Genomic DNA, 113444 nt, shown 5'->3' with positions numbered 1-113444 from the left:
GCCTTGGCGTCCACCCGGCCGACCAGCGCGCCGCGCCGCAGTATCGGCAGCGTGAAGTAGCCATACTTGCGCTTCTCCGCCGGAGTGTAGCATTCGAGCCGGTAATCGAAACCGAACAGCTCCAGCGCGCGGCGGCGGTCCCACACCACCGGATCGAACGGCGACAGGATGGTGGTCAGCGTCGGCGCCAGCGTGCCGGCGGCGGCGGCCTCCAGCAGCGGCGCGTGGTCGGGATGGACGTAGATCGGATCGTCCCAGTCGTCGACCCACGCGCGCAGCAGCGCGCCCTGCTCCACCAGCTCCGCCGGATCGAGGCGCGGCGGCTTGGTGCGGAAGTAGTCGCTGATCCAGGCGACGCGCGCGCAGCCCATCGCCTTGACCGCCTTCAGCACCAGCGTGCGGCGGGTGTCGTCCATGTGCGGCATGCGGCGGTCGTCCCAGCCGGGCAGCACGCGCTCGGCCAGGTCGTAGATGCGCTGGAAGTTCTCGCGTGCGGCGATCATCAGCGCGCCGGAGGTGAACAGCACTTCGAGCGAACGCTTTTCCGGCTTCCAGCTCCACCAGCCGCCGCTCTGGCCATCGGTGCGTTCGAAGTCCGAGGAGCGCGTCGGCCCGTTGACGCGGATGTGGTTGAGCACCGCGTCGACTTCGGCGCGGCGTTCGCGCATCCATGTCTCGGAATACTTCCAGCCCATCGCCGCCGGATCGAGCATGCGGTGGCGATACAGGCCGTAGTCCTCGATCGGCACGAAGCAGGCCTCGTGCGCCCAGTACTCGAACAGCTGGCCGGCCGCCAGCGCCTGTTCCAGCCACGGTTGCGGATAGTCGCCAAGGCGGCTCCACAACACCAGGTAGGGACTGCGCGCCACCACATGAATGGTGTCGATCTGCAGCACGCCCATCTGGCGGATCGCGTCCACCACGTCGGCCTGGCGCGCCTTGCGGCGGCGCGGTTGCAGCAATCCCTGCGCCGCCAGGTGCAGCGCCCGCGCCGCGGCCAGGCTGATTATCAATTCGGTCATGACCGCTATTCTAATAAAGAAATCAACATTGCCTGTGATCGGAAAGCGGTTTTTTTTGACTCGCGAGCCACAAACGTGACATTTCCGTGCAGAATATCCACATTGTCGCGCAGCTTCGATTTCGCCGTGACCCCAGACTTTCAATGACCCATACCGCCACGCGCCCGATCGTGATTTTTTTCCGCCGCCTGTATCGCGCGGTTCTGCTGCCCGTGTTTGCGCTGGTGCTGCTGGCCGCCATGTGGGCGGCGGTGGCCTATCAGCTCGACCAGGAGCGCCAGACCGCCCGCTACGAAGCAGTGCTGCACAACCAGTCGCAGGCGCGCACGCTGGCCGAACACACCAACCACCTGCTGCGCCAGGTCGACCATGCCACCCAGCTGTTCAAGCTCAAATTCGAGGAGACCGGTGGCACGCTGCGGCTGGCCGAATTCACCCGCAGGAACGGCCTGCTCGATTCGCTGCTGCCGTCCAAGCTGGACCTGCCGCTGGCATTGGTCGGCCCCGACGGCCGCCTGATCGACAGCCGCAATGGCTACTTCCCGCCGGACATGCACGACCAGGCGCTGTTCCAGCACCACGCCGGCACGCTGGTCGACACGCCGCTGGTGTCGACGCCGGTGGTCGAGCCGCGCACAAAGAAATGGCAGATCATGATCACGCGGCGGCTGAACAACGCCAAGGGCGACTTCGCCGGCATCATCATGGTGATGATCGACCCGGCCACCTTCGTCGAGGACTACGACCGGCTGAACGTCGAACCCGGCGGCGCGGTGCTGCTGGTGAGCCGCGAGAACGGCATGTCCACCGCGCGCGTCGACGACCAGTTGATCATCAGCGATTCGATCGACTTCACCGCCGCGCAGGACGGCGCGCAGCAGGACGAGCTGCTACTGGCGCGTCCGTTCGACGCCGTCGAGCGCATCTACGGCTACGCCGAGATGCCGCGCTATCTGCTGCTGGCGGTGGTCGGCAATCCGGTGCAGTCGGCGATGGAAGGCTTTGCGCACCGGCGCGACATGTACTACGGCGCCGCCGCCACCGCCTCGGTGCTGATGCTGTTGTTTGTCGGCCTGCTGATGCAGCAGGCGCACCGCTTGCGGCGCAGCGCGCGCATGATCACCGAGGCCCAGACCATGCTGCGCGCGGCGGCCGACGCCAGCATGGACGCGGTCTACCTGTTCAAGGCCTGCCGCATGCGCGGACCATCCAAAGAAATCGTCGACTTCACCATCGCCGACCTGAATGAGCGGGGCGCGACGCTGCTGGGCTCCACCGCCGCCGAACTGAAAGGCAAGCGCCTGCTGGAAGTGCTGCCCGCGCTGCACACCAAGGGCTACATCGACAAGTACAAGACGGTGCTGATCACCGGCCGGCCGATGGAGGAGGAATTCGAAGCCGACCACCTGCCGGGCGGCGCCCATCTGTGGCTGCACCACCAGATCGTCGCCATCGACGAAGGCGTGGCGGTGACCACGCGCGACATCACGCCGCGCAAGGAGAGCGAACTGGCGATGCGCAAAAACCAGGCGGAGCTGGCCGCCGTCAACGACGCCTCGCCACTGGGCCTGATCCGCGCGGACGCCGAGGGCCACTGCACCTACGTCAACCGCACCTTCGAATTCATCACCGGCCTGACGCGCGAGGAATCGCTCGGCGATTCATGGATGCGCGCCATCCATCCTAACGACCGCCCGGTGCTCAAGGCGGCCCTGAAGCACATGGCCCAGACCCGCGTCCCCTACCAGGACACGGTGCGCTGCGTGCACCCGGACGGCATGATGATCTGGATCTCGTTCAAGATCGCCGCGATGGTGGTGGACGGCCAGGTCTACGGCTACGTCGGCACGGTGGACGACATCACCCATGTGCGCAAGTCCGTGATGGCGCTGCGCGAGAGCGAGGCGCGCCTGCGCACCATCGCCGACACGCTGCCAGCCATGGTGGCCTACATCGATTCGGAAGAAATCTACCGCTTCCACAACCTGGCCTACGAACGGGAATTCAACCGCAATGGCGTGTCGGTGCTGGGCAAGGGCGTGGAAACCACCATCAGCGAGGAGCGCTACCGCTTCCTGTCACCCTACATCAAGCGCGCGCTGGCCGGCGAAACGCTGACCTTCGAGGAGGACGATCCCGACTCCGCCATCGGCCGCACCTTCGAGGTGGTCTACATCCCGCAGATGGACGAAGACGGCGTGAGCGTGATCGGCTTCCACGTCATGCGGCAGGACGTCACCGCGCAAAAGCGCGAGAAACAGCGCCTGCTCAAGCTCTCGCAGGTGGACGCGTTGACGGGCCTGACCAACCGCTCCGGCTTCGTGCAGCGGCTCCAGGACAGCATGCAGGCGAGCCGCGAACACCATGGCCTGATGGCGGTGATGTACATGGATATCGACCGTTTCAAGCCGGTCAACGACACCTATGGCCACAGCGTCGGCGACGCGCTGCTGAAGGCGTTTTCGGCGCGGCTGACGCACGCCATGCGCGCCAGCGACACCATCGCCCGGCTGGGCGGCGACGAGTTCACCATCATCATGGAGCGCATCGCCCGCGTCGACGACGCCGCGGCGCTGGCGGCCAAGATCGTGGCCGCGATGCAGGCGCCGTTCGATCTCGATGGCACGGTGGTGTCGATTTCGGCCAGTATCGGCCTCGCCTTCTACCGCGACGAGGACATCACGCCGGCCGAGCTGCTGCACCGCGCCGACGTACTGCTGTACGAGGCCAAACAGGCCGGCCGCAATACCTATCGCGCCGGCCCGGCGCTGCCGGCGACGGCCGGCAGCGCGGCCTAGCCGGCGGCGTATCCACTTTTATCAACTCGTCCGACGCCATCTTGCGCTATATTGTGCGCTTCCCGGCTGTTTTGATTACACATCTTCATGCGTCTGCTGCACACCTCCGACTGGCATCTCGGCCAATCCCTGCATAATTTCGAGCGCACCTACGAGCACCAGTGCTTCCTGGACTGGCTGCTGGACACCATAGCCGCCGAACATGCCGACGCGCTGCTGATCGCCGGCGACATCTTCGACAACGCCAATCCCTCGTCGGCATCGCAGAAGCAGCTGTACCGTTTCCTGCGGCAGGCAAAGGAACGTGCGCCGCACCTGAATCTCATCATCATCGCCGGCAACCACGATTCGCCGGGACGGCTGGAGGCCCCGGGACCGCTGCTGGAGGCGCACGGCACGCGGGTGGTCGGCACCGTGCAGCGCAAGGCCGACGGCGAGATCGACCTGGAACCGCTGGTGCTGCCGCTCACTGGCCGCGGCGGCGCGGTGGAGGCCTGGTGCCTGGCCGTGCCTTTCCTGCGGCCGGGCGACGTGCCACGCCTGCCGGCGCGGGATGCCGACGATCTGGCTTCCGAACCGGCTCCCGATGCTGCTGCCGCTCCCGATCCTGCTCCTGATCCTTATCTGGCGGGCATCGCGCTGCTCTACCAGCAGGCGCTGGAACTGGCGCAGTCCAGGCGCCAGGACGGCCAGGCGATCCTGGCGATGGGCCACTGCCACATGGTCGACGGCCAGATGTCCACCGATTCGGAGCGCCGCATCGTCATCGGCGGCACCGAGATGCTACCGGCCGGGATATTCGGGCCGGACATCGCCTATGCCGCGCTGGGCCACCTGCACCTGGCGCAAAACGTCGGCAAGCAGCAGCACATCCGCTACTGCGGCAGCCCGATCCCGCTGTCGTTCGCGGAAGTGGGATACAGCCACCAGATCCTGCGCATCGACATCGACGGCGCCGTCGTGCGCGAGATCACGCCGCTGATGGTGCCGCGCGCGGTCGCGCTGCTGCGGGTGCCGGCCAAACCGGCGCCGCTGGCGCAGGTGCTGGAGGAACTGGCGGCGCTGGACCTGCCGCAGGCGGAGCCTGAACGACAGCCTTTCCTTGAGGTTCGCGTCCTGCTGGACGCGCCGGAACCGGGCCTGCGCGCGCGGGTCGAGGCGGCGCTGGACGGCAAGCCTGTACGGCTGGCCAAGATCGAGACATCGAGCGCGGCGCGCAACACCTCCATCGACGACGAGGTGATGACGCTGGACCAACTGGAGCAGCTCAAACCGGACGACATCTTCCGCCAGCTGTACCGGCAAAGGTTCGACAACGACGCGCCGCCCGACCAACTGAGCGCCTTCACGGAACTCATGCTGACTTCGAGGCAGCCATGAGAATCCTGAAAATCAGCGGCAAGAACCTGGCCTCGCTGGCCGGCGAATTCGGCGTGGACTTCGAACAGGAGCCGCTGGCATCGACCGGCCTGTTCGCGATCAGCGGCCCGACCGGCGCCGGCAAAAGCACCCTGCTCGACGCGCTCTGCCTGGCGCTGTACGACGCTACGCCGCGCCTGTTGAAAGTCGCGGGACGCAGCTACCTGGCCGACGTCGGTGCGGAAACCGTGTCCACACAGGACCCGCGCACGCTGCTGCGGCGCGGCACCGCCGAAGGTCATGCAGAGGTGGATTTCGTCGGCAGCGACGGCGCCTCCTACCGCGCGCGCTGGAGCGTGCGCCGCTCGCGCACCAAGGCCGAAGGCGCGCTGCAGCCAACTCAGATGTCGCTGCACCTGCTGCCGGCGCTGCAGCCGATAGGCGGCACCAAGACCGAAGTCAAAGTGGAAATCGAGAAGCGCATCGGCCTGTCGTTCGAGCAGTTCACACGCGCCGTGCTGCTGGCGCAGAACGAATTCTCCGCATTCCTCAAATCCGAAGACAACGAACGCGGCGAGCTGCTGGAGACGCTGACCGGCAGCACCGTCTATTCCGAGATCTCGATGCGCGCCTTCGAACGCGCCAAGCAGGAACAGGCGGCCTTGCAAAGCCTGATCGCCCGCCTGGCCGACCAGAAGCCGCTGAGCGCTGAACAGCGCGGCGAGCTGGAAGCACAGCGCGCAAGCGCCGCCGAAGCCCTGCAGGCGCTGGAGCAGCGGAAGCTGGAGCTGGAACAGGAACTGCGCTGGCACAAGCAGGCCGCGAAGCTGGCCGACGACGAACAGTTGGCGCAGCAAGCCTGCCAGGCCGCCGTCGCCGAGGTGGAAGCGTCGGCGCCACGCCGCACCGCGCTGGCGCGCATCGCCGCGGTGCAGCCGGCGCGCCCGCTCGCCGACGACATCGCCCGCATCGGCGCGGACATCGCCGCCACCCAGGCCACCATTGCCAGCAGCACCCAGGACGCGGTACTCGCCGCACAGGCGCTCGAACGCGCCACGGCGGCGCAAGCGCAGGCCGCGGCGCAAGTGCAGGAATCGGAAGCCGCGCAACGCAACGCCGCGCCGCAGCTGGACCAGGCCAAGGCGCTGGACGCCCGCATCGAAGCCATGCTGCCGACCTACCGGCAAACCGCCGCCGCGTGCGAAAAGGCCGACCAGGCGGACGTCGTCGCCAGGGCCGCGCTGCAGGAGCGGCAGGATGAACGCAAGCGCCTGGCCGCGCAACACGAGGCGGCCGTCACCTGGCTGGCGCAGCACAAGCAATGGCAAACGATGGCGCAATCGTGGGAGCGCTGGGATGTGCTGTTCGTGCAGGCCGGCCAGGCCGCGTCGCAAGCAGAAAAGCTGGGCAGCGCGCTGGCCCGCGTGCAGCGCAACGCCAAGGCGCATCGCGACGAGGAGGCCGACGCCAGCGGCAAGCTGGCCGCCGCCGGAGCCGCCATGCAGACGCTGGACGCGCAACGGCAGGAAGCGGCGCGCACGCTGGCGGCCTTCCCCGCCGACCGGCTGCAGGCCACACGCCACGACCTCGAACAGCGCCGTGATCGATTGGCCGCTGCGGAGAAACTGTGGATCGAACTCGATGCGCGGCAAACCCGCCACGCACATATTGAAGCGCAGTCTGCGCAACTGCGGCAGGCGGTGGCCGCCGCGGAGCTTCAACTGAAGGCCGCGCAGCAGGAAGGCTTCGGCATACTGGCGGTCTTCTCGCAGGCCGAGCGTTCGCTGAAGCTGGCGGAAGCCGCCTGCGCCAAGAACGTGGAATCGCTGCGCGCCGCGCTGGAGGACGACACACCCTGCCCTGTCTGTGGATCGCACGAGCATCCATACCGGCAGGATGACGGCGGCCTGCACGCGATGCTGGCCGAGTTCCAGGCGGAAGTGGTCCGCTGCCGCCAGCAGATGGAGGCCAACGTCAATCAGCAAGCGGCGCAAAGGGCCACCGAGCAGGCCAGCCTTGAACAATTGAACGCGCTGGCCAGCGAGGGCCGCGCCGTGGCGCAGGCGCTGGAGCGCGTATCCGCCGCGTGGCAAAGCCACATGCAGGCCGCCGATCAAGGCGATGCGGCATCGGAGTTTTCGGCATCGCTGCCGCCCGAACCGGAACGCACCGGCTGGTTCGTCACTCAGCTGGAGCAGGTGCGCGACGCGCTGCAAGCCGTCGAACGGCGGGAACGGGATCTGCACGCCGCCCGCACCGCGCGCGACCAGGCGCAATCCGCCTACGACCTGGCGGCCGCCGAACACGCGCGCCTGCAAGGCATCGCCGCGCATGCCCGGACCGCGCTGGCCCAATCAAACACCGAATACAAGGCGCTGGACGATCAGCGCATCGAAATCGCGCTGACGCTCAGCGGCCTGCTCTCCGACCTTGACCCGGCCTTCAGCGGCGGCGACATTCCGAGCGAAGACTGGAAGGACGACTGGAAAGCCGGCCCTGCCCGATTCCACGAAGCCCGCCAGGCCGAGAGCAAGCAATGGCTGGCGCAGCGCGCGGCGCATGACGAACGCGCCGCCGCCATCGCAACCATCGAGCTGGAAGTGAAGGCGCTCGCCGAAGCGCAGGCCAGGGCCGGCCTGGACGCCGTCAACGCCCGCGTCGCCTACAGCAGCGTGGACACCGCGCTCAAGGACATGCAGCAGCAGCGCATGGCCCTGTGGGGCGGCAAGGAAGTGCGCGATGTCGAAGCGGCGCTCAACGCCGCCATCGATGCCGCCAGGGAGCGGCTGGCGGGACTGCAAAACGCGGCGCAGCAGGCGGCGCAAGCCCGCGCGCGCGCCGACGAGGCGTTGGCACAGGCTACGCAACGGTTGGCGGCGCTGCACGGCGCATCGGCCGCTGCGGCGGCGAAGCTGTCCGACTGGGTCGCCGCATTCCAGCAGCGCCAGCCCGACGCCGGCCTGCGCGACCTGGAGCACCTGCACCAACTGCTGGCCTATTCCGCAGACGAAGTGGACGCCGAACGCGCCGCGCTGCAAGCCATCGACCGCGCCGCCGACAACGCCGCCGCCGTGCTCAATGAACGCCAGCGCCAGCGCGCCGAGCACCAGCTGTCCGCGCCGCCGGAACGCGCACCGTCGGAACGTGCGTCACCGGAACGCGCGTCGTCGGAAGATGCGTCGTCGGAAGGTGCGTCGCCGGCACATGCATCGCAGGAGCACGTTCCGCCGGCCGAAGAACATGGCGGCCATGATGCGCCCACCGCCGCACCGTCGCCAATCGCCCAACTGGCCGCAGCGCTGAACGCGCTCGCCACAGAGCGCGGCACCGCCCAGGACCACGCGACAGCGCTGCAACTGGCGCTGGCGCAGGACGACGCCAAGCGCCGGCAATCGCAAGCCATGCTGGCGCAGATCGAACAACAGGAAACCATCGAGCAGCGCTGGGCGCGCATGAACGACCTGATAGGCTCCGCCGACGGCAAGAAGTTCCGCAACTACGCCCAGCAGTTCACACTGGACGTCCTGCTGGGCTACGCCAACGCCCACCTGAACCACCTGGCGCGCCGCTACCAACTGGAGCGCATCAACAATCCGGCCAGCCCGTCGCTGGCGCTGCTGGTGCGCGACCTGGACATGGGCGGCGAGATGCGCTCCGTGCATTCGCTGTCCGGCGGCGAATCGTTCCTGGTGTCGCTGGCGCTGGCGCTGGGACTGGCCTCGCTGTCGTCCAATCGCGTGCGGGTCGAATCGCTGTTCATCGACGAAGGCTTCGGCAGCCTCGATGCCGAAACGCTGCGCGTGGCGATGGACGCCCTGGACGGCCTGCAGGCGATGGGACGCAAAGTCGGCGTGATCTCGCACGTGCAGGAAATGACGGAGCGGATCGCCGTAAAAATACTGGTGCAGCCTTCGGCCGGTGGTAAAAGCGCGGTCACAGTGCAGTAGAATGCTGTTTTATTGCTAATGCATGCCAGCCCATGAAACTGCTGCTTCGCTTGTGCTTCTGCCTCTCATTCGCGCTGCCCGCGGCGCATGCCGCGCCGTGCGCCGCGCCATCCACGCTGGCCGATGGCTGGGAAGTGGCCGCGCCCGAGGCGGAAGGCTTCAACGCCAACGCCTTGTGCGTCACACTGACCGCCCTGGCCGAGGGCGGGGACAATATCCACGGCATCGTCGTCGAACGCCACGGCAAGCTGGTGGCGGAGATGTACCGCGCCGGCAAGGACCGCTCGATCCGGCGCGGCCTGGGCATCTGGCCGCCGTTCGCGCCGACGGTGGAATTCGGCCCGGACACGCTGCACGACGTGCGCTCGATCGGCAAGAGCGTCATCAGCCTGCTGGTCGGCATCGAGAAACAGCGCGGCAAGATAGGCGCACTCACCACGCCGATGCTGGACTACTACCCCGAACTCCAGGACCTGCGCTCGCCTCAGCTCAACGCCATCAATCTCGAACACCTGCTGACCATGAGCGGCGGCTGGAAGTGGGACGAAGGCATGCAGCCCAATAACGAGCTGCGGCTTTACTGGAAATCCGACCAGCTGCGCTATGTGATGGAGCGGCCCATCGTGGCGCCGCCGGGCACCGTCTGGAACTACAACGGCGGCGGCACCACCATCCTCGCCGACATCGTCACCCGCGTCAGCGGCCGGCCATGGATCGAGGTGGCGCGCAAGGACCTGTTCGAACCGCTGGGCATCGTGCAGTGGGAATGGGTGACCGACCTGCGCGACCGGCCGGCGCCCTTCTCCGGCCTACGTATGCGCCCGCGCGACATGGCCAAGCTGGGACGGCTGATGCTCAACCACGGCCGCTGGAACGGGCGGCAGATCGTGGCCGCGGAATGGGTGGATGAATCGCTCAAGCCGCGCCTGAGCGTGGGCTTCAAGAGTCCCGGCAACCAGCCGGACGAGCTGCATTACGGTTACCAGTGGTGGGACGGCACGGCGGCCTGGCACGGCCACCGCACGCCGTGGAGCGCGGCCTTCGGCAACGGCGGCCAGCGCATCTTCATCGTGCCGGAGCTGGACCTGACGGTGGTGATCACCGCCGGCGACTACGGTTCCGAGGCGATGGCCGCCAAGGTCAACCAGCTGCTGCACACACTGATCGCCACCGTCAGCGACTAAAAAATCCTAGCGTTGGCCGCGCTCCTTTCGTTCCATCTTCAGCATCTCCCAACCGAGTTCGCGGCGGATCTGCTGTGCATCCGGCGGCGGACGCCGCTCGGCGATCTGCGTCTGCAGCCATTGGCGCACGGACTCTTTGCTCGGTTGCTTATTTTGGTTCATGGCCTTGCCTCTTTGCGGAAGAATGATCCCCAGTAGGCCTTCAACGCCGGCCGGCCCGCACAGTTGACGCGCCGGCCGCCGCGAATTTGCAACCATTTGCTACAATTTTGCTATCATTAAGACAAGCACGATGCAGCGCAGGTCACCATGAGCATAGGCGCCATATCACCGAGTTCCGCCAACCAGCCACCGGCGCGCGCGACGCCGCCGGTACAAGGGACGTCGCCTGCCGCTCCTGAGCGCACCTCGTCCGCCAGCAGCTCCACCACCAACCTGACACCGGAAGCGCTGGCCCTCGTATCCCAGCTCAAAGCCCGCGACACGGAAGTGCGCCAGCACGAACAAGCGCACCTGGCCACCGCCGGCGGCCTGGCCACATCCGGCGCCTCCTATACCTATCAGCGCGGACCGAACGGCATCGATTACGCCGTCGGCGGCGAGGTGCATATCGATACATCGCCGGGCCGCACGCCGCAGGAGACCATCGAACGCGCCCGCACCATCGAGGCGGCTGCGCTGGCGCCGGCCGATCCCTCCGGAGCCGACCGCTCGGTGGCGGCCCAGGCGCAGCAGATGGAGCTGCAAGCCCGCGCCGAACTGGCGACGCAGCAGGTGGAACAGGCGGCGGCCCGGCAGAACGGATCGGGGCCTGCGTCCGGCGATGCCGCCAAGGTCCGCCGCGCCTACGAGGCGCCGCCGGTGGCGCAGCCAAAGCTGGACATCTTCGCCTGAGCGGCTGAGCGGCCAAGCATCCGAGTGATAAAATCCCGCCTTTGCAAGTCACTCAAAGAGCAACCATGTTAAAAGCACCACGCACCCTGACCTTCAAATGCGCCAAGTGCGCCAAAGCCGTGCAAGTCCGCCTGCAAAAGGTCTCGGCTTGCTCGCACATCCAGCCTTACCTGGGCATTTGCGCCTGCGGCGAGGTCAAACACCACGCCATCGGCCAGAAAGACGCCGTCGCTTCCTACCTGGCGGCACCGGAAGGCTGGACCCACCATCATTAATCTTTGCGCAGGCCTCAAGAAATCGGCGGGCGCACCGTTATAGAAGTATTATCAAACCGATTTCGCTGGAACCTGCCATGTCTATCCTACCTGCTCTCGGCACCCGCGCTTTGCCGTCGTCGCTCTACGGCGCCAATCCACACAACGACGGCAAGACACCGGCGGCCAACGCCGCCAAGCCGGTGAAAGCGCTGGATTCCTCGCCGACTTCGCTGTCCACCGACAGCCTGGAAAAGCATGTGGCGTCGGTCGGCAACGCCACCGTCGATTTCGCGCAGGACTTCCTGAGCAGCTTTGCCAAGTCGCTGTTCGGCGACTCGGGCAAGGATGCGACCATCAGTTTCGACTCGGCCAGCCTGGATACCAGCTCCACCTTCGCCATCGGCGCGCAGCACACCTCGGGCCCGAACGGCAGCAGCGACGCCGCCGCCTTCGACCTGACCGACAGCTCGCACTTCATCGGCAAAGGCACGATCACCACCGCCGACGGCCGCAAGTTCGACTTCGAAGTGGAAGTGCAGTACAACGCGGAACTGAGCGGCGCCGCCAGTAAGGACACGACCACCAACAGCGACACCACCGCCAAGCGTCCGGCGGCCAGCAACGGCGCCAGCGCCGACAACCTGCCGACGGTGCAGGTACCGAACATCGACTTCCCCGGCACCCTGGCCGACCTGTTCAAACTGATCGGCCGCGACCTGCAATCGGCGCTGTCGACCGGCGACAGCGCGCCCGCCAAGACCAGCGATGGCATCGACCGCAACACGCTGCGCAGCCTGTCGCTGCGCCTGCTCAACCTGGTCGACAGCAAGGACACCAACACCTACACTGCGCCGACCGCCGCCGACAAGGTCAAATCGGCGGCCGATGCCTACGGTGCGCAAGCCCCGCAGGAACCCATCAAGGCCGGCCCCGCAGGCGTGAGCGCTACGCCCGCGCCGGCGGACGATCCGATCTCGCTCGCTCCCGTCAAAGACGCCAACAGCTAAGCGCCAAGTATAATAAGCGCCTCAACACCGAAACGCCGGCAGGGATGAGCATCATCCCCGGCGTTTTTTGTGCTTGTCCATTCCGCTTATTACACCTACCGATTGCCCCGAACATGTCCGCACACACCACCGCCTCCCCTACGCCGCAACAGATCCACTGGGAGGAGAACGGCGTGCAGTGCGCCGCGCGCTGGCGCTCCGAAGCCGGCATGCCGCCGCCGAAGCGCGTCGTCATCGCCGACGACCGCACCAATGCGGACGTGGCCTACCGCCTGGCCTGCGAAGGCACGGCCCTGCTGTGGCGCGGCGACTTCCAGAACGCACGCCAGCTGCTGCAGGCCCTCGCGCGCCGCGCGGACCACAAGGGCAAGCCGTCCAAGAAGGCCAAGCCGGCCAAGACTCCGGCCACGCCGACCGAAGCGTTCCACCTGCATCGCCAGGCGCAATCGCAGCGGGCGCGCACGCTGGCCATGCTGCTGATTCCCTTCGACGCCGGCTACGCCATCCCGCTGCGCCGTGCACCGGATGTGCAGCTGGCCTGCAACGAGGCCTACGGCCGCTTCGAGGAACCGTTCGTGGCGTCGCTGCGCGAGCTGCTGGGCGTGATCGGCGCGCATGAATGGCGCCGCACCGGGGTCGAGATCCCGGCGCTGGACGCGCGCATCCACCCGCACTATGGCGTGTTCTCGCCGGTGCGCGGCGAGTATGTGGAGCTGGTGGCGAATACGCCGCTGCCGGCCGGTGTCAAGCTGGCCTACGACATCGGCGCCGGCACCGGTGTGCTGTCGGCGGTGCTGGCCAAGCGTGGCGTGGCGCGCGTCATCGCCACCGACCAGGACCAGCGCGCGCTGAGCTGCGCGCGCGAAAACCTGGCGCGGCTGGACCTGGACGGCCAGGTCGAGCTGCTGGAAGCGGACCTGTTCCCGGAAGGCCGGGCGCCACTGGTGGTGTGTAATCCGCCATGGGTGCCGGCGCGTCCGAGTTCGCCGATCGAGTACGCGGTCTACGATCCGGACAGCCGCATGCTGCGCGGCTTCCTGGCCGGCCTGTCGGCGCACCTGACGCCGGGCGGCGAAGGCTGGCTGATTCTGTCCGACCTGGCCGAGCACCTTGGCCTGCGTCCGCGCGACCAGCTGATGGAATGGATCGCCGCCGCCGGCCTGAAAGTCATCGACCGCCACGACGTGCGCCCGACCCACCCGCGCGCCGCCGACGCCACCGATCCGCTGCACGCCGCGCGCGCCGCCGAGGTCACGTCGCTGTGGCGCCTGGCCGCCGCGTAACGCGCAGCTATCGAAAAAGGCAAGATTTGTAGTTCTGCTATGCTCACTTGAATCACATTTCGTGGAGGACCTCCCATGTTCAAGCGATTATTCGGGTTCATGTCGCCGCCGCCGGCCGCCCCCCTTCCGCTGCCTTCCGACCTGTTAAGCGATGAAGAATATGCGCGCTACAAGGCCGGCGCCAGCGCGCTCACACGCCTGATCACGCGCCATCTCGGCGAGCAGGAAAGCGAACGACAGGTGCGGCAAGTGGAAGCGAAGTACGACTCCACAGGGCCGACCAACATCGACGAGATCAGCTGGCTGTTTTACGACGCCATGCTGGACGACGACGGCCAGCAGCGCGGGCAGTGGTTCATGCTGCAGGTCGACTGGAAAGCCAGCGAGGAAGTCGCCTGGCAGGTGCAGGAAATGCTGGCGGCGCGTGGCATTGAACCCGTATGGCAGTGGGATCACGAAGGCAAGACCGTCATGCAGGGGCTGCGCGACCTGTCGAACTGGCTGGCGTCACGGCCGTTATCGCTACTGATAGTGGACTATGACACGGATTCCTACTACGCCCTCATCATGGAAACCGCCCTGGTCGAACAGACAATCGCCCTGGGGCGGGAGGCGGGCGTGAAGATCCTGAGCTTCGAGGACTTCGCGGCCACGCAGAACGAGGAATGATGCGATAAATATAAGCGCCACTTAAAAAATCCACCGAAATATAAGTGACTCTTATTTTGCCCCTTGCGGAACGCAAAAGGTCTATGTATAATTCGGGCCTCAGACGCGGGGTGGAGCAGTCTGGCAGCTCGTCGGGCTCATAACCCGAAGGTCACAGGTTCAAATCCTGTCCCCGCAACCAGATTCGATAAGCCGTTGATTCTTCTCAGGAATCAACGGCTTTTTCTATTTTTGGCTTGCCTTCGCCATTCTCGCGTATCTACAATGTAAATACACTACCGGGGACGAATATGCTGGTCGAGATACAAGAATGGGGTGATAGCGCTGCCGTACGCATACCCGCTGCGGCGTTGAAAGAAGCTGGCCTCCAAATCGGGCAAAAGCTGGACCTGCAAACCGCTGCCGGACAATTGCTACTGGCGCCGGTAGCCGAAAGCCTGGAAGACCTAGTCGCTCGCATCACGCCTGAAAATCGCCACGCCCCTCTGCTGGACGATCTCTCCATCGGCAGCGAAGAGTGGTAACGACCGCCTACGTGCCAGATCGTGGAGACGTCGTGTGGCTCGACTTCACCCCACAAGCTGGGCATGAGCAGGCTGGCCGCCGGCCCGCCTTGATACTTTCCGTGGCCGGGTACAACGCCGCATCCGGCTTGACTATCTGCTGCCCAGTCACCAACCAGGTCAAGGGCTATCCGTTTGAAGTGCCGGTGGTGGCCGCGCTCAATCACCAATTAACGGGCGTTGTTTTGGCCGATCACGTCCGCTCGGTCGATTGGAGAGCACGCAAAGCCCGCAAGTTCGCCGAGGTGACTCCGCAATGTGTCCACGACGTCAGCACCCGCATTAAACTGCTCCTCCCTTGATATACCCAACCCGCCATAAAACTGTCACAATCGCGTTTTCAGTCTGCCAAGGAGGCGCGTGTGAAGGATCAGGTCCAGTTATCAGCACAAAATGAGCAGGATGCTCCCGCCAATCCATCGCGCCGCCGCATCTTCCAGGCCGCCGCCGCCACCGGCATGGCCGCCTCCCTGCCCGCGCTGGGCGAGGCCGCCACCGCCACGCCGGCCGCCGTCAAAGGCTCGCTGGACGCCAAGCTGAAAGCCCACGTCAAGACCGTGGTCGTGATCTACCTGGAGAACCGCAGCTTCAACAACCTGTTCGCCAATTTCCCCGGCACCGCCGCGCCGCTGTCGGCCGCCACCGCCGCCGCCTGCCAGCAGCGCGACCGCGACGGCTCCGTGCTGCCGGCGCTGCCGAAAGTCTGGGGCGGCATGGTGCCGAACACCCAGGACATCGGCGGCAAAAAATACGCGCTCAAGGAAGACGACATCAAGGGCCTGCCGAACGGTCCGTTCAAACTGGTCGACACCGAAGGCAAGCCGCTGCCCGAAGCCGTGATCACGCGCGACCTGTGGCACCTGTTCTACCAGAACCAGATGCAGATCAACGGCGGCAAGAACGACGGCTTCGCGGCCTGGGGCAACACCGGCGGCATGGTCATGGGCTACTACGGCGAGACCAGCAAGAACCTCGGCCTGTGGAAGATCGCCGAGCAGTACACGCTGTGCGATAACTTCTTCATGGCGGCCTTCGGCGGCTCCTACCTGAACCATCAGTTCCTGATCAGCGGCCGCACGCCCGAATACTTCAACGCCAAGGACACCGCCGCCAAGAAGAAGATCGCGGTGCTGGACGACGGCCCGACCGGCATGCGCCTGTCCGTGACCAAGGACAGCCCGGCGTCGGCGATGGATGGCATGCCTATCTACGTCAACAACGGCGCGATCACGCCGGACGGCTACGCGGTCAACACCATGGCCCCGCCCTATCAGCCAAGCTACATCCGCCCCGCCTTCGACGGCGATCCCCTGCTGGCCGATCCGAACGACGCCGGCACGCTGCCGCCGCAAAGCTATGAGACCATCGGCGATCTGCTCTCGGCCAAGAAGGTCAGCTGGGCGTGGTACGGCGGCGCGTGGCAGGCCGCGCTCGACGCGCGCGGCGGCGGCGAGAAGCCGAACTTCCAGTACCACCACCAGCCGTTCAACTACTTCAAGCAGTTCGCGCCCGGCACCGCCGCGCGCGCCGAGCACCTGCGCGACGGCGGCCTTGGCGACAGCCCGATCTCGAACAAATTCCTGGCCGACGTCGTCGCCGGCAAGCTACCCGCCGTGACCTTCTACAAGCCGCAGGGGAACCTGAACCTGCACGCCGGTTACTCGGACGTGGAATCCGGCGACGCCCACATCGCCAACGTGATCGAGCACCTGAAGAAGTCCCCGCAGTGGAAGGACATGGTCGTCGTGGTCACCTTCGACGAGAACGGCGGCTGGTGGGATAACGTGGCGCCGCCCAAGGGCGACCGCTGGGGTCCGGGTTCGCGCGTGCCGGCCATCGTCATCTCGCCGTATGCGAAAAAGGGCCAGGTCGACCACACCTTCTACGACACCACCTCGATCCTGCGCTTCATCACCCGCCTGCATGGCCTGCCGCAGCTGGAGGGCATCAAGGTGCGCAACGAAGCCTTCGCGGCCCGCAACGCGCTGCCGCCGGGCGACCTGACGGCCACGCTGAGCTTCCGCTAAGCCTCCGATGAGTTAGTGCGGGCGGTAGCACCTCTGTGTTACAATCCGCGACTTACTTACTGAGCCCGACTGCTGCAGCCGGGCTTTTGTTTTGAGCGGCGCATTTTCACCGGCGCCGTGGGCACGAGATTTAAGAATGAGAGATAAAAAAGACAACGCCACGTTCGACCTGCCCGGCTTCAGCCCGGCCGCGCCGCTCGAACCGGAAGCGAAGCGCCCGCCGGCGCCGCGCGGCAAGCGTTCCGCACTCAAGCAGGTGCAGCTCGAACTGCTCGAGCCGACCGACACCACCGGCCTGCCGGTCTGGGTGCGCGACGAAAACCTGGACCTCACCGGCCTGCCGGTGTGGGCGCCAAACTAATACAACCCCGATATCACAGCGTCAGCGAGCCTGTTAGACTGTGACCACGTCCTTTTTGAACAGGTCTGACACCATGACATCCACCGCTTTTTCCAGCCTGCCGCTGGCCCAAACCCTGCTCGACAATCTCGATTCGCTCGGCTACAAGGAGATGACGACGATCCAGGCGCAAAGCCTGCCGTCGGTGCTGGAGGGGCGCGACCTGATCGCCCAGGCCAAGACCGGCAGCGGCAAGACCGCGGCCTTCGGCATCGGCATCCTGGCCAAGCTCAATCCCGCGTGGTTCGCCGTGCAGGCACTGGTGCTGTGCCCTACCCGCGAACTGGCCGACCAGGTGGCCAATGAACTGCGCCGCCTGGCCCGCGCCACCGGCAACGTCAAGGTGCTGGTGCTGACCGGCGGCTCGCCGATGCGTCCTCAAATCGCCTCGCTGGAGCATGGCGCCCACATCGTGGTCGGCACGCCGGGCCGCGTGCGCGATCACCTGGGCCGCGGCACGCTGGACCTGTCCAAGGTCGAGACGCTGGTGCTGGACGAAGCGGACCGCATGACCGACATGGGCTTCTACGACGAAATCGCCGGCATTGTCAGCGCCTGTCCGAAGCGCCGCCAGACCTTGCTGTTCTCGGCCACCTACCCGGACGACATCCGCCGCGCCACCGATTCCTTCCTGGCCGATCCGGTCGAAGTGACGGTCGAGGCGCAGCACGACAATAGCCAGATCGAGCAGCTGTTCTTCGAGATCGGCTTCGACGAGCGCAACGCCGCCGTGGCGCGCCTGCTGGGCCACTACAAGCCGGTATCGGCCATCGCCTTCTGCAATACCAAGGTGCAGTGCCGCGAGCTGGTGGAAGAGCTGCAATCGAAAGGCTTCTCGGCACTGGCGCTGTACGGCGAACTGGAACAGCGCGAGCGCGACGAGATCCTGGTGCTGTTCGCCAACCGCAGCTGCTCCGTGCTGGTGGCGACCGACGTCGCCGCGCGCGGCCTGGACATCCCGAACCTCGAAGCGGTGATCAACGTCGACGTGTCGAAGGACACCGAGGTGCACATCCACCGCGTGGGCCGCACCGGCCGTGGCGGCGAACAAGGCCTGGCCCTGTCGCTGTGCGCGCCGAACGAGAAGAAGTGGGTCAAGCTGATCGAGGAATACCAGAACGCGCCGGTCGAATGGTTCGACTTGAAATCGCTGGATGAAAACGACTACGGCGTCGATCCGGCGCCGATGATGACGCTGGTGATCTCGGGCGGCAAGAAGGACAAGCTGCGCCCGGGCGACCTGCTGGGCGCCCTGACCGGCGATGCCGGCCTCTCGAAGGAACAAGTCGGCAAGATCAACGTGTTCGAGTTCCAGACCTACGTGGCGATCGACCGCCGCGTGGCCTATGAAGCCTTCGAGCGTCTCAGCAAGAACAACCCGCTGGGCGGCGACTTCGGCGCCATCAAGGGCCGCAACTTCAAGATGCGCTTCATCGACGCCTGATCCGGCCTAGCGGTGCTGCTGCGGGATATGCGGCAGCAGCACCGTCAGGATGCCCAGCAGCGGCAGGAACGAACACAGTTTGTACACATAGGCGATGCCGGCAACGTCGGCGATATGCCCCATGGCTGCGGCGCCGATGCCGCTCACGCCGAACATCAATCCAAAGAAGATCCCCGCGATCATGCCGACCTTCCCCGGCATGAGCTCCTGCGCGAACACCACGATGGCGGAAAACGCCGACGAGATCACGAAGCCGATCACCACCGACAGCACGGCGGTCCAGAACAGGTCGACGTAGGGCAGCATCAGCGTGAACGGCGCGGCGCCGAGGATGGAGATCCAGATCACGCGCTTGCGGCCGATGCGGTCGCCGATAGGCCCGCCCATGAAGGTGCCCGCCGCCACCGCCGCCAAGAACAGAAACAAGTACAGCTGCGCCGACGATACCGACAGGCCGAATTTGTCGATCAGGTAGAAGGTGTAGTAGCTGCTCAAGCTGGACATGTAGATGTACTTGGAGAAGACCAGCAGCGCCAGCACCACCAGCGCGCCATAAACGCGGCCCTTAGGTAAAGGCGATAGGGCACGCGAGGCGGCCTTGCGCGGCAGCCCGGCCAGGTGGGCGCTGTGCCAGCGGCCGACGTGCGCCAACACCATGATCGCGGCCGCCACCGGCAGCGCGAACCAGGCGATATTGCCTTGTCCACGGCCGATGATGACGGCGGCCGCCAGCAAAGGCCCGAGCGCGGAGCCGACATTGCCGCCCACCTGGAACAACGATTGCGCAAACCCGAACCGCCCACCCGAGGCGATGCGCGCCACGCGCGAAGCCTCCGGGTGGAAGGTCGAGGAACCGACGCCGATCAGCGCGGACGCTACCAGTAAGGCCGGGAACGTGCCGGCGACGGACATCATCAGCACGCCGATCAGCGTGGCGACCATCCCAAGCGGCAGCAGGAAGGGCATGGGACGGCGGTCGGTGTACAGGCCTATCCAAGGCTGCAGCAGCGAGGCGGTGCACTGGAAGGTCAGCGTGATCAGGCCAACCTGCGTGAACGTCAGGCCAAATTGCGCCTTCAGCATCGGGTAGATCGACGGCAGCATGGCTTGCGTCAGATCGTTCAGCAGGTGGACCAGGGCGACCGCGCCGAGGATGGACATGACGGTGTCCCCGTGGGGACGGCTAGAGGAAGTGAGAGTGGATGTATTCATGCCGCCCAGTGTAATATGGCTGCAAACCCGATCTATTCCAACTTTCGTCGACTAAGTGACAAAACAAGTGCCATTGAAAGCCCTCCACCGCAGCAGTGACCACCGCGACTATCAGCGCGTTCCGCGCGTCGTCACTGCAATGGCGCGCGACGCGGTGCATGGCGAATCGGCGCGGCCGCACAGCCACGAACGCGCGCAGCTGCTGTATGCCACCGAGGGCCTGATGAAGGTGAAGACCGACTTCGGCGTGTGGATACTGCCGCCGCGCCGTGCGCTGTTCATTCCACCCGGCGTGGTGCATCAGTGGACGTCGTTGGGCAAGGTGACGATGCGGACGATTTACGTCGAAGCCGAAACGGCGCAGGCATTCGGCGACATTTGCCGCGTGATCGAAGTGAGTCCGCTGCTGCGCGAGCTGATACTGTCGCTGCTGGATGAACCCATCGAATATCCGCTGCCCGGCCGTGGCGAGCACCTGGCGATGCTGATCCTGTCCGAGCTGGCGGCGGCGGAGACGGTGCCGATCGCGATCCCCTGGCCGCGCGACCGCCGCCTGTTGGCCGTGTGCGAAGCCATCATGGACGATCCGGGCAGCCCGCGCACCATCGAGGACTGGGCCGCCGAAGCCGGCGCCAGCGCGCGCACCCTGATACGCCTGTTCCCGAAAGAGACCGGCCTGCATTACCGCCAGTGGGTGCAGCAGGTGCACCTGGCCGAGGCCTTCGGCCGGCTGGAGCGCGGCGACAGCGTGAGCGAGATCGCGGCGGCGCTGGGCTACGCCAGCCCGAGCGCGTTCAGCGCGATGTTCCGCCGCATCCTCGGCAAAACGCCGCAGCACTACCTGGGCAGCTGGCGCGCGCCGCTGCAGCGCGCCTAGACCGTCGCCAGCGTAAAGCGGAACACGGCGCCGCGCTGCGGCACGCGAACCAATTCGATGCCGCTGCCGTGCAGCTGCAGGATGCGGCTGACGATCAACAGGCCGAGGCCCCCTTCCCTGCGCTCGCCCCGTAGGGCGAACGGGCGGCGGAACAGCACTTCCTCCATGTCCGCCGGGATGCCCGGCCCGGTGTCGCTGACGGTAATGCGGATGTGGCCCTGCGCGTCCGGCTCCACCTCGATCTCCACCGTGCCGCCGGGCGGCGTGTGGCGAATGGCGTTGTCGAACAAATTGGTCAGCACGCGCTCGATCATGCCCAGGTCCGCGCGCACCATGGGCGCGGGATGCGGCAGCATGGCGTTCAGATGCAGCTGTTTTTCTTCCGCCCGCAATTCGAATTTCTGGAACACGTCCTGTATCAGATCGCTCAGCGAGAAGGATTCGATTTCCGGCGCCACCGCGCCATGCTCCAGGCGCGCCAGCTCGAACAAGGCTTGCGCCAGGCGGCCCACCTTGCGGCTCTGCGCCAGCGCGATGCCGAGGTAGTGCTGGCGGCCAGGCGCGTCCAGCGTTTCATCCTTCAGCGACAAGGTCTCCAGATAGCCGTGCAGGGAACCGAGCGGCGTGCGCAGGTCGTGCGAGATGTTCGCCACCACTTCGCGGCGTTCGTGGTCCAGCTGGCGCACCGTCTGCCATTGCTCGTTGATGCGCGCGGCCATCTCGCCGTAGGCATGCTCCAGGATCGCGATCTCGTCGCGCCCCCCGCCGGCGTTGGGCGGAGGCAGCGCCAGTTGTTCGGCCTTGGTGTCCAGCTGGCGCATCGTGTCGGCCAGACGGTGCAAGGGCCGCGTGATCAGGCGGAAGGCGACCAGGCCGGCCACCAGGCCAAGCAAGGCCACGATGGCCATCGACCACAATGTCGTGCGCAGCACCGAGCTGGCGGTGGCGCGGGCGGCGAGACGGTCATGCTCTTCGCTTTGCAGGATGACGTAGATGTAGCCAACCTTGCGCTCGCCCATGCGCAGCACGGCCGCGCTGAACACCTTGCGGCCAGTCTCGCTGCGCGGATCGTCGCCTTGTATCGGCAAGGGCTGGTTGTCCAGCAGGCGGCGGATGGGTTCAAGGTTGACGTGGTCGCGCTTCAGGTGACCGGCCGGTGCGGCGTGGCCGACGATGCGGCCTTCCATGTCGAGCAGGTAGACCTCGACGTTGGGGTTGACCACCATCAGCTGCCCGAACAGGCGGCGCACGGCTTCGGGGCCAAGGCCCTCGCTGGGCGGCGCGCCATTCTCCGGAGCGGGATCGCTGTCCGCGTGCATCAGTTGCGCGTCCAGCGCGATGCTGCGCGCCAGGCCGCGCGACAGGCCCTGCACCACTTCCTTCTCATGCATGATGTTGGCGCGGATCTGCAACCATGCGGACGCGCCGCAGCAGGCCAGCAGCAGCACCGAGAACACCAGCGACAGGCGCTGGGAAAGGGTCAGGTTCATGCCGCAGGTCCGCCGTGCGCGAAGCGGTAGCCCTTGCCCCATACGGTCAGGATGCGGGCCGGGTCGGCGGGATCGGCTTCGATCTTGGCGCGCAGGCGGTTGATGTGGGTGTTGACGGTGTGCTCGTAGCCATCGTGCTGGTAGCCCCACACCTGGTTGAGCAAGTCCAGGCGCGAGAACACTTTTTCGGGATGCTTGACGAAGAAGTACAGCAGGTCGAATTCGCGCGGGGTCAGGTCCAGCGGGCGGCCTTCGACCTGCGCCTGCCGGGTCAGCGGATCGAGGCGCACGCCGTTCAGTTCCAGCGCACCGGCTTCGTTGCGCTGGTTGCGGGCCATGGCGTCGGCCCGGCGCAGCAGCGCCTTCACGCGAGCCACAAGCTCCAGCACCGAGAACGGCTTGACGAGATAATCGTCCGCGCCCAGCTCCAAGCCGAGGATGCGGTGCACTTCGCTGGAACGCGCGCTGGTGATGATGATGGGCGTGTAGGTCGCCATCGCGCGCGCCTGGCGGCAGATTTCCAGCCCGTCCACGCCGGGCAGCATCAGGTCGAGGATCAGCGCATCCCAGCCGCCGGTGCGCAACTGGGCCAGGCCCTGGTTGCCGTCGGCGCAGTGGGTGACCTGGTAGCCTTCGTCCTGCAGGTGCAGGCGCAGCAGGTCGGCGATGGGCATATCATCCTCTACGATCAGGACGCGTTTTGGTAAATCCATAGTCAGTCGGGCCGGGTAAAAGTCTTGGTGCCGCCATTGTGCGGGATTCCTGCGCTGGAAAGTATCACATTTAATTGAAGTTTACGTGAGGATTTCGCCATCCGCGCCGGGCCACAATGGCCACATCGACATTCCACTTCATGGAGTTTGTATGACTTCCAGACGCAAATTTCTCCTCACTGGCGGCGCGGCCCTAATGGCGGGCGCCGCAGCTTTAAAATGGCGCGCAGCCACCGCCGGCCCGGCTCCCGTTTGGGAAGTGACGCACACCGACGCCGAATGGCGCGCCCTGCTCTCGCCCGCGCAGTACGAGATCCTGCGGCGCGGCGGCACGGAGCGCCCGTTCAGCAGCCCGCTCTACAAGGAGCACCGCGCCGGCAAATTCGTCTGCGCCGGCTGCCAGAATCCGCTGTTCTCGTCCGCCGCCAAATTCGACAGCGGCACCGGCTGGCCCAGTTTCTGGAAGCCGCTGGAACGCGGCGTGTTCACGAGCCGTACGACGTCGCTGGGATTCCGAGGCGTCGAGGTGCAGTGTCGCCGCTGCGGCGGCCACCTGGGCGACGTGTTCGACGACGGCCCGGAACCGACCGGCCTACGGTACTGCATCGACGGCCTGGCGCTGACGTTCACGCCCGGCGCGGCTTAAGGGAGGACCATAGTCATGCTGCTGATCCTTCTCTCTTACCTCGGCGGGGCGCTGACGATACTCAGCCCCTGCATCCTGCCGGTGCTGCCGTTCGTGTTTGCCCGCACCGGGCAGCCGTTCGTGCGCAGCGGATTGCCGCTGCTGGCCGGGATGGCGCTAACCTTCGCGCTGGTGGCGACGCTGGCCGCCGTCGGCGGCGGCTGGGTGGTGCAGGCCAATCAATATGGCCGCTGGCTGGCCATGGCACTGATGGCGTTCTTCGCGCTGACCTTGATGCTGCCGCACCTGGCGGACCGCTTGACCAAGCCGCTGGCGGCGCTTGGCGACAGGCTGTCCAACAAGGCGCAGGCGGCCGATGGCGCGGCTGGCGGCGCGTGGTCGGGTGCGCGGTCGTCGTTCCTGCTGGGGATCGCGACCGGCTTGCTGTGGGCGCCCTGCGCGGGGCCGGTGCTTGGCCTGGTGCTGACCGGCGCGGCGCTGAACGGCGCCAGCGCCCAGACGACGCTGCTGCTGTTGGCCTACGCGGCGGGTGCTGCGACTTCGCTGGGACTGGCGCTGCTTATCGGAGGACGAGTCTTCAGCGCGATGAAGCGCTCATTGGGCGCTGGTGAATGGATGCGGCGCGGCCTGGGCGTGGCCATGCTGGGCGGCGTGGCGGCGATCGCCAGCGGGCTGGATACCGGCCTGCTGACGCGGGTGTCGACGGTCGCCACCTCGGGCCTGGAGCAAAAGCTGATCGATACGCTGTCGCCGCGCGAACCACAAGGCGGCGCGATGATGGCCGGTGGCGCGATGCGCGGCGGTGACGCTACCGGAGGCGCCATGCGCAGCGACGACGCGACCGGTGGCGACACGGCCGGTGGTGCGATGCGCGGCAGTGACGCGGCAACCGGCTCGGGCGCCATGATGTCGCGCACCGCGATGAGCGGCAACGGCCCCGCCATGATGGCCATGCACGCCGCAGCACCAGCCGAGGACACGCTCCCGGTGGAAGGCAAGCTGCCGCCGCTGACCGGCGCCGTCGACTGGCTGAACTCCACGCCGCTGACCGCCGCGCAGCTGAAGGGCAAAGTGGTGCTGGTCGACTTCTGGACCTACTCTTGCATCAACTGCCTGCGCTCCATGCCTTACGTGAAAGCCTGGGCTGAAAAATACCGCGACCAGGGCCTGGTGGTGATCGGCGTCCACGCCCCCGAATTCGCCTTCGAACGCGATATCGGCAACGTGCGCAAGGCCGTCAAGGACCTCGGCATCACCTACCCTGTCGCCGTCGACAACGACTACGCCATCTGGCGCGCCTTCGGCAACCAGTACTGGCCCGCGCACTACCTCATCGACGCCAAGGGCCAGATCCGCCACCACCATTTCGGCGAAGGCGAATACGCCCAGTCCGAGCAGGCGATCCAGCAGTTGCTGGAGGAAGCTGGCCGCAAGAACGTGGCCAACACCGTGGTCAGCGCGGAAGGTGCGCAAGGCGTGCAACAGGCATCCGACATGGGCCAGGTGGCTTCGCCGGAAACCTACCTCGGCTACGAACGCGCACAGAATTTCGCCTCGCCGGAAGCGCAGGCCGTCGACAAGAGCCGCAGCTACACCGCGCCTTCGCAGCCGGCGCTGAACCAATGGGGCCTGGCCGGGAACTGGCTGTCGCAACCGGACCAGGTCACGCTAAGCCAGGGCACGGGCCGCATCGTCTACCGCTTCCACGCCCGTGACCTGCACCTGGTGCTCGGCCCGGACAAGAACGGCAAGCCGGTACGCTTCCGCGTGACGATAGACGGCGCCGCGCCGGGCCGTGACCACGGCGCCGACGTCGCCGCCGACGGCAGCGGCACCATCAACGGCCAGCGCTTGTATCAGCTGGTGCGGCAGTCCGGCAGCATCGGCGACCACACCTTCAGCATCGAATTCCTCGATCCCGGCGTACAAGCCTACGCCTTCACCTTTGGTTGAAACGGAGAGCACAACATGAATAGCATCTTGAAAAACTACGGCGGTCCCCTGGCGCTGGCCGGCGCCGCCATCTTCGGCGTAGCATTGTGGCAGCAGCCGGCGGTATCGGCGGAGGTGGCGGTGGTGATCGCGCCGCCGGCCGTCGATGAACCGGCACCCACCGGCCACACCGCAACCGCCATCTTTGCCGGCGGCTGCTTCTGGGGCGTGCAGGGCGTGTTCCAGCACGTGAAAGGCGTCAGCAACGCCGTCTCGGGCTACGCCGGCGGCGACGGCCGCAGCGCCAATTACGATGCCGTGAGCGGCGGCGACACCGGCCACGCGGAAAGCGTGAAGATCACCTACGATCCGGCCCAGATCAGCTACGGCAAGCTGCTGCAGATTTTCTTCTCGGTGGCGCACAATCCCACGGAGCTCAATCGCCAGGGACCGGACAGCGGCACGCAATACCGTTCCGCGATCTTCCCGCAATCGCCGGTGCAGCGCAGCGTGGCGGAAAAGTACATCGCGCAGCTCAACGCCTCGCATGTGTTCAAGAAGCCGTTGGCGACCAGGATCGAAATGGACAAGGCCTTCTACCCCGCCGAGGCCTATCACCAGAACTTCCTGACGCTTAACCCCAACCATCCGTACATCGCCTTCAACGACCTGCCCAAGGTCGAAAACCTGAAACGTATCGCGCCGGAGGTATATCGCGCCGATCCGGTGCTCGTGCGTAAAGGCCTGTAGTACAATTACAGGACAATACAACACGGCCGAGCGCCATGGACAACAGAGACGACCCATCCCCCGATTCACCGCTGCGGCGCCGGCTGCTGGGCGGTTTGCTGACAGCCGCCGCACCGGCGCTGCCGTTGATACTGCCATCCAGCGCCCGCGCGGCCGACGCGCCCATTCAAGTGGGCGGCCTGCCCGTCACCTGCAACCTCACGCTGCCGGTGGCCTGCATGGCGAAGGCCGCGTCCATGGGCAAGCCGGGCGCGCTGCCGCGCGGCTTCGAATACAGCAAGTACAACGGCTGGCCCGAGGTGAAGGAGTCCCTGATGACGGGCCGCATCCAGGCCGCCTACATGCTGGCGCCGTTGGTGATGGACCTGGCGGACAAGCGCATCCCGGTGAAGATCGTCTCGCTGGGCCACCGTTCGGGCGCCGTCATCATGGTGCGCACCGACTCCACGCACAAGAAATTCGCCGACCTGCGCGGCAAGCGCATTGCCATCCCGAGCCGCTTCGCGGTGGACTTCCTGTTCCTGCGCAAAATGCTGGCGCGGGAGAAGATGACACCCAAGGATATCGAGATCATCGAGATGGCGCCGCCGGACATGCCGGCCGCGCTGTACGCCAAGGCGGTGGATGCCTACTGCACCGGCGAGCCTTTCGGCGCCGCCGCGCAGCGCGCCGGCTACGCCCGTCCGCTGGCGATGACGCGCGACGAATGGCGCAACTACATCTGCTGCGTGCTGACGGTGCGCGAAGAACTGATCAAGGAAAACCGCCCGCTGGTGCAGGAGCTGGTCAACTACGTGCAGTCCGCCGGCAGCTGGCTCGATGCCACGCCGGCCAGCCGCGAGAAGGCCATCACCATCGCCGCCGGCCGCAAGTACTTCAACCAGGACCCGAACGTGCTGCGCTTCGTGATGCAGAATCCGGCCGACCGCGTGACCTACGGCGACCTGCGCATGATACGTTCCGAGTTCGACGAATTGATGCAGCTGTCGATCGAAGCCGGCACCATCAAGCGCCCCGTCGCCTACGAATCCTACGTGGACGAGAGCTTCGTCAAGGCCATCAAGCCGGTCGCCATCAGCCTATGAGCAAGTTGAAGACCGCACTGCTGGCGATGGCGATCAGCTTCGGCGCGCACGCCGCCGATAACCTCGGCCTGAAAGCCGGCGTATTCGATCCGCCGCGCATGGCGCCCGACTTCACGGTGCGCGGCTCGGACGGCAAGGAGCTGAAACTAAGCCAGTACCGGGGCAAGCTGGTGCTGCTGGAATTCGGCTACACCTCCTGCGTGGACGTATGCCCGGTGTCGTTGGGGATGCTGGCGGAAGCGCGCCGGCAGATGGGCGCGCAGGCCAGCCAGCTGCAGGTGATCTACGTGACCGTCGATCCCGAACGCGACACGCCCGAGCGCATGCGCAACTACCTGCGCGCCTTCGACCCGACCTTCATCGGCGCCACCGGCACGCCGCAGCAGATGGCGCGCGTGCGCCAGGACTACGGCATCACCGCCACAAAAAAAATGATCGACGGTAGCAAGACCGATTACACCATCGGCCATTCCTCGTACCTGTACTTCGTCGACCGCAAGGGCAGCCTGCGCGCGCTGCTGCCGTTCGGGCGCACCGCCGCCGACGTGGTGCACGACGCCACGCTGCTGTTAAAGAATTGAAGACGCGGCGTCTCCACAAATTTATCGCACCGTGCCTGGCCATGGCAGGAGTGGCGCTGTGCGCGTGGGCCGCGCTGGCGCCCATCGCCCTGCCCTCGCGCGACGAGCTGTTTGAAATCCCCAACGGCACCTGGGCGCGCCGCATGGCCGGCGACAAGGTCGAGATCCTGCCCTCCGAAATCCACCTGACGCAGGGGGCGAACGACGTGCTCCTGCTGCGCAACAAGGACAACGTGCCGCAGATTTTCGGGCCGGTGCTGATCATGCCGGGCCAGAGTTTCCGGCTGCCGTTCGAAACCGTCTCCGTCAACGACTTCGCCTGCACCGCGCACGCCAGCGGGCAAATGCGGGTGGTGGTCGACGCCATGCCGGCCGCCGGCTGGCAGCGATTGAAATGGCGCGCGGTGCGCGCCTGGGCGCGTGCCCCGCATCTGTTCTCAACCTGATTGGACGCCATGGAAAAACTCAAGAAAATCCTGCCGCCGCTGGCGGTGCTGACCGCGCTGATCGCCCTGTGGTGGATCGTCGTGGTGCAGACCGAAAGCGTGATCTTCCCGACGCCGCTGCAGGTGGTGACAGGCACGCTGGAACTGGCCGAAGACGGCACGCTGTGGGAGCATATCGGCGCCTCGTTGTTCCGGGTCGGCACCGGCTTCGGGCTGGCGGCGCTGGTGGCGATTCCGCTGGGGCTGTGGATGGGGCGTGTGGACGGGGCCTACATCACGCTCAATCCCATCTTCCAGATCCTGCGGCCGATATCGCCGATCGCGTGGATACCGCTGGCCATCCTGTGGTTCGGCGTCGGCAACGTATCGCCGATCTTCCTGATCTTCATCGCCGCCGTGTTCCCGATGATCGTGCAGACCGCGTCCGGCGTGCACACTATCGAGCGGCGCTACCTGCGGGCGGCCGAGAACTTCGGCGTGTCGAAGACCACCTTGTTCCGGCAGGTGATCATCCCGGCGGTGCTGCCGGAGATTATCGTCGGCATGCGCATCGCGCTGGGCGTGGCGTGGCTGGTGGTGGTGGCGGCCGAGATGATCGCGCTGCGTTCCGGCCTGGGCTACCTGATCATGGACTCGCGCAACGCCGGCAACCGCTATGACCTGGTCATCGCCGGCATGATCATCATCGGCGTCATCGGCCTGATACTGGACGCGGTGATGCGCAAACTCGAAGGCCTCAAATCGGTAAGGTGGCGCTATGGACGCTAAGATCGTCGTCAAGGAAATCAAGAAGAACTTCAAGGAGCTGCCGGTGGTGGGCGGCGTATCGCTCGATGTGAAGGACGGGGAGTTCGTCGCCATCGTCGGGCCATCGGGCTGCGGCAAATCGACGCTGATGAAGATCATCGCCGGCTTCGAGCAGCCCAGCGAGGGCGAGGTGCGAATCGACGGCACGGTGCGGCGCGGCCCCAATCCCAAGGGCATCGCGATCTCGCAGCATGGCTCGGTGTTCCCGTGGCTGACGGTGCAGCAGAACCTGATGTTCGGCCTGACCGGCAACGGCCACGGCGACAAATCGGCGCTGGCCGATCACTACGCGGAGATGGTGGGGCTGAAGGGCTTCGAGAACAGCTATCCTCACGAGCTGTCGGGCGGGATGCTGAAGCGGGTGGAGCTGGCGCGGGCGTTCGTCGTCAAGCCGGAGATCCTGTACATGGACGAGCCCTTCTCCGCGCTGGACGCGTTGATGAACCTGAAGATGCGCACCGAACTGCTGCGCATCCTGGCCGAAGAGCGCCACACGGTCATCCTGATCACGCACGATGTGGAAGAAGCGCTGTTCATGGCCGACCGCATCCTGGTGCTGTCGCCGAGGCCGACACGGATCCAGGCAACGTTCGAAGTACCGCATCCCCATCCGCGCAAGCTGTCCCATCCCGAGTTCCAGGAAATGAAAGAACAAATCTTGCGCGAACTAGGCGTCACCTGACCAAACAAAATTGGGGTCAAGTCTGACATTCGGACACGAGCTCTGCCGTAGGCGCGCGCCTACGGCAGAGCTCGTGTCCGAATGCCAGACTTGACCCCACCGCTGTTTTGGTTGAGCTCGTGTCCGAATGTCAGACTTGACCCCAGGCTTTTCCAATGTTGACGCTGGCTGGGAATTGGGGGGCGCGGCGGTGCAGTGTGGCTTGCTCGTACGAGTAGGCCATGCGGATCAGCATCGCTTCGCTGTAGGCGGCGCCGACGAACGAGAGGCCGACCGGCAGCCCATGCACGTACCCGGCCGGCACGGTGATGTGCGGGTAGCCCGCCACCGCCGCCGGCGACGAGAAGCTGCCGCCGAAATGGTCGCCATTGATGAAGTCGGTCAGCCACGCCGGGCCGCCGGTTGGCGCCACTAGCGCGTCGAGACGGTGCTCGCGCATGACCTGGTCGATGCCTTCGGCGCGCGAATAACGTTGGTTGTTGGCCAGGGCGTCGCGGTAGGCCGGCGTGTCGAGGTCGCCCTTGGCCTGCGCCCGTTCCAGGTATTCCTGGCCGAAGTACGGCAGCTCTTGCTGGTGGTGCTTCTGGTTGAAGGCGATGACGTCGGCCATATTGGCCACCGGCGCGTGCGGCGCGTATTCCTTCAGGTAGGCCGCCAGGTCGGCCTTGAATTCGTACAGCAGCACTTCGGTCTCGCTGTCGCCGTACTTGCTGATGTTGGGCACTTCGGTGTCGACCAGGATCGCGCCCTGCGCCTTCAAGTCCAGCAGCGCTTTCTCGATCACCGCGTCCAGCTCGTCGTTACTGCCGAAGAAGTTGCGCGCCACGCCGATGCGCTTGCCTTGCAGGCCGCCCTTCTCCAGCGCGGCGCGGTAGTCGCCCGCTTTGCCCGCGCCCTCCCGCGTGACCGGATCGCTGGCGTCAACGCCGGTCATCGCGGCCAGCATCAGCGCGGCGTCGGCGACGCTGCGCGCCATCGGGCCGGCGGTGTCCTGCGAGTGCGCGATCGGGATGATGCCGCTGCGGCTGACCAGCCCCAGCGTCGGCTTGATGCCGACCACGCCGCAGATCGAGGCCGGCGAGACGATCGAGCCGTCGGTCTCGGTGCCGACCGCCAGCGTGGCCAGCCCGGCCGCGATCGCCGCGCCCGAGCCGGAACTGGAGCCGCTGCAGTTGCGGTCCAGCGAGTACGGATTCAAGGTCAAGCCGCCGCGCCCGCTCCAGCCGCTGACCGAATGCGTCGAGCGCATATTGGCCCATTCGCTCAGGTTGGTCTTGCCGATGATGACGGCGCCGGCCGCGCGCAGCTGGGCGGCCACGTGCGCGTCGCGCGCGGCGCGCACGCCGTTCAGCGCCAGCGAGCCGGCGGTGGTGCTCATGCGGTCGCCGGTGGCGATGTTGTCTTTGAGGAGGACGGGGATGCCGTGCAGCGGACCCCGCACGCGCTTGAGGTTGCGCTCGCGGTCCATCTCCAGCGCGATCTTCAGCGCTTCGGGATTGATTTCAATGATGGCGTTGAGGCGGGGGCCGGACTTGTCGATGGTCTTGATGCGGGCCAGGTATTGCGAGGTCAGCGAGTGCGAGGTCAGCTTGCCGGCCTCCATCATCTGCTGCTGCTCCCACACGCCCGCGTCGAGGATGCCGCCGGGACCGAGCTTGGATGCGGCGGCGGCCGGCGCCGCCAGTATCCGGTTGCTGCCAGCCATGGCGCCCGCCGCGACGCCGATTCCAACGAATTCCCTGCGATCCATGCCATCCCCGCGAGTAGTTTGAACTGATCACCAATGCGCACTATTTATTGCGTTGCATAAATATATCAGCGTGTTGCCACCTACACCACAAAAATTATTACAAATCAGAAAATAATTACCAATTTCCAATAAAAAAGCACGCCGGCATGTATTTCACATGCTGGGCGTGCTTTTTTAGCACTTAAAACCGATTAGTTACGAACGATACGCTTGTATTCGTTGGTACGGGTGTCGATTTCGATGACGTCGTCCTGGCTCACGAACAGTGGCACTTGCACGGTGTGGCGCTTGGATTCGATGGCGTTTTCGATCTTGGCTTCTTTCAGGACGTTGCCCGAAGTGTTGCCTTTGACGGCTGGTTCCGAGTACACCACTTGACGTGCGATGGTGGTTGGCAGTTCAACCGAGATCGCTTTGCCATCGTAGAACACGGCTTCGCATTCCATGCCGTCTTTCAGGTAGTTCAGCGCGTCGCCCAGGTTTTCTTCTTCGATTTCGTACTGTTCGTAGTCGGCGTCCATGAAGACGTACAGTGGGTCAGCGAAGTACGAGTAGGTCACTGGCTTCTTGTCCAGAACGACCACGTCGAACTTGTCGTCGCCGCGGAAGACGTTTTCCATCGGGGTGTTGGTCAGAAGATTCTTCATCTTCCACTTGTAGGTGAAGCCCGTGCGGCTCGAACCGTTGACGTCGGAGCGCAGAACGATCATAGGCTTGCTGTCAACCATGATGATGTTGCCAACACGAATTTCTTTTGCAGGTTTCATAGAGAGTGTACGTAAAAAGTAGGTTGCGTAAAAATCATCTGTCGCCAGGCGAAACGCCCAAAGCTCACGGTTGATCAGGTAGAGATTAACCCGGCATTATACTTTGTTTTTCCCGCACCGCCTATCTCAGCGTGGCAGCGAAGGCTATCAAATTGGCGGCCAGATCGCCGTTGCTGAGCATTTGCGTTTGCCACACATCCGCGCGCGCGACCATGGCCGGCATCTCGCACGCAAAGGCTTGCCACAGCGACGTCCAGTCGCTGCCCTCGCCCGCCGTCGGCGCGCCGTTCCAGCGCAGCGAGAACTCGTCAAGCGCATCGAGCCCGGCGGCGTAGCGCTGCAGGAAGGCACGCAGTTTTTTGTGATGCAGGTTCTCGTCCTGCGGGTAGATGTGCCAGACGAAAGGCTTGCCCGCCCACTGCGCACGCACGAAGGAATCCTCGCCGCGCACGAAGTTCAGGTCGCAGGCCCACAGCAACTTGTCGTAGTCCGGCTGCGGCACGAAGGGCAGCACGCGCAGCGTCAGCGCGCCTTGCGTGGCGCTGGCGCCGGCCGTGGCGTCGGCGCCAAGGAAGGCTTGCACCGCCTCGGCCGCCACACCTTCCGGCACCAGGCAGGTGATCGCTTGATCGCCAGCGCGCCACACATCCAGCAGCGCCGACACCGGCGCGTGTGGGTAGCAGAACAGCGAGACCTTGGTGGCCGCCATCTCGTCCGGCGTGACGCCGAAGCGCGCCAGGAACTGCGCCATCTCCGCCGGCGAGGACTGGAAGCTGCGACGCTCCGCATCAAGCTCCGCCTCGCGCAGCAGGCCACCGGTCTTGTCCGTGAAGCCGGGGAAGAAGAAGTGCTTGGTCAGCGGCAGGCGCGGATGCGGCGACGTCAGGCGATGACAGCCTTCGACCCACTCCTCCGCCGTCAAGCCCTCCAGGTTGAACCACACCGGACGCGGCTCGCACTGTGCCATCGCCTCAATGTAGCCGGGCGGGATGTCGACGGCGAAAAATTCGATGACGATGTCGGCCACGTCGGCCGGCGTGTAGGCGCCGTCCTGGCTGGCCCAATGGCTCACGGTGACGCCGTCCAGCTGCTGGCTGGCGGCGCCGGTATCGACCTCAGGACAGATGCGGCGGAAGCTGGCCAGGTCGTCGACCCACAGCGTGACGGCCAGGCCGTGCTCGCGCCGCAGCTGGCGTGCCAGGCGCCAGCAGATGCCGATGTCGCCGTAGTTGTCGACTACATGGCAGAACAGGTCGAGGCGGCGGAATGTCGTCATGGCGGATCGAGAAAAAAGAGAGGCTGGATGATACCTGATTAACGCCCGGCGGCCACCAAGAATACCAAAACTTTCATCCCGCGCCCCCGGTCCAACCCCTTCCAGCGCCGGCTCTCAGGCCGCGCTGGCCGACAGCAACCACAACAAGGAGATACCATGAACGAGTACCAACAATACTATGCACAACAACTAGCACCGCAACAGTTCGGCGGCTTGGCGCCCCAAGGCTTCTTTGGCAGTCTGATCGGCGCGCCGCTGGGTGGCCTGATCGGCCGCGGCATCGGCGGCCTGTTCGGCAACTCGCACCTGGGCAGCCAGATCGGCCAGGCGGCCGGCGGCATCGGCGGCTCCTTCCTGCCGCTGGGTGTGGACCCTGTGACCGCAGCCTACGCACAACAAGCACAACAACAGCAACTGCAACAGCTGCAACAAGCACAGCTCGCACCGCAGGGCTGGTTCGGCAATATCATCAAGAGCGTGGCCCAGCCGCTGGGCGGCGCCATCGGCGGCGCGTTCGGTAACGCCGGCCTGGGCAACACCATCGGCGGCATCGCCGGCCAGCTGGGCGGCATGCTGCCGTTCGCGGCCGATCCGGTGACGCAGGCCTATGCGCAGCAGGCGCAGCAACAGCAACTGCAACAGCTACAACAACTGCAACAGCTGCAACAGCTGCAGGCGCAAGGCCTGGCGCCGCAAGGCTGGTTCGGCAACATCGTCAAGAGCGTGGCCCAGCCACTGGGCGGCATGATCGGTGGCGCCTTCGGCCACTCGGGCATCGGCAACACCATCGGCGGCATCGCCGGCCAGCTGGGCGGCATGCTGCCGTTCGCGGCTGACCCGGTGACGCAGGCCTATGCGCAGCAAGCGGCGCAGCAACAACAACTACAACAACTGCAACAGCTGCAAGGCCTGGCGCCACAAGGCTGGTTCGGCAACATCATCAAGAGCGTGGCCCAGCCGCTGGGTGGCGCCATCGGCGGCGCGTTCGGTAATTCCGGCCTGGGCAACACCATCGGCGGCATCGCAGGCCAACTGGGCGGCATGCTGCCGTTCGGCGCCGATCCGCTGACGCAGGCTTATGCGCAGCAGCAGGCGCAACTGGCCCAGCTGACGCAACAGGCGCAGCTGGCCAACGCCGCCAACTCGCTGTACGGCGGCCAGACCTTGCATTGATCCACCGCTGCGGCGCCGACCGCGCCGCAGCCCTGCCCTCCGTCGGCGGCGGCCACGGAGGGCGCTGCTCTTTTAAGGAGATCCCCATGACAGAAGCGCAAGCCGCGTCGGCCAACAAGGCCCGGTATCTGATCCATGCCGCCGACAGCGCGCCGCTGGCCGACTTCCTGGCGCTGGCCGACGTCGATCCCGAGATCGACGTGGTCGACGTCATCGGTCCGCGCGACCAGCCGCACACGGCGGTCGTTGAAATCAGTCCCGACAAAGCACGCCTGCTGGAGCTGCATTTCCGCAGCGCCGGCAAGCCCTCCCAACAACTAACGATAGAACCGGACCAGCCGCTGTCGCTGTTCGACAGCACGCCGTCCGATCCGATGATGTGAAAGGAAAGTCCATGCCCAGACCAACCAACGACGGCGCCTCGTCGTCGCCGGACCCGACCCTCTCCGGCGGCGACAGCGGTCCCGCCTCCACTGAAAACGCGGGCCGCTCCACGCGCGGCGCGTCCGGCTCCTCCAGCTCCACCGGCGGCGAAACGCGCTCGGCGGCCGACACCGCCGATCCCGGCCGTCGCCCGTCCGACAGCCGTGGCCGCAACGTGGCCGCGCGCAAGAAGCAGTACGTGATCGCGCCGCGCCAGCCCGACGGCCTGCAAGCCATGAGCTTCCAGCCGCTGCAGTTCTCCGCGCTGGAGCAGGCGCTCCGCAGCAGCAACGATATCGAGGTGGTCGACACGGTCGGCCCCAAATCCGTGCTCGGCGCGCTGGCCGACGGCATGGGCGGCTCGCAGGGCGTGCTGGTGGCGCGCATGACGGAGCAGAAAGCCGCCGTGCTGCACCAGCAAGGCCAGGGCCGGCTGCTGGTCGAGCATGACCAGCACCTGAACCTGATGGACCCGGCGCTGCGCCAGCCGGCCATGGTGACCGGCGTGATGCCGGCCGGCGGTGGCCCGGTGCTCAACGCCGTCATCAGCGTGACGGGCAAGGACGGCGCGCCGCAGGCCGAGGCCGAGGTGTCGCTGTTCGGCAGCCTGCTGCCGGCCAGCGGCGTGACCGACGCCAACGGTCAGGTCACGCTGTCGCTGTACGGCGAAACGCCGGAATCAGTGCGCGGCCTGTACGTCAAGCCCAAGGCCGACTACTGGAGCTTCTACCAGCGCGATCCCGACATCAGCACCGACGAGCCCAACGTGGTGGTGCTGCGCGCGCTGTCGGACTGGCCGTCGCTGGCCGGCTTCCCGCGCCAGCGCGCCTACGGCTGGGGCCAGAAGGCGATGCGGCTCGATCAGCTGCCCGGCAATTATCGCGGCCAGGGCATCAAGATCGCCATCATCGATTCGGGCGCGGCCACCACGCACGCCAATCTCACCGGCATCAAGGCCGGCTTCGACGTGCTCAACAAGAAGACCAATCCCGAGGGCTGGGACCAGGACACGCTGGGCCACGGCTCGCACTGCGCCGGCGTGATCGCGGCGGCCGACATCGCCTCGGGCATACGCGGCTTCGCGCCGGACGCCGAGGTCCACGCCTGCAAGCTGTTCCCCGGCGGCCAGATCAGCCAGCTGATCGACGCGCTGGAGTATTGCATCGACAAGCAGATCGACGTGGTCAACCTGAGCCTGGGCGGAGCCGAGGTGTCGGAGGCGCTGGAGCAGCAGATCGTGCGCGCCAAGCGGGCCGGCATCGCCTGCATCGTCGCGGCCGGCAATTCAAGCGGCGCGGTGCAGTATCCGGCCTCGTCGCCCAACGTGCTGGCGGTGGCCGCCGTGGGCAAGCTCGACGAGTTCCCGGCCGACAGCTACCACGCGCAGACGCTGGACCAGAACGTCGACGCCTACGGTTATTTCACGGCCAAGTTCAGCTGCTTCGGGCCGCAGGTGGCGGTGTGCGCGCCGGGCGTGGCGATCACATCCTGCGTGCCGCCGAATAATTTCGCGGCCTGGGACGGCACCTCGATGGCGACTCCGCACGTGACCGGGCTGGCCGCGCTGACGCTGGCGCATCATCCGGACTTCCAGACGCCGCAGTACAAGGCGCGCGGGGCCGAGCGGGTCGAGCGGCTGTTCCAGCTGATCCGCGCCAGCGCGCACCGCGTCAGCCTGGGCGACCAGGGCCGCATTGGTTTCGGCTTGCCGGATGTGCTGGTGGCGGTGGGCTTGCAGAACGCCGCGAACCAGCAGCCCGCGCAGGCCGTGGCGCCGCAGCAGGCCGGCGCGATGGCGATGCCCTCGCCGCAGCTGGGCGCCAACCTGGGCGGCGCGATCGGCGGCAACATCGGCGGCTTGATGGGCGGCGGCGCGGTCTACGACCCGCTGGGATTGGATGTGGCGCGCGCGGCGCAGATCGCGGCGTACGGCACGCAATGGCCGCAGCTGCACGTGGGCCGCTTCCCGCTGCCGCACCCGTACAACCCCATCATGTGGTAGGTCCGGAAATGCAAAAAGCCGCGCGAGGCGGCTTTTTGCATGTGTACTGCTTGACTGGCGTCCCCAGGGGGATTCGAACCCCCGTACTCACCGTGAAAGGGTGATGTCCTAGGCCTCTAGACGATGGGGACAGAAATCTGTCCGAGCGCGTATCAACTGCGCTGACCTTATTGGAAAAATCCTGGCGTCCCCAGGGGGATTCGAACCCCCGTACTCACCGTGAAAGGGTGATGTCCTAGGCCTCTAGACGATGGGGACTTTTCCAAGGCGCGAATCATAGCAGTCAAATTCGCGCTTGGCAATAGCAAACCCTTGTTTTTACAGGAAAAACCCGAAACATGGTCGGGCTTGCAACAAGCTGTTAAAGGCCGCAAAAACAAAAAAGCCGCTCAAGGCGGCTTTGCTGTGCTGGCGTCCCCAGGGGGATTCGAACCCCCGTACTCACCGTGAAAGGGTGATGTCCTAGGCCTCTAGACGATGGGGACATGTCGATGCTTCCTGCGCTAATGGTGGAGGTAAGCGGGATCGAACCGCTGACCTCTTGCATGCCATGCAAGCGCTCTCCCAGCTGAGCTATACCCCCCGGGCGCAGAAAGTCTTCTGTCGTACTGCATTTGCTACTCATCAGCCTGGCAAAGCTGGCGTCCCCAGGGGGATTCGAACCCCCGTACTCACCGTGAAAGGGTGATGTCCTAGGCCTCTAGACGATGGGGACCTTGGAACTACGGCATTACTATCGTTATCACTTCCGCGCAGTGGTGGAGGTAAGCGGGATCGAACCGCTGACCTCTTGCATGCCATGCAAGCGCTCTCCCAGCTGAGCTATACCCCCCGGGCGCAGAAATAATAAAAGCCGCTTGCGCGACTTTTGTTCTCACTACTTGTATCTATCCAGCGTAAGCCAAACATCAAACAATCAGTACAAACAACGTCAACTACAACATCTACAACTTGGCGTCCCCAGGGGGATTCGAACCCCCGTACTCACCGTGAAAGGGTGATGTCCTAGGCCTCTAGACGATGGGGACTGCGAACAACCAATTCTGCAACGTGGTGGAGGTAAGCGGGATCGAACCGCTGACCTCTTGCATGCCATGCAAGCGCTCTCCCAGCTGAGCTATACCCCCGTTTGCTGCAGAAACAAGAGTATAGCAAAGAAGCTGCGCTATGCAAATACCCTTTTGCAACTTTGCTCAGGATTCAATTCAGAATCACAGAAATTTCGCCAGGCGCGCAACAATGGCCTCGCGGCCGAAGATCTGCAACACCGCATCGATGGCCGGCGTTTGCAGTTGGCCGGTGACGATCAGGCGCAGCGGCATGGCCATCTGCGGCATCTTCAGGCCGTTAGCGGCCAACACTTCCTTGATCATCGCGGCCAGCGCTTCCTTGGTCCACTCCACCGTGGCGCAACGCTCGGCGAACTGCGCCAGCGCCGGCTTGACGGCGTCGGTCAGGTGCTGCGTCATCAGCGCCGCGTCCGGCTGCGGCGCGCGGTAGAACAGCATGGCGGCATCGGCCAGTTCGTTGACGGTGTTGACGCGCTCCTTCATCAGCGCCAGCACGGCCGGCAGCGCGGGCGCGCCGTCGAACACTGCGCCGGCCGCCAGCATGCGCGGCTGCGCCAGCGCGGCCAGGCGTTCGTTGTCGGCCTGCTTGATGTAGTGGTTGTTGAGCCAGTTCAGTTTTTCAATGTTGAACTGCGCGGCCGAGTTGGACAGGTGGGTGCCGTCGAACCAGCTGCACACCTGCTCCATCGAGAACACCTCGTCGTCGCCGTGGCTCCAGCCCAGGCGCGCCAGGTAGTTCAGGATCGCTTCCGGCAGATAGCCTTGCGCCGGATAGTCCATGACGTTGACCGCGTCCTTACGCTTGGACATTTTCTGGCCGTCGGCGCCCAGGATCATCGGCAGGTGGCCGTACAGCGGCAGCGGCGCGCCGATCGCGCGCAGGATGTTGATCTGGCGTGGCGTGTTGTTGACGTGGTCGTCGCCGCGCAGCACGTGGCTGATCTGCATGTCCCAGTCGTCGACCGCCACGCAGAAGTTATAGGTCGGCGTGCCGTCCGGGCGCGCGATGACCAGGTCGTCCAGTTCCTTGTTGCCGATGGTGATGGTGCCCTTGACGAAATCGTCCCAGGTCACTTCGCCGTCCAGCGGATTCTTGAAACGCACGACAGGCTTGCGGCCTTCAGGAATGGCGGGCAACGTCTTGCCCGGCTCCGGACGCCAGGTGCCGTCGTAGCGCGGCTTCTCGCCTGCTTCGCGCATGCGCTCGCGCATCGCCTCGACTTCTTCCGGCGACGAGTAGCAATGGTAGGCGGTGCCCGCCTCCAGCATCTGCGCCACGACTTCGCGGTAGCGGTCCATGCGCTGCATCTGGTAGAACGGGCCTTCGTCGTGGCTCAGGCCCAGCCACTCCATGCCTTCGATGATGGCCTGCACCGCCGCCGGGGTCGAGCGCTCCAGGTCGGTGTCTTCGATACGCAGCACGAAGGTGCCGCCGAAGTGACGGGCGTAGGCCCAGGAGTACAGCGCCGTGCGGGCGCCGCCCAGGTGGAGGTAGCCGGTTGGGCTCGGAGCGAAACGGGTGCGGACTGGCTTGGCTGGTGCAGTAGTCATCGAAGTAGGAAAGCTTATGTGTAAAAGCCGCTATTTTACCCGCTCCGCGTCCACCGCGGCCACTGGCCCGCCGCCAGCAGGATTTGCCGGCGGCTCGGCCGGTCAGGCGCCGGCAGGAACTTGTTCCGCGAAGCCGGCGCGGTAGGCCTGCTCGGCATCGGAACGCGTATTGATCTCGAAGAGCAAGCCGCCCGGCGCCTCGCAGAAGAAGCGCGAGCCGCGCGCATGGTAGAAGACCTCGGTCTTCATGACGACGCCATCGTCCTTGAACCGGCTGTACAGCGCGCGGACGTCATCGATGCTCGGCAACTCGAAGCCCAGATGGAAGTTGTGCGGCCAGTTGACGTCGCGATCGCTGGCGTCTTCGATGACGATGTCGAAGCCCGCACGTTTCAGCACGGCGGTATCGCCGAAGCGCTCGGCGGTGCAACCCAGTTGGCGAACAAAAAAGTCCACGGTCGCGGTGACGTCTTTCGATGGGAAGCTGAGGTGATTGAATTTCATGGTGTTTCTCCTGTTGTGAAGACAACAGAATACGGCCCGAAAACAGCGTCATCAACTCGCTTTCCGGCGCCGGCGCGCGACACAAAAAACGCTTTGCAAACAAATGCTTGCGGCTGTTTTCAGGCGCGCACGGCGCACTTGCTCACATTTGACGCGGCGGCACGGCCAGATAACCGAACACGGCGGCGCCAATACGATAGGCCAAGTCATCGACATCGCGCTCGCCACGCTCGCCTGCGGCATCGGTCATGCCGCGTATCATCGCCGCCAGATCGTCGGCGGCCAGGTGCCTGCGCGGCTCGTCGTCGCACAGGTGGGCGGGCGCGCCGGGCTTGGCCAGCATGGCCGACAACACCTCGCGGAAGTTGGACCCATCACCCAACGCGGCACGGAATTCGGGCCGCGCCTCTTCCTGGTCCAGCAGGCGGGCAAGGTTGGGACGAGTGAGTTGCTGGCGCGCGGCCAGGTCGACCAGGCTAACGAGCGCCTCGCGACAAGTCGGCAGCGCTTGCGCGGCGACCAGCGCCTCATGGAACTTGCGCTTCTCGCGCAGCACCAGAGCCAGGGTCAAGGCATCCTTGCTGGGGAAATATTGATACAGCGAGCCGACACTGGCGCCGGCGCGGCGTGCGACCGCGTTGGTGTTGAAACCCTCGAGGCCATCAGCCTCCAGCACCAAGGCGGCGGCCTCCAGCAGCGCGTCAACGGTGTGGACGGCGCGGCGCTGGCGTGGCGCTTTGCGGATCTGTAGAGCGGACAAGGCAGGTTCTCAAGCAAAGATGCGTGCGGCCGTGGACCGCACGCAAGCACACCACGTCTTACTTGACGGTGATCTTGATGTCCTTGGCCATGCCAGGACCGTAGGACTGGTGCAGGCCGTTAGCAAACTGCATCGACAAGGTGTAGGTACCCGGCGGCAGCTTGACCTCGGTCTCGGTCTGGCCCTTGCCGAAGTGGATGTGATGTTCGTCGGCCGGCACCACCTCGCCCGCCTTGACCGGCGCGGCATTGATCAGCAGGTGATGGTGGCCGGTATTGGCCGTCATGTCGCCGGCCGGCTTGACATCCATGCCGCTGACGGCGAACTTGACCTTGAACGGGCTGGTGACGGTGGCGCCATCGGCCGGCTCGACAAACGACACCGATTGCTGGGCGTACGCACTGGCACCCAGGGTCAGGAAGGCTGCTGCGGCAATCAATTTTTTCATCATAGGGTATCTCCGGGTTAGTCGTTCTTGATGACGATGCTGGGGAACTTGCTGGTCATATCCTTGGCCTTCTCCGAGACCTGTACTGCAATCTTGCGCGCGATATCCTTGTAGATGGCGGCCACCTTGCCGTCCGGCTCGGCCACCACGGTCGGCTTGCCGGAGTCGGCCTGCTCGCGGATGGACAGCGTCAGCGGCAGCGCGCCGAGGAACTCGACATTGAAATCCTTGCACATCTTGGCCCCGCCGCCGGCGCCGAAGATTTCCTCCGCGTGGCCGCAGTTGGAGCAGATGTGGGTGCTCATGTTCTCGACGATGCCCAGGATCGGAATGCCGACCTTCTCGAACATCTTCAAGCCCTTGCGCGCGTCCAGCAGCGCGATGTCCTGCGGCGTGGTGACGATGACGGCGCCGGTGACCGGCACTTTCTGCGACAAGGTCAATTGAATATCGCCGGTACCGGGCGGCATGTCGACCACCAGGTAATCCAGGTCGCGCCAGTTGGTCTGCTCCAGCAGCTGCTGCAGCGCCTGCGTGACCATCGGGCCGCGCCACACCATCGGCTCGTCCGGATCGATCAGGAAGCCGATCGACGACACTTGCACGCCGTAATTCTCCAGCGGTTCCATGGTCTTGCCGTCCTTGGTCTCCGGCCGACCGGACACGCCCAGCATCATCGGCTGCGACGGGCCGTAGATATCGGCGTCCAGCAGGCCGACCGAGGCGCCCTCGGCGGCCAGCGCCAGCGCCAGGTTGACGGCGGTGGTCGACTTGCCGACGCCGCCCTTGCCGGAAGCCACGGCAATGATGTTCTTCACGTTGGGCATGAGCTTCAGGCCACGCTGCACGGTATGCGAAATGATCTTGCTCGACACGCCCACGCTGACATTGCCAACGCCCGGCAACGCGCGCAGGCCGGCGATGACGGCGGCGCGGATGGCGTCGAACTGGCTCTTGGCCGGGTAGCCCAGCTCGATATCGAGGGAGACATCGCCGCCCTCGACCTTCAAATTCTTCACGGCCTTGCCGGTCACATAGTCTTTCGTTGTATTTGGGTCAACGATCTTGGACAGCGCGGCTTTGACGTCTTCTACTGTGATGCTCATGTAACTCTCTCCGTAAAATGTGCCCTCATTCTAGCGCATCGCGCCGGAAAACCCCTCGAACGTGCGCAGTTGCGGCTTCCACTGTTAAAATGTTCTTTTTCCACCCACAAAGTGCATCAACCATGACCCGCAAGCTGTTCGTCACCACTGCCCTGCCCTACGCAAACGCCGCTTTCCATATTGGCCACATGATGGAGTACATCCAGGCCGACATCTGGGTCCGGTTCCAGCGAATGCAGCGCGACGGCGACTCGCAACGCGTGGTGCACTTCGTCGGCGCCGACGACACCCACGGCACGCCGATCATGATCGCGGCCGAAAAGGAAGGCATCACGCCGCAGGAATTCGTCGCCAAGATAGCCGCCGGCCGCGCCCAGTACCTGGACGGCTTCCACATCGCCTTCGACAACTGGTACTCCACCGACTCGCCGGAAAACGTCGAACTGTCGCAGGGCATCTACCGCAAGCTGCGCGATAACGGCCTGATCCAGACCAAGATCGTGCCGCGCTTCTACGACCCGGTCAAAGGCATGTTCCTGGCCGACCGCAATATCAAGGGCGAGTGCCCGACCTGCCACGCCAAGGACCAGTACGGCGACAACTGCGAAGTGTGCGGCGCCGCCTACCAGCCAACCGAGCTGATCAATCCGTTCTCGGTGTTCACCAACGCCACGCCGGTGCTGAAGGATTCGGAGCAGTACTTCTTCAAGCTGTCCGACCCGCGCTGCTACCAGTTCCTCAAGGACTGGCTGAACACGCCTGGCCGTTTGCAGCCGGAGATGGTCAACAAGGTCAGCGAATGGCTGGGCGAAGCCGGCGAAAAGCTGGCCGACTGGGACATCTCGCGCGACGCGCCCTACTTCGGCATCCCGATTCCTGACGCGCCGGGCAAGTTCTTCTACGTGTGGCTGGACGCGCCGGTCGGCTACCTGGCCAGCCTGAAGAACTACTGCGAGAAGAAAGGCATCGACTACGAGGCGCTGCTGAAGGATCCGGGCACCGAGCAGATCCACTTCATCGGCAAGGACATCGTCTCCTTCCACCTGCTGTTCTGGCCGGCGATGCTGAACTTCGCCGATCATCCGGTGATCGACAAGCTCAAGGTCAACGTGCACGGCCACCTGACCGTCAACAACGAGAAAATGTCCAAGTCGCGCGGCACCGGCATCTCGCCGCTGCGCTACCTGAACCTGGGCATGAACCCGGAATGGCTGCGCTACTACATCGCCTTCAAGCTGAACTCCAAGGTGGAAGACCTGGACTTCACCGGCGACGACTTCGTGGCCCGCGTCAACAGCGACTTGATCGGCAAGTACGTCAACATCGCCTCGCGCTGCGCCGGCTTCATCGCCAAGAAATTCGACGGCAAGCTGGCCTCGTCGCTGTCCGAAGGCGCGCAGGGCTGGATCAAGCGCGCGCTGATCACCGCTGACGGCGTCGAGCGCCAGGCCAGCATCGCCGCCAATTTCGAGGCGCGCGAGTTCGGCAAGGCGCTGCGCGAGATCATGGAAATCGCCGACATCACCAACCAGTACGTCGACGAGAACAAGCCGTGGATCCTGGCCAAGGACGACGCCAAGCTGGCCGAGCTGCACGACGTCTGCACCACCGCGCTGATCCTGTTCCGCCAGCTGACCATTTTGCTGTCGCCGGTGCTGCCGGGCGTGGCCGCCAACGTGGCCAAGTTCCTCAACGACGACCAGCTGGTGTGGGCCGATACCGACGTCGCCAGCGGCGTGGTGTCCAGCGCCATGCTGGGCCGCACCATCGGCGCCTACGCGCACCTGATGACCCGCGTTGACGCCAAGATGATCGAAGACCTGTTCGACGCGCCGGCGCAGCAAGCCGCAGCGGCCGCCGCGCCGGCAGCCGCCGCCAAGCCAGCCAAGCAAGCCGCCGCTCCAGCCGCGCCGGCGCTGCCGATGCCGGAAGGCGTGGAAGACCTGGCGCCGCAGATCAGCATCGACGACTTCGTCAAGATCGACCTGCGCGTGGCCAAGATCGTCAACTGCGAACACGTGGACGGCTCCGACAAGCTGCTGCGCCTGACGCTGGACGTGGGCGAAGGCCGCCTGCGCAACGTCTTCTCCGGCATCAAGTCCATGTACCAGCCGGAAGAGCTGGTCGGCAAGCTGACCGTGATGGTAGCCAACCTGGCGCCGCGCAAGATGAAGTTCGGCGTGTCCGAAGGCATGGTGCTGGCCGGTTCGGCCAAGGACGAGAAAGCCAATCCAGGCATCTACATCCTCAACCCGTGGCCAGGCGCCGAGCCAGGCATGCGCATCCGCTAAGGACGTGGGCATGAACATCGTGGTTCGGGAAGCAAGGAATGACGATGCCCAGCTGATTGCCGAGCTCACGCGCGCCGCGTGGGCCGGCAAGGTCAGCGTCACCTCCAGTGGCCACCGCGAGACCGCCGTCCTCGTCGCCGACCACCTGCGCGACGGCGGCGGTTTTATCTTGCTGGTCGATGAAAAGCCGGTGGGTTCGGTACGCTGGCTGCCGCTGGACGCCGAGCCGGACGTATGGGAAGTGTGCCGCATGAGCGTGCTGCCCGAGTACCGGGGCAGCAACCTGTCGCAGCATCTGCTGGAAGCCGTGATTCACCACGGCCTGACCAGCGGCATCGGAGAAGTGCGGCTGGCCGTGCGCAGCGACCAGCCCAAGCTGATCGACTTCTACAGCGCCTTCGAATTCGAGCTGGCCGAAGAACTCGAATACACGCACGCCAACCCGTTGGAGCCGCCGCCGCTGGTGATGCGGCGTTACTTGTAAATCCCGCAGCCGAGGATCACGTCGTCCACACGCTCGACGTAGGTGCGCTTGCCGTCGATCTGGCCGGTGGCGGGATTGGGCCATTTGTAGTCGACCCAGCCCTTGCCTTCCTTGCCCATCCCCACCGCCAGAATGTCCTTGATCAGGAATTTGCCGTCGGCGTCCTTCATCTCCTTGACGTTTTTGCCCACCAGCTTGACGTTGGCGCCGTTGGCCAGCTCCACGCCGTCGCCGTTGGCGCCGAAGGCGAAGATGTACAGGTCCTTCTGGATGAACTGTCCCTTGGGATTATTGAACTCGGCCAGCGCCTTTTCCTTGCCGTTCTTTTTCATGAATTCGGCGGCCTTCTTGACCATCGCCACCGCTTCATCGGCCGTACCCTTCTCCGCCGCGCCGGCGCCCGCGTTGATCAACAGCGCCATGCAACCCACCATCAGGTACTTCAACAGGTTCTTCATTTTCCCAGCTCCTTGGATTAACAACACGAACGTCGATTATTCGATGCCAGCCAGGCCAGCACCGGGCCCACGCCCACCACATCCGCCGCGCGGGCGATGACCGCCTCGGTGACGCACCACGGATACGGCAGCGAGGCCACCCACTTCATCACCGGCTCTAGCGCGGCAGGCGGCAGTATCTGCATGACCTCCACGCTGATGGCCAGCCGCTCGGCCAGGCCGGTGACATCTTCGAAACGCCAGTCATAGCGCCCGCACCCGACCCGCACATTGCCACTACCCTTGTCCGTCATCGCCACCAGCCACTCGCAGCTGAAGGCGGAAACCCCTTTCCCCGGCGGAGGCCCCAGGCAAAAAGTATAGACGTTCTCGTAGCTTTGGCCGAAACGGCGTACCAAAACATCGGCAATGGCGTCGCGTCCCTGCGACAGTGGCGGAAAGGTGATGCTGTCGGTATGGACCTGCATCGACAACAAGGCGTCCTCGCTGAAGGCCTCGGCCAGCAGGTGGGGACGATTGCCATCCTTCGCCAGCAGGTAGCTGTGGATGGTGTGGGCGGGGGAGCGCATGATAGCCGGCTTAGAAGACGTGGCGAATGCCGAGGTTCAGGCCACGGTTGCCGGTGCCACCCTCGATCGCGCTGCCGACCGTGTATCCGGCGCCGTTCTTGTTGCGGATGTAGGCATACACCCCGTACACGTCCGTACGCTTCGACAGGTAATAGCGATAACCCGCCGCCAGCTGCTCCGCATCCTGATTGAAGCTGGTCTTGTCGTTCTTGCGGATGTAGGAGCCGATCCACGTGCCCATCCCCTGCGGCACGGTCACGCCCAGCAGCACCACGCTGCTGTCGATCGACGGCGTCGGCGCCACCGCGTAGCCGAACGGATTGTTCAGGTTACGCGGCAAGGCGCTGTTCATGCCTTTGTCCACGCCGTACGCGAAGTGCGCCTTCGCCACGCCGAAGTCATACAGCGCCGTCAGCACGGTGTTCTTAGCGCTGCTGTTGTTCTTCACGGTGGCCGTATCGTTGTTGCGGTTGTGATGCGCCAGGCGCACCACCAGCGGACCATTCGCGTATCCGACCGAGCCGCCGAACTGGCGCTGCGCAGTGCTGTCGCCCGCCACCTCGCCCACGCCGTAGACCACTTCCGCATTGAAGCCGTTCACCACTGGCGACACGTACTTGACCGCGTTATCCATGCGGCTGGCGCTATTGCCGGTGGACGCCATCAGGTTCTTGGTGTCGCCCGCCGTGCCGGAGCCGAAGGGATCGACCGCCGCCACGGCCAGATACTGCGGCGTGTACTGACGGCCCAGCGTCAGCGTGCCAGCCGTCTTGCTCTGCAGGCCGACGTAAGCCTGGCGGCCGAACAGCAGACCGCCCTGCCCCATCGCGCCGGTATCGGCCTGGAAGCCATTCTCCAGCAGGAAGATGGCCGACAAGCCGTCGCCTAGGTCCTCCGTGCCCTTGAAGCCCAGCCGCGATCCCGACTCCACACCGCTGGTCAGCTTGGTGCTGGAAGCCGCCGCGCCAACGCCGCCGCTCTCGCGCACCACCGCCATGTCGACGATGCCGTACACCGTCACGTTGGATTGGGCCGCCGCCGTACCTGCCAAGGCGCCCAGCGCCAGCGCAAACATAGTCTTGTTCATTTTTTTGTCCCCAGTTGTTCAGGCTCTGATATGGAAGGCGGGATAACGAGCCCTGGCTACCCCGCCCATCTGCTTATTTGATGCCGAAGCCGCCGCCGCCCGGCGTCTCGATCGCGAACACGTCGCCCGCACGCATCTCCGCAGTGTGCGTGGCGCCGAATTCCTCGATCGATCCATCGCCGCGCTCGACCCAGTTGCGGCCCAGCGCTCCAGGCGCCGCGCCTTCCAGCCCGAATGGCGCAATGCGGCGGTGGCCGGCCAGGATGTTGGCCGTCATCGCCTCCAGGAAGCGGATGCGGCGCAAGGCGCCATCACCGCCGCGCTGCGCGCCCTCGCCGCCGCTGCCGCGCCGGATCGCGTGAGTCTCAACCAGCACCGGGAAGCGCCACTCCAGCACCTCGGGATCGGTCATGCGCGAGTTGGTCATGTGCGTCTGCACCGCCGCCGTGCCGTCGAAGCCCGGCCCCGCGCCGGAACCGCCGGCGATGGTTTCGTAATACTGGTGCTCTTCGTTCCCGAAGGTGAAGTTGTTCATCGTGCCCTGCGAGGCCGACATCACACCCAGCGCGCCGTACAACGCGTCGGTGACGTACTGCGACACTTCCACATTCCCCGCCACCACCGCAGCCGGATAGCGCGGGTTGAGCATCGAGCCTTCCGGGATGATGAGATTGAGCGGCTTGAGCACGCCCTCGTTCATCGGGATGTCGCTGTCGATCAGCGTGCGGAACACGTACAGCACTGCCGCCTTGCAGACCGACAGCGGCGCGTTGAAGTTGGTCGGACGCTGCTCGCTGGTGCCGGTGAAGTCCACCGTGGCGCTGCGGCTGGCGTGGTCGATGGTCAGCTTCACCTTCAGCACCGCGCCGTCGTCCATCTCGTAGGCAAAGCTGGCGTCGCGCAGGCCGCCGATGGCCTTGCGCACCGCCGCCTCGGCGTTGTCCTGCACGTGCTGCATGTAGGCCAGCACCACGTCCTCGCCGTAGGTGGCCACGGCCTTCAGCAGCTCATTGGCGCCGGTTTCGCAGGCGCCCAGCTGGGCGATCAGGTCGGCGATGTTCTGGTCGATATTGCGGCTCGGCCAAGGACCGGCGCCAAACAGCCCGCGCACCAGCGGCTCCATGAACACGCCCTTGTCGACGATCTTGATGTTATCCAGCAGGACGCCCTCTTCCAGGATGCTGGTGCTGTTCGGTGGCATGGAACCAGGCGTGATGCCGCCCACATCGCCGTGGTGGCCGCGCGCGGCGACGTAGAACAGCGGCTTGTCGCTGTCGCCATACACCGGGCAGACGATGGTGATGTCCGGCAGGTGCGTGCCGCCGTTGTAAGGCACGTTAAGCACATACGCATCGCCCGGCGCCATCGTGGCCGCGTGCTGGCGGATCACGCACAACACGCTGTCGCTCATCGAGCCCAGATGCACTGGGATGTGCGGCGCGTTGGCGATCAGGTTGCCGTGGCGGTCGAAGATGGCGCAGGAGAAGTCCAGCCGCTCCTTCATGTTGACCGAATAGGCGGTGTTCTCCAGCGTGGTGCCCATCTGCTTGGCGATCGCCATGAACAGGTTGTTGAAGATCTCCAGGTGGATCGGATGCACGGCGGTGGTCATCTTGTGCGCGCTGCCGGCGGCTGCGCTGCGCTCCAGCATCAGCGTATGGTCGGGCAGCACGTGCGCGGTCCAGCCGGCGTCCACCACGGTGGTGGCGATCTCCTCGCGGATCAGCGCGGGGCCGACCACGCGGGCGCCCACCGGCAGCTCGGCACGCACATGCAGCGCGATCGGCACGGTCTGGCCATCGACGTAGCTGTAGACGCGGCCCGGCGAATCGCCGCCGCCACCGGCAGGCACTTCGATGACGAAGTCCGCGCCATCGCCAGCGCCTATCGCTTCGGCGGACACCGATTCGATCACCAGCGGCTGGCCTTCCATGACGAAGCCGAAACGGCCGCGATACAGCGCCGCAAAGGCCTCGCTCATCTCGGCCATGCTTGCCAGCGGGATGACGAAGGCGGAATCGCTGTCCTCATACTTCAGCCGCGCGCACAGTTCCACGCGAATGTCCTCCTGCGCCACCTGCTGCTCCAGCAGTTCGGTGGCGGCGTCGCGCGCCAGGGCCACCAGCTGCGGCCCCAGGTCGGCCAGTGTGGCCTCGCTCAACGGTTGCTCGACCGCGCCCTCGCGCATGGCGCGGATGTCGGCCAGGCCCATGCCGAACGCGGACAGCACGCCGGCGAACGGATGGATCACGATCTTGGTCATGCCCAGCACATCGGCCACGCGGCAGGCGTGCTGCCCGCCGGCGCCGCCGAAGCAGCACATGGCGTAGCGGCTGACGTCATAGCCGCGCTCCACCGAGATCGACTTGATCGCCTGCGCCATGTTGTCGACCGCCACCGCCAGGAAGCCGTCGGCCACCGCGGACGGCGACAGCCGCGTGCCGGTTTCGCGGGCGATCTGCTCGGCCAGTTCGCCGAAGGCGCGCACCACCACGTCGCGATCCAGCGGCTGGTCGCCATTGGGGCCGAACACGTGCGGGAAGTGCTCCGGCTGGATACGGCCCAGCATCACGTTACAATCGGTGACGGTCAGCGGACCGCCCTTGCGGTAGCTGGCCGGCCCCGGATTGGCGCCTGCCGATTCCGGCCCGACCTTGAAGCGGCCGTTCTCGAAACTGCAGATCGAGCCGCCACCCGCCGCCACGGTATGAATGTGCATCATCGGCGCGCGCACCCGCACGCCGGCCACCACGGTCTCGAACACGCGCTCGTAGGCGCCGTCGTAGTGGGCCACGTCGGTCGACGTGCCGCCCATGTCGAAGCCGATCACCTGTTTCAGGCCGATCGCCTCGCAGCTCTTGACCGCGCCGACGATGCCGCCGGCGGGGCCGGACAGGATCGCGTCCTTGCCCTGGAAGCGGCCGGCGTCGGTCAGGCCGCCGTTAGACTGCATGAACATGATGCGCACGTCGCCCGTATCGGCCGACACCCGCGACACGTAATCGCGCAGCACCGGCGACAGGTAGGCATCCACCACGGTGGTGTCGCCACGGCCGACGATCTTCATCAAGGGGCTGACCTGGTGGCTGACGGAGATCTGCGTGAAGCCCGCCTCCTCGGCCAGTGCCTGCAGCCGTTGCTCGTGCTGCGGATAGCGGTAGGCGTGCATCAACACGATGGCGATGGCGTCGATGCCCATGGCGCGCAGTCCCACGAACTGGCCGCGCAAGCGCTCCTCGTCCGGCACTTCCAGCACCTCGCCGCGCGCGCCGATGCGCTCATCGATCTCGATCACTTTTTCGTAGATCAGATCCGGCAGCTCTATGCGCATGGCGAAGATGTCCGGCCGGTCCTGGTAGCCGATGCGCAGCTGGTCGGCGAAGCCGCGCGTGATCGCCAGCGCGGTGCGTGCGCCCTTGCGCTCCAACAGCGCGTTGGTGGCGACGGTGGTGCCCATCTTGATCACTTCGATCTGCTCGGCCGGCAGCGGATCGCCGGTCTTCAGTCCGAGCATGTCGCGCATGCCCTGCGTGACGGCGTCGTCGTAGCGCTCCGGGTACTCGGACAGCAGCTTGTGCGTAACCAGCTTGCCGTCCGGACGGCGCGCGACGATGTCGGTGAACGTGCCGCCACGGTCTACCCAGAACTGCCAGCGGAGTTGTTGGGTGGGGATGTCGTTTTTCATGGTGTTACCTCTAAATTCAAGATTCAAGTTGTTTGCCGGCGGTCTCGGGCAGCGTCAGCGCGGCCAGGATCATCACGCCGTAGGCCGTACCGGCGAATACGCCGATCGCCTCGCCCAGCGCCATCGACTGACTGCTCATGCCGATCATCAGCGGGAACAGCGAGCCGACCGCACGCCCCATGTTGTAGCTGAAGCCCTGGCCCGAGCCGCGGATCTCGGTCGGGAACAATTCGGTCAGGAAGGCGCCCATGCCGCTGAACACACCGGACACGCAGAAGCCCAGCGGGAAGCCGAGGAACAGCATCACGCCATCCGTCACCGGCAGCCGGGTGTAGGCCAGCGCGATGCACAGCGAGCCGGTGGCGAACAGGATGAAGTTCTTCTTGCGGCCCAGGTAGTCGGTCAGGAAGGCGCTGACGATGTAGCCCACATACGAGCCGACGATCACCATCGCCAGGTAGCCGCCGGTGCCCAGCACCGTCAGATGGCGTTCGGTCTTCAGGAAGGTCGGCAGCCAGGTGGTGATGGCGTAGTAGCCGCCCTGGGCGCCGGTGGTCAGCAGCACGGCGCGCAGCGTAGTGCTCAGCATCTTCGGCGCGAAGATCTGGGCGAACGAGGCGCGGTCCGCCGGCGCCACCTTCTTCTGCTGCGCCACGAATACCTCTGGTTCATCGACAAAGCGGCGGATGAAGATCACGAACAGCGCCGGCAGGATCCCCAGCAGGAACAGCGAGCGCCATGCCCATTCGGCCGGCAGCAGCGAGAACATCAGCGCATACAGCAGCGCCGACACGCCCCAGCCGATCGCCCATCCCGCCTGCACCATGCCGACCGCCTTGCCACGGTCCTTGGCGCGGATTACCTCGCCGATCAGGATCGCGCCGGCGGTCCATTCACCGCCCATGCCGAAGCCCATCAGGCCGCGCGCCACCAGCAGCTGCGTGAAGTTCTGCGCCAGTCCGCACAATACGGTGAAGAGGGCGAACCACAGGATGGTCAGCTGCAGCGTCTTGACGCGGCCGATGCGGTCCGACAGGATGCCGGCGATCCAGCCGCCAGCGGCGGAAGTCAGCAGCGTGACGGTGCCGATCAAGCCGGCGTCGCCCTTGGACAGGCCCCAGGTGGCGATCAGCGTCGGGATCACGAAGCTGAGGAACTGCGTGTCCATCGCGTCGAGCGCGTAGCCGATCTTGCAGCTCCAGAAGGTGCGGCGCTCCTTGCCGGTCAAGGCGTGGAACCAGGCGAAAAATCCTTCCGGCTGGGTGGTTGATAGAGCTCTGGTGTTCATGGTGGTCCCCTTTTGTCAGATGTAGCACTCCCCTGCGGACGCGCTGTGCGGGTCCGTCGCGGGTGCCACTTTGGTTTTAAATCAGAACGCTGCTAAAGATGAATTCAGTATGTCCGTCACCAGCATGTAGCCTGGCTGGTGGGTGATCACCAGCGGCAGGCGCGCATGGCGTATGGCTTCCTGCGGCGTCACGCCGCATGCCCAGAAGACCGGTATCTCGTCCGGCATGATCTCGACCGGATCGCCGTATTCGGGCCGCGCGATGTCGGCGATGCCGATCAGCGCCGGGTCGCCCAGGTGTACCGGCGCGCCATGCACGGCCGGATAGCGGCTGGTGATCTGGATCGCGCGGATCGCGTCGGCCGCCTTCATCGGGCGCATCGACACCACCATCTCGCCGCCGAACGGGCCAGCGGCCTGGTTGCGGATGTTGGTGCGATACATGGCGACGTTGCGGCGCTGTTCGATGTGCCGCAGCTTGATGCCGGCTTCGATCAGCATCTGTTCGAACGAGAACGAGCAGCCGATCGCGAACACCACCAGGTCGTCGCGCCATACGTCGTGCAGCGCGTGGGTTTGCGACGCCAGCTGGCCGCCCCGGTAGACGTTGTAGCCCGGGACGTCGCTGCGCAGGTCCATGTCGGCGCCCAGGCGCGGTACGTTCCACTGGCCAGGCTCGCCCACCGCCAGCAGCGGGCAGGCGCGCGGATTGCGCTGGCAGAAGAGCAGGAACTCGTCGGCATGCGCCTGCGGCAGGATCACCAGGTTGGCCTGGGCGTACGGGCCGCAGTAGCCGGAGGTCGGCAGGCGGAACTCGCCGCTGCGTACCTTGTGACGTAATTCGAGTGGGTTCATTGGATGGCTCTCTGTCAAATCATGAATAACTTGCATGAGTTAAGAATAAACTTGAATACCCCTACAAGCTATCTAGTTATTTTTGCTGTTGTTGTATAGTTTTTCTTACCACTCCGCGCTATCTTGGTGCGTCAGGTTAAGGTATTCTTGTTTGCTATGAACACCCGCTTCCTGGAGACCTTCGTCACCCTCGCCCAATTGCGCAGCTTCCGCGCCACAGCCCGCGCGCTGCATGCGACGCCGGCCGCCATCTCGCTGCGCATCAAGACGCTGGAAGAGGAACTGCAAACGGAGCTGATCGACCGCACCAGCAAGGACTTCCGCCTGACCGCCAACGCCGAATACCTGCTGGCCCACGCCAAGGCGGTGGTCGACGCCACGCGCCGGCTGATGGCGGCGGCGCAGAAGGACAGCGCGATCCGCGGCCGCCTGCGCGTGGGCGTGATCGAATCGGTGGTCCACAGCTGGCTGGCGCAGTACGTCCGCGAGTTGAACACCATGTATCCGGAGCTGGAGGTCGACCTGACCGTCGACATGAGCAATGTGCTGGAGCGGCGCCTGCGCGCGCGCGAGCTCGATCTGGTGATCCAGGTCGAGGGCGTCGAGAGCAGCGACATCGTCTCCGAAGCGCTGGCCGTGTATCCGCTGCACTGGATCGCCCGCAAGGGACTGATCGACACGCGCAAGGAAGGCCTGAACCAGCGCCTGCTGGCCCTGCCCATCCTGACCTTCGGACGCGGCACGGCGCCGCAGCGCATGATCGAGGAGATCGTCAGCAAGATGGCCAACCTGGCGATGGTGCCGCTGGAGCAGGCGCGCATCACCTGCTCGCCGTCGGTGGCGGCCATCGTGCAGCTGGTGAAGGACGGCTACGGCGTGGCGGCCATCCCAAGCCTGTTCGTGGTCGACGCGCTCAAGAACGGCGAGTTCATCGAACTGCCGGTGCAGCCGGAGCCGCCGGCCATCATCGTCTCGATGTGCTTCCACTCCAACGCCGAGATGCTGGTGCACGCCGCAGCCAACGCCGCCCGCCAGTCCTGCGCAGGCTACTGCGCACAGATCGATCCCCGCTACATCAAGTCGCTGGGCTGAGTTCACATTCCGCCGAATGCACAACAGTAAAAATACTGGGGTGCGCGTGTGCGCGCGTTTTTGAACTACTATTTTCCTTCGCCGGCGGCCCCTCAAAACGACAACGGAGACAATCATGGCCAACCACATCAAGCGATTGGTGTCGCACGTATTCGTCTGTACGATCCTGCTGGCGGCGGCTTGCTTCGCGCAAGCGGTGACCGCCGGACCGGGCACGTGGAGCGCACAGCAGACCTGGGCCGCCGACAGCGTCAACGGCGGCAATCTGACCGGCTACTTCTACTGGCCCGCGTCGCAGCCCACGCTGGGCGGCAAGCGCGCGCTGGTGCTGGTGCTGCACGGCTGCCTGCAGACGGCAAGCGGCGACGTGATCGACAGCGCCAGCGACGGTGGCTTTAACTGGAAAGCGATGGCCGACCAATACGGCGCGGTGATCCTCGCGCCCAACGCGACCGGTAACGTCTACAACAACCACTGCTGGGACTACGCCAACACCACGCACACGCGCAGCGCCGCCGGGCACGACGCCATCCTGCTCGACCTGGTCAGCCGCTTCGTCAACGATCCGCAGTACGCCATCGATCCCAAGCAGGTCTATGTGACTGGCCTGTCGTCGGGCGGCGGCGAGACGATGGTGCTGGGCTGCCTGGCGCCGGACATCTTCGCCGGCGTCGGCATCAACGCCGGTCCGCCGCCTGGCACCACCACCGCGCAGATCGGCGCGGTGCCGTCGGGTTATACCGCGACCACGGCGGGCAATCAGTGCAAGGCGATGGCGGGCGCCAACGCCGGCGCCTTCGCCACGCAGATCGCCGGTGCGATCTGGGGCACTTCCGATTTCACGGTGGCCCAGGCTTACGGGCCGATCGACACGGCCGGCATCCGCCTGGCCTACGGCGGCAGCTACAGCAAAGGTGGCGCGGTGTCAGTGGCGGGCGGCGGCAGCAACGTGCCCTACACCGACAGCAACGGCAAGCTGCGCACGCACGAGATCACGGTGACCGGCATGGGCCACGCGTGGCCGGCCGGCAGCGGCGGCCAGAACACGAATTTCGTCGATAGCACCAAGGTCAACTACCCTGCCTTCGTGATGGATTTCTGGTTCAAGAATAATCTGCGCGTGTCGTCGGTGGCGGGGCCAGTGATGACTTCCTGCGGCACCACGGTGGTCAGCGGCAGCGGCGTGACCATCAGCGGCGCGGCCACGGCCAGCGGCGCCGTCGCCAGCTATGCGGTGCAGCTGAATGGGCCAACCGCGATCAATGATGCGGCTGCCGGCAGCGGGGCAAGCTTCAGCAAGAGCTACAACGTGGCCAGTGGCTATTACACAGGCAGTGTCACCGCCACCGACACGCTCGGCCAGGTCTCGACCTCGTGTCCATTGGCGCAGTTCCTGGTCGGCAGCGCGCCGGTGCTGCCGCCGCCGACGGGACTGAGCGCCGGCACGCCGACCTCCAGCGCCGTGGCGCTGGCCTGGAACGCCGTCAACGGCGCCACCGGCTACAACGTGTATCGCAATGGCGGCAAGTTGAACGCGTCGCCGTTGAGCGCAACCAGCTACACCGCCACCGGTCTGGCGGCAAGCACCAGCTACAGCTTCGCCGTGTCGGCGGTCGGATCGGCCGGCGAGAGCGCGCTGTCGACGGCGATCAACATCACCACCGCGCCGGCGTGGAGCTGCACGGCCGTCAGCGCCAGCAACTATGCCCACGTACACGCGGGCCGCGCGCACGACAGCGGCGGCTACGCGCTGGCCAACGGCTCCAATCAGAATATGGGACTGGACAATCTGTTCTACACCACGATGCTGGCGCAGACGGCGGCGGGCTATTACGTCATCGGCGCGTGCCCCTGATCGGCGGCTGGCCCTGTTCAGTGGCGGCCCCGGTCGGCGCTTGTGCCTGATAGGCGCTTGTTCCTGACCGGCGCCCGATGCGCGCGACACTACAGTGCGAGTGTGATGGCCGCGCTGCCGGCGGCGGGAACTGCGGAGCATAGCAGCACCTGCCCCGGTGCGATCTCCGCAGCGCACGCACGGGTGTATTCGACCTCGCCTGCGACCAAGCCAACCGCGCAGGCGCCGCACTGGCCCGAGCGGCAGCTTGATTCGGCTGGCACGCCCTTGGCTTCGGCCAGCGCCAGCAGGCTGTCCGCGCTGCCGTCCCACAGCGCCGTCATGCCCGATTGAGCGAACTGCACCGGCACCGGCGGGCCAGCATGTAAAGCGGCGGTCGCGTTGGCGGCGGCGGTCGCGCTTGCGCCGATGGCAGCATTGGCGGCCGGCTTGGCATCGCGGCGCACGCTGGCCGGGCCGAAGGCCTCGAAGCGGATGCGCGCGTCTGCCACGTTCAGGCCGCGCAAGCCGTCGTACATTTGCTGCATGAAGGCCGCCGGACCGCACAGATAGAAATCGTAGTCGTCGAATGGCAGCTGGGTCTTCAGCCAATCGACGTCGATACGGCCGCTGCTGGACTGCCAATTGGCGATGTCGCTGCCCTCACCGTCCGCGCCGCTGTAGCGTATGTGGACATTGAGGTTGCGGTGGCCAGCCGCCATCGTCTGCAAGTGCGCGGCAAATGCATGCTCGTCGCGATTGCGCGCGCCGTGGAAGAAGTGGATGGCGTGCCGGTGCCGCGTGCGGCTGCCGTTCACCAGCAGGCCATTCAGCATGGCGATCATCGGCGTGATGCCGATGCCGGCCGACAGCAGCACCGCCGGGCGCCGCGTGCCCCGCTCGAAGACGAAATCACCGCCAGGCCCCAGCAGTTCGACGCGCGCGCCCGGCACCAGATGGTCGTGCAGCCAGCCGGAGACAGCGCCGTCGCGCTTGACGCTGATGCGATAGCGCCGGCCATTTGGCGCGTCGGACAGCGTGTAGCTGCGGATGCGCGGCACACCTTCGCCACCGGCCGGCGCGCGCAGCGAGATGAACTGGCCCGGGACATGTGCGGCGACCGCCATGCCATCGGCCGGCTCCAGATAAAACGATTGCACGGTGGCACTTTCGCGCACCACCTCGGCGACGGTATAGGGCCGCCACGCGCTGGTCAGCGCGGCCGCTTCCAATACGCGGTCCGCCTCTTCCCAAATGCCGGTGCGTGCCACCTGCGCTGCCGGCTTCGGCTCGCTCCAGCGGAACGGCAGCGCCCCCACATTGCGCACCACCTCGCGCACATGAAAACGCAGCAGCTGCTCGGCGCCGGCGAAAGCCCGCAACTGCGCGCCTTCCCAGATAATCTCCGCCTCCACCGCCACATGCAGCATGTCGCCACGTTCGAAGTCGATGAACAGCAAGCCCGCGCGCGGATGGGCGAGCAGATTTCCCATCGTGTTGAAGAAGAAGTTGCCGACAAATTCTGGCGACGTCAGCGTGCGCTCATCGTCAATCCGCACAAAGCCTGGCCGCCCGCCGCGATGCGAGACATCCACGCCGCGCCCCGCCTCGGTCTCCAGGTTGGCGCTGGCGATGAAAAAGGTATCGGCGCGGGCGATCAACTCGCGATCCTGCGCGCTCAACGCACCGGCGCGCAGCACCTGCGGCGTGGGCACGGAAGGCACCGGCGTCTGCACGCGGTCCTGGATGTACTGTGGGCAGTTGCCGAAGCTCTGCGTCACAGCCACCTGCATGCGGCCGTCGTCCATTGCGGCGATCACACCGTTGACGCGGTTGCGCCGGCGCGTGGTGGGAACCAGTCCCAATCCGCCGATATGGGCGCCCACGCGCAACTGACCTTGCAGCGGATCGCCCGCCAGCATGCCGCCGTCGACGCGCAGCGTGCGCTCATCGGGCGTCGAGATGAAACCGGCGTCGTTGACCAGCATGGTAGCCCACGGCTGCCCCGCCCCATCGAGCGCGCCGAGGAAGAACAGCGGCAGCTCGCCGAAGAACTGGCGATGCTGGTCCGGCATGTAATCGCGCACACCGGCACTGCCGGCGCCAGCCATCTGTTCGCGCACGCCGACCCGCTGTTGGATGGCCAGTTCACCCGCATGGAACGGCGAGACGCTCATGATGGCCTCCGCTTAAATGGTTTCGGGCGCCAGGCCGCAGACGGTGGCCTGCATCGGCACGAAGCCCGGCAGCGCGCGCACGTTGGCCAGCCAGGCGCGGATGTTCGGGTAAGGCTTGAGCGACACGCCACCTTCCGGCGCATGCTCGATGTAGCTGAACGCGGCGACATCGGCGATGCTGGCCTGCTCGCCCAGCGCGAAGCGGCGGCCGGCCAGCTCGACCTCCATCACGTCGAACAGCCGCACCGCGATGCCCTTGGCACGCTCGTGATCGAACGGCAGGCCGAACGCCACCACCAGCCGCGCCACGCACGGGCCGTAGGCGATCTTGCCCGATGCGTTGGACAGCCAACGCTGCACCGTGGCAGCCGCCACCGGTTCGCGCGGCAGCCAGCGGCCGCTGTCGTCGTATTTCGAGGCCAGGTAGACCAGGATCGCGGTCGAATCGGGGATGGTCACGTCGCCGTCTTCCAGTACCGGCACTTCGCCGAAGGGGCTGCGCGCCAGATGCTCGGGCGTGCGGTTCTCGCCGGCGCGCATGTCGAGCGGGACGAATTCATACGGCAAGTTCAACAGGCTGAGGAACAGGCGCACGCGGTGGGTGTGGCCGGAAAGGAGGGAGCCGTATAGTTTCATGGTGAATGTCCTGTGACGTTGAATAGTCTGGCCAGTATATTCAGCTACAATCGTGCCGATAAGCTGGACAAAACCGGACACTCAGTTCACTCTAGGTGGACAATCATCTTCCCCACCCTGCCATGGCCGATTTAAGCACCGTCAACCTGAACCGCCTGATCACCTTCGTCGCCGTGGTGGACGCCGGCTCGCTGACGGCCGCCGCCGAGCGCCTGGGGCTGGCCAAGTCCATGGTCAGCAAGCACATGCAGCTGCTGGAGGCCGAAGTTGGCGTCGCCCTTCTGCTGCGCTCGACCCGCAAGCTGTCGCTGACCGAGGCCGGTCGCGCCTTCTACGATTCCAGCCGTCAGCTGCTGCTGCAGGCCGAACAGGCCATCGAACAGGCGCGCAGCGGCCGCGCCGTCCCGCAAGGCACGCTGCGGGTGGCGGCTCCCATCGACTACGGCGTGATGGTGGTGGCGCCGGTGCTGTCGCGGCTGCGGCTGCGCTATCCGGCGTTGAAGGTCGAACTGGTGTGCGGCGACAGCCTGATCGATCTGATCGCCGAGGGCATCGACGTCACGGTCAGGCTGGGCAAGCTGGCCGATTCCGGCTACATGGCGGCGCGCGTTGGCCGCATGGTGCGCCTGCTGGTGGCCAGTCCGGATTTCGTGGCCCGCCACGGCATGTCGGCCGATCCGCAGGCGCTGGCGCCGCTACCGTATATTTCGTTGACGGTGCTGCGCCAGCCCAACGTCTTCACGCTGGTGGATCATGCCGGCAATCACAACGAGGTCAGGATGCGTAACATCGTGTTCTCGACCAACACCGCCCCCGCCTGCCGCGCCGCCGCGCTGGCCGGCGACGGCGTGCTGCGCGCGACCTGGTTCTCGGTGAAGGAGGACGTGGCGGCCGGCCGCCTGGTGCGGCTGCTGCCCGAGTGGTCGCTGCCGGAGGGCGACATCCACGCGGTGTTCCCGGCCACGCCGCACCTGCCGCAAAAGGTGCGCGTGTTCATCGACGCGCTGAAGGAAGCGGCGGGCGACTAGCGCGCAACTGCCACGGCGGCCGTAGCGCGTCCGCGCCACCTGTGCGACTACTGCGACGGGGTCCGGCGACAGTCCGGGCCTGATCCAGCGCGGCTACTGCGGTGGCCGGCGGCGGCGGCACAGGCGTGCCGCCAGTGCGGCTACTGCGGCGGCGGACGGCGGCGCAGGCGCGCCACCAGCGCAGCCGCCGCCACTGCCGCAAAGCCGAACCACAGCCAGGTCGCCAGCACCGACGGCGGCTTGCGTTCGCTCGGCGCGGCGGCGTCGCGGAACGAGGCCGGCAGCCCGCGCGGCGCCACCGGGACGATCTTCCAGTCCGCGTGATTGGCCGGCGCGCGCTGCTGGTATTCATGCAGCGACATCACCGGCTCGCTGCCAAACGCGCGCGACGACGGGAACTGCGGTATCCGCACGAACAGCAGCGCTTCCAGATCCTGGCCGAGTTGCGCCTCCAGCTGCTCGCTGCCGGCGCGGCCCGGCACGGCCAGGCGCGTCAGCAAGTCCTCGGCGATGGTGTTGAAGGCCACGAAGGGCAGCAGCTCGGTGCGCTCGGTCTTGAGGTAGTCGTAGGCGCTCTGCCCGCTGGCGAGGCTGACCTCTTTGAAGGCCATGTACGGCAAGGCCACCGCCGCCTTCAGCGGACTTTCGCCGCCCACGCGCGGGATCTTCCAGCCCAGCGTGCGCAGCGTTTCAACGTTGATGCCGGCGCAGTTGGTGCTGGCGTGGCGGTAGTGGAAATCCTGCCGGTAGAAATGGTTGAACACCCGGCTGATCGCCTCCTGGTACAAGGCCGGCGCGCGCTGGTCCTTCAGCACGGCCACCAGCATGTAGGACGGCCTGTACCAGGCCTGGCCGCTGTTGAGGTCACCCATGTAGGCGTCCATCGGCAGGATCGAGGCGACGATGCCTTTTTCGCTGATCGAGGCCAGGCTGTAGAAATTGTTCACCAGCCAGTTGTCCCACTCGCCGGCCGGGCCGAAGCGGCCGGTGGCGACGGCGAAGTGGCCGCCGTAGGATTCATCGTCGTCGCCCTGCGCGCCGTTGAGCATGAAGGCCAGCACCGGCCTGCCGGCCAGCGGCAGCGGCGCGCGGCCGCCGTCGCGCCGCCACAAGGTGCGGCTGTCGAATGGCGCGGTGGCGCCGCCATGCGCGGCGCGCACCAGGCTTTCGACCGTCTCGCCGCCGGCCAGCGGCTGGCTGGGCGCCGCCGCGCCGATGGCGTAACGCTTGGGCCACAGCGTGCGCACCACGAAGCGCTCCTCGGTCAGCGCGCCGCGCGCCTTGACGTCGCCGCCGGCAAAGAACGTCAGGCTGGCGGGATCGACATAGGAACGGTTGGTGGACAATTTGGGCGTCAGCTCGACCGCCAGCGAGGCCGCGCCGTCGGCCCGCGCCAGCCGCGCGTCCGCGCCCAGGCGGCCCTCGGCCACATGCGGCGAGCCTATCCACACCAGCGGCGGCGGCTGGTCGCGCGGGCGCCCGCGCCCGCTGATCATCCATGCCAGGACGTCTTCCTGCGCCCGCAGCCGGGGCGCGTAGCCGGCCGGGTCGGTCTTCGCCACGGCGATCATGTCATCGTTGAAGTACCACAGCGCCTGCTCGGGCGCCGCGCAGTCCTGGCAGCGGGCGGTGGCCAGCTTGAACCGTTCGGTGGGATAAAGGCCCAGCAGCCCGGGCGCCAGTGCGTCCCGCAGGCTGGGCTCGGCGGGTGCCGCGTGGGTAGGCGTGGCGGCGCCGATCAGGGCCGCTGCCGCCAGAATGCCAGTGGTGGTGTATGCGCTGTGCCACATGCTGTCGCTCCCAAGAAAGATGGCGAAGCTGCAGTGTAAAGTGGCCCGGCAAGCAGTTTGTTACGCTCCGTCAACGTTTCAGCTAGCGCCGCGCCGACACCACGATGCCGCCGACAATCAGCGCGAACGCGGCCACGTGGTAGCCGTGTGGCGCGTCGCCCAGGAAGGCGGCCGACAGCACGGCCGTGAACAGCGGCGTCAGGTTGACGAAGAAGGCGCCGATCGCCGGTCCCGCCGCCTGCACGCCCGCGCCCCAGCAGCGGAAGGCGATCACGCCCGGCCCGGCCGCCACGTAGGCCAGCGCGGCCGCCAGCGTCCAGCTCCACTGCACCTGCTGGGCGCCCAGCGCCTGTTCGCCCAGCGCGAAGCCGCCCGACCACAGTACGCCGAACGCCACCTGCGCCAGCAGGAAGCCGGCCCAGTCGGCGCGCAGCGCGGCCGGTTCACGGGCCCGCGTCAGCAGCCAGCTGTAGAGCGACCAGGCGATGGTGGCCAGGATCATGAACAGGTCGCCCGCCACCAGCCGCAGCTCCAGCACGTGGCGCCACTCGCCGCGCGCCAGCACCAGCAGCACGCCGGCGATCGACAGCACGGCGCCGGCCATCTGGCGCCGGCTGACCGGCACGCCGAAGAACAGCCAGCCGGTCAGCATCATCCACACCGGCATGCCGGACGCCACCAGCGTGACGTTGATCGGGGTCGAGGTTTGCAGCGCCATGTATTGCAGCGTGTTGTACAGGCCGATGCCGAGCAGGCCCAGCATCGCGTATTGTTTCCAGTAGCGCCACATGCCGGCCCCACGCGAGAACACCGGCCCGGCCAGCGGCAGCAGGATGGCGCCCGCCAGCACCCAGCGCAACAGGTTCAACAGCACCGGCGGCAGCTGGTCGTGCACCAGCCGGCCGACGATGGAATTGCCGGCCCATAGCAGCGGCGGCAGGGTCAGCAGGAAAACGGTGCGGGGCGTCAGGCGGGTGCTCATCGGGGGTTTTATCGGGGAAACTATGCAATATTGCAACTTAAGCATAGCCGATTCCGCCATTTCTCGCTGGCGGCCACCGATAGGATTGGCGTCCGGCTGCTGCGGCGCGGTAAAATAGCCGTTGCTGATCCACCCACTTGAAAAATATGAAACTCTCCAAACAACATTCGATGTACGAATCCGAGCACACCCTGTTCATCAAGGCGCTCAAGGAAAAGAATCCGGGCATGGAAGCTGGCCAGCAACAGGGCCGCGCCCTGCTGTGGGACCGTCCGCCGGTATCGCTGGACGAGCAGGAGCGCCAGATGAAATCGGCCATCAAGCAACAAGCCTACGTCTACCAGAACAAGGTCTAAGCATTCAGGGCGGCAAGGATGTTGCCAGACGATACGGCTGAAGTGCAGCCGCCAGCAAGCGACGGCGAACTCGCCGGCGTGGCGGCGCCACTGTCGCCGGAGCTGGCCGACGCCGCCGCCGTGACCGATGCCGTGGCCGACGCAGCCGCCGCCGAGGCGGCCGCCGTCACCACCGAAGTGGCCGCCCTCGCCCGCCTGTACGGCGAGCCGCTGCTCAAGCTGCCCAACGACCTGTACATTCCGCCGGACGCGCTGGAAATCTTCCTCGACGCCTTCGAAGGTCCGCTGGACTTGCTGCTCTACCTGATCCGCAAGCAAAACTTCAACATCCTCGACATCCCGATGGCGCAGCTGACGCTGCAATACCTGAAATATGTCGACCAGATCCGCCTGTCCAACCTGGAACTGGCCGCCGAGTACCTGCTGATGGCGGCCATGCTGATCGAAATCAAGTCGCGCATGCTGCTGCCGCAGCGTCCGTCCGAGCTCGACATCGAGAGCGACGACCCGCGCGCCGAGCTGGTGCGCCGCCTGCTGGAATACGAGCAGATCAAGCTGGCCGCCTACGACCTGAACTCGATCCCGCAGCTGGACCGCGACTTCGTGCGCACCCAGATCTTCATCGAGCAAAGCCTGGTGCCGACCTGGCCCGAGGTCGAGGCCATCGACCTGCAGCAAGCCTGGCTGGACGTGATGAAGCGCGCCAAGCTGACCCAGCACCACAAGATCAGCCGCGAGGAACTGTCGGTGCGCGAGCACATGACCGGCATCCTGCGGCGCCTGCAATCGAGCCGCTTCGTCGAGTTCGCCGACCTGTTCGACATCGCCGGCGGCGTGCCGGTGGTGGTGGTGAACTTCGTCGCGCTGCTGGAGCTGGCCAAGGAAACCCTGATCGAAATTACCCAGGCCGAGCCGTTCGCGCCGATCTACGTGCGGCTGGCGTATTCGCCGGCCTGAACGGCGCCCCACCCATTCCCATTACGCCCATAGCGACCATGAAAATCATCACTTCCATTGAAGAACTGCGCGACCAACTCAGCGGCCAACTGCGCACCGCCTTCGTCCCGACCATGGGCAATCTGCACGAGGGCCACCTGTCCCTGATGCGCCTGGCGCGCAAGCACGGCGACCCGGTGGTGGCGTCGATCTTCGTCAACCGCCTGCAGTTCGGCCCGAACGAGGACTTCGACAAATACCCGCGCACCTTCCAGGCCGACGTCGAGAAGCTGGAGAAGGAAGGCGTGTACGTGCTGTTCGCGCCGACCGAAAAGGACCTGTACCCGGAGCCGCAGGAATTCCGCGTGCGTCCGCCGGACGACCTGGGCAACACGCTGGAGGGCGAGTTCCGTCCCGGCTTCTTCACCGGCGTGACCACCGTGGTGCTCAAGCTGTTCTCGTGCGTGCAGCCGCGCGTGGCCGTGTTCGGCAAGAAGGATTACCAGCAGCTGATGATCGTGCGTAACATGAGCCGCCAGTTCGCGCTGCCGACCGAGATCATCGCGGCCGAGACCTACCGCGCCGACGACGGCCTGGCGCTGTCGTCGCGCAATATGTATTTGTCGCCGGCCGAGCGTGCCGAGGCGCCGGCGCTGTACCAGAGCCTGAACTTTGTCGCCAACGAAGTGCGCGCAGGCCATCTGGACGTTTTCCAGCTGGAGCATAAGGCGATGGAGGACCTGGCCAAGCGCGGCTGGAAGCCGGACTACATCTCGATCCGCAAGCGCATCGACCTGCAGCCGCCAAGCGCGGGCGACCTGGCGCAAGGCACGCCGCTGGTGGTGCTGGCCGCCGCCAAGCTGGGCTCGACCCGCCTGATCGACAATCTGGAAATCTAAGGCTTGACCGGCGGGGCCGCAGGCGCCGTCGGTGTCAATGGCTGCACGGTGACGCCCTGCGGCGTGACCTGGATGAGCACGGCCGGCACCGCAGCGGCGGCCGGCGCGGCCGGCGCAACCGGCTGCGCCTTGGGGATGGCGTTGTTCAGCATGAAGGTCATCACCGTGACGACGATGGTGATCCCCGCCGCCAGCACGCCCACCATCCATTTGACCATCTGCGAGGTGGCCCGCTGGAAAGCGCTCTCGATCTTCGCCATGATGGCTTCAAGCTTGGCATCGGTGGCGTCGAAGCGGGCATCAACCGCGCCGAACCTGGCGTCACTCGTGCCGCTGACGGCAGCCAGCCTGGCGTCGAGGCCCTCCACCTTGGCATCGATATAGTCTTTGTCGGCATTGGAGTTCATAGGCCGATGATCCGCCCCGCAACCTGCCCTGTCAACGCGCGCACGCGCGCCGCTTGAGACGGATCAGGCGGCGACGTTTTGCGCCCAGGCCAGCGCGGAGAGGTGGGCGCGGTTGACGTCCTCGGGCGCCAGCTTGAGCCCGGCCGCCAGCGAGGCCACCAGGTCGGAACTGAGTTCGCAGGCCTCGGCCAGCGCCAGGAACGGCCCGTACTTGCCGCTGCGCGTGAGCAGCGCGGCCACCACGTCGTCGGACAGCTGGATGTTGGCCAGCACCTCCTGCATGGTGATGCCCAGCAGCCGGTCCAGCAGCGAGAACATACCCGCCACGAACACATTCTCCGCCTCGCTCTTGCCCAGCGCGGCCTGCGCCAGCAGCTCGGCCAGGCGGCCGCGCACCACCGCCGTCTCCAGCAGCACCGGCGAATAGCCCGAGGTGCTGGCCGTGGCCAGCAGCAGGGTCAGCCAGCGGTACAGTGGCGTGTAGCCCAGCAAGGTCAGCGCCTGCCGCAGCGACTGGATCTCGCGCCCGGCGCCGAAGCCGGCCGAGTTGATGAAGCGCAGCAGCTTGTACGACAGCGTGGCATCGCGCTTGAGCACGGCCTCCAACTGGGCGATGTCGGCGTTCTGCCGCACCATCTGCATCAGCTGCATGATGATGGTCTGGGCCGGATTCAAACCCTTGGAATTGGTGCTGGGGCGCGGCGTCAGGTGCAGCTTGCCGACAAAGGCGTTCAGGCCCAGCGCCGCGCAGGCGTCGAAGTCGGCCCAGTTGCTGACCGGGCGCGCCACCATGCCCACGCTGGACTGCTTGAGCGCGGCGTACGCGCGCGCCTGGCTGCCGACGTCGGCGCCGGAAAAGCGCACCTCGACGTACGAGGCGATGGTCGGCAGGCGGCTGCCGATGCGGGCCAGGTCGGCCTCGCGCAGCAGCACGCCGACGCCGCCCGCGCGCAAGCCTTGCACGGCGGCCAGGGTGTCGGGATTGGCCAGTTCGGCCGTTTTGAGGGAGAGCACGGTGCGCTCCGGCGGCAGCCGGTGCAGCGCGTCGGCCGACAGCATGGCCGGCACCGCGTCGAGAAACAGGATTTTGTCGCGCAGCAGCCAGTTGTCGTCGTCGTCGACCACCTGGCCGGCCACGAAGTCCAGCAGCGCCTCCAGCGCGGCGGGCGACGATGGCGCCGCCCCCTGCTGCTGCCAGCAGAGCTCATACCCAACCACGCGCTGCTTGGGGTCCAGCAGCGGCTCACGGACGATGAAATTGGTCTGATGCATGATGCTCGTCTCGGAGGAAGCCCGCGGCGAACGGGCCGGTACAGATCAGAAGCCCAGACTATCCAGCAAGTCGTCCACCTGCTCCTGGTCAGCCACCACGTTCTCGCGGGTCGGATCGATCTGCGGTCCGTTCAGCAAGCCGTTGTCGATTTCCTTCTTCATCTGGTCAGGCGCGAAGTCGATCAGCATCTGCACCAGCTGCTTCTCCAGGTTTTGCGCGATCGAGGTGACTTTCTTGATCACCTGCCCCGTCAAGTCCTGGAAATCCTGCGCCATCATGATGTCCATCAGGTGCGCCTTGGTCTGCGAGGTGCCGGCGGTGGCGCCCTCCAGCGCGGCCACGGTCTGCTGCGCCAGCGCGCGCCATTGCTCGTCCGAGGCGCCGGCCGCCAGCAGGCCGTTCCACGAGGCGCTCAGCTGCCTGGCGTCACCAGCGATCTGGTCCTGCAGGGGACTGGCCGCGTCGGTGGCGTTGAGCACCTTTTGCGCCGCGTCTTCGCTCAGGCGCGCCACGTAGTCCAGCCGGTCGCGGGCGTCCGGGATGTCGGACGCCGCTTTTTCGATCAATTTATCCAGCCCCAGACCGCGCAGGCTTTCATGCAGGGCGCGCGTCATGTGACCGATGCGCGCCAAAAACTCTTCGTTCGGCTCCACCGCAGCCGCGGTGGCGCCGCCTTGTTGCTCAACCATCATCAAGCTCCGAGCTTCTCGAAGATCTTGTTGAGCTTTTCATCCAGCGTCGCGGCGGTGAACGGCTTGACCACGTAACCATTGGCGCCGGCCTGGGCCGCCGCGATGATGTTTTCCTTCTTGGCTTCGGCGGTCACCATCAACACCGGCAGCTTGGCCAGCGCGGGATCGGCACGGATGTTTTGCAACATCGTCAAGCCGTCCATGTTCGGCATGTTCCAGTCGGACACGACGAAGTCGAACGATTCGGCACGCAGCTTCGCCAGCGCCATCACGCCGTCTTCGGCCTCGTCGACATTGGCATAACCCAGTTCTTTTAACAGATTCCGGACGATGCGGCGCATCGTCGAAAAATCGTCAACGACTAAAAATTTCATCTTTGGATCAGCCATGAATTACTCCGTTGTTTCTCTACGCGGTTGTTAATAGTATCTGCAATTGCCAGCAAGTTGTAGGATAGCATTTTCGTTGCTTGAAGGCGAACAAAGTAGCAGTAAAACGTCACACTTGACGATTTAATGCTTTTTATACCCGCAAAGCGCGCATGCCGTGGGCCGCCAGGTAGCCCAGCACCATGCCCGGCAGCGCCTGCAGCGCCCCCACCTCGTGGGCGGCGCCGACCGCGATCGCCTCGCGCGGCATGCCGAACACCACGCAGCTGGCCTCGTCCTGGGCGAAATTATACGCCCCGGCCTGCTTCATCTCCAGCATGCCGGCCGCGCCGTCCTTGCCCATGCCGGTCAGGATCACGCCGACCGCGTTCTTGCCGGCGCACTGGGCGGCCGAACGGAACAGCACATCCACCGACGGCCGGTGGCGGTTGACCGGCTCGGCCTGGTCGATCTTGGTCATGTAGTTGGCGCCGCTGCGGGTCAGGTACAGGTGCGAGTGGCCGGGCGCGATGTAGGCGTGGCCGGGCAGCACCCGCTCGTTGCCGGCCGCTTCCTGCACCGAGATCTTGCACAGCGAATCGAGGCGCTTGGCGAACGAGCGGGTGAAGCCTTCCGGCATGTGCTGGGTGATCAGGATGCCGGGGCAGTCGGACGGCATCTGCATCAGGAATTCGCGGATCGCCTCGGTGCCGCCGGTGGAGGCGCCGATGATGATCAGCTTTTCCGACGAGGTCAGCGGATTGCGCAGCTGCGGCAGCGGCGCCTGGCCCTCGGCGCCCGGCTGCGGCAAGGTGCGGGCCCGCACCCGCGCCTTGGAGGCGGCGCGGATCTTGTCGGTGATCAGCTCGGTGTACTCGCGCATGCCGGCCTGGATCGAGATCTTCGGCTTGGTGACGAAGTCCACCGCGCCCAGCTCCAGCGCGCGCATGGTGATCTCCGAGCCGCGCTCGGTCAGCGAGGACACCATCACCACCGGCATCGGGCGCAGGCGCATCAGCTTTTCCAGGAAGTCGAGGCCGTCCATCTTGGGCATCTCGACGTCCAGGGTCAGCACGTCGGGGTTGGTCTGCTTGATCAGCTCGCGCGCGACCAGCGGATCGGGGGCCGTGCCCACCACTTCCATGTCGGGCTGGCTGTTGATGATCTCGCTCATCACGCTGCGGATCAGCGCGGAGTCGTCGACGATCAGGACTTTGATCTTCATAATAAAATGCTACTTTCCGGGCAAAAGGCCCACTATCATTATCGCTAACACTATTAAAACAGGTCGATCTCGCCGCCCACCGGCGCCACCTTGAGGCGGCTGGCGTATTCGATCTCGCGCTTGGCCAGGGTGTCGTTGTGGGTCTGCATCAGCTTCTTGACCAGCACCTTGCCGGTGCGCGGGAAGAAGTACACCTTGCGCGGGTGGATGTCGTTCAAGTCCTCGGCCACCACGCGGATCTTCTCGACCTTGAGGAAGTTCAGCACGAAGGCCGCGTTGCGTTCGCCGACGTTGATGGCGGTGAAGCCCTTGAGCACGGCGCCGCCGCCAAACACCTTGGCCTCCATGTTCTCGCGCTTGGCGCCGGCCTTGAGCAGGTCGTTGATCAGGATCTCCATCGCGTAGGTGCCGTAGCGGGCCGAGGCCGACACCGGGCTGTTGGTGTCGCTGCCGCCGTCGGGCAGCATGAAGTGGTTCATGCCGCCCAGGCCGGTCACGCGGTCGCGGATGCAGGCCGACACGCAGGAGCCCAGCACGGTCACGATCAACATGTCCTTGTTGGTGAAGTAGTACTCGCCCGGCAGGATCTTGGCGGCTTCACAGTCGAACGTCCTGTCGTAATACACGTTCGTGGCAAATTGTTCGAGGTCCATGGTTTACTCTCATGTACGTTGCGTTGCCTTGAGGGCAGCGCCACGGTGTTGATCGTCCAGCTCGTACACCGTCTTGCCGCGTAGTTTGAGCGACTCCGACACGTAGAGGAAATTCTCCGAGTGGCCCGCGAACAGCAGGGCGTCCGGTTTCATCAATGGGACAAAGCGCGACAGGATCTTGCGCTGCGTGGCCTTGTCAAAGTAAATCATCACGTTGCGGCAAAAGATCACGTCGAACGGGCCGCTGATGGGCCAGCTGTCGGCCAGCAGGTTGAGCTGCTTGAAGGTGATCATGTTGCGCAATTCGGGGCGCACGCGCGCCATGCCCTCGCGGTCGCCCTTGCCCTTGAGGAAAAAGCGGCGCGAGCGCTCGGGCGACATCTTGTCCAGCCGGTCCATCGTGTAGACCCCGTTGGCGGCCGTGGCCAGCACATTGGTGTCGATGTCGGTGGCGATGATGTGGCAGTTGGGGGTGAGCGTGTTGAACGCCTCGCACACGGTCATGGCGATCGAATACGGCTCCTCGCCGGTCGAGCTGGCCGAGCACCAGATGGTGATCGGCTCGCGCTTGTGCTTGATGTGCTCGGCCAGCAGCGGGAAGTGGTGCGCCTCGCGGAAGAACGAGGTCAGGTTGGTGGTCAGGGCGTTGGTGAACGATTCCCACTCCTCGCCCAGGCGGCCGGCCTCGAGGTCGTCCAGGTACTTGCCGAAGGAGCCGATGCCGGTGGCCCGCAGGCGCCGCGCCAGGCGGCTGTACACCATCTCCTGCTTGCTGTCGGCCAGCGAGATGCCGGCCCGTTTGTAGATCAGGCCGCGGACGCGTTCGAAGTCCTTGGCGTTGAAGTCAAACTCTTTGACGGTGTCTTTGGTATGCGGCATATGTTAAACCTCTTATCTATCACTACTAACAATGCCCACGCCACCGCCGTTCCCGCGCGGGCGGGAACGGCGTGGTACAGCTTGATTAAAACTCTTCCCACTCGTCGCCGGCGGCCGGCGCGGCGGGAGCCAGCTTCTTCGGCGCGGCCGGCTTGGCGGCCACGGCCGGACGCGGCGCGGCGGCCGTGGCCGGGCGGGAGGTCACGGCCGGCGTTGGACGCGGGGCCGGCATGGCCGGGGCCGGACGGCGCACCTGGTCGTTCGACAGCTTGAAGATGCTGACCGCCTGGGCCAGCATCTCGGCCTGTTCCTGCATGCTCTCGGCCGCCGCGGCGGCCTCCTCCACCAGCGCGGCGTTCTGCTGGGTCATCTCGTCCATCTGGGTGATGGCCTGGTTGACTTCCTCGATGCCGTTGCTCTGTTCCTGGGTGGCGGCGGTGATCTCGCCCATGATGTCGGCCACCTGGCGGATCGAGGTGACGATCAGGCCCATGGTCTGGCCGGCCTCGTCGACCAGCTTGCTGCCGGCGTCGACCTTGTCGACCGAGTCGCCGATCAGTTCCTTGATTTCCTTGGCGGCGCCGGCCGAGCGCTGCGCCAGGTTGCGCACCTCGGAGGCCACCACCGCGAAGCCGCGGCCCTGCTCGCCCGCCCGGGCCGCCTCGACCGCCGCGTTCAGCGCCAGGATGTTGGTCTGGAAGGCGATGCCGTCGATCACGCCGATGATGTCGACGATCTTGCTGGAGCTGGCCTTGATCGAGCCCATGGTCTCGACCACCTGCGCCACCACGGTGCCGCCCTTCTCCGCCACCGACGAGGCGGTCACGGCCAGCTGGTTGGCCTGGCGCGCGTTGTCGGCGTTCTGCTTGACGGTGGAGGTCAGTTCCTCCATCGACGAGGCGGTTTCCTCCAGCGAGCTGGCCTGCGACTCGGTGCGGGCCGACAGGTCGGCGTTGCCCGAGGCGATTTCCTGCGAGGCGGTCGAGATCAGGTCGGTGCCGCTGCGCACGTCGCCGACCGTCTTGGCCAGGCTGTCGTTCATGTCCTTGAGCGCCTGCAGCAGCTCGCTGGTCTCGTCCTTGCCTTCGACGTGCACCTGCGAGGTCAGCTCGCCGGCCGCCACCTTCTGCGCCACCTCGACCGCGCCCGACAGCGGCACCGTGATCGAGCGGGTGATCACCACCGCGCAGGCCACGCCGATCGCCACCGCGACCGCGCCCAGCAGGAACAGCATCATCATCAGGCTGCGGTCGGCCGTGACCGAGCTGTCCATCACGTCGCGCGCGGCGGCCTGCTGCATGTCGACCAGCTTGTTGATCAGCGCCAGCGTCTGCTGGTTGAGCGGATCGATGCGGCCGGAGATGACCTTGGCCGCGCCCTCGCTGTTGAACGCCAGCACCTGGCCGATGGCTTCCTTGAAGGCCTTGTCGACGTCGGCGTCCAGCGCGGCGATGTCGGCCAGCGCCTTCTTCTCGTTGTCGTTCAGGCCGAGCGCCTTCAGGTCGGCCTGGGCTTTTTCATAGCGGGCGCGCTGGTCCTTGACCTTCTGCTCTTCCTTCTGCATCAGGCTGACGTCCGACTGCAGGCCGATGTTGCGCATCGCGATGCCGGTTTCCAGCATCGCGCTTTTCATGGCGCCGGCCTGCAGGTTCTTCTGGGTCGACAGCTCCAGGCCGCGCGTGAGCTTGCCCTTGTTGCTGTAGTTGAGGTAATTGGTCATCAGGACCATCACCACCAGGATCGCCAGGATGGCGCCGAAACCAAGGCGCAGCCGTGAGCCGATTTTGAAGTCGCGTAAATTCATGTTGTTTTCTCCCCTATGCTGTCTGTGCTTGTCCGCCGGGTACTGCTCGCGGACCCCGTTATTGTGTAGGTGACAGGCGCGCACTCTGTTGGGCGCTGCCGTGGCTGCTTGCCGGGGCGTGGGTTAGGCCGCCAGCTGTTCCATCAGACCCATCTCGGCGCTCGACATCAGTTTGTCGATGTTCACCAGGATCAGCATACGCTCATCAATGGTGCCCAGTCCAATCATGTAGTCGGAACTGAAGGCGGTGCCCATTTCCGGCGCCGGCTTGACCTGCTCGGGCGTGAGCGTGGTCACGTCCGACACCGAGTCCACCACCATGCCGACGATGCGGCCGTTGATGTTGAGGATGATGACCACGGTGAACTGGTCGTACACCGGCTCGCCCAGCTTGAACTTGATGCGCATGTCGACCACCGGGATGATGATGCCGCGCAGGTTGATCACGCCCTTGATGAACTCGGGCGCGTTGGCGATGCGGGTGACGGTCTCGTAGCCACGGATCTCCTGCACCTTGAGGATGTCGATGCCGTATTCCTCCGAGCCGAGCGTGAAGGCCAGGTATTCGTGGCCGGCGATTTCGTTGGCCCCGCTGGTTAGTACGTCTGCCATGATGGTTTCCTTGGTGGGGTTAGCTAAATATCTGTTCGTCAGCGAGCTGACGGGACGAGCGGATCAGGGCGGCCACGTCGAGGATCAGCGACACGCCGCCATCGCCCAGGATGGTGGCGCCGGAGATGCCGGCCACCTTGCGGTAGTTCGATTCGAGGTTCTTGACCACCACCTGCTGCTGGCCGACCAGGTCGTCGATGAACAGGCCGGCCTTGCGGCCGTCGGTCTCGATGATGACCACGATGCCCTGGCAGGGGTCGGTGAAGCGCGGCGTGATGCCGAACATCTGGTACAGCGGCACCAGCGGCAGGTATTCGCCGCGCACCTTGACCACCCGGCCCTTGCCGGAGATTTCCTTGACGTCCTCCGGCGCCGGCTGCAGCGATTCGATCACAAAGCCCAGCGGCAGGATGTAGACCTCCTCGCCGACCCGGATCGACATGCCGTCCAGGATCGCCAGCGTCAGCGGCAGCGAGATCGAGATGGTGGTGCCGAAGCCCTTGGCCGAGCGGATGTCGACCACCCCGCCCATCGCGGTGATGTTGCGCTTGACGACATCCATGCCGACGCCGCGGCCCGACACGTCGGTCACCTGCTCGGCGGTGGAGAAGCCGGGCGCGAAGATCAGTTGCCACACCTCGGCGTCGCTCATGTTCTCGGACAGCGGCAGGCCGCTCTGCTGGGCCTTGGCCAGGATCTTCTCCCGGTTCAGGCCGCCGCCATCGTCCGACACCTCGATGATGATGTTGCCGCCCTGGTGGGAGGCCGACAGGAACAAGCGCCCGGCGTCGCTCTTGCCGCCGGCGCGGCGCACCTCGGGCATCTCGATGCCGTGGTCGATCGAGTTGCGCACCAGGTGGGTCAGCGGGTCGACGATGCGCTCGATCAGGCCCTTGTCCAGCTCGGTCGCGGCGCCGTTGGTGATGAAGTCGACCTTCTTGCCCAGCTTGGCCGCCAGGTCGCGCACCATGCGCGGGAAGCGCGAGAACACGAAGTCCATCGGCATCATGCGGATCGACATCACCGCTTCCTGCAGGTCGCGGGTGTTGCGGGTCAGCTGGCTGACGCTGTTCAATAAGCGCTCGTGCACCATCGGGTCCAGCGTGTCGACGCGCTGCTCGATCATCGCCTGCGTGATGACCAGCTCGCCCACCAGGTTGATCAGCTGGTCGACCTTCTCGATCGACACGCGGATCGACGACGACTCGGCGCCGGGGCCGGCGGCGGCCTTCTCTTCCTTCTTGGCGGCCTTCTTTTCCTCCTCGGCCGCGGCGTGCTGCTGCGCGGCCGGCGCCTCGATCACGATGCCGGCCGCCGCGCGGATCTGCTCGACGGGCTGGAAGAAGCCGTAGCCTTGCGCGTCCTCGCTGCCGGCCTGGGCGTCGGCGCGGATCTGGTCGAGCGGCTGGAAGAAGCCATAGCCCTCGCCGCCGCCGGCCTGCGCCGGATGCAGCTCGGTCTCGTCAAAGAAGCCGTAGCCCAGGTCCTGCTCGACCTTCGCGCGCTCGGCGTTCTCCAGCTTGGCCTGCCGGGCGTCCAGCGCCGGCAACTCGGTCACCACCATGTCGTCCGGGTTCAGCACGAAGGAGCAGATGGCGATGATGTCGTCCAGGCTCTCGTGGGTGGTGACCACCATGGCGTTGCGGTCCTTGTCCAGCGGGGTGATCGACACATGGCCCATCAGGCCCAGCTCGGCACCCAGCGCGGTGACCTCGCGGTGCACCATGGCCGGCAGCTCGAGCCGGTAGCGGCGGCCACCGCTGTGGTCCACCACCTTGGCCTCGGCCGCGTGGAACGACGGCGCCACCGGCGACAGCGCGGTCAGCGGCACGTCCTGCGCCAGCGACTGCAGCATCATGCGCACGTCGCCCACCGCGTCCTGGTCGACCGTGCCGCCGTGGCGGTGGCCGTCCAGCTGCATCTTGAGGATGTCCTTGGCCGCCAGGAAGGCGTCCACGTGCTCCGAGGTCAGCGCCATCTCGCCCTTGCGCACGCGGTCGAGCAAGGTTTCCAGGATGTGGGTCACCTCGGTCATGTCGGTCACGCCGAACGTGGAGGCGCCGCCCTTGACGGAATGGGCGGTGCGGAAGATCGCGTTGAGGTCCTCGGGGTCGGGACGGTCGACGTCGACGGCCAGCAGCAGGCGCTCCATTTCAGCCAGCAGCTCCTCGGCCTCATCGAAAAAGACCTGGAAGAACTGGCTTATATCGATGGTCATGGGGATACTCCGTAAGTTTCGCTCAGCATCATTGCACGCGCCTTATCAGCCGATGACCTTCTTCACCACCTCGATGAGCCGCTGGGGATCGAAGGGCTTGACCAGCCAGCCGTTGGCGCCGGCGGCGCGGCCCTTGGCTTTCATCTCGTCGGACGATTCGGTGGTCAGCATCAGGATCGGGGTCTTCTGGTAGGCCGGCAGCTCGCGCAGCAGCTTGATCAGCTGCAAGCCGTCCATGCGCGGCATGTTCTGGTCGGTCAGCACCAGGTCCACGCCCTGCAGCTTGGCCTTTTCCAGGCCGTCCTGACCGTCCACCGCCTCCACCACCAGGTAGCCGGCCGCCTTCAGGCTGAAGGCGACCATCTGGCGCAGGGAACTGGAATCATCAACTGCAAGTATTGTCTTGGCCATCTTTGCTCTCACTCATTAAATGCGGGACGTGGGCGTCCGGGTAGTTCAATCGGTAGGTCGCGGCGTTCAGAACAGTTCGATGTCGCCGCTCTCCAGGTGTTGTTGACTGACGGCCTTGCGCAGCACACTGCGCAACTCCAGGCTCTGGATCGCCAGCGCCATGCTGACCTTGCCCAGCAGCGCGACGATCTCGTCGTTGTCGCTCTCGGGCAGCATTTCGGCGCCGTGCGCGCCCAGCGTGCCGAGGAACTCGCGCAGGCCGGTCACGCGCTTGAGCGTGCGGTCCAGCAGCTGGCTGGTCATGTCCTGGAACTGCAGGCTGGTGATGGCGGCGTTGACATAGCCGCCCACCTGGCCCTGCAGCGCTTCAAGCTGGGCCCGTTGTTCGGGCGTGGCGGTGCCGCCGTCCAGCAGCAGCCGGATCGTGGCCTGCTCGGCTTCGACCGCCTGGTGGATGGCCATGAAGTTGAAGGACAGCTTTTCAATGGCCTCCTCCAGCAGCAGGCCGGTCTGGATCAGGTCGGTCTCGACTTCGGTCAGATGCTTGCGCCCATGGTCGGACACGCCCGACAGCAGGCGCTTGACATGGGAGCCCAGGATTTTTTTTCTCGTCATAACAGTCTCGTCACCTGCTTTATTTGCGCACCGGCGGGCCGGACGGCGCGGGCGCCGCGCCAGCCGCCGGCGCCTGGCCTTCTTCGGCGTCCACCTCCAGCTGGCGGGCGCCGTCGCGCATCACGTTTTCCTCGGTGCGCTTGTTCATTACGATGATGCTGATGCGGCGGTTGATCGGGTTGAACGGATCGGCCTTGTCCAGGTGGGCGGCCGAGGCCAGCCCCACCACCCGCAGCACCTTGTTGTCGGCCATGCCGCCGGCGATCAGCTCGCGCCGCGAGGCGTTGGCGCGGTCGGCCGACAGTTCCCAGTTGCTGTAGCCGGCGTCGCTCAGGTACGGCGTCGAGTCGGTGTGGCCGGACAGGCCGATCTTGTTGGGCACGTCGTTCAGCACGAAGCCGATCGCGTGCAGGATCTCGCGCGTGTACGGTTGCAGCTCGGCCTTGGCCAGCGCGAACATCGGCCGGTTCTGCTCGTCGACGATCTGGATCCGCAGGCCCTCGCTGGTGATGTCGAGCAGCAGCTGGTCCTTGTATTTCTTGAGCAGCGGGTTGGCCTCGATCTGCGCCTCGATCTTTTGCTTGAGCGCCTTGAGGCGCTGGTTTTCCTCGGCCTCCAGCGCGGCCTTGGCCGCGGTCAGATTAAACGTCTTCTTGATCTGCGGGTCGTCGCTGGCCTTGACCTGGCCGTCGCGCCGGGTCAGGTCCTTGCCGCCGCCCGGGATCACCGACGAGCTGTCGCCGCTGCCCGAGCCGCCCTGCATGGCCACCTTGAGCGGCGTCTTGAAGTATTCCGAGATGCCGTTCAAGTCGCCCTTGGTGGTCGAGCCGAGCAGCCACATCAGGAGGAAGAAGGCCATCATCGCCGTCACGAAGTCGGCGTACGCGATCTTCCAGGCGCCGCCATGGTGGCCGCCGCCGCCCTTCTTGATGCGCTTGACGATAATCGGCCGCAAGCCCTCTTCAGCCATGATGCTTCCTTATGGTTGCCACGGCGCCGCCTGTCACGCGCGCGCTCACTTGGACTTCGATTTCTTAATATGATCCTCCAGCTCGGCGAAGCTGGGGCGCTCGGTCGAGTACAGGACCTTGCGGCCGAACTCCACCGCCAGCGCCGGCGCGTAGCCGTTCAGGCTGGCCAGCAGCGTGACCTTCACGCACTGGTACATCTTGGTCGATTCGTCCAGCTTTTGTTCCAGCAGGCTGGCCAGCGGACCGACAAAGCCGTAGGCCAGCAAAATGCCGAGGAAGGTGCCGACCAGCGCGTGCGCGATCAGGATGCCCAGCTCGGCCGGCGGCAGGCCCACCGATTCCATCGTATGCACCACGCCCATCACCGCGGCCACGATGCCGAACGCCGGCATGCCGTCGCCCAGCTTGGCGATCGCGTGCGCCGGCACGGCGTGCTCGTGGTGGTGGGTCTCGATCTCGTTGTCCATCAGGTTCTCGATCTGGAACGCATCCATATTACCGGACACCATCAGGCGCAGGTAGTCGGTCATGAACTCGACGATGTGGTGGTCCTCCAGCACGCTCGGATACTTGCTGAACAGCGGGCTCTGCTCGGGGCTGTCGATGTCGCCCTCGATCGACATCAGGCCTTCCTTGCGCACCTTGGACAACACGTCGAACAGCAGCGACATCAGCTCCATGTACAGGTCCTTGGTGTAGCGCGAGCCCTTGAACAGGGTCGGGATCGCGGCCAGGGTGGCCTTGAGCGCCTTGCCGTTGTTCCCGACCAGGAAGGCGCCGAGCGCGCCGCCGCCGATCATCACCAGCTCGAGCGGCTGCAGCAGCGCGGCCAGATGCCCGCCGTTCATGGCGAAGCCGCCGAACACGCCGACGCAGACCACCACATATCCAATTATGACTAACAAGTGCCCAGACTCCCCGGTATGAAAACGGGCGGTATCATACCTAACAATCGCCCGATTTCAATAAATTTACATGTAGAACTACAATAGCGTGACTAGGGGGGAGCGGGCAAGAGAATAACGCCAAATGATGCTTAAAAGTACCATATGTAGAGGGCATCCTCGCTTGCTGTGGCGTGGATGGTGCGGTCCGGCGCCCGGGCGTCGATAGCAAATTCGTAGCTGGCCAGCATGGCGCCGGGCCGCATTTCGGCCGCCGCCTTGCGCCACAGGCCGGGCATGGCGGCCGGCGACAGGTAGGCGAACACCAGCCGGTAGCGGCCGAAGTCCAGTTTTTCGTAATCGCCCAGCGTGAAGCGGGCGCGGCTGCCGGTGACGGCGGCGCGCAGTCGACTATACAACCAGGGCAGCGGCGCCAGCTCGATGCCGTGGCATTCGGCGTCCGGGCGCTGGCGCGCCAGGTACAGCACCAGTCCGCCCAGGCCGCTGCCGATGTCGATCACCCGCAGCGGCGCGCCGTCGGCCGCCGGCGGCGGCAGAATTTGACGTACCGCATCCCACACCGCCGGGTGCGACGGGTAGTACGGCACCTGAGTGCGGAAGGTCGACCAGTACAGGCCGAGCAAAATCAGGAAGGCGACCAGGAACAGCCACGGCGGCAGTTGCAGCGCCAGCGCGGCCAGCAGCGCGGCCGGAAACAGCAGCTGGATCGGGCGCCACCACGCGGCCAGGCCCAGCTTCCAGGTCAGGCCGGCCGCCAGCAGGCCCTGCACGGCGGCCACGCTCCAGTAATCGACCGGTAAACGGCAACTGGCCATCACATAAATGATGGCCAGCGTCAGCGGCGCGGCGCCGCATTGGATCAACAGCGCCCGCACGGCGGGCGCGCGGGCGATGCGCAGCAGGTAGGGATCGGGGCCGGGCCGGCTCACGCGGCCAGGACGTCGGCGTCGCGGGCCTTCTTGGTCTTGCCGGCGCGCGAGGGCATGTGGCACAGGCCGCAGACATAGCTGCCGTTCAGGTCCATGCAGTTGACCACGAACTTGCCCTGGCATTTGCCGCACGGCGCCAGTTCCAGCATCTTGCCGCTGAAGAAGCGCACCAGCGTCCAGGCGCGGGTCAGCGACAGCAGCGGCTCCTCGCCCGCTTCCGGCGGCATTTGTTCCAGGTACAGCTTGTACGCTTTCATGACCGCCTCGATGCCGGTGGCGCCGGCGTGCTCGGTCAGGAATTTGTGGATGTTGATGAACAGCGAGGAGTGGATGTTCGGCTGCCAGGTCAGGAACCAGTCGGTGGAGAACGGCAGCATGCCCTTTGGCGGCGACACGCCCTTGAGCTCCTTGTACAGCTTGAGCAGGCGCTCGCGCGACAGCGACACTTCCGACTCCAGCAGCTGCAGGCGCGCGCCAAGCTGGATCAGTTCGATGGCCAGCTGGATTTCCTGGGCTTCCGTCACTACGCTTTTCTTGGACATGATCCGGCTCCGGCTGGGTGATCAGGCGATTTCTTCGACGGCTTGGCCGGCCATCAGGATGGCGGCGTGCGACTGGGCCAGCACGCGGTCCTTATTATAGTTGGTCAGCATCGACAGGATGGCGCTGTCGTCGAAGCGGAAGCGGGCCAGCATCATGTTGCCGCCTGCCAGTTTCAGGATCTGCGCGTTGCTCATGCCTTCGATCAGGTCGGCGATCTCGGCGGCGATGCCGAGGCGGAAGATCGCGGTAACTTTGTCGGCGCGGATCATCTGCTGGGCCAACATCAGGTAGCTCAGGTTAGCGTCGCGAATTTCAGCCATCATATCGTTAGCGGTCATTTTCCATCTCCTAGTATCTGCACTGCGGAACACAATTGCGTTTCCAGTGAGATACATTCTGCGGGAGCAACAAAAATACGAGTAGAGGATGTCCTCCGTATTTTTCGTCGGGAAATAGCGAACGCGATCCGTCGGTGTTTGTCTGACAAACACTCGCGAATCACTCATCAGCGCCCTTGCGGCGCCGGTTTGGTAAGGTCCAAGATCTTCAAAAAAGCCCTGTCATGAAGCGAAAATAAAACGATTCAGCGACTCTTTTTTGCTACATCTAACCCGGTTACGGCAGCTTCTTCAGGAACTTTAGGGTTCCATCGAAAATATTTTGAACTATTTTCGACTCGCTTCCTGCAACCTGATGGCGCTTTTCCGCTCATCATGAATCTGGTAACGGCAGCGTTTCGGGGAACTTTAGGGTTTTTTTGAAAAAAATCGAAAATAATTTAAAAAAGTCGCAAAGCCAGCATCCATGCGGGTTTGCGGGCGGGTGGCGGTTCCCGCGCGGGGCCCGCCGGCGATTTTTCGGGTTACACTGGCAACTTATTGAAGCCTAAAGCATCTCCCCACCCTTGCAAGAAAGTTACATAATGACAACTCGCAATGACTGCCTGGGCCGCGACGCGCAAGATCCGCTCGCCGCGCTGCGCGACCAGTTCGACCTGCCCGACCGTGTGATTTATCTGGATGGCAACTCTTTAGGCGCCCGCCCCAAGGCCGCGCTGGCCCGCGCCCAGCACGTGATCGCCCGGGAATGGGGCCATGACCTGATCCGCAGCTGGAACAGCGCCGGCTGGTTCGACCTGCCCAAGCGCCTGGGCAACCGCCTGGCCCCGCTGATCGGCGGCATGGACGGCGAAGTGGTCATCACCGACACCACCTCGGTCAACCTGTTCAAGGCACTGGCCGCCGCGCTGCACATGCAGGCCACCGACCCGGCCCGGTCCGGGCGCCGCGTGATCGTCACCGAGCGCTCCAACTTCCCCACCGACATCTACATGGCCCAGGGCCTGAGCGGCTGGCTGGAGCGCGGCTACAGCGTCAAGCTGGTCGACTCGGTCGAGGAACTGCCGGCCGCCATCGACGCCGACACCGCCGTCGTCATGCTCACCCACCTCAACTACCGCACCGGCTACCAGCACGACATGCGCGCCACCAGCGCCCTCGCCCACGCGGCCGGCGCGCTGATCGTCTGGGACCTGGCACACTCGGCCGGCGCGGTGCCGATCGACCTGAACACCGACGGCGCCGACCTGGCCGTGGGCTGCACCTATAAATACCTGAACGGCGGCCCGGGCGCGCCGGCCTTCATCTGGGTGCCGCGCAAGCACCAAAAGCGCTTCCGCCAGCCGCTGTCGGGCTGGTGGGGCCACGCCGCCCCGTTCGCCATGGCACCCGACTTCGCGCCCACCGACGGCATCGGGCGCGCTCTGTGCGGCACGCAGCCGGTGGTGTCGCTGGCGATGGTCGAGTGCGGCCTGGATGTGTTCGGCCAGACCAGCATGGCCGCCATCCGCGCCAAGTCGCTGGCCCTGACCGATTTGTTCATCGAACTGGTCGAGCAGCGTTGCGCCGATCATCCGCTGGGCTTGGTCACGCCGCGCGAGCACGCGCGGCGCGGCAGCCAGGTCAGCTTCACCCATCCGCACGGCTACGCGGTGATGTCGGCGCTGATCGCGCGCGGCGTCATCGGCGACTACCGCGAGCCGGCCATCATGCGCTTCGGCTTCACGCCGCTGTACACCAGCTATGCCGACGTCTGGGACGCGGTGGACATCCTGCGCGACATCCTCGACCGCAAAGACTATAACGTCGACGCCAAGCGCGACGCCGTGACCTGAAAACGAGATAAATAATATGAGCGATTCCAAAACCAGCACCAGCGCCTGCCCGATGCACGCCGCCGCCGGCAGCGCCGAATGGCATGGCGCGCAGATGGACTTCAGCAATTCGATGAGCTACGGCGACTACCTGGGCCTGGACCAGATCCTCAACGCCCAGCACCCGCTGTCGCCCAACCACAACGAGATGCTGTTCATTGTCCAGCACCAGACCAGCGAACTGTGGATGAAGCTGATGCTGCACGAGATGCACGCGGTGCGCAGCCACCTGCAATCGGACGACCTGGCCCCGGCCTTCAAGATGCTGGCCCGCGTGGCCCGCATCATGGACCAGCTGGTGCACGCCTGGGACGTGCTGGCCACGATGACGCCGCCCGAGTACACGGCCATCCGCCCCTACCTGGGCGCGTCGTCGGGCTTCCAGTCCTACCAGTACCGCGAGATCGAGTTCATCCTCGGTAACAAGAACGCCGCGCTGCTCAACGTCCACACCACCGCGCCCGCCGCGTTCGCCGTGCTGGACAAGGCGCTGCGCGAGCCGTCGGTCTACGACGAAGCGATCAAGCTGCTGGCCCGCAACGGCCTGCCGGTCTCCGCCGAGCGCCTGAACGCCGACTGGACCCAGCCGACCGTCGCCGACGAGTCCGTCAAGAACGCGTGGCTGGAAGTCTACCGCGACCCAAGCCGCCACTGGGCGCTGTACGAGCTGGCCGAAAAGCTGGTCGACCTGGAAACCGCGTTCCGTTTCTGGCGCTTCCGCCACGTCACCACGGTCGAGCGCATCATCGGCTTCAAGACCGGCACCGGCGGCACGGCCGGCGTCAGCTACCTGCGCAAGATGCTGGACGTGGTGCTGTTCCCCGAACTGTTCGCCCTGCGTACCGCCCTCTGAGATTGCCGCGAGAATACACACCGGGGGTGGGTCTGCACGCTCCTTCGGAAAAACGCTACTGAAACCGCCTTCTAAAACCCTCTGAAATCATCCGGATCGTGCTGTAAATTCCGCCGCCCCCCCGCCAGCGCGATTCCGCGGATTTCAGAAGGTTTCAGAGAGCCGAATCAGTACCGTTTTTCCGAAGGTCCGCGAAAAGGCACCCCATCCCCCTGCTCCGGCTTGATTCCCGGCATTTGTCCCCGCTTGCGCAAAACGCCCGCGCCGGCACATATTGCGCACCTTGGCGCAGTAAGATAAGCACCATCTTACCCAGCAAGGAAACCGCATGGACTACGAAGTACTGACCCTGGCCGGCCTGTGGAACTCCGGCCCCGCCCACTGGCAAACGCAATGGGAAGCCAGGCACCCCGGCTGGGTCCGCGTACCACACCGCGACTGGGACACCCCCGACCGCGACGAATGGGTGGCCGAACTGGACGCCGCCATCGCCCGCTGCCAACGCCCGCCGGTACTGGCCGCGCACAGCCTGAGCTGCTCGCTGGTCGGCCGCTGGGCCGCCTCCGGCTCGACGCTGAAGATCGCCGGCGCCTTTCTGGTCGCCCCCAGCGACACCGACGCCCCCGGCTATCCCGACTGCACCACCGGCTTCCAGCCCATGCTGCTGGCGCGCCTGCCCTTCCCCAGCATCGTGATCGCCAGCAGCGACGACCCGTACGTCAGCCCGCAGCGCGCGCGCCAGTTCGCGCAAGCCTGGGGCAGCGAGTACGTCGAGATCGGCAACGCCGGCCACATCAACGGCGACGCCGGCTACGGCCCCTGGCCCGAAGGCGAACGCCTGCTGCGCGATTTCTGCGAAAAGGTGCACCGCTGAGGGAACTCCCGCGCCGGCCGGCCCTCTAACTAAGCATCACGCACAAGGAGGGAAGAAAAATGAACCAGCATCTCCGCCATTGCGCAGCCGCCGCCGGCCTGCTGCTCATGACCGCGACGGCCAGCGCCGCCACCTACACCGCCATCCTCACCGGCCCGAAGGAATCGCCGTCCAACACCTCGCCGGGCATTGGCGCGGCGGTGGTCGCGTTCGACGCCGCCACCCACGTCCTGCAGGTGGACGTGGCCTTCAGCGGCCTGCTCGGCCCCAGCACCGCCTCGCACATCCACTGCTGCACCGCCATGGCGGACGCCGGCACCGCCGGCATCGCCACGGAAACGCCCACCTTCGGCGGCTTCCCCATGGGCGTGATGAACGGCGCCTACACCAACACCTACAACACCTCGCTGGCCAGCAGCTGGAACCCGGCCTTCATCAGCAGCCACGGCGGCACCACGGCCGGCGCGGAACAGGCCTTCGGCGCCGGCCTGGCCGGCGGCGAAGCCTACCTCAACATCCACAGCGACAAATATCCCGGCGGAGAAATCCGCGGCTTCCTGGTGGCCGCACCGGTGCCAGAGCCCGCCATGCTTGGCATGCTGGGCCTGGGCGTGCCGGTCGTGCTGCTGATGGCGCGGCGCCGCCGCAAGCAGGCCTGACTAGCGCGCCGCGCCGACCAGCGGCAGCTCGATATAGCTGTCGTGGTAGACGCGCTGGGTCGCCTTCTTGTAGTCGCCCGGCTGGGCGTAGAAGATGTTCGGCACAAAGGTCTGCGGGTTGCGGTCGTACAACGGGAACCAGCTGGACTGCACCTGCACCATGATGCGGTGCCCCGGCAGGAACACGTGGTTGGCGGTCGGCATGGCGAAGGTGTAAGGCAAGGCCGTGTTGGCGGTGATCGGCTTGGCCGTCTCCAGGCTCTCGCGGTAGCGCCCCCGGAAGATATCGGCGGACACCATCAGCTGGTAGCCGCCCATCTCCGGCTGCGCCGCCACCTGGTCCGGGTAGACGTCGATCAGCTTGACGACCCAGTCCGCGTCGCTGCCACTGGTCGCGGCCAGCAGATGCGCCACCGGCTCGCCGCTGATCTTCACCGGCGCCGTCAGCACGTCCGTCGTATAGCTCAGCACATCGGTGCGGCCGGACGCCTCGCGCTGGTCGTCCACCAGCCAGCGCGGCCAGGTCTGGCCCTTGGCCTCGTCGTAGCCATACGGCGCGATCGGCCGCGCGCGGTACGGCACCGGCTTGGCCGGATCGGACACATACTCGTCGAACGCCCCCCGCTGTGCCGGCGCCAAGGCCGGCCGCGACGCCTCGCTGGTCAACCGCAGCTTGCCGCCGGCCGCCAACCTCAACGTGCCCGGCGCGATCGCGCAGCCGCTGACGCAGCCGCTCGGCCAGCTGTTCAGCGAGCGCCACTTGTTGCTGCCCGTCTCGAACGCCGTCACCGGCGCGATCGGGGTGGCCGCCCCTGCCGGCGCATCATCCTTCAGGTAGCGGTCCAGGAAAGGCCGCAAGATCTCCTGCCGGAAGTGCAGCGCCGTATCGCTGTTGAAGCGCAGCGGACCCAGATGGCTGCCATCGCCGATGCCACCGCCATGGTTCCACGGCCCCATCACCAGATACACCTTGTTGTCCTGGTCATGCGGCTTGATCGCCTTGTACACCGCGATCGCGCCATAAATATCCTCGGCATCCCACAGGCTGTGCACCAGCATGGTCGGCACCGTCACCGGCTGCTGCGCCAGGATCTTGTCCATCGCCTGCCCGCTCCAGAACGCGTCATAGCTCGGATGCGCGACAATCTTGCGCCAGAAGCCGCTCTGCTCCACGCCCCGCTGGCGCGCCAGCTCGCCCACCGAACCGGCGCGGATGAAGGTGTCGTAATCGTCGTAGTGCGAGGTGTACCACTTGGCCTCGTTGCGCCGCGTGACCACCTGCTCCAGCACATACGACAAATTCACCTGCCGGAACGCGCCGTTGTGGAACCAGTCGTCGCCGCGCCAGCCGTCCACCATCGGGTTCATCGGCACCGCCACCTTCAGCGCCGGATGCGGATGGACCAGCGCCATCAGCGGCAGGAAGCCGTCATACGAAATGCCGATGATGCCGACCTTGCCATTGGTCTCGGGGATGTTCTTGATCAGCCAGTCGATGGTGTCCCAGGTATCGGTCGAATGATCGACCGGCGTCGGGTTGAGCGCGCTGCCGCTCAGCGGCCGGTTCATCACATAATCGCCCTCTGAGCCATACTTGCCGCGCACATCCTGCACCACGCGGATATAACCGCCCTCGGCGATGACATCGGCCGCGTTGTCATAGCCCTGCAGCATGGACTCCATCTGCGAGCTCTCGTTATGGCTGGTCAGCTCGACCGCGTTGTAGGGCGTGCGCGTCAGCAGGATGGGCGCATGGCTGGCCTTGCGCGGCACGATGATCACGGTATTGAGCTTGACGCCGTCCCGCATCGGTATCATCACGCTGCGCTTGACGTAGTCCAGGCCGTCCAACGGCGCCTTGAACTCGTCCGGCGTCTCGCTCGGCAATGCAGGATAAAGGGGAACCGCCGCCACGCCCGGCGTCGAGGCCGGCAGCTGGGCCAGGACGGCCGGAGCGGAAACAACAAGGGCGCCAGTCAGCGCCCAGAGGATCTTGTTCATGTACATCCCAAGAGTGTGCCAATGAAACCCTAAAATAGCACAACTCCCGGGACAGGTCTTACTTGCTTGCCCCGTTCAGCAGCATCTCGTTCAGACGCTTGACGAAGGTGGCCGGATCGCTCAGCGAACCGCCCTCGGCCAGCAGCGCCTGGTCGAACAGGATGTTGGCCCAGTCGCCGAACGCCGTGCCCGATTCCTCGTACTTCAGGCGCGTCACCAGCGGATGGTTAGGGTTGATCTCCAGGATGGGCTTGGATTCCGGCGCGCTCTGGCCCGCCGCCTTCAGCATGCGCAGCAGGTTGCCCGACAGCTCATGCTCGTCCGCCACCAGGCAGGCCGGCGAATCGGTCAGGCGGAACGTCACGCGCACGTCCTTGGCCTTGTCCGACAAGGCTTCCTTCATCTTGCCGACCAAATCCTTGTACGAAGTCTCGGTCTCCTCGTGCTCCTTCTTCTCGGCCTCGTCCTCCAGCGCGCCCAGATCCAGGCCGCCCTTGGCCACCGACACCAGCTCCTTGCCTTCGAACTCGGTCAGGAAGGACAGCATCCACTCGTCCACGCGGTCGGTCAGCAGCAGCACTTCCACGCCCTTCTTGCGGAAGATCTCCAGGTGCGGCGAGTTCTTCGCGGCGACGTAGTTATCGGCCGTGACGTAGTAGATCTTGTCCTGGCCTTCCTTCAGGCGCGCCACGTACTGCTCCAGCGAGACGCTTTGCTCGTCGCTGTCGTTGGCGGTCGAGGCGAAGCGCAGCAGCTTGGCCAGGCGGTCCTTGTTGGCCGCGTCCTCGCCGATGCCCTCCTTCAGCACCTGGCCGAACTCCTTCCAGAAGGTGACGTACTTGTCCTTCTTCTCCTGCTCATCGGCGTTCGCCAGCTCCTCCAGCATGCCGATCACGCGCTTGGTCGAGCCGTCGCGGATCACCTTCACATCGCGCGATTCCTGCAGGATCTCGCGCGACACGTTCAGCGGCAGGTCGGCCGAATCGATCACACCCTTCACCATGCGCAGGTAGGCCGGCATCAGCTGCTCGGCATCGTCCATGATGAACACGCGCTTGACATACAGCTTGATGCCGCCGCGCTTGTTGCGGTCCCACAGGTCGAACGGCGCCTTGGCAGGGATGTACAGCAGCTGCGTGTACTCGCTGCGGCCTTCCACGCGGTTGTGCGTGTGCGTCAGCGGCGCCTGGAAGTCGTGCGACACGTGCTTGTAGAATTCGTCGTACTGCTCCGGCGTGATGTCGGCCTTGTTGCGGGCCCACAGCGCGCTGGCCTGGTTGATGGTTTCCAGTTCGTCCTTGACGACGGTTTCCTTCTTCTCCTCGTCCCACTCCTCCTTCGCCATCACGATCGGCAGCGAGATATGGTCCGAGTACTTGCGGATGATGGACTTGATCTTCCACGACGACAGCAGCTCGTCCTCGCCCTCGCGCAGGTGCAGGATGATGTCGGTGCCGCGGCCGGTCTTCTCGACCTGCTCGACCGAGTAATCGCCCTCGCCGGCCGATTCCCAGCGCACGCCTTCGGAGGCTGGCGCGCCGGCGCGGCGGGTTTCAACGGTGATCTTGTCGGCCACGATGAAGCCCGAATAGAAGCCCACGCCGAACTGGCCGATCAGGGCCGCGTCCTGCTGCTGGTCGCCCGACAGCTTGCCGAAGAATTCCTTGGTGCCCGATTTGGCGATGGTGCCCAGGTGCGAGATCGCCTCGTCGCGGCTCATGCCGATGCCGTTGTCGGAGATCGTGATGGTGCGCGCGGCCTTGTCGAACGATACCTTGATCTTCAGCTCATGGTCGTTGCCATACAGGGCGTCGTTGTTGATCGCCTCGAAGCGCAGCTTGTCGGCCGCGTCGGACGCGTTCGAAATCAGCTCGCGCAGGAAAATCTCTTTATTCGAGTACAGCGAGTGGATCATCAGCTGCAGCAGCTGTTTTACTTCGGCCTGAAATCCCAGGGTTTGCTTATCGGTGTCTGCCATTTTGAAAGCCTCAATAGTCTTGTGGTGGATGATACAAAAAACGCAAAAGTTCCAGGAAAGTGGGGATTATAAGAGCGATTTCAAGAGCGGCCCCTCATTGGCCCCTCATTTGCCCCTCACTTGCCCAATTCCCGCTCCAGAAAGCGCCACACCGCCGGCTCCTGCATGGCCGCCACGTTGAGCCGCATGCGGGTCGACGGCAGCTGCTTGGGCGAGAACAGGCTGCCCGGCGCCAGCAGCATGTTGTGCGCCATCGCCTTCTCGGTCAGCACATTGGTGTCGCAACCCGCATCGACCCACACGAACATGCCGGCCGGCGCCACCACGTCCACCTTCAGCCCCACCCGCTCCATCTGGCGGATGGTCTTGGCGCGGATGCCGTCGAGCCGCGCGCGCACCCGGTCGATATGCTTGCGGAACGAGCCCTCAGACAGCACCTTGTACACCACCCGCTCGCCGATATCGCTGGTGGTCAGCATGGTCAGCATCTTGCGGTCGGCCAGGCGCTCGGCGCGCTCCGGCGAGGTCGCGATGAAGCCCACCCGCAGGTTGGCCGCCATCGTCTTCGAGAAGCCGCCCAGGTAAATCACCCTTTGCAGCTGGTCCAGCGCCGCCAGCCGCGTGGCCGGCTGCACCGCGACGCCAGGATGCAGGTCGCAATAGATATCGTCTTCGACGATGATGAAGTCATGCTCCTCCGCCAGCCGCAGCACCTGGAAGGCCTTGGCCGCCGACAGCGAGGTCGAACTGGGGTTGTGCAGCACCGAGTTGATGATGTACAGCTTGGGCTTGTGCAGCGCCGCCAGTTCGGCCAGCTGGGCGATGTCCGGGCCGTCGGCCAGGCGCGGAATGCCCACCACCTTGGCGCCCAGCGCCGCGAAGGAGCCGAACATCAGGAACCAGGCCGGATCGTCGACAAAGATCGTGTCGCCCGGCCGCGTGAACTCGCGCGCCACCAGGTCCAGCGCCTGCGTCACGCCGGCCGTGGTGACGATCTGCTCGGGCGCGGCGGCGATTTCCAGCTCGGCCAACTTCAGCTGCAGCTGCTGGCGCAGCGGCAGGAAGCCCTGCGGCACGCCGTAGCCGATCAGCAGGTTGGCGTTTTGCCGGCTGACCGCGCGCAGCGCGTTGCCGATGGCGACGCCGTCCAGCCAGTCCGGCGGCAGCACGCCGGTGCCCGGCATCTGCCCGTGCGGCATCTGGCGGAACATATTCCGCACCAGCCAGACCACGTCGATCGGCTTGACGCCGGGGTGGTCGCGTTCCGCCTCGCCGGTCCGGCGCCGCCCGCCGGGCCGGCGCTGCGCCAGGTTCAGCTCCATCGCCGCCGGCTCGCGCACGAAAAAGCCGGCGCCCCGGCGCGACTCCAGATAGCCGGAGGCCACCAGCTTGTCGTAGCTGGCCACCACCGTGAACGCCGACACCCCATGCGCCGCCGCGAACGCGCGGATCGACGGCATGCGCGCGCCGCCGCGCAGCAGGCGGTCGTCGATGCGCGCCGCCACCGAGCGCACGATCTGGTCGATCAGCGTCTCGCCCGACTCGCGCGACAGCAGTCCGAGCACCATCCCCGGCTGCGCCGCCCGCGCCGCGCCCCTGCCGCCAGTACCGCCCTCACCGCTCTTGCCTCCCTTGGTCGCCGCCGTCGCCGCCGCCGCGCGCGCCGCAGACGCCGCCCCCGACGACGCGGTCGCCACCGTCGCCACGGCCGGTCCCGGCGCGGCCGCCGCGACGGCCCGGCTACTAGCCGCCTTGGCCGTCAAGTGTGCGTCAGCCGCCGCCACCGTCCGGCCGGAGGCCGCCTTGGCCGCCGAACGCGCCTCGGCCGCCGCCAGCGCCTCGGCCACCGCCTCCGCCGCGGCCGACGCGGCGGCGCCCAAAAGTGAAGTGCGCGTGCGTGTATTGGTCATTTTACCGTCACAGTATGAGAAATTATGTGCACAAGTGTACTGGCACTGTACTGGTTTTGTCACGTAGCATACAACCATACCAACCATAACCGCCACTGGAGACCGCATGACCCACAGCGCCCCGCCGCCCGCCGCCGTCCCCATCGCCACCAGCACTGGCCTGAGCGATGAAACCACCGGCATGCTGCTTGGCCTGATCGCGGTCGCCATCTTCAGCCTGACGCTCCCCTTCACCCGCCTGGCCGTGGGCGGCGGCGATGCCGGCGCCGGCCTCTCGCCCACCTTCGTCGCCCTCGGCCGCGCGCTGGTGGCCGCCGTGCTGGCCGCCGGCTGGCTGGCCTGGAAGCGCGCCCCGCTGCCGCCGCGCTCCGCCCTGGCGCCGCTGGCCATGGTGGCGGTGGGCTGCATCATCGGCTTCCCCTGGCTGACCTCCATCGCCATGCGCAGCCTGCCCGCCGCCCACGGCGCCGTGCTGGTCGGCATCCTGCCACTGGCCACCGCCGTCTTCGGTGCCCTGCTGGCCGGCGAAAAGCCGTCGGCCGGCTTCTGGATCATGGCCAGTGTGGGCTCGGCTCTGGTGATCGGCTTTGCGCTGGGCCAGAGCGGCGGCAGCCTGCAGCCGGCCGACCTGGCCATCTTCCTGGCCGTGCTGCTGGCCGCCATGGGCTACGCCGCCGGCGGCCGCCTGTCGCAGACGCTGGGCGGACAGCAAACCATCTGCTGGGCGCTGCTGCTCTCGGCGCCGGCGCTGCTGCCGCTGGTGGGCTGGCTGTGCTGGCAGGACGGCCCGCAGTTGGCCGTCGCCAGCCCCGCCGCCTGGACCGGCTTCGCCTACGTCTCCGTGTTCTCGATGTTCATCGGATTCTTCTTCTGGTACCGCGGCATGGCGCTGGGCGGCGTGGCGCGGGTCGGCCAGGTGCAGCTGGTCCAGCCCTTCCTGTCGCTGCTCGGCGCGGCCCTGGTTTTGGGCGAAACGCTGGCCTGGCCCACTGTCGTTTTTGCAATCGCCGTCATCGCCGTGGTGGGTGCCGGCCGCAAAATGCAGGTAAAACGGGGCGAAAACCGTAGACTATCTTGATTTCGCCGCGATTGCGGGCAGCCCCTGCCGCTGACGTACAATATCGGTCTTGAACCTGCTTTTCCCACTTACTCTTTGGATAACCACATGTCTGTCTACGAAAAACTGAAAGCGCTCGATATCACCCTCGCCGCACCCGCCACCCCGGCGGCGGCCTACGTCATGTACGCCCAAACCGGCAACCTGGTGTTCCTGTCGGGTCATATCGCCAAGCGCGCCGACGGCAGCGTGTGGGTCGGCCAACTGGGCAAGAACATCGACACCGCCGAAGGCAAGGCCGCCGCGCGCGCCATCGCGGTCGACCTGATGGGCACCCTGCAGGCGGCCGTCGGCGGCGACCTGACCCGCGTCAAGCGCATCGTCAAGGTCATGAGCCTGGTGAACTCCACCCCTGAATTTACCGAACAGCACCTGGTCACCAACGGCGCCTCCGAGCTGCTGGGCGAAGTCTTCGGCGAAGCCGGCAAGCACGCCCGCTCGGCCTTTGGTGTCGCACAAATCCCGCTTGGCGCCTGCGTCGAAATCGAACTGATCGCGGAAGTCGCGTAAGCGGGCGGCTTCTTACCCGAAGCCGTTCCTTTTATAAGAGCACGCCACAAGCGAGCTTGATGAACAACCGGCAGTGCCGGTTCACCTAGTGAGACATGTATGAAAATCGAAAACCCCAATCCGATCCAGTGGCGCTTCTCCGAACGCGCCGACCAGCTGCAATCGTCCTTCATCCGCGAGATCCTCAAGATCACCCAGCAGCCGGAGATCATCTCCTTCGCCGGCGGCCTGCCGTCGCCGCTGACCTTCCCGGTCGACGAGATGAAAGCCGCCTTCGACAAGGTGCTGAGCGAGAACGGCAAGGTCGCCCTGCAATACGGCCCGACCGACGGCTACCTGCCGCTGCGCCAGTGGATCGCCGATTCGCTGTCCACCAACGGCGCCAAGATCGTGCCGGAACAGGTGCTGATGACCTCCGGCTCCCAGCAAGCGCTGGACCTGCTGGGCAAGGTGCTGATCGACGAAGGCAGCCGCGTGCTGGTCGAGACCCCGTCCTACCTGGGCGCGCTGCAGGCGTTCTCGGTCTACCGTCCTGAATTCAAATCCGTCGCCACCGACGAACATGGCCTGGTGCCGTCGTCGCTGGACGCCGTCGCCCAGGGCGCGCGCCTGCTGTACGCGCTGCCGAACTTCCAGAACCCGACCGGCCGCACCCTGTCCGTCGAGCGCCGCCTGGAGCTGGTGGAAACCTGCGCCCGCCTCGGCCTGCCGCTGATCGAGGACGATCCGTACGGCGCCTTGAGCTACAAGGGCGACCCGCTGCCGAAGATGGTGGCGATGAACCCGGAAGGCGTGATCTACATGGGCTCCTTCTCCAAGGTGCTGACCCCCGGCATCCGCCTGGGCTACGTGGTCGCCCCGCTGCCGCTGGTGCGCCGCCTGGAGCTGGCCAAGCAGGCCGCCGACCTGCACACCTCGCAGCTGACCCAGATGGTCGTGCACGAAGTGATCAAGGACGGCTTCCTGGGCCGCCACATCCCGAAAATCCGCGCCCTGTACGGCGACCAGTGCCAGGTCATGCTGGACGCGATGGCCCAGCACTTCCCGGCCGGCGTCGAGTGGACCAAGCCGGAAGGCGGCATGTTCATCTGGGTCACGCTGCCTAAGCACATCGACGCCATGAAGCTGCTGGACGAAGCCATCGCCCAGAAGGTCGCCTTCGTGCCAGGTTCGCCGTTCTACGCCAACGAGCCGGAAACCAACACGCTGCGCCTGTCCTTCGTCACCGTGGCGCCGGACCGCATCCGCACCGGCATCGAGATCCTCGGCAAGCTGATCGCCGCCAAGATCTGATCAGTCCCGCCAATTGTGGGCGGCCCCGCGCCGCCCACAAATACAACAAAGCCGCCGCGACTTTATCACCAAAAGTCACGCCCGCCGGCCAAAGCCATAACATCCCATCAACATTAAGTAAGCCATTAGCATGCTGGCGTGGCATCGCCGCAAATTCCGAAGACTTCCTCAAAAAACTGCCCATGATTTTTCACATGGCGGCGGGCCGACGCGTTATGATTTGAACGAATAGTCACTTTCCTGTCAGGCCAGCCCTTGTTCAACCCAGTCCCCAATCCTCTTCTAGCCACGCGGCGCGACGCCGCGATACTCATAGTGGACGACGCGCCGGAGAACCTGAGCGCGCTGCGCAAACTGATGGTCCAACAAGGCTACCAGACCTTTGTCGCCACCTCCGGCGAACGGGCGCTGAAGATCGCCCGCCGCGTCCATCCGGACCTGATCCTGCTCGACGTGGTCATGCCCGGCATGGACGGTTTCGAGACCTGCCGCCAGCTCAAGAGCCACGCGGCCACCCAGCGCATCCCAGTCATCTTCATGAGCGCGCGCACCGAGACCGAGGACGTGGTGGCCGGCTTCGACATCGGCGCGGTGGACTACATCAGCAAGCCGCTGCGGATGGCCGAGGTGAGCGCCCGCGTGCGCACGCAACTCAACATCCGCAGCCGCAGCGAGACCCAGGAAGAACAGGCCGAGCGCCTGCGCACCATCGTCAACAACATGGCCGAGGGCCTGCTGATCATCGAAGCGGACGGCCGCATCCAGTTCACCAACCCGGCCTGCGACAAATACCTCGGCTACCAGGAAAACGAACTGGCCGGCAGCTCCATCGCCGACCTGCTCAACCCCCTGGTGGCGCAGGAATACCTGGACTACTTCGACCGCTACGCCGCCGCGCCGGAGACGGCGCACAGCCACGGCACGCGCGAGGTGATCATCCGCCACCGCAACGGCAGCTCGGTGTGCATGGACCTGACCCTGACGCCGATGTACCTGCGCCAGCCGCTGTTCATCGGCCTGCTGCACGACATCACCCACCACAAGCAATCGGAGGACGCGCTGCAGCGCGCCGCCATGGTCGACCCGCTGACCAAGATCGCCAACCGCCGCCACTTCGACACCTTCCTCGAAAAGGAATGGCAGCGCGCCATGCGCAGCGGCCTGCCCCTGTCGCTGGTGGTGCTAGACGTCGACCACTTCAAGCTGTACAACGACACCCTGGGCCACCCGGCCGGCGACGCCTGCCTGCAGCAGGTGGCGCAGGCCATCGCCTCGCACGCGCTGCGCCCGACCGACCTGGCGGCGCGCTACGGCGGCGAGGAATTCGTGCTGCTGTTCGCCGAAACCGACGGCGACTCGGCCCACCTGCTGGCCGAATCGATCCGCGCCCACGTCGAATCGCTGCGGATCCCGCACCCGCGCTCGACCACCTCGGCGTGGCTGACGGTGAGCATTGGCGTGGCCACCATCCGGCCGCACCAGCTGGACAACATCGAATCGTTGTTCGTCGCCGCCGACCGCGCCATGTACGTGGCCAAGGAAGGCGGCCGCAATCAGGTGCAAGCCACCACCACCGGCAGCGCCGCGATGGAGGCCGTCAAGGCGCTGGTGATGCGCTGATCCGGCCATGGCCGCGCAGGGCCTTGAGCCCGAGCGGCACGCTGGCCGCCAGCGCCAGCAGCGAAAACAGGATCACGCCCCAGCCGCCCAGGTCCTGGAACAGCGCCCCGGCGCCGACCGTCCCCAGCGCCACCGCCGCGAAAGTCACCACCACCGATTGCGACAGCAGCGAGCCATCGCGGTCGCGCGCCGAGATAAAACTGTTCAGTATCGCCATGATGGTATAGAAGGCCGCGTTCAACACCAGCTGCGCGACGAAGAACGCCGCCACGCCGCGCGCCATGAAGAAGCCGGCCACCGACGCCGACATCACCGCCAGCGCCGCCATTACCGTCAACCCGCGCCGCGCCGCCAGCGCCGGTATGGCCGGCACCACCGCGCCGAAGAACCCCAACAGCGACGACAGCGACAGCAGCATGCCGATGGACGGCAGCGACAGTCCGATGCGCTCCCCCTGCAGCGCCGACACCGCCCACACGCCCGCCTGCACGCTGTACACGCCGACGAACACGCCCCACGCCAGCCACACCTCCCCCCGTCCGCGCCGATGGCCGGCATGGACCACCGGCTGCGGCGCAGGCATCAGCACCGGCACCCGCACCGCCGCCAGCCCCAGCACCGCCGCCAGCAGCGCCAGGCCGTACCAGATGCCGCTGCCCGCCGCCACACCCGGCAGCAGGGTCAGTAAAGTGAACACCCCCGCCACCGCCAGCCCGGAAAGCAGCAGCACCACGCCCCACAAGCGCTCCGCATCGCGATGGCAGGCCAGGCAGATGCCGACCATGACGATCATCTGCGCCTCGCAGAAGCCGGCCCCGAAGCGCGCCATGGCGAACGCCGGCGCCGACACTGTCAATGCCGACAGCACTTGGCTCCACACCAGCAGCACCAGCGCGCCGGCGGTGAGCTGCGACGGCCAGCGCCTGGCCAGCGCAGGCAGCGCGATGCAGCCGGCCAGCATGCCCACCACCTCCGCCCCGGCCAGCATGGTGGCCGCGCCCTCGTCCAGCCGCAGGCGCGCCATCGCGTTCGTCACCAGCAGCGGCATCATGGTGGTGCCGCCGATGCCCAGCGCCCAGCAGCAGGCCAGCACGAAGGTGGGTCGGACTTGGCGCGCGGGCTGCGCTGGGGTGATGATCATCGTTCCTCCGAAGTGAGCGGCGAGATTGCACGCTGGAGTCAAGCATACGGCGGCGCCGCGCGGCATGGGGGCCGAAGCGGCCAAAAAGAGACACCGATCCGGCCATTTCCACGCCGGACGCCCCGCGCCCCCGAATCCATACTATGCTGGCTCCATCTACAAAAGGAGCTGCCGTGACGGCGAAATCCCACCATCCCGATTCTGACGCCGACGTGCCGCCGCATGTGATCCGCCAGGTCCTGCAACTGCTCGCCAGCCGCGGCCACTCGCCCGAACGCCTGTGCAAAGGCCTGGGCTTCACGCCCGAGAACCTGTGCGACGCCAGCTTCCGCGTCTCCTACCGCCAAACCAGCCTGCTGGTGAAGCGCGCCATGCAGCGCTGGGGCGATCCGGCCATCGGCATCGCCACCGGCGCCCGCCAGACCGTGGTCTGTTTCGGCCTGCCCGGCCTGGGCATGCTGACCTGCGCCACGCTGGGCGAAGCCTTTCACTACCTGGTGCGCCACCAGCGCGCCGCCGGCGCCCTCACGGTCAATGAACTCGGCATCCTCGACGAACATCACTTCGTCGCCGAAGTCACCACCCGCTTCCACGATCCCGAAATGGAGCCTTTCTTCATCGAGGAGATTTTCGTCAGCAGCGTGGAAGTGTCGCGCGCGCTGGTCGGCTCGCACTTCCGGCCCGCGCGGCTGGAGCTGCGCTACCCGCGTCCGGCCTACGCCAGCGCCTACAACGAATACTTCCGCTGCCCGGTCATGTTCAACGCGCCGATGAACCGGCTGATCTGCGACATGGCCTGGTTCCACTGCCCGTTGCCCACCCACGACCGCTACATGCAGGCCACCCTGCAGGCGCAGATCGACAAGCTGCTGGACGTGGACCAGCCGCGCAACGACCTGGTGGAATCGATCATGAACCTGCTGCGGGTCTCGATCGACGAGGTACCCGGCCTGGCCGCCATCGGCGCGGCGCTCAACCTCAGCGAACGCACGCTGCGACGCCGCCTGTCGGACTTGAACACGAGCTACCAGCGACTGGTGGACCAGGTGCGCTACGAATGCGCGCTCGACCTGCTCAAGCGCAGCGACATGCCGCTGGTGGATGTCGCCATGGCGACCGGCTTCACGGACGCGCGCAACTTCCGCCGCGCCTTCAAGCGCTGGTCCGGCATGTTGCCGAACCAGGTGCGCCAAGGCGCGGCGGCACCGCGCCCCAACGCCTGGGCCTAGCGCTGGCCTGTCAGGACAGCTCCCACTTCCCTTCGTTGGAAACCACCAGCCCGCGCTTGCGCAGCGATTCCATGTAACGCGCGTGGCCGCGCACGCCCTTCTTGCGGAACAGCGGTATCAGGCGAGGAAGGAAGTTCGGCGCCAGCATCGCCAGCCGCACCGACCACGACTCGCTCAAGCGCGGATACCGCTCCAGGCAAGGGTTGTCGAGCATGCGCATCACCTGGCGCGCCACGTCCGCCGGCTGCTGCGGCGGGTCCATGAACTGCAGCGTGTTGCCGCCTTCGACCGCCTCGCGCATCAGCATCGGCGTCTCGGTGGCCGAAGGCAGCACGCTGCCGACATGCACGCCATGCCGCTCGCGATCCATGCCCAGGCACAGCATGGCCCCGCGCAGCCCGAACTTGGTGGCCGAATACACGCCGGTCTCCGGCAGCGGGAAGATCCCGCCCAGGGACACGGTGTTGATCACGCGCCCATCGCCGCTGCGCTGCAGGGCCGCGAAGGCCAGCCGCGTCAACACGATGGGCGACAGCAGGTTGATGTTCAACTCCCCCAGGATATGCTCAACCGAACGCTCCTCGAAATGCCCGGTGCCGGTGATGGCGGCGTTGTTGACCAGGATGTCCAGCCGCCCGTAGCGCGCCTGCACGAAGGCCAGCAACGCGGGCAGCTTGCTGAAATCGGACAGGTCGACCGCCACGCCGACCGCCGCCGGTCCCAGCTCGGCGGTGGCGCGGTCCAGCGCCTCCTGGTTGTAGTCGGCCAGCACGCAGATGATGCCGCGCTCGATGAAGCCGCGGCATATCTCGCGGCCGATGCCGCCCGCGCCGCCGGTGATGAGAGCGACCCGGCCGCTCTTCGATGTAATAGCCATGAGTGTTCCTATCAAGTGGTCCCGGTGCCGCCGGCCGCGCCGAGCTGCATCCAGATGGTCTTGGTCTCGGTGTACTGGTCGTGCGCCATCAGCGATTTTTCGCGCCCGCCGAAACCGGACTCCTTGTACCCGCCGAACGGCACGCCGGTATCGCCCTCGGAGAAGCAGTTGACCGACACGGTACCGGCCCGTATCGCCCGCGCCACGCCGTGCGCCGCATCCAGGTTGCTGGTGTAGACCGACGAAGCCAGCCCGTAGTTGGTGTCGTTGGCCATCGCCACGCCCTCGGCCAACGTGTCGAAGCCCAGCACCGACAGCACCGGCCCGAAGATCTCCTCGCGCGCGATGTTCATCGACGGCTGCACATGATCGAAAATCGTCGGCTCCACGAAGCTGCCGCCGGAATCGCGCCGCACCTGCGCGCCGCCGTGCACCAGCGCCGCACCCTGCGCCTTGCCGCCGTCGATGTAGGCCAGCACGCGCTGCATGTGGCCAGGCTCGATCAGCGCGCCCACCCGCGTGGCCGGATCGAGCGGATCGCCGACCCGCCACTCGTCAAACGCGCCCTTGACCAGCTCCAGCAGCTCCTCCTTGCGCGAACGATGCACGATCAGCCGCGAACCCGCGCTGCAGTTCTCGCCCTGGCAGAACAGCGCCCCTGTGGCCACCTGCTGCGCCACGCGCGGCAAGTCAGCGGCGTCGGCCAGCACCAGCGCCGGGCTCTTGCCGCCGCATTCCAGCACCACCCGCTTCAGGTTCGACTCCGCCGAATACTTCAGGAACAGCCGCCCCACCTCGCCCGAGCCGGTAAAGCTGATGCAGTCGATATCGCGGTGCCGGCCCATCGCCTGCCCCACCGTCTCGCCGTAGCCCGGCACGATATTGAGCACGCCCTCCGGCACGCCGGCCTCCAGCGCCAGGCGGCCCAGCATCAGCGCCGTCAGCGACGTCTGCTCGGCGGGCTTGATCACCATCGAATTGCCGCTGGCGAGCGCCGGGCCGATCTTCCAGCCGGCCAGGTACAGCGGAAAATTCCACGGCAGGACCGCGCCCACCACGCCGATCGGCTCGCGCACGATCATCGCCACCACGTCGGGCGCGGTCGGCGCCATCTGGTCGTACAGCTTGTCGGCCGCCTCGGCGTGCCAACGCAGGCACTCGATCATGTCCGGCAGGTCGGCCGCCAGCGCATCGCGTATCGGCTTGCCCGAGTCCAGGCTCTCCATCACCGCCAGCGTCTCCAGGTTGGCCTCGACCAGATCGGCCAATCGCAGCAGCACCTTCTTGCGATGCTTGGGCGAGGCGCCCGACCAGTAGCCACGCTCGAAGGCTTGGCGCGCCGCGCTGACCGCGTCGTCCACCTCCACCGCGCCGCAGCGCGCGATGCCGGCCAGCCGCCGCCCGTTGGCGGGATTAATGGAATCGAACTCCTCGGCCGAGACGGCGTTGACGAAACGCCCGCCGATCAGCGCGCGGGTTTCAAAGTCCAGCTGCGCGGCTTGCTGCTGGTAGTACTGCAAAGTCTTGTCCATGTGTGGGTTCCTCACGCGGCCACGCGCAGCGCCGGCGACGGCTGCGCCGTGGCGCCGGTGCGCAGATGGTCGTAATAGGTTTCGCTCAGCTCCGGCCAACCCATCTTCCTGCGCAAGCGCTTCAAGTAGGACTTGAGCGCATGCGCCTCCAGGTACACCTCATGCCGCTGCGACTTGACGAATTTCAGGCCGCCCGACAGGTCCGGATTGTCGTTGGCGATCAACGCATCGAACCGGCTGGCGCCGCCCGGGTTGTCCAGCTGGTCGCGCAGGTAGGCCGCGATCATGAAGGCCTCCGTGTCGAACAGCTTGTAGGCGCTGGAATTGGTCTCGACATAGCCGATGCCGAACAGGTTGCGGTGGTCGCGGCTGAACATCGACAGGTAGAGCTGCGGCCTGCCGCCACGCCACTCGAAGTATTCGGCCGCGTATTTGCAGCTCCACTTGTAGCCGGTGGCGTAGATCACCAGGTCCAGCTTCTCGCGGCTGCCGTCCTTGAACACCACCTCGTCGCCGTCGTAGCTGGCCACGTCCGGCTTGACGGCGATATTGCCGTGCTGGAGATTGTGCAGCAGCTGGGAGTTGAGCAAAGGATGGCTCTCGAACAGGCGGTGGTCCGGCTTGGGCAAGCCGAAGCGGGTCAGGTCGCCGGTGAACATCTTCAGCAAAAGACTCATGATCGGGCGCGCAATCCACATCGGCAGTTGCGGGCCGCTCTCGCCCACCTGGTCCGCCGGCAGGCCAAACAAATGCTTGGGAATGAAGTGGTAACCGCGCCGCAGGCTGATGAAAGCCTTGTCCGCGCGCGCCGCCGCGTCGCAGCCGATGTCCGCGCCCGAGTTGCCGGCGCCGACGATCATCACCCGCTTGCCGGCGAATTCGTCGCTGCTCTTGTAGGTGACGGAGTGGCGGATCTCGCCATTGAAGTGGCCCTTCACCTCCGGCATATTCGGATCCCAGTTGCAGCCGGTGGCGCAGATCACCGCGCGATAGCGCCGGCGACTGCCGTCGCCCAGCGTCACCAGCCACTTGCCGCTATCTTCCTTCTTCACGTTCTGCACCGGCGTGTTAAAGCGGATCGCGCCGCGCAGGTCGAAGGCTTCGGCGTAGCTGCGCACATAGCTCAGTATCTGCCGGTTGGTGGGATAGTCCGGAAACGACTTCGGCATCGGAAAGCCGATAAAGCCCGACAGGTCGCGCGACGAGATGAAGTGCGCCGATTCGTAGATCGGACTACCGGGATTGCTCATGTCCCAGATACCGCCCACGTCCGAATGACGCTCGAACTGCTCATACGCCAGCTTCATGCCCTTCAACGCCCGCGCCGCCGACAGGCCGCCCGGCCCCGCTCCCACCACGCACACCGCATCGCCGCAATCGATAATTTTGTCCGTCTGTTGGTCAGCCATTTCTATCTCCCGTTTTATGAAAAGCCAGGATTCATTGTGCAAACAAAGCCGCCACCGCACGGGGGACAAAAGGACAGGCAGGGAGCAATTCCGGCCAAGGCGGCCGCTTGGGCGCACTTACAACGGTGGGGCCGCCTTGGCCATGCCGGCATCCCCGGCTGTCCGATCCAGCCCCCTTCGCCGTTGTTCGCGCGTCTACAGTCCATTCGCAAGGCAGGAAAAAAACATAACCATCGAACCGGGAGATATCGTGAAGACACCAGCAGCAAAGCCCCCCTCCAAGCGCATGCGCACCCTCGCGCACAGCATCGCCATCGCCTTCGCCGGCGGCGCGGCGCTCACCGCCAACGCCGCCAACGACGACATACAGAAAGTGGTCGTCACCGCGCAATCGCGCTCGCAGTCGGCGCAGGAAGTGCCGATCTCGATGGAGGTCATATCGGCCAAGGACATCCAGAACCTCGGCGCCAAGAACCTCGGTGATCTGAACGGCTACCTGCCCGGCCTCCAGGTGGACTCCACACAAGCCACGCAGCCGGTGTTCGGCATACGCGGCGTGCAGCCCGGCGATTTCGGCATCGGCACCGATACGCCGGTTGGCATTTACGTGGACGGCGTCTACACCGGCAAGACCGGCGGCGCGCTGATGAACTTCATCGACATCCAGCGCGTGGAAGTATTGAAAGGACCGCAAGGGACCCTGTTTGGCCGCAACAGCGCCGCCGGAGCGATCTCCGTCGTCACCAATGAACCGGACAGCAGCTTCGACATGGCCGGCCACGTCAAGGTGGGCAACTACAACCGCGCCAACATGGACGCGATGATCAACGTGCCGCTCGGCCAGGACACGGCCGCGCGCCTGGTGGTGGTGCGCGCCGCCAGCGACGGGTGGGTGCGCAACAGCGCCACCGGCACCCGCACCGGCGGCGACAACTCGTGGGCCACGCGGCTGTCGCTGAAGCAGAAGATCAAGGACGCCACGCTCAACCTCTCGTGGGAACACGAGCAGCTGCGCCAGCACGGCTGGCCGGCGTTCGGCGTGGTCAAGGACCCCACGCTGCCGCAAGGCGGCTACACCGGCGTGTATGACGCCGCCTACGTCGCCAACTTCGTCGATCCGCGCAAGGCCCCGCTGGAGAACGACACCGATGGCGCCGAGCGGCGCGTGTTCGACGGCGTGACGCTGCGCGCCGAACTGCCGCTGGGCGGCGTCACGCTGCATTCCACCACCGCCTTCCGCACCTTCTCCTCGTCCAACCTGACCGACAACGACGGCACCAGCCGCGCCGACTTCCACCTCGCCACCGACGACCACAAGAACGCCTACAACTGGCAGCAGGAATTCAAACTGTCCGGCAAAACCGATAAGCTGGACTGGATCGCCGGCGTGAGCTTCTACGACAACCGCGAACGCCAGACCGCGTCCGCCATCGTCAACACCGCGACGCTGGACACCATCAGCCAGATGCAGGGCGGCGCCGCCGATTTCGCCACGCTGTTCGGCGGCCTGGCGCAGGCCGGCGTGCCGGGCGTCGACGGCTCATCGAATTTCACCTGGGGCGAAAACACCTACAACAAGCTGCATAGCCGCGCGATGTCGATCTACGAGGACATCATCTGGCACGTCTCGCCATCCACCAACCTGACCGCCGGCGTGCGCTGGAGCCGCGACCGCAAGACCATGCAGTGGTATGTGCCCGCGCGCCAGTCGCCGGAACTCGACCGCCTGCTCAACACCTACGGCCCCGCCGCCGGAATGGATGCCTCGTCCCTGCCGGCCAACGTGGTGTTCGGCGCGGCCGGGCAGCTGGCCGCATCGCCGGTCAGCGCCTCGCACAGCTGGAGCGACTGGAGCCCGCGCGTGGTGGTCGATCATAAAGTCAGCGGCGACCTGCTGCTGTTTGCATCGCTGTCGCAAGGCTACCAGGCCGGCGGCTTCAACGTCTTCACCCCGCCGAATCCGGCGTCGGCGGACGCCAAGGTGCGCGACCCGAGCTTCGCGCCCGAGAAGATGACCAACCTGGAGCTGGGCTTCAAGCTCTACGTCCCGAGCATCAAGGCCACGCTGAACGGCTCCCTGTTCGCCTACCGCTTCAAGAACCTGCAGGACATCAAGCTAGGCGGCAGCGGCGCCATCTCGACCTACAACATCGTCAGCAGCGACCAGCAGGCCAAGGGGCTGGACCTCGATGGCCGCATCCGCATCGCGCCTGGCATCACCCTGTTCGCCGGTCTGGAACTGATCGACCAGACCTACCACCGCTACCAGACCACCGGCGACGGCGGCGTGCCATTGAACCTCTCCGGACAGCCGGTCGGCACGCCCGTCTTCAGCGGCATGGCCGGCATGAACGGCAGTTGGGAAGCGCCCGGCGGCAGGATCAGCGCGACGCTGCAAGGCAGCTACCACAGCAAAGCGCGCTGCAACGACGACACGCGCGCGCTGCAATGCATGAACGCACCGGCCTTCCGCACCGGGGAAGCCGGCAGCAAGGTCGACCTGCGCCTGGCGTGGGACCACGCCAGCGGCAAATTCGGCGTGGCGCTGTTGGTCAACAACCTGTTCGACAAGCGCTACGTCTACAACCTCGATGGCCAGACCAAGACGCTCGGCCTGCCGTACGCCAGCATCACCGCGCCGCGCGCGATCGGTTTGGAATTGAGGGGCAGCCTGTAAGGGACGACGGGCGCGCGGCAAGCAGGCCGCCGCCCGTCGTTATTGAGAAGTTCTTTTATCGGCCCTTGCCATATCGATTCCGAGGGCCGCCTTGCGCAGCCGGCCATGTCGCCGCAGATGATCGAAGGCCGCCCGCGTGTCGTACATCAGCTGATAATGATAGTAGTTGATCTGTTCCAGCACGGCCCCCAGCAGCAGGCCTATGGACCATTGCATATCGGCCTCCGACAAAGGTCCATGCCACAGAACCACGGACATGCAGACGATGGCGATAAAGTTCGACCATTTAAATCCGCGGAAGAGCTGATAGAACCAGGCGGGAAGCGGCGCTTCACCCGTAATGACCCGCAGCTTGAGGTGCCAATACAGCGTGCCTTGAACCAGAATATAAACCAATAGGCTCAACGCGGCGATGCGTATCCCCCACGCGATCCCACCGCCGTTGTGCCGCCACTTCCAGATAATGACCGCTGGCAGAACGACAGCCGCCAAAGCCTCGCGGCTGCGAAGGTATCGCAGGCGATCAATCACGCCAGTCAAATTCCACCCAGGTAGGCGGCAAGCAGGCCATCTGAACTTTCGATACCTAAAACATCCATGACGGTCTCCAACTCGGTGCCGAAATGTTCGCGTGCTTCGGTATCTTCGTTCTCAACCAACTTTAACGATCGCTGGAATTCCGTGAGAACCCAGAGCTTGGATGGATTGGCCTGGACGCCCTCAATCAATCGGACCAGCAAATCATTGAGGACAGCTGACAGGCGCGCCTTCTCATCGGCCGTATTTTCTCCCGGAAGAGAATCAAACTTCTCCACTACCCTGAGGATGTGCAGCTTCGTCACCGTCGTATCATCAAACTCGATAGGCGCATCAATAACTTCGGCGAGGGGATCATAAATCATATGGAATTTTAGTTTTCTATTTAGAGGATTACTAATCAACCAGCACCGCCGTCGACCACGGCGCAAGCACGGTCCAGCCCAGACGCTCGTACAGCGCGCGCCCGGCTTCTGTTGCGACCAGCAGCCGCTCCGTGACACCGGCCTTCTCAGCGACGGCATCCAGGTGCTGCATCACGACGCTACCAAGGCCAAGCCGGCGATGGGCTTCCTCCGTAATGATCTGGTCAAACACAGCGCTGCCCGCATGCACCGCGATGCGGCCTGACGCGGCCAACGCGCCGCTGGCGTGGGTAACGCGCGCGATGTATCCACCGTGTTCGGCATCCACCGAAACGTGGTAACCCGGCGGTAAAGTCGCCTTGCCTGGTGTGGCCACAGGGCCGCACATCAGATACCCTGGGCCTTCGATGATCCAGCGCTCCGGAAGTGCGGCACGCATAATATCAGGCGCAACCGCCGCCTTCAAAAAAATACGGGGTGCGTGGATTTGCGCGGCACAGGCTTTCAATGCTGGTCCCGCGTCGACGAACACATGACGGCGCAATTCCCCGGCACTGCCAGCCTCCACGCACAATCCGCCGGAATGATTGGAAGGCAGCGACAGGCCGCGAGCCAGGCTGCGGCCTGTGAGCCAACGCTCAATCAGGGCTAAATTCAAGTTCATAGTGCTCTTTACGGTCCTCTCTACTTCGGTTGGGATTGGAAGAACATCACAAGGTCGCGAACCGTCTTAACCTTACCGAAATACGGATTAGCGCTTGAATCATCAAGGCTTCTACCTGTGCGTCGTTCGACCTCTTGCGCGAGATTGGAGCTGCTCATATACGGCGCGAACGATCCAGGTGTCTACCTGTCGCGTGTCAAAGTCCCGGGCGAAGTCGCAAATCGATTCCCCCTCTCGCTCTGCGGCAAGGCAAAGGAAACTTAAACATTATCGAAAATGCATTATGCCATAGTGCGCCGTCACAGCTGTTCCGGATAGCCGGTGATGTCGGCGATCTCCTGGTACATCGGCTGCAGCTGCTTGTACATGTTCAGGTACACGCGCCGATACAGCTTGTCGTAGATCTGCCGATTCGCCTCGATCGGATGGAACACGCGGCCCGGCCGCGTCATCGCGCGCGTCGCGGTGTCGAAGTCCTTGTGCAGCCCCAGTCCCGCCGCCACGGCGATGGCCGCGCCCAGTCCCGACGTCTCGTACACATGCGCGCGCGCCGCGGGAAGGCCGAAGATGTCGGCCGTCAGCTGCATCGCAGCGTCGCTCTGCGAACCGCCGCCGGCCACGCGCAGTTCCGTCACCGGCACGCCGCCGCGCTTCTCGATGCGCTCCCTCCCCTCGCGCAGCGCGTAGGCCAGGCCTTCGAGAATCGCCCGGTACATATGGGCGCGCGTGTGAACGTCGCCAAAACCGATCATCGCCCCCTTGGCCTCCGGCCCCGGCGTCTTGATGCCCGGGCTCCAGTAGGGCTGCAGCATCAGCCCCATCGAACCGGGCGGCACCTCGTTCACCAGCAGATCGAACATCGCCTCCGGCGACGTGCCCTGCTCCGCGCCGGCCATCCGCTCGAAGTGGCCGAACTGCTCCTTGAACCAGTTCACCATCCAGTAGCCCCGGAAGATCTGCACCTCCGTGCTGTACGCGCCAGGAATGGCCGCCGGATAAGGCGGTATCAAGGGCGTGACCTCGACATATTTTTTGGTGGTGGTGTTGATGGTTGCCGTGGTGCCGTAGCTCAGGCAAGCGATATGCGGCTCCAGCGCGCCCGCGCCGATCACTTCGCAAGCCTTGTCGGCGGCGGCGGCCACCAGCGGCGTGCCTTCCGGGATGCCGGTCGCCTCGGCGGCGGCGGAGGTGATCGCGCCGATCACCGTGCCCGGTGCCACCAGCTCCGGCAGCATCTCCGGCCGCACAGCCAGCGCTTCCCATTTCCAGTCGCGCGCACCGGCCCACTTGTGGCGCTTGTAGTCGAACGGCAGGTACGCCACTTGCGAACCGATGGAGTCGACATGCCGTCCGCACAAGCGGAAATTCAGGAAGCCCGACAGCAGCAGGTACTTGTCGGTCTTGGCCCAGATATCCGGCTGATACTCGGCGATCCAGTTGATCTCCGCCTCGCGCCGGAAGTACTCGATGGTGCCGGACACGCGCGCCAGCTTGAACGCCGTGCGCCACAAAAAACTCAGCGGCTTCTGCTTGCCCACGCGGCGCTGGTCCAGCCACGTGATCGCCGGCCGCAGCACCTTGCCGTCGCGGTCCAGGTTGACCACCGTGCCACGCTGCGTCGTCACCGCCACGCCCTTGACTGCGGAGCGGGGAATGTCGGTGGAGGCCCACAGCTGTTGGCACGCTTGGCCGACCGCCTTCCAGTAGCCGTCCGCGTCATGCTCCGCCCAGCCGGGATGGTCGGAGAAGTAGGCCTGCAAATGCACCTGCGCCTTGGCGGCCAGGTTGCCGTTCAAATCGAACAGCAAGGCGCGCACGCTCTGGGTGCCGTTGTCGATGGAAAGTAGGTATTGGTCGGCCATGTCGCTCTAGTCTCGTGATGTCTGCCCGTACTTATGCGGGCAAACTGTAATGGGTATTCCATAATGCCAGATACGCGGCCTGCTCGGCATCCCAGCGTTCATCGCTCCAGCCCAGTTCCGGCTGGCAGATCGCGCGCACGCGGCCGAGTATCTCCACGCCGCCGCCGCGCAGCTGGATGCCGATGCGGCTGCGGCGCAGCAGCAGGTCTTCCAGCTTCTGCACCGACTCGCAGCGCGCCGCCCAGCGCAGCTGCGCCCAGATGGTTTCCGTACCCGCGATAAGCGCCAGCTCGCCCGGCTGCGCGGCGGCCACCAATTGCTGCGCCAGTGCGCCATACCGCCCTTGCAGGCGCCGTGCCTGGCCGGCAGGCAGCAGGCGTTGATGGCGCAGGACAGGTGTTGCGGCCGTGCCGAATACCGGCTGTGGTTCCAGCTTGTCGCGCCAGTCCGGCAGCAGCGTGGCCGCCAGCTTCAGCGCGTCGAGCGCGATCACGCGGAAGGTGGTCAGCTTGCCGCCGGTGACGGTCAGCAGGCCGTCCTCCAGCCACAGCGCGTGGTCGCGCCCTTCCTTCGATGGATCGGCCTTGCCGCTGTCGATCACCGGACGCACGCCCGCGTAGCTGGCGATCACGTCGTGCTCCCGCAAATCCAGTCGCGGGAACTGGTCGTGCAAGGCCGCCATCAGGTAATCGACTTCGGCGCGGGTGATGGCCGCCTCGTTCGACAAGTCGCCCTTGTGATCGACGTCCGTCGTGCCGACCAGCGTCACGCCCTCCCACGGGAAGGCGAATACCGGGCGGCCGTCCTGCGGATGCATCAAGCTGATTGCCTGCGCCAGCGGCAAGCGCCAGGCCGGCAGCACCAGATGACTGCCGCGCAAAGGCCGCAGCCGTGGCTTGGCGCCACGCGCCGTCGCATCGCCCTGCCCACGCTGGCCATCCGCCAATTCGCCGGGAGCAGCCACATCGCCCCGCATGCGCAGATCGCCCGCCAAGGCGTCGGTCGCAGCCCCCTGCATGCGCAGGCCATCAGCCCAGGCGCCGGTCGCGCTGATCACCAGCCGCGCGCGCACCTCGTGCTGCGCGCCGCTCAGGCCATCGCGCACCCGCACACCGCGCACGCCGCCGTCGGTTCGCAGCAGCGACTCCACCGCCATGTAATTGACCGCAACGCCGCCATGCTGCTGCGCCTCCTGCAGCACGCGCATGACCAGCCGCGCATCGTCCGTCTTGGCGTCGGTATAGACCATGCCACCCTTCAGGCCAACGGTCGATACATTCGGCGCCAGCGCCTTGAACTCGTCCAGGCCGTAGTAATGGCGCGCCTTCTGCCCCGCCATCCGGTCGTAGATCGCCAGCCCAAGCAGGAACATGCGCTTGCCCGGCTTGCGCCCCTCAAACTCGCCGAATGCAAAACTCTGCGGCTCCACCAGCCCCGCAGCCTGCTGCAGCAAGTGCTGCCGCTCATGCACCGACTCGCGCGTCAACGCGAACTGGCCTTCCTTCAGATACCGCAAACCGCCATGCACCAGCTTTGACGACCGGCTCGACGTACCCCAGGCGAAATCCCGCTGCTCAACCAGCAGCGCCTTCAAGCCGCGCCGCGACGCCTCCAGCAGGATGCCCGCCCCGGTGATGCCGCCACCGACAACGATCAGATCCCACTCGCGCGTCAGCACCTCCCGCAAGCCGGCACGCCCACCGCTGCGCCACAGCGCCGTCATGGCAGCAGCTTCCCTGGATTCATGATCTGCTGCGGATCGAAGTGCGCGAACAGCGCCTGCATCGCCGACAACCCCAACTCGCCCTTCTCCGCCACCAGATACGGCGCATGGTCGCTACCCACGCCGTGCTGATGGCTGATGGTGCCGCCATTCTCGACGATCGCCATGCTGACCGCATGCTTGAGCGTGCGCCAGCGCGCCAGGTCATCTTCATAATTTCCGGCCAGCCGGTACACAAACGTCGTATAAACGCTGGCGCCCTGCGCGTACAGGTGCGACAGGTGCGTGTAGGCGTGTACCTGCTCGCCGTGCTGCGCCAGCGCGTCGGCCGCAGCCGCCTCCACCGCCCGCATCATGGCGCCGACGCGCGGCCAGTCCACCGCCGTCTCCACCGTGTCGATGGCGTAACCGTGCTGCCACGCCGTGTTGCGCAGGTAGACATTGCGGAAGCGGTTCTGCTTCCACTTATCGCCCATCTTGCGGCCGATATGCACGCCGCCATGCGGTGCGGCCAGCGCCAGCGCATCGCGCAGCGCCGCCTTGGCTGCGGCCTTGCGTCCGCTCACGCCTATCATCAGCATGCACTTGCCGTCCTTGCAGCCTCGCCACGACAGATAACGCTCCAGCGCGGAGATCAGCTTCTTGTGGCCGGCCAGCGCCAGCATGGTGGTCGTCTCCAGCGGATTGGACAAGCGCAGCATCGACAGCGACAAGCCGCCCTGCACCACCTGCCGCACGGCCGCTTCCGCCGCCTCCCAGCTCGGGAAGAACACCGCATGAAACGCCTCGTACTCCGGCAGCGGCGTCACGCGCACGGTGGCCTCGGTCAGGATGCCCATGCGGCCCTCCGAACCCAGCACCATCTCGCGCAGGTCCGTGCCCGCGGCTGATGCCGGGAAGGTCGGAATATCCAGCGTGCCGGCCGGCGTCTCCACCTTGCCGCCCCTGAACATCTGCTCGATGCGCCCGTAGCGCAGCGATTGCTGGCCGGACGACCGCGTCACCACCCAGCCGCCCAGCGTCGAATACTCGAACGACTGCGGGAAGTGGCCCAGCGTGTAGCCGCGCGCGCGCAGTTGCGCCTCCAGATCCGGCCCGAACACGCCGGCGCCAAAGGTCGCCAGCTGCGATTCGGTATCCAGGAAATACAGCTGCCGCATGCGCGTCAGGTTCACCGCCAGCACCGGCTGCGCGCCGGCGGGCGCCGTCAGATGCCCGGCCACGCTGGTAGCGCCGCCCTGCGGGATCAGCACCACGCCAAACTGCCGCGCATAATCGATCAGCGCCCGCACCTGCTCCGGGCTCTCCGGATAGGCCACACCATCCGGCGCCGTCTCGATCACGCCGTAGCGCAGTCGCAGCCAGTCCGGCAGACTCTGGCCCAGCGCATTGCGCAACCGGACCTCGGCCGACGTATCGATCAACGCATGCGGCGGCAGCCGCGATGGCGCGATCCGCGCACACGCCTGCTCGAACGCCGCATCCTTCACCGGCGATCCGGCGCCGATGCGCTGCGCCAGAAAGCCCAGCGCATCCTCGTTCAGCGCAAACTCTATCGTATCGTCACCCCAACCGTTCCAGCGTCTCATTGTTTTCCTGTCTGCGTAGCGGAGCGCTTGCTATACTGGCGCGCACCGAGTTTGAATGACAACAGAATAAGATAAGGAACCGACCTGGTATTGCGCTTTCATGACACACGCCTTGTTCGATCATGCCAAGCCCGCACGCTGACCTGTCGCGCCGCGTAGCCGGCTCCTATTTGCAGCCCCTGCTCGAAGCGGCGGCAGCGCGCGGCGTCACGGCCGCTGCGCTGGAACGCGCCGCCGGCATGGCCCCCGGTGCCCTGCAGCCGCTGCCCGAATCGCTACCCGCAGACGACTATGTGCGCCTGCTCGACATCGCCGCCGGCCTGGCAAACGATCCGCATTTCGGCGTGCATGTGGGCGAACGGGTCAAACTGGGCACCTACAGCGTGTATGGATTGATACTCCTCAGCTGCCGCGACTTCGGCCAGGCTTTCGACCAGACCATGCGCTACGAGCAGCTGGCGCACGACCTGGGCCGCTCCACGCTGACGGTGGCGGACGGCGTGGCCCACTACACCTGGCACAGCAACTACGGCCCCACCCAGCGCCACCTGGCCGACAGCGTCTTCGCCGGCATTCGCGTGTTCGGCAACTGGCTGGCCGGGACCACGCTGCCCGCCGCGCAGCTGACGCTCATGCACGACGGCGGCGCGCCCGATGCCCGCGACGAATATGTGCGCGTGCTGGGCGCCATGCCCACCTTCGACGCGGCGGCCAACGTCGCCAGCTTCGACGCCGCGCTACTGGCCTACCCGGTGCCGAACGCCGACGTCAGTCTCTATCCAGTACTGCAGCAGCACGCCGAACAACTGCTGCGCCAGCGCGCGCAGCACGACAACTCGATCAGCCAGCAGGTACACGCAGCCATCGTCCGCAACCTAGCGCACGGACAGGTGCGGCTGGCCTCCATCGCCGAAGAATTGAAACTGTCGCCGCGCACGCTGCAACGCAAGTTGAGCGAGGCCGGCGCGACCTTCCAGCAGATACTGGACCAGGCCCGCTTCGCGCTGGCCAAGGACTATCTGCGCCAGCCGGAACTGAGCCTGGTGGATATTGCCTTCCTGCTGGGCTACCAGGAACAGAGCGCGTTCAATCACGCGTTCAAGGAATGGGCGGGCGTCAATCCCGGCGCCTACCGCACCTAGATGGATTCGCCCTTGATGCGGATGAAGGGGCCGATGCACTTGTCGGTACGCCGCTCCACGCACATCAGGAACATGTCGCCGCTGGGATGGAACAGCAGATAGCTGGTGACGGAGCGACCCACCTTCGTCACATCGCCCAGGCAATCGCGCTTGCCGTTGTCCTTGACGATGGTATCGACCTCCTTGTAGAAGCCCTCCTTGTCCGGCCGGTCGCTGATGGCGAAGGTGGACTCGGCCACCTCCTCGTTGCTGAACACCAGCGTGGTGCCGTCGGCGCGGATGCGATAGGTCTCGCTGCAAGAGCCATCGGGTATGGTGATCTGCCAAGTGCCGATCACAGGATGGCTTTGCCGAAGCGGCGCCTTTCCCGCAGCGCCGGCGTGCGCCATCGACGCCATCGCCAACACCGCCACCACCCGTCTCAGACGCTTGTTCATGGCCCACCTCCGCTCACGCTATTTTTCCGCCACCGCTTTCATATTGGCCAGGCCGGCCTCGAAGTCCTTGCCGATCATTTTATCCATGCTGACCATCAGTCCCATCAACTTGGTGAGGAAGGCGCTTGGGCCGGACATGGTCCAGCTCACGGTGGTGAACTCGCCCTTGTTCTCCAGCGCGAACTCGGTCAGGCAGTGCGACTCGAACGGCCGCAGGAAATCGAGCTTGATGTCCACCTTGGCCGGCGTCAGGCCGGTGATCTCCATGCGCCCCGCGCCCACCTTGTCGTCGCCCTCCCACGCGTAGACCGCGCCCAGGTCCTTCGGCGAACCGCTGAAGGTGCGCTTCATGGCCGGATCCAGCTTCTCCCACGGCGACCACGCGGTCCAGTTGTGGAAGTCGCTGATCAGCGGCAGGATCTTCTCCGGCGGCGCCTTGATGGCGATGGTGCGCTGCACGCGGTAGCTGTCCGGCTGCATCGCCGCCAGTCCCAGCACAATCAATACCAGAACGACGACACCGATGACGATCTTCTTCAGCATGATTTCTCCTTGTTTTGGGGATGCACACTTAGGCTGCGCGTCTAGCCTATCATGTTTTTTTGATCAGTCGCACCGGCAACGCGCTTGGCGTCATCGTGAAGGTGAAGCGCTCCTCGACCGGCGCCGCGCCCGGCACGCGCTCGATGGCGAAATTCTTGACCAGCATGGACATCGCCATCTTGATCTCGGCCATCGCCAGATATCGGCCGGGGCAGAAACGCGGCCCGCCACCAAAGGGGAACAGCTTGCGCGCGGGATCGTCGCCACTGCCGTTGGCACCCTCCAGCCAGCGCTCCGGCTGGAAGCTCTCCGGCTGCGCCAACTCGCAATCGCGCTCAGACGACTGGCGCAGCAGCAGGAAAATCACCGTCCCCGCCGGCACCCACAGATCGCCGACCACCATATCCTCGGTCGGCTGCGCCGCCATGATGGGCGCCACCGGCTTCAGGCGCATCGCCTCGCGCGTGGCGGCGTCGATGTACTTCAGGCGGTCCAGCAGATGGTAGTCGTCCAGCACCGCCTTCGCGCCCAGGACTTGTTCGGTCTCCGCCGCCATACGCTGCGCGGCCTGCGGATGGGTGGACAGGAAGTCGATCAGCCAGGCCGTGGTGTTCGACGTGGTGTCCTCGCCGGCGAACACCATGGTGATCGCGTTGCCGACCACCGCCTCGTCGGTCAGGCCGGAATCCGGCTCGTCGCGCGCCACGATCAGCGCCTCCAGCATATTGGAGGGCTTCTGCCGCAACGCCGGATTGAGCTCGATGCGCTTGCGCACCTCGGCGATGAAGCCGAAGATGGCGCGCTGGATGCGCGCGGCGGCGGCAATGGCCTCA

The 113444-nt window shown here is 65.6% G+C and carries 101 protein-coding genes and 9 tRNA genes (2 of these 110 running past the window's edge); 46 read left to right on the top strand and 64 right to left on the bottom strand.

The genetic code is table 11. The annotated features are described in order from the left end of the window. Positions 1–1022, bottom strand: partial view of a winged helix-turn-helix domain-containing protein gene (locus tag ACUJB0_RS08420; RefSeq protein WP_444844821.1) — the 5' portion only. It extends 223 nt beyond the left edge of the window; only the first 1022 of its 1245 coding nucleotides appear in the window; the start codon lies at positions 1020–1022; the stop codon falls past the left edge of the window. A gap of 143 nt (positions 1023–1165) precedes the next feature. Between ACUJB0_RS08420 and ACUJB0_RS08415 the strand changes: the two genes are divergently transcribed. From ACUJB0_RS08415 to ACUJB0_RS08400, 4 genes are all read left to right on the top strand, one after another. Then, the gene (locus tag ACUJB0_RS08415) at positions 1166–3820 is read left to right on the top strand and encodes a sensor domain-containing diguanylate cyclase (RefSeq protein ID WP_444844820.1); all 2655 of its coding nucleotides are present in this window, start codon (positions 1166–1168) and stop codon (positions 3818–3820) included. Between the two features lie 87 nt (positions 3821–3907). Continuing rightward, complete coding sequence (locus ACUJB0_RS08410; protein ID WP_444844819.1) at positions 3908–5200, top strand: exonuclease SbcCD subunit D C-terminal domain-containing protein; 1293 nt, start codon at positions 3908–3910, stop codon at positions 5198–5200. Next, positions 5197–9126: an AAA family ATPase gene (locus tag ACUJB0_RS08405; RefSeq protein WP_444844818.1), complete on the top strand. Its 3930-nt coding sequence runs from the start codon at positions 5197–5199 to the stop codon at positions 9124–9126. Before ACUJB0_RS08410 ends, ACUJB0_RS08405 begins: the two co-directional genes overlap by 4 nt. Positions 9127–9158: 32 nt before the next feature. Then, positions 9159–10310 carry a serine hydrolase domain-containing protein gene (locus ACUJB0_RS08400; protein ID WP_444844817.1) on the top strand — a complete coding sequence of 384 codons (1152 nt, stop codon included), beginning with the start codon at positions 9159–9161 and terminating at the stop codon, positions 10308–10310. A 6-nt stretch (positions 10311–10316) separates the two neighbouring features. On the opposite strand, the gene ACUJB0_RS08395 is transcribed toward ACUJB0_RS08400, so the two are convergent. Beyond that, positions 10317–10568 (bottom strand): hypothetical protein, encoded by a 252-nt coding sequence (locus tag ACUJB0_RS08395; protein ID WP_444844816.1) that lies wholly within the window; start codon positions 10566–10568, stop codon positions 10317–10319. Between the two features lie 51 nt (positions 10569–10619). Here ACUJB0_RS08395 and ACUJB0_RS08390 point away from each other — a divergent pair, with 51 nt between their 5' ends. From ACUJB0_RS08390 to dbpA, 11 genes are all read left to right on the top strand, one after another. Next, on the top strand, positions 10620–11204 hold the full coding sequence (locus tag ACUJB0_RS08390; RefSeq protein ID WP_444844815.1) for a putative metalloprotease CJM1_0395 family protein: 585 nt from the start codon (positions 10620–10622) through the stop codon (positions 11202–11204). Positions 11205–11269: 65 nt separating this feature from the next. Further along, positions 11270–11479 (top strand): hypothetical protein, encoded by a 210-nt coding sequence (locus tag ACUJB0_RS08385; protein WP_008449977.1) that lies wholly within the window; start codon positions 11270–11272, stop codon positions 11477–11479. 77 nt (positions 11480–11556) lie between these two features. Then, the gene (locus ACUJB0_RS08380) at positions 11557–12468 is read left to right on the top strand and encodes a hypothetical protein (RefSeq protein ID WP_444844814.1); all 912 of its coding nucleotides are present in this window, start codon (positions 11557–11559) and stop codon (positions 12466–12468) included. 113 nt (positions 12469–12581) lie between these two features. Further along, entirely contained in the window at positions 12582–13751 is a 1170-nt protein-coding gene (locus ACUJB0_RS08375) for a methyltransferase (RefSeq protein ID WP_444844813.1), read from the top strand. Positions 13752–13826: 75 nt separating this feature from the next. Beyond that, positions 13827–14420 carry a DUF6630 family protein gene (locus tag ACUJB0_RS08370; RefSeq protein WP_444844812.1) on the top strand — a complete coding sequence of 198 codons (594 nt, stop codon included), beginning with the start codon at positions 13827–13829 and terminating at the stop codon, positions 14418–14420. Between the two features lie 104 nt (positions 14421–14524). After that, positions 14525–14601 (top strand) — tRNA-Met (locus ACUJB0_RS08365). 109 nt (positions 14602–14710) lie between these two features. After that, positions 14711–14944 (top strand): AbrB/MazE/SpoVT family DNA-binding domain-containing protein, encoded by a 234-nt coding sequence (locus ACUJB0_RS08360; protein WP_444844811.1) that lies wholly within the window; start codon positions 14711–14713, stop codon positions 14942–14944. Next, a complete protein-coding gene (gene mazF, locus ACUJB0_RS08355; RefSeq protein WP_444844810.1) occupies positions 14938–15285 on the top strand; it encodes an endoribonuclease MazF in 348 nt (115 codons plus the stop codon). The genes ACUJB0_RS08360 and mazF overlap by 7 nt, the downstream gene beginning before the upstream one ends. Before the next feature lie 60 nt (positions 15286–15345). Continuing rightward, positions 15346–17010: an acid phosphatase gene (locus ACUJB0_RS08350; RefSeq protein WP_444844809.1), complete on the top strand. Its 1665-nt coding sequence runs from the start codon at positions 15346–15348 to the stop codon at positions 17008–17010. A gap of 136 nt (positions 17011–17146) precedes the next feature. Beyond that, the gene (locus ACUJB0_RS08345) at positions 17147–17371 is read left to right on the top strand and encodes a hypothetical protein (protein WP_444844808.1); all 225 of its coding nucleotides are present in this window, start codon (positions 17147–17149) and stop codon (positions 17369–17371) included. A 73-nt stretch (positions 17372–17444) separates the two neighbouring features. Then, complete coding sequence (dbpA, locus tag ACUJB0_RS08340; RefSeq protein ID WP_161099127.1) at positions 17445–18854, top strand: ATP-dependent RNA helicase DbpA; 1410 nt, start codon at positions 17445–17447, stop codon at positions 18852–18854. Positions 18855–18860: 6 nt separating this feature from the next. Here the strand turns inward: dbpA and ACUJB0_RS08335 are convergent, their stop codons facing one another. After that, on the bottom strand, positions 18861–20015 hold the full coding sequence (locus ACUJB0_RS08335) for an MFS transporter (protein ID WP_444844807.1): 1155 nt from the start codon (positions 20013–20015) through the stop codon (positions 18861–18863). A gap of 124 nt (positions 20016–20139) precedes the next feature. Between ACUJB0_RS08335 and ACUJB0_RS08330 the strand changes: the two genes are divergently transcribed. Then, a complete protein-coding gene (locus tag ACUJB0_RS08330; protein ID WP_444844806.1) occupies positions 20140–20943 on the top strand; it encodes an AraC family transcriptional regulator in 804 nt (267 codons plus the stop codon). On the opposite strand, the gene ACUJB0_RS08325 is transcribed toward ACUJB0_RS08330, so the two are convergent. Together ACUJB0_RS08325 and ACUJB0_RS08320 are read right to left on the bottom strand one after the other, a co-directional pair. Further along, a complete protein-coding gene (locus tag ACUJB0_RS08325) occupies positions 20940–22433 on the bottom strand; it encodes a sensor histidine kinase (RefSeq protein WP_444844805.1) in 1494 nt (497 codons plus the stop codon). The genes ACUJB0_RS08330 and ACUJB0_RS08325 overlap by 4 nt on opposite strands. Continuing rightward, entirely contained in the window at positions 22430–23146 is a 717-nt protein-coding gene (locus ACUJB0_RS08320) for a response regulator transcription factor (protein WP_117013668.1), read from the bottom strand. Before ACUJB0_RS08320 ends, ACUJB0_RS08325 begins: the two co-directional genes overlap by 4 nt. 151 nt (positions 23147–23297) lie before the next feature. On the opposite strand from ACUJB0_RS08320, the gene msrB reads away from it, so the two are divergent. From msrB to ACUJB0_RS08280, 8 genes are read left to right on the top strand one after another with little or no spacing between them, the layout of a single operon-like run. Continuing rightward, a complete protein-coding gene (gene msrB / locus ACUJB0_RS08315) occupies positions 23298–23792 on the top strand; it encodes a peptide-methionine (R)-S-oxide reductase MsrB (protein WP_444844804.1) in 495 nt (164 codons plus the stop codon). A 15-nt stretch (positions 23793–23807) separates the two neighbouring features. After that, on the top strand, positions 23808–25745 hold the full coding sequence (locus ACUJB0_RS08310; protein ID WP_444844803.1) for a cytochrome c biogenesis protein DipZ: 1938 nt from the start codon (positions 23808–23810) through the stop codon (positions 25743–25745). A 15-nt stretch (positions 25746–25760) separates the two neighbouring features. Next, the gene (gene msrA, locus ACUJB0_RS08305) at positions 25761–26474 is read left to right on the top strand and encodes a peptide-methionine (S)-S-oxide reductase MsrA (protein WP_444844802.1); all 714 of its coding nucleotides are present in this window, start codon (positions 25761–25763) and stop codon (positions 26472–26474) included. Positions 26475–26509: 35 nt separating this feature from the next. After that, positions 26510–27559: an ABC transporter substrate-binding protein gene (locus ACUJB0_RS08300; RefSeq protein WP_444844801.1), complete on the top strand. Its 1050-nt coding sequence runs from the start codon at positions 26510–26512 to the stop codon at positions 27557–27559. Further along, positions 27556–28140 (top strand): SCO family protein, encoded by a 585-nt coding sequence (locus tag ACUJB0_RS08295; protein WP_444844800.1) that lies wholly within the window; start codon positions 27556–27558, stop codon positions 28138–28140. Before ACUJB0_RS08300 ends, ACUJB0_RS08295 begins: the two co-directional genes overlap by 4 nt. Before the next feature lie 41 nt (positions 28141–28181). Continuing rightward, the gene (locus ACUJB0_RS08290; RefSeq protein WP_444844799.1) at positions 28182–28586 is read left to right on the top strand and encodes a cupredoxin domain-containing protein; all 405 of its coding nucleotides are present in this window, start codon (positions 28182–28184) and stop codon (positions 28584–28586) included. Positions 28587–28595: 9 nt separating this feature from the next. Then, a complete protein-coding gene (locus tag ACUJB0_RS08285; RefSeq protein ID WP_444844798.1) occupies positions 28596–29354 on the top strand; it encodes an ABC transporter permease in 759 nt (252 codons plus the stop codon). Further along, positions 29344–30075 (top strand): ABC transporter ATP-binding protein, encoded by a 732-nt coding sequence (locus ACUJB0_RS08280; RefSeq protein ID WP_444844797.1) that lies wholly within the window; start codon positions 29344–29346, stop codon positions 30073–30075. The genes ACUJB0_RS08285 and ACUJB0_RS08280 overlap by 11 nt, the downstream gene beginning before the upstream one ends. A gap of 130 nt (positions 30076–30205) precedes the next feature. Here the strand turns inward: ACUJB0_RS08280 and ACUJB0_RS08275 are convergent, their stop codons facing one another. From ACUJB0_RS08275 to earP, 3 genes are all read right to left on the bottom strand, one after another. Further along, entirely contained in the window at positions 30206–31825 is a 1620-nt protein-coding gene (locus tag ACUJB0_RS08275; RefSeq protein ID WP_444844796.1) for an amidase, read from the bottom strand. A 191-nt stretch (positions 31826–32016) separates the two neighbouring features. Continuing rightward, positions 32017–32592 (bottom strand): elongation factor P, encoded by a 576-nt coding sequence (locus ACUJB0_RS08270; protein ID WP_161084696.1) that lies wholly within the window; start codon positions 32590–32592, stop codon positions 32017–32019. Between the two features lie 121 nt (positions 32593–32713). After that, complete coding sequence (gene earP / locus ACUJB0_RS08265) at positions 32714–33868, bottom strand: elongation factor P maturation arginine rhamnosyltransferase EarP (protein WP_444844795.1); 1155 nt, start codon at positions 33866–33868, stop codon at positions 32714–32716. A 156-nt stretch (positions 33869–34024) separates the two neighbouring features. On the opposite strand from earP, the gene ACUJB0_RS08260 reads away from it, so the two are divergent. The 3 genes from ACUJB0_RS08260 (at position 34025) to ACUJB0_RS08250 (ending at position 37466) form a co-directional block, all read left to right on the top strand. Then, positions 34025–35041, top strand: coding sequence for a hypothetical protein (locus ACUJB0_RS08260; RefSeq protein WP_444844794.1), 1017 nt, complete (start codon positions 34025–34027; stop codon positions 35039–35041). Between the two features lie 86 nt (positions 35042–35127). After that, positions 35128–35424 carry a hypothetical protein gene (locus tag ACUJB0_RS08255; RefSeq protein WP_444844793.1) on the top strand — a complete coding sequence of 99 codons (297 nt, stop codon included), beginning with the start codon at positions 35128–35130 and terminating at the stop codon, positions 35422–35424. A gap of 11 nt (positions 35425–35435) precedes the next feature. Further along, on the top strand, positions 35436–37466 hold the full coding sequence (locus ACUJB0_RS08250) for a S8 family serine peptidase (RefSeq protein ID WP_444844792.1): 2031 nt from the start codon (positions 35436–35438) through the stop codon (positions 37464–37466). Positions 37467–37521: 55 nt separating this feature from the next. Here ACUJB0_RS08250 and ACUJB0_RS08245 read toward each other — a convergent pair. The 13 genes from ACUJB0_RS08245 to apbC form a co-directional block, all read right to left on the bottom strand. Next, positions 37522–37597 (bottom strand) — tRNA-Glu (locus ACUJB0_RS08245). Positions 37598–37648: 51 nt separating this feature from the next. Next, a tRNA-Glu gene (locus ACUJB0_RS08240) sits at positions 37649–37724 on the bottom strand. Between the two features lie 151 nt (positions 37725–37875). Then, positions 37876–37951, bottom strand: a tRNA-Glu gene (locus tag ACUJB0_RS08235). A gap of 22 nt (positions 37952–37973) precedes the next feature. Beyond that, a tRNA-Ala gene (locus tag ACUJB0_RS08230) sits at positions 37974–38049 on the bottom strand. Positions 38050–38105: 56 nt separating this feature from the next. Then, positions 38106–38181 (bottom strand) — tRNA-Glu (locus tag ACUJB0_RS08225). Positions 38182–38222: 41 nt separating this feature from the next. Then, positions 38223–38298: transfer RNA gene (locus tag ACUJB0_RS08220), tRNA-Ala, on the bottom strand. A 120-nt stretch (positions 38299–38418) separates the two neighbouring features. Continuing rightward, positions 38419–38494, bottom strand: a tRNA-Glu gene (locus ACUJB0_RS08215). A 23-nt stretch (positions 38495–38517) separates the two neighbouring features. Continuing rightward, positions 38518–38593 (bottom strand) — tRNA-Ala (locus ACUJB0_RS08210). A gap of 84 nt (positions 38594–38677) precedes the next feature. Next, complete coding sequence (gltX, locus tag ACUJB0_RS08205; protein WP_444844791.1) at positions 38678–40087, bottom strand: glutamate--tRNA ligase; 1410 nt, start codon at positions 40085–40087, stop codon at positions 38678–38680. A gap of 102 nt (positions 40088–40189) precedes the next feature. Then, positions 40190–40591 (bottom strand): VOC family protein, encoded by a 402-nt coding sequence (locus ACUJB0_RS08200; RefSeq protein WP_444844790.1) that lies wholly within the window; start codon positions 40589–40591, stop codon positions 40190–40192. Positions 40592–40733: 142 nt separating this feature from the next. Then, a complete protein-coding gene (locus ACUJB0_RS08195) occupies positions 40734–41351 on the bottom strand; it encodes a TetR/AcrR family transcriptional regulator (protein ID WP_444844789.1) in 618 nt (205 codons plus the stop codon). Positions 41352–41409: 58 nt separating this feature from the next. Then, a complete protein-coding gene (locus ACUJB0_RS08190; protein ID WP_444844788.1) occupies positions 41410–41802 on the bottom strand; it encodes a DUF4399 domain-containing protein in 393 nt (130 codons plus the stop codon). Positions 41803–41816: 14 nt separating this feature from the next. Next, positions 41817–42905 carry an iron-sulfur cluster carrier protein ApbC gene (gene apbC / locus ACUJB0_RS08185; protein WP_161098725.1) on the bottom strand — a complete coding sequence of 363 codons (1089 nt, stop codon included), beginning with the start codon at positions 42903–42905 and terminating at the stop codon, positions 41817–41819. Positions 42906–43027: 122 nt separating this feature from the next. On the opposite strand from apbC, the gene metG reads away from it, so the two are divergent. Together metG and ACUJB0_RS08175 are read left to right on the top strand one after the other, a co-directional pair. Continuing rightward, positions 43028–45196, top strand: a complete 2169-nt coding sequence (gene metG / locus ACUJB0_RS08180) for a methionine--tRNA ligase (RefSeq protein WP_444844787.1) — start codon at positions 43028–43030, stop codon at positions 45194–45196. Positions 45197–45206: 10 nt separating this feature from the next. Beyond that, entirely contained in the window at positions 45207–45680 is a 474-nt protein-coding gene (locus tag ACUJB0_RS08175; protein ID WP_444844786.1) for a GNAT family N-acetyltransferase, read from the top strand. On the opposite strand, the gene ACUJB0_RS08170 is transcribed toward ACUJB0_RS08175, so the two are convergent. The 6 genes from ACUJB0_RS08170 to ACUJB0_RS08145 all read right to left on the bottom strand — a co-directional run bounded on the left by ACUJB0_RS08170 (position 45671) and on the right by ACUJB0_RS08145 (position 53622). Further along, a complete protein-coding gene (locus tag ACUJB0_RS08170) occupies positions 45671–46138 on the bottom strand; it encodes a cache domain-containing protein (RefSeq protein ID WP_444844785.1) in 468 nt (155 codons plus the stop codon). The two genes, ACUJB0_RS08175 and ACUJB0_RS08170, sit on opposite strands and share 10 nt — an antisense overlap. A 17-nt stretch (positions 46139–46155) precedes the next feature. After that, positions 46156–46707 carry a nuclear transport factor 2 family protein gene (locus ACUJB0_RS08165; protein WP_444844784.1) on the bottom strand — a complete coding sequence of 184 codons (552 nt, stop codon included), beginning with the start codon at positions 46705–46707 and terminating at the stop codon, positions 46156–46158. Between the two features lie 10 nt (positions 46708–46717). Then, positions 46718–47794 (bottom strand): porin, encoded by a 1077-nt coding sequence (locus ACUJB0_RS08160; RefSeq protein WP_444844783.1) that lies wholly within the window; start codon positions 47792–47794, stop codon positions 46718–46720. 73 nt (positions 47795–47867) lie between these two features. Further along, positions 47868–51479: a hydantoinase B/oxoprolinase family protein gene (locus tag ACUJB0_RS08155; RefSeq protein WP_444844782.1), complete on the bottom strand. Its 3612-nt coding sequence runs from the start codon at positions 51477–51479 to the stop codon at positions 47868–47870. Positions 51480–51495: 16 nt separating this feature from the next. Continuing rightward, entirely contained in the window at positions 51496–52767 is a 1272-nt protein-coding gene (locus ACUJB0_RS08150) for an MFS transporter (protein WP_444844781.1), read from the bottom strand. An 81-nt stretch (positions 52768–52848) separates the two neighbouring features. Beyond that, on the bottom strand, positions 52849–53622 hold the full coding sequence (locus tag ACUJB0_RS08145; protein WP_444844780.1) for a putative hydro-lyase: 774 nt from the start codon (positions 53620–53622) through the stop codon (positions 52849–52851). A 156-nt stretch (positions 53623–53778) separates the two neighbouring features. Here ACUJB0_RS08145 and ACUJB0_RS08140 point away from each other — a divergent pair, with 156 nt between their 5' ends. Together ACUJB0_RS08140 and ACUJB0_RS08135 are read left to right on the top strand one after the other, a co-directional pair. Beyond that, positions 53779–54714 (top strand): LysR family transcriptional regulator, encoded by a 936-nt coding sequence (locus ACUJB0_RS08140; protein WP_444844779.1) that lies wholly within the window; start codon positions 53779–53781, stop codon positions 54712–54714. Between the two features lie 115 nt (positions 54715–54829). Beyond that, a complete protein-coding gene (locus tag ACUJB0_RS08135) occupies positions 54830–56569 on the top strand; it encodes an extracellular catalytic domain type 1 short-chain-length polyhydroxyalkanoate depolymerase (RefSeq protein WP_444844778.1) in 1740 nt (579 codons plus the stop codon). An 89-nt stretch (positions 56570–56658) separates the two neighbouring features. On the opposite strand, the gene ACUJB0_RS08130 is transcribed toward ACUJB0_RS08135, so the two are convergent. Continuing rightward, on the bottom strand, positions 56659–58725 hold the full coding sequence (locus ACUJB0_RS08130; protein ID WP_444844777.1) for a 2Fe-2S iron-sulfur cluster-binding protein: 2067 nt from the start codon (positions 58723–58725) through the stop codon (positions 56659–56661). 12 nt (positions 58726–58737) lie between these two features. Then, entirely contained in the window at positions 58738–59361 is a 624-nt protein-coding gene (locus ACUJB0_RS08125; protein ID WP_444844776.1) for a glutathione S-transferase family protein, read from the bottom strand. Positions 59362–59483: 122 nt separating this feature from the next. On the opposite strand from ACUJB0_RS08125, the gene ACUJB0_RS08120 reads away from it, so the two are divergent. After that, complete coding sequence (locus tag ACUJB0_RS08120) at positions 59484–60389, top strand: LysR family transcriptional regulator (protein ID WP_444844775.1); 906 nt, start codon at positions 59484–59486, stop codon at positions 60387–60389. Positions 60390–60529: 140 nt separating this feature from the next. On the opposite strand, the gene ACUJB0_RS08115 is transcribed toward ACUJB0_RS08120, so the two are convergent. Next, positions 60530–62179, bottom strand: coding sequence for a hypothetical protein (locus ACUJB0_RS08115; RefSeq protein ID WP_444844774.1), 1650 nt, complete (start codon positions 62177–62179; stop codon positions 60530–60532). 82 nt (positions 62180–62261) lie between these two features. Further along, entirely contained in the window at positions 62262–63161 is a 900-nt protein-coding gene (locus tag ACUJB0_RS08110) for a DMT family transporter (RefSeq protein ID WP_444844773.1), read from the bottom strand. 146 nt (positions 63162–63307) lie between these two features. Here ACUJB0_RS08110 and ACUJB0_RS08105 point away from each other — a divergent pair, with 146 nt between their 5' ends. The 3 genes from ACUJB0_RS08105 to panC are packed head-to-tail and all read left to right on the top strand — an operon-like array spanning position 63308 to position 65352. Continuing rightward, positions 63308–63517, top strand: a complete 210-nt coding sequence (locus tag ACUJB0_RS08105; protein ID WP_161087569.1) for a DUF3460 family protein — start codon at positions 63308–63310, stop codon at positions 63515–63517. 18 nt (positions 63518–63535) lie between these two features. Next, positions 63536–64474 carry a segregation and condensation protein A gene (locus tag ACUJB0_RS08100; RefSeq protein ID WP_444844772.1) on the top strand — a complete coding sequence of 313 codons (939 nt, stop codon included), beginning with the start codon at positions 63536–63538 and terminating at the stop codon, positions 64472–64474. A gap of 38 nt (positions 64475–64512) precedes the next feature. Next, positions 64513–65352, top strand: a complete 840-nt coding sequence (panC, locus tag ACUJB0_RS08095) for a pantoate--beta-alanine ligase (RefSeq protein ID WP_161100003.1) — start codon at positions 64513–64515, stop codon at positions 65350–65352. Here panC and ACUJB0_RS08090 read toward each other — a convergent pair. From ACUJB0_RS08090 to flhD, 17 genes are all read right to left on the bottom strand, one after another. Next, a complete protein-coding gene (locus tag ACUJB0_RS08090) occupies positions 65349–65759 on the bottom strand; it encodes a hypothetical protein (protein ID WP_444844771.1) in 411 nt (136 codons plus the stop codon). The genes panC and ACUJB0_RS08090 overlap by 4 nt on opposite strands. Positions 65760–65822: 63 nt before the next feature. Continuing rightward, on the bottom strand, positions 65823–67031 hold the full coding sequence (locus tag ACUJB0_RS08085; protein ID WP_444844770.1) for an EAL and HDOD domain-containing protein: 1209 nt from the start codon (positions 67029–67031) through the stop codon (positions 65823–65825). Between the two features lie 45 nt (positions 67032–67076). After that, positions 67077–67721, bottom strand: coding sequence for a protein phosphatase CheZ (gene cheZ, locus ACUJB0_RS08080; RefSeq protein ID WP_444844769.1), 645 nt, complete (start codon positions 67719–67721; stop codon positions 67077–67079). 2 nt (positions 67722–67723) lie between these two features. Continuing rightward, positions 67724–68113 carry a chemotaxis response regulator CheY gene (gene cheY, locus ACUJB0_RS08075; protein WP_008450066.1) on the bottom strand — a complete coding sequence of 130 codons (390 nt, stop codon included), beginning with the start codon at positions 68111–68113 and terminating at the stop codon, positions 67724–67726. Between the two features lie 133 nt (positions 68114–68246). Further along, positions 68247–69317, bottom strand: coding sequence for a protein-glutamate methylesterase/protein-glutamine glutaminase (locus ACUJB0_RS08070; RefSeq protein WP_444844768.1), 1071 nt, complete (start codon positions 69315–69317; stop codon positions 68247–68249). A gap of 53 nt (positions 69318–69370) precedes the next feature. Then, complete coding sequence (cheD, locus tag ACUJB0_RS08065; protein WP_117013630.1) at positions 69371–69970, bottom strand: chemoreceptor glutamine deamidase CheD; 600 nt, start codon at positions 69968–69970, stop codon at positions 69371–69373. Between the two features lie 9 nt (positions 69971–69979). Then, positions 69980–70849: a CheR family methyltransferase gene (locus ACUJB0_RS08060; RefSeq protein WP_161093187.1), complete on the bottom strand. Its 870-nt coding sequence runs from the start codon at positions 70847–70849 to the stop codon at positions 69980–69982. Positions 70850–70934: 85 nt separating this feature from the next. Then, positions 70935–72653: a methyl-accepting chemotaxis protein gene (locus tag ACUJB0_RS08055; protein WP_444844767.1), complete on the bottom strand. Its 1719-nt coding sequence runs from the start codon at positions 72651–72653 to the stop codon at positions 70935–70937. A gap of 123 nt (positions 72654–72776) precedes the next feature. After that, positions 72777–73265, bottom strand: a complete 489-nt coding sequence (locus ACUJB0_RS08050; protein ID WP_161087063.1) for a chemotaxis protein CheW — start codon at positions 73263–73265, stop codon at positions 72777–72779. Between the two features lie 19 nt (positions 73266–73284). Then, on the bottom strand, positions 73285–75483 hold the full coding sequence (cheA, locus tag ACUJB0_RS08045; RefSeq protein WP_444844766.1) for a chemotaxis protein CheA: 2199 nt from the start codon (positions 75481–75483) through the stop codon (positions 73285–73287). A gap of 45 nt (positions 75484–75528) precedes the next feature. Then, entirely contained in the window at positions 75529–75894 is a 366-nt protein-coding gene (locus tag ACUJB0_RS08040; RefSeq protein ID WP_117013625.1) for a response regulator, read from the bottom strand. Positions 75895–75960: 66 nt separating this feature from the next. Continuing rightward, complete coding sequence (locus ACUJB0_RS08035) at positions 75961–76509, bottom strand: chemotaxis protein (protein ID WP_117013624.1); 549 nt, start codon at positions 76507–76509, stop codon at positions 75961–75963. Positions 76510–76528: 19 nt separating this feature from the next. Continuing rightward, on the bottom strand, positions 76529–77479 hold the full coding sequence (gene motB / locus ACUJB0_RS08030) for a flagellar motor protein MotB (RefSeq protein ID WP_444844765.1): 951 nt from the start codon (positions 77477–77479) through the stop codon (positions 76529–76531). 45 nt (positions 77480–77524) lie between these two features. Continuing rightward, the gene (motA, locus tag ACUJB0_RS08025; RefSeq protein ID WP_161087066.1) at positions 77525–78385 is read right to left on the bottom strand and encodes a flagellar motor stator protein MotA; all 861 of its coding nucleotides are present in this window, start codon (positions 78383–78385) and stop codon (positions 77525–77527) included. Positions 78386–78516: 131 nt separating this feature from the next. Next, positions 78517–79314, bottom strand: coding sequence for a class I SAM-dependent methyltransferase (locus tag ACUJB0_RS08020; protein ID WP_444844764.1), 798 nt, complete (start codon positions 79312–79314; stop codon positions 78517–78519). Continuing rightward, positions 79311–79856, bottom strand: coding sequence for a flagellar transcriptional regulator FlhC (flhC, locus tag ACUJB0_RS08015; RefSeq protein WP_161092992.1), 546 nt, complete (start codon positions 79854–79856; stop codon positions 79311–79313). Before flhC ends, ACUJB0_RS08020 begins: the two co-directional genes overlap by 4 nt. Before the next feature lie 21 nt (positions 79857–79877). Beyond that, positions 79878–80195, bottom strand: a complete 318-nt coding sequence (gene flhD / locus ACUJB0_RS08010; protein ID WP_008450090.1) for a flagellar transcriptional regulator FlhD — start codon at positions 80193–80195, stop codon at positions 79878–79880. A gap of 584 nt (positions 80196–80779) precedes the next feature. Between flhD and kynU the strand changes: the two genes are divergently transcribed. From kynU to ACUJB0_RS07990, 4 genes are all read left to right on the top strand, one after another. After that, positions 80780–82030, top strand: a complete 1251-nt coding sequence (kynU, locus tag ACUJB0_RS08005) for a kynureninase (protein ID WP_444844763.1) — start codon at positions 80780–80782, stop codon at positions 82028–82030. Between the two features lie 16 nt (positions 82031–82046). Next, positions 82047–82922: a tryptophan 2,3-dioxygenase gene (kynA, locus tag ACUJB0_RS08000; protein WP_444844762.1), complete on the top strand. Its 876-nt coding sequence runs from the start codon at positions 82047–82049 to the stop codon at positions 82920–82922. A 328-nt stretch (positions 82923–83250) separates the two neighbouring features. Further along, positions 83251–83796: an RBBP9/YdeN family alpha/beta hydrolase gene (locus ACUJB0_RS07995; protein ID WP_444844761.1), complete on the top strand. Its 546-nt coding sequence runs from the start codon at positions 83251–83253 to the stop codon at positions 83794–83796. Positions 83797–83855: 59 nt separating this feature from the next. Next, positions 83856–84455, top strand: coding sequence for a CHRD domain-containing protein (locus tag ACUJB0_RS07990; protein WP_444844760.1), 600 nt, complete (start codon positions 83856–83858; stop codon positions 84453–84455). Here the strand turns inward: ACUJB0_RS07990 and ACUJB0_RS07985 are convergent, their stop codons facing one another. The 3 genes from ACUJB0_RS07985 to ACUJB0_RS07975 form a co-directional block, all read right to left on the bottom strand. Then, positions 84456–86456 carry a CocE/NonD family hydrolase gene (locus ACUJB0_RS07985; RefSeq protein WP_444844759.1) on the bottom strand — a complete coding sequence of 667 codons (2001 nt, stop codon included), beginning with the start codon at positions 86454–86456 and terminating at the stop codon, positions 84456–84458. Between the two features lie 58 nt (positions 86457–86514). After that, on the bottom strand, positions 86515–88434 hold the full coding sequence (gene htpG, locus ACUJB0_RS07980; protein WP_444844758.1) for a molecular chaperone HtpG: 1920 nt from the start codon (positions 88432–88434) through the stop codon (positions 86515–86517). 116 nt (positions 88435–88550) lie between these two features. Further along, the gene (locus tag ACUJB0_RS07975; RefSeq protein ID WP_444844757.1) at positions 88551–90344 is read right to left on the bottom strand and encodes an aminotransferase-like domain-containing protein; all 1794 of its coding nucleotides are present in this window, start codon (positions 90342–90344) and stop codon (positions 88551–88553) included. 106 nt (positions 90345–90450) lie between these two features. Between ACUJB0_RS07975 and ACUJB0_RS07970 the strand changes: the two genes are divergently transcribed. The 4 genes from ACUJB0_RS07970 to ACUJB0_RS07955 all read left to right on the top strand — a co-directional run bounded on the left by ACUJB0_RS07970 (position 90451) and on the right by ACUJB0_RS07955 (position 94884). After that, a complete protein-coding gene (locus ACUJB0_RS07970) occupies positions 90451–91422 on the top strand; it encodes a DMT family transporter (RefSeq protein ID WP_444844756.1) in 972 nt (323 codons plus the stop codon). 87 nt (positions 91423–91509) lie between these two features. Then, positions 91510–91971: a RidA family protein gene (locus tag ACUJB0_RS07965; RefSeq protein WP_117013612.1), complete on the top strand. Its 462-nt coding sequence runs from the start codon at positions 91510–91512 to the stop codon at positions 91969–91971. 99 nt (positions 91972–92070) lie between these two features. After that, positions 92071–93264, top strand: coding sequence for an aminotransferase-like domain-containing protein (locus ACUJB0_RS07960; RefSeq protein ID WP_161082109.1), 1194 nt, complete (start codon positions 92071–92073; stop codon positions 93262–93264). Between the two features lie 255 nt (positions 93265–93519). Beyond that, entirely contained in the window at positions 93520–94884 is a 1365-nt protein-coding gene (locus ACUJB0_RS07955; RefSeq protein ID WP_444844755.1) for a diguanylate cyclase domain-containing protein, read from the top strand. Here ACUJB0_RS07955 and ACUJB0_RS07950 read toward each other — a convergent pair. Then, positions 94862–96025, bottom strand: a complete 1164-nt coding sequence (locus ACUJB0_RS07950; protein ID WP_444844754.1) for an MFS transporter — start codon at positions 96023–96025, stop codon at positions 94862–94864. The genes ACUJB0_RS07955 and ACUJB0_RS07950 overlap by 23 nt on opposite strands. A 173-nt stretch (positions 96026–96198) precedes the next feature. Here ACUJB0_RS07950 and ACUJB0_RS07945 point away from each other — a divergent pair, with 173 nt between their 5' ends. After that, positions 96199–97254 (top strand): AraC family transcriptional regulator, encoded by a 1056-nt coding sequence (locus tag ACUJB0_RS07945; protein WP_444844753.1) that lies wholly within the window; start codon positions 96199–96201, stop codon positions 97252–97254. A 10-nt stretch (positions 97255–97264) separates the two neighbouring features. Here ACUJB0_RS07945 and ACUJB0_RS07940 read toward each other — a convergent pair whose 3' ends face one another. Genes ACUJB0_RS07940 through ACUJB0_RS07930 form a run of 3 tightly spaced genes read right to left on the bottom strand, consistent with a single transcriptional unit; the run spans position 97265 to position 101072 of the window. After that, positions 97265–98131 carry an SDR family NAD(P)-dependent oxidoreductase gene (locus tag ACUJB0_RS07940; protein WP_444844752.1) on the bottom strand — a complete coding sequence of 289 codons (867 nt, stop codon included), beginning with the start codon at positions 98129–98131 and terminating at the stop codon, positions 97265–97267. A gap of 11 nt (positions 98132–98142) precedes the next feature. Beyond that, positions 98143–99663: an aldehyde dehydrogenase gene (locus ACUJB0_RS07935; protein ID WP_444844751.1), complete on the bottom strand. Its 1521-nt coding sequence runs from the start codon at positions 99661–99663 to the stop codon at positions 98143–98145. Between the two features lie 11 nt (positions 99664–99674). Beyond that, positions 99675–101072: a flavin-containing monooxygenase gene (locus ACUJB0_RS07930; protein WP_444844750.1), complete on the bottom strand. Its 1398-nt coding sequence runs from the start codon at positions 101070–101072 to the stop codon at positions 99675–99677. A 250-nt stretch (positions 101073–101322) separates the two neighbouring features. Here ACUJB0_RS07930 and ACUJB0_RS07925 point away from each other — a divergent pair, with 250 nt between their 5' ends. Further along, positions 101323–103749 (top strand): TonB-dependent receptor, encoded by a 2427-nt coding sequence (locus ACUJB0_RS07925; protein WP_444844749.1) that lies wholly within the window; start codon positions 101323–101325, stop codon positions 103747–103749. Positions 103750–103788: 39 nt separating this feature from the next. Here ACUJB0_RS07925 and ACUJB0_RS07920 read toward each other — a convergent pair whose 3' ends face one another. From ACUJB0_RS07920 to ACUJB0_RS07895, 6 genes are all read right to left on the bottom strand, one after another. Continuing rightward, a complete protein-coding gene (locus tag ACUJB0_RS07920) occupies positions 103789–104280 on the bottom strand; it encodes a hypothetical protein (RefSeq protein ID WP_444844748.1) in 492 nt (163 codons plus the stop codon). Between the two features lie 5 nt (positions 104281–104285). Continuing rightward, positions 104286–104651 carry a DUF4844 domain-containing protein gene (locus tag ACUJB0_RS07915; RefSeq protein WP_444844747.1) on the bottom strand — a complete coding sequence of 122 codons (366 nt, stop codon included), beginning with the start codon at positions 104649–104651 and terminating at the stop codon, positions 104286–104288. Between the two features lie 31 nt (positions 104652–104682). Further along, positions 104683–105315, bottom strand: a complete 633-nt coding sequence (locus ACUJB0_RS07910) for a GNAT family N-acetyltransferase (RefSeq protein WP_444844746.1) — start codon at positions 105313–105315, stop codon at positions 104683–104685. A gap of 299 nt (positions 105316–105614) precedes the next feature. Further along, complete coding sequence (locus tag ACUJB0_RS07905) at positions 105615–107177, bottom strand: FGGY-family carbohydrate kinase (protein ID WP_444844745.1); 1563 nt, start codon at positions 107175–107177, stop codon at positions 105615–105617. A gap of 31 nt (positions 107178–107208) precedes the next feature. Continuing rightward, a complete protein-coding gene (locus tag ACUJB0_RS07900) occupies positions 107209–108900 on the bottom strand; it encodes a glycerol-3-phosphate dehydrogenase/oxidase (RefSeq protein ID WP_444844744.1) in 1692 nt (563 codons plus the stop codon). Beyond that, a complete protein-coding gene (locus tag ACUJB0_RS07895) occupies positions 108897–110489 on the bottom strand; it encodes an FAD-binding oxidoreductase (protein ID WP_444844743.1) in 1593 nt (530 codons plus the stop codon). The genes ACUJB0_RS07900 and ACUJB0_RS07895 overlap by 4 nt, the downstream gene beginning before the upstream one ends. 122 nt (positions 110490–110611) lie before the next feature. Between ACUJB0_RS07895 and ACUJB0_RS07890 the strand changes: the two genes are divergently transcribed. Further along, positions 110612–111631, top strand: a complete 1020-nt coding sequence (locus ACUJB0_RS07890; RefSeq protein ID WP_444844742.1) for an AraC family transcriptional regulator — start codon at positions 110612–110614, stop codon at positions 111629–111631. Here ACUJB0_RS07890 and ACUJB0_RS07885 read toward each other — a convergent pair. The 3 genes in view from ACUJB0_RS07885 to ACUJB0_RS07875 are tightly spaced (at most 49 nt apart) and all read right to left on the bottom strand, a layout consistent with a single transcriptional unit that may run on beyond the window. Next, on the bottom strand, positions 111628–112068 hold the full coding sequence (locus ACUJB0_RS07885; protein ID WP_444844741.1) for a hypothetical protein: 441 nt from the start codon (positions 112066–112068) through the stop codon (positions 111628–111630). The two genes, ACUJB0_RS07890 and ACUJB0_RS07885, sit on opposite strands and share 4 nt — an antisense overlap. Before the next feature lie 18 nt (positions 112069–112086). Further along, positions 112087–112611 carry an SRPBCC family protein gene (locus tag ACUJB0_RS07880; protein WP_444844740.1) on the bottom strand — a complete coding sequence of 175 codons (525 nt, stop codon included), beginning with the start codon at positions 112609–112611 and terminating at the stop codon, positions 112087–112089. A gap of 49 nt (positions 112612–112660) precedes the next feature. Then, a protein-coding gene (locus ACUJB0_RS07875) for a cytochrome P450 (protein WP_444844739.1) crosses the window boundary here: on the bottom strand, positions 112661–113444 show its 3' portion. It continues 650 nt past the right edge of the window; the window shows 784 of its 1434 coding nt (coding positions 651–1434); its start codon lies beyond the right edge, outside the window — the gene reads right to left on this strand; it ends in the stop codon at positions 112661–112663.

The sequence above is a fragment of the Duganella caerulea genome, from assembly GCF_040362985.1.
Classification (GTDB): Bacteria; Pseudomonadota; Gammaproteobacteria; order Burkholderiales; family Burkholderiaceae_D; genus Rugamonas; species Rugamonas vulcania.
The sequence above is the reverse complement of the archived record's forward strand: the minus strand, read 5'-3'. Positions and strand labels throughout refer to the sequence as shown.

Coding starts and splice junctions, on each gene's coding strand:
- ACUJB0_RS08415 (WP_444844820.1), top strand. CDS start 1,166: ATGACCCATACCGCCACGCGCCCGATCGTGATTTTTTTCCGCCGCCTG.
- ACUJB0_RS08410 (WP_444844819.1), top strand. CDS start 3,908: ATGCGTCTGCTGCACACCTCCGACTGGCATCTCGGCCAATCCCTGCAT.
- ACUJB0_RS08405 (WP_444844818.1), top strand. CDS start 5,197: ATGAGAATCCTGAAAATCAGCGGCAAGAACCTGGCCTCGCTGGCCGGC.
- ACUJB0_RS08400 (WP_444844817.1), top strand. CDS start 9,159: ATGAAACTGCTGCTTCGCTTGTGCTTCTGCCTCTCATTCGCGCTGCCC.
- ACUJB0_RS08395 (WP_444844816.1), bottom strand. CDS start 10,568: ATGGTTGCAAATTCGCGGCGGCCGGCGCGTCAACTGTGCGGGCCGGCC.
- ACUJB0_RS08390 (WP_444844815.1), top strand. CDS start 10,620: ATGAGCATAGGCGCCATATCACCGAGTTCCGCCAACCAGCCACCGGCG.
- ACUJB0_RS08385 (WP_008449977.1), top strand. CDS start 11,270: ATGTTAAAAGCACCACGCACCCTGACCTTCAAATGCGCCAAGTGCGCC.
- ACUJB0_RS08380 (WP_444844814.1), top strand. CDS start 11,557: ATGTCTATCCTACCTGCTCTCGGCACCCGCGCTTTGCCGTCGTCGCTC.
- ACUJB0_RS08375 (WP_444844813.1), top strand. CDS start 12,582: ATGTCCGCACACACCACCGCCTCCCCTACGCCGCAACAGATCCACTGG.
- ACUJB0_RS08370 (WP_444844812.1), top strand. CDS start 13,827: ATGTTCAAGCGATTATTCGGGTTCATGTCGCCGCCGCCGGCCGCCCCC.
- ACUJB0_RS08360 (WP_444844811.1), top strand. CDS start 14,711: ATGCTGGTCGAGATACAAGAATGGGGTGATAGCGCTGCCGTACGCATA.
- ACUJB0_RS08345 (WP_444844808.1), top strand. CDS start 17,147: ATGAGAGATAAAAAAGACAACGCCACGTTCGACCTGCCCGGCTTCAGC.
- dbpA (WP_161099127.1), top strand. CDS start 17,445: ATGACATCCACCGCTTTTTCCAGCCTGCCGCTGGCCCAAACCCTGCTC.
- ACUJB0_RS08335 (WP_444844807.1), bottom strand. CDS start 20,015: ATGTCCATCCTCGGCGCGGTCGCCCTGGTCCACCTGCTGAACGATCTG.
- ACUJB0_RS08325 (WP_444844805.1), bottom strand. CDS start 22,433: ATGAACCTGACCCTTTCCCAGCGCCTGTCGCTGGTGTTCTCGGTGCTG.
- ACUJB0_RS08320 (WP_117013668.1), bottom strand. CDS start 23,146: ATGGATTTACCAAAACGCGTCCTGATCGTAGAGGATGATATGCCCATC.
- msrB (WP_444844804.1), top strand. CDS start 23,298: ATGACTTCCAGACGCAAATTTCTCCTCACTGGCGGCGCGGCCCTAATG.
- ACUJB0_RS08310 (WP_444844803.1), top strand. CDS start 23,808: ATGCTGCTGATCCTTCTCTCTTACCTCGGCGGGGCGCTGACGATACTC.
- msrA (WP_444844802.1), top strand. CDS start 25,761: ATGAATAGCATCTTGAAAAACTACGGCGGTCCCCTGGCGCTGGCCGGC.
- ACUJB0_RS08300 (WP_444844801.1), top strand. CDS start 26,510: ATGGACAACAGAGACGACCCATCCCCCGATTCACCGCTGCGGCGCCGG.
- ACUJB0_RS08295 (WP_444844800.1), top strand. CDS start 27,556: ATGAGCAAGTTGAAGACCGCACTGCTGGCGATGGCGATCAGCTTCGGC.
- ACUJB0_RS08290 (WP_444844799.1), top strand. CDS start 28,182: ATGGCAGGAGTGGCGCTGTGCGCGTGGGCCGCGCTGGCGCCCATCGCC.
- ACUJB0_RS08285 (WP_444844798.1), top strand. CDS start 28,596: ATGGAAAAACTCAAGAAAATCCTGCCGCCGCTGGCGGTGCTGACCGCG.
- ACUJB0_RS08280 (WP_444844797.1), top strand. CDS start 29,344: ATGGACGCTAAGATCGTCGTCAAGGAAATCAAGAAGAACTTCAAGGAG.
- ACUJB0_RS08275 (WP_444844796.1), bottom strand. CDS start 31,825: ATGGATCGCAGGGAATTCGTTGGAATCGGCGTCGCGGCGGGCGCCATG.
- ACUJB0_RS08270 (WP_161084696.1), bottom strand. CDS start 32,592: ATGAAACCTGCAAAAGAAATTCGTGTTGGCAACATCATCATGGTTGAC.
- earP (WP_444844795.1), bottom strand. CDS start 33,868: ATGACGACATTCCGCCGCCTCGACCTGTTCTGCCATGTAGTCGACAAC.
- ACUJB0_RS08260 (WP_444844794.1), top strand. CDS start 34,025: ATGAACGAGTACCAACAATACTATGCACAACAACTAGCACCGCAACAG.
- ACUJB0_RS08255 (WP_444844793.1), top strand. CDS start 35,128: ATGACAGAAGCGCAAGCCGCGTCGGCCAACAAGGCCCGGTATCTGATC.
- ACUJB0_RS08250 (WP_444844792.1), top strand. CDS start 35,436: ATGCCCAGACCAACCAACGACGGCGCCTCGTCGTCGCCGGACCCGACC.
- gltX (WP_444844791.1), bottom strand. CDS start 40,087: ATGACTACTGCACCAGCCAAGCCAGTCCGCACCCGTTTCGCTCCGAGC.
- ACUJB0_RS08200 (WP_444844790.1), bottom strand. CDS start 40,591: ATGAAATTCAATCACCTCAGCTTCCCATCGAAAGACGTCACCGCGACC.
- ACUJB0_RS08190 (WP_444844788.1), bottom strand. CDS start 41,802: ATGATGAAAAAATTGATTGCCGCAGCAGCCTTCCTGACCCTGGGTGCC.
- apbC (WP_161098725.1), bottom strand. CDS start 42,905: ATGAGCATCACAGTAGAAGACGTCAAAGCCGCGCTGTCCAAGATCGTT.
- metG (WP_444844787.1), top strand. CDS start 43,028: ATGACCCGCAAGCTGTTCGTCACCACTGCCCTGCCCTACGCAAACGCC.
- ACUJB0_RS08175 (WP_444844786.1), top strand. CDS start 45,207: ATGAACATCGTGGTTCGGGAAGCAAGGAATGACGATGCCCAGCTGATT.
- ACUJB0_RS08170 (WP_444844785.1), bottom strand. CDS start 46,138: ATGAAGAACCTGTTGAAGTACCTGATGGTGGGTTGCATGGCGCTGTTG.
- ACUJB0_RS08165 (WP_444844784.1), bottom strand. CDS start 46,707: ATGCGCTCCCCCGCCCACACCATCCACAGCTACCTGCTGGCGAAGGAT.
- ACUJB0_RS08160 (WP_444844783.1), bottom strand. CDS start 47,794: ATGAACAAGACTATGTTTGCGCTGGCGCTGGGCGCCTTGGCAGGTACG.
- ACUJB0_RS08155 (WP_444844782.1), bottom strand. CDS start 51,479: ATGAAAAACGACATCCCCACCCAACAACTCCGCTGGCAGTTCTGGGTA.
- ACUJB0_RS08150 (WP_444844781.1), bottom strand. CDS start 52,767: ATGAACACCAGAGCTCTATCAACCACCCAGCCGGAAGGATTTTTCGCC.
- ACUJB0_RS08145 (WP_444844780.1), bottom strand. CDS start 53,622: ATGAACCCACTCGAATTACGTCACAAGGTACGCAGCGGCGAGTTCCGC.
- ACUJB0_RS08140 (WP_444844779.1), top strand. CDS start 53,779: ATGAACACCCGCTTCCTGGAGACCTTCGTCACCCTCGCCCAATTGCGC.
- ACUJB0_RS08135 (WP_444844778.1), top strand. CDS start 54,830: ATGGCCAACCACATCAAGCGATTGGTGTCGCACGTATTCGTCTGTACG.
- ACUJB0_RS08130 (WP_444844777.1), bottom strand. CDS start 58,725: ATGAGCGTCTCGCCGTTCCATGCGGGTGAACTGGCCATCCAACAGCGG.
- ACUJB0_RS08125 (WP_444844776.1), bottom strand. CDS start 59,361: ATGAAACTATACGGCTCCCTCCTTTCCGGCCACACCCACCGCGTGCGC.
- ACUJB0_RS08120 (WP_444844775.1), top strand. CDS start 59,484: ATGGCCGATTTAAGCACCGTCAACCTGAACCGCCTGATCACCTTCGTC.
- ACUJB0_RS08115 (WP_444844774.1), bottom strand. CDS start 62,179: ATGTGGCACAGCGCATACACCACCACTGGCATTCTGGCGGCAGCGGCC.
- ACUJB0_RS08110 (WP_444844773.1), bottom strand. CDS start 63,161: ATGAGCACCCGCCTGACGCCCCGCACCGTTTTCCTGCTGACCCTGCCG.
- ACUJB0_RS08105 (WP_161087569.1), top strand. CDS start 63,308: ATGAAACTCTCCAAACAACATTCGATGTACGAATCCGAGCACACCCTG.
- ACUJB0_RS08100 (WP_444844772.1), top strand. CDS start 63,536: ATGTTGCCAGACGATACGGCTGAAGTGCAGCCGCCAGCAAGCGACGGC.
- panC (WP_161100003.1), top strand. CDS start 64,513: ATGAAAATCATCACTTCCATTGAAGAACTGCGCGACCAACTCAGCGGC.
- ACUJB0_RS08090 (WP_444844771.1), bottom strand. CDS start 65,759: ATGAACTCCAATGCCGACAAAGACTATATCGATGCCAAGGTGGAGGGC.
- ACUJB0_RS08085 (WP_444844770.1), bottom strand. CDS start 67,031: ATGCATCAGACCAATTTCATCGTCCGTGAGCCGCTGCTGGACCCCAAG.
- cheZ (WP_444844769.1), bottom strand. CDS start 67,721: ATGGTTGAGCAACAAGGCGGCGCCACCGCGGCTGCGGTGGAGCCGAAC.
- cheY (WP_008450066.1), bottom strand. CDS start 68,113: ATGGCTGATCCAAAGATGAAATTTTTAGTCGTTGACGATTTTTCGACG.
- ACUJB0_RS08070 (WP_444844768.1), bottom strand. CDS start 69,317: ATGAAGATCAAAGTCCTGATCGTCGACGACTCCGCGCTGATCCGCAGC.
- cheD (WP_117013630.1), bottom strand. CDS start 69,970: ATGGACCTCGAACAATTTGCCACGAACGTGTATTACGACAGGACGTTC.
- ACUJB0_RS08060 (WP_161093187.1), bottom strand. CDS start 70,849: ATGCCGCATACCAAAGACACCGTCAAAGAGTTTGACTTCAACGCCAAG.
- ACUJB0_RS08055 (WP_444844767.1), bottom strand. CDS start 72,653: ATGAATTTACGCGACTTCAAAATCGGCTCACGGCTGCGCCTTGGTTTC.
- ACUJB0_RS08050 (WP_161087063.1), bottom strand. CDS start 73,265: ATGGCAGACGTACTAACCAGCGGGGCCAACGAAATCGCCGGCCACGAA.
- cheA (WP_444844766.1), bottom strand. CDS start 75,483: ATGACCATCGATATAAGCCAGTTCTTCCAGGTCTTTTTCGATGAGGCC.
- ACUJB0_RS08040 (WP_117013625.1), bottom strand. CDS start 75,894: ATGGCCAAGACAATACTTGCAGTTGATGATTCCAGTTCCCTGCGCCAG.
- ACUJB0_RS08035 (WP_117013624.1), bottom strand. CDS start 76,509: ATGACGAGAAAAAAAATCCTGGGCTCCCATGTCAAGCGCCTGCTGTCG.
- motB (WP_444844765.1), bottom strand. CDS start 77,479: ATGGCTGAAGAGGGCTTGCGGCCGATTATCGTCAAGCGCATCAAGAAG.
- flhC (WP_161092992.1), bottom strand. CDS start 79,856: ATGTCCAAGAAAAGCGTAGTGACGGAAGCCCAGGAAATCCAGCTGGCC.
- flhD (WP_008450090.1), bottom strand. CDS start 80,195: ATGACCGCTAACGATATGATGGCTGAAATTCGCGACGCTAACCTGAGC.
- kynU (WP_444844763.1), top strand. CDS start 80,780: ATGACAACTCGCAATGACTGCCTGGGCCGCGACGCGCAAGATCCGCTC.
- kynA (WP_444844762.1), top strand. CDS start 82,047: ATGAGCGATTCCAAAACCAGCACCAGCGCCTGCCCGATGCACGCCGCC.
- ACUJB0_RS07995 (WP_444844761.1), top strand. CDS start 83,251: ATGGACTACGAAGTACTGACCCTGGCCGGCCTGTGGAACTCCGGCCCC.
- ACUJB0_RS07990 (WP_444844760.1), top strand. CDS start 83,856: ATGAACCAGCATCTCCGCCATTGCGCAGCCGCCGCCGGCCTGCTGCTC.
- ACUJB0_RS07985 (WP_444844759.1), bottom strand. CDS start 86,456: ATGAACAAGATCCTCTGGGCGCTGACTGGCGCCCTTGTTGTTTCCGCT.
- htpG (WP_444844758.1), bottom strand. CDS start 88,434: ATGGCAGACACCGATAAGCAAACCCTGGGATTTCAGGCCGAAGTAAAA.
- ACUJB0_RS07975 (WP_444844757.1), bottom strand. CDS start 90,344: ATGACCAATACACGCACGCGCACTTCACTTTTGGGCGCCGCCGCGTCG.
- ACUJB0_RS07970 (WP_444844756.1), top strand. CDS start 90,451: ATGACCCACAGCGCCCCGCCGCCCGCCGCCGTCCCCATCGCCACCAGC.
- ACUJB0_RS07965 (WP_117013612.1), top strand. CDS start 91,510: ATGTCTGTCTACGAAAAACTGAAAGCGCTCGATATCACCCTCGCCGCA.
- ACUJB0_RS07960 (WP_161082109.1), top strand. CDS start 92,071: ATGAAAATCGAAAACCCCAATCCGATCCAGTGGCGCTTCTCCGAACGC.
- ACUJB0_RS07950 (WP_444844754.1), bottom strand. CDS start 96,025: ATGATCATCACCCCAGCGCAGCCCGCGCGCCAAGTCCGACCCACCTTC.
- ACUJB0_RS07940 (WP_444844752.1), bottom strand. CDS start 98,131: ATGGCTATTACATCGAAGAGCGGCCGGGTCGCTCTCATCACCGGCGGC.
- ACUJB0_RS07935 (WP_444844751.1), bottom strand. CDS start 99,663: ATGGACAAGACTTTGCAGTACTACCAGCAGCAAGCCGCGCAGCTGGAC.
- ACUJB0_RS07930 (WP_444844750.1), bottom strand. CDS start 101,072: ATGGCTGACCAACAGACGGACAAAATTATCGATTGCGGCGATGCGGTG.
- ACUJB0_RS07915 (WP_444844747.1), bottom strand. CDS start 104,651: ATGATTTATGATCCCCTCGCCGAAGTTATTGATGCGCCTATCGAGTTT.
- ACUJB0_RS07910 (WP_444844746.1), bottom strand. CDS start 105,315: ATGAACTTGAATTTAGCCCTGATTGAGCGTTGGCTCACAGGCCGCAGC.
- ACUJB0_RS07905 (WP_444844745.1), bottom strand. CDS start 107,177: ATGGCCGACCAATACCTACTTTCCATCGACAACGGCACCCAGAGCGTG.
- ACUJB0_RS07900 (WP_444844744.1), bottom strand. CDS start 108,900: ATGACGGCGCTGTGGCGCAGCGGTGGGCGTGCCGGCTTGCGGGAGGTG.
- ACUJB0_RS07895 (WP_444844743.1), bottom strand. CDS start 110,489: ATGAGACGCTGGAACGGTTGGGGTGACGATACGATAGAGTTTGCGCTG.
- ACUJB0_RS07890 (WP_444844742.1), top strand. CDS start 110,612: ATGCCAAGCCCGCACGCTGACCTGTCGCGCCGCGTAGCCGGCTCCTAT.
- ACUJB0_RS07885 (WP_444844741.1), bottom strand. CDS start 112,068: ATGAACAAGCGTCTGAGACGGGTGGTGGCGGTGTTGGCGATGGCGTCG.
- ACUJB0_RS07880 (WP_444844740.1), bottom strand. CDS start 112,611: ATGCTGAAGAAGATCGTCATCGGTGTCGTCGTTCTGGTATTGATTGTG.